Annotated in this window: 63 protein-coding genes, 1 tRNA gene and 1 riboswitch; of the genes, 17 read left to right on the top strand and 47 right to left on the bottom strand. The window is 63.5% G+C overall.

Features of this window, described 5'->3' with window-relative positions; genetic code table 11:
• From DUPY_RS06400 to rpsL, 4 genes are all read right to left on the bottom strand, one after another.
• A partial coding sequence (locus DUPY_RS06400) for a GTP-binding protein (protein ID WP_229255230.1) occupies positions 1–238 on the bottom strand: 238 nt, incomplete at its 3' end.
• Between the two features lie 70 nt (positions 239–308).
• On the bottom strand, positions 309–2,414 hold the full coding sequence (gene fusA, locus DUPY_RS06395; protein ID WP_070246995.1) for an elongation factor G: 2,106 nt from the start codon (positions 2,412–2,414) through the stop codon (positions 309–311).
• A 113-nt stretch (positions 2,415–2,527) separates the two neighbouring features.
• Positions 2,528–2,998, bottom strand: coding sequence for a 30S ribosomal protein S7 (gene rpsG, locus DUPY_RS06390; RefSeq protein WP_008444271.1), 471 nt, complete (start codon positions 2,996–2,998; stop codon positions 2,528–2,530).
• Between the two features lie 148 nt (positions 2,999–3,146).
• Positions 3,147–3,527, bottom strand: coding sequence for a 30S ribosomal protein S12 (rpsL, locus tag DUPY_RS06385; protein WP_019923502.1), 381 nt, complete (start codon positions 3,525–3,527; stop codon positions 3,147–3,149).
• 339 nt (positions 3,528–3,866) lie between these two features.
• Here rpsL and DUPY_RS06380 point away from each other — a divergent pair, with 339 nt between their 5' ends.
• Entirely contained in the window at positions 3,867–5,561 is a 1,695-nt protein-coding gene (locus DUPY_RS06380) for a phosphoethanolamine transferase (RefSeq protein WP_307188188.1), read from the top strand.
• Here DUPY_RS06380 and DUPY_RS06375 read toward each other — a convergent pair.
• From DUPY_RS06375 to DUPY_RS28335, 8 genes are all read right to left on the bottom strand, one after another.
• Positions 5,545–7,002 (bottom strand): TIGR01777 family oxidoreductase, encoded by a 1,458-nt coding sequence (locus DUPY_RS06375; RefSeq protein ID WP_070246993.1) that lies wholly within the window; start codon positions 7,000–7,002, stop codon positions 5,545–5,547. The genes DUPY_RS06380 and DUPY_RS06375 overlap by 17 nt on opposite strands.
• Positions 6,999–7,619 carry a DUF4166 domain-containing protein gene (locus tag DUPY_RS06370; RefSeq protein WP_070246992.1) on the bottom strand — a complete coding sequence of 207 codons (621 nt, stop codon included), beginning with the start codon at positions 7,617–7,619 and terminating at the stop codon, positions 6,999–7,001. Before DUPY_RS06370 ends, DUPY_RS06375 begins: the two co-directional genes overlap by 4 nt.
• A complete protein-coding gene (locus DUPY_RS06365; RefSeq protein WP_070246991.1) occupies positions 7,616–8,155 on the bottom strand; it encodes a GbsR/MarR family transcriptional regulator in 540 nt (179 codons plus the stop codon). The genes DUPY_RS06370 and DUPY_RS06365 overlap by 4 nt, the downstream gene beginning before the upstream one ends.
• A 137-nt stretch (positions 8,156–8,292) precedes the next feature.
• Positions 8,293–8,757: a DUF2269 family protein gene (locus DUPY_RS06360; RefSeq protein ID WP_070246990.1), complete on the bottom strand. Its 465-nt coding sequence runs from the start codon at positions 8,755–8,757 to the stop codon at positions 8,293–8,295.
• Positions 8,757–10,040, bottom strand: a complete 1,284-nt coding sequence (locus DUPY_RS06355; RefSeq protein ID WP_070246989.1) for an SDR family oxidoreductase — start codon at positions 10,038–10,040, stop codon at positions 8,757–8,759. The genes DUPY_RS06360 and DUPY_RS06355 overlap by 1 nt, the downstream gene beginning before the upstream one ends.
• A 147-nt stretch (positions 10,041–10,187) precedes the next feature.
• A complete protein-coding gene (locus DUPY_RS06350; protein WP_070246988.1) occupies positions 10,188–11,795 on the bottom strand; it encodes a methyl-accepting chemotaxis protein in 1,608 nt (535 codons plus the stop codon).
• 118 nt (positions 11,796–11,913) lie between these two features.
• Entirely contained in the window at positions 11,914–13,053 is a 1,140-nt protein-coding gene (locus tag DUPY_RS06345) for a MutS-related protein (RefSeq protein WP_229255255.1), read from the bottom strand.
• A complete protein-coding gene (locus DUPY_RS28335; protein ID WP_167359038.1) occupies positions 12,975–13,418 on the bottom strand; it encodes a hypothetical protein in 444 nt (147 codons plus the stop codon). Before DUPY_RS28335 ends, DUPY_RS06345 begins: the two co-directional genes overlap by 79 nt.
• 389 nt (positions 13,419–13,807) lie before the next feature.
• On the opposite strand from DUPY_RS28335, the gene DUPY_RS06340 reads away from it, so the two are divergent.
• The 9 genes from DUPY_RS06340 (at position 13,808) to DUPY_RS06300 (ending at position 25,564) form a co-directional block, all read left to right on the top strand.
• Positions 13,808–15,076, top strand: coding sequence for an efflux RND transporter periplasmic adaptor subunit (locus DUPY_RS06340; protein ID WP_070246987.1), 1,269 nt, complete (start codon positions 13,808–13,810; stop codon positions 15,074–15,076).
• 22 nt (positions 15,077–15,098) lie between these two features.
• Positions 15,099–15,815: an ABC transporter ATP-binding protein gene (locus tag DUPY_RS06335; protein ID WP_070246986.1), complete on the top strand. Its 717-nt coding sequence runs from the start codon at positions 15,099–15,101 to the stop codon at positions 15,813–15,815.
• Between the two features lie 9 nt (positions 15,816–15,824).
• The gene (locus DUPY_RS06330) at positions 15,825–17,141 is read left to right on the top strand and encodes an ABC transporter permease (protein WP_070246985.1); all 1,317 of its coding nucleotides are present in this window, start codon (positions 15,825–15,827) and stop codon (positions 17,139–17,141) included.
• 9 nt (positions 17,142–17,150) lie between these two features.
• Complete coding sequence (locus tag DUPY_RS06325) at positions 17,151–18,383, top strand: ABC transporter permease (RefSeq protein WP_070246984.1); 1,233 nt, start codon at positions 17,151–17,153, stop codon at positions 18,381–18,383.
• Positions 18,384–18,427: 44 nt separating this feature from the next.
• Complete coding sequence (locus DUPY_RS06320) at positions 18,428–19,795, top strand: sigma-54-dependent transcriptional regulator (protein ID WP_070246983.1); 1,368 nt, start codon at positions 18,428–18,430, stop codon at positions 19,793–19,795.
• Positions 19,795–21,210: a sensor histidine kinase gene (locus DUPY_RS06315; RefSeq protein ID WP_070246982.1), complete on the top strand. Its 1,416-nt coding sequence runs from the start codon at positions 19,795–19,797 to the stop codon at positions 21,208–21,210. Before DUPY_RS06320 ends, DUPY_RS06315 begins: the two co-directional genes overlap by 1 nt.
• Positions 21,211–21,500: 290 nt before the next feature.
• A complete protein-coding gene (locus DUPY_RS06310) occupies positions 21,501–22,031 on the top strand; it encodes an FxDxF family PEP-CTERM protein (RefSeq protein WP_070246981.1) in 531 nt (176 codons plus the stop codon).
• 62 nt (positions 22,032–22,093) lie between these two features.
• A complete protein-coding gene (locus DUPY_RS06305) occupies positions 22,094–22,867 on the top strand; it encodes a spermine/spermidine synthase domain-containing protein (RefSeq protein WP_070246980.1) in 774 nt (257 codons plus the stop codon).
• Positions 22,868–23,122: 255 nt separating this feature from the next.
• Positions 23,123–25,564: a TonB-dependent receptor plug domain-containing protein gene (locus DUPY_RS06300; RefSeq protein WP_070246979.1), complete on the top strand. Its 2,442-nt coding sequence runs from the start codon at positions 23,123–23,125 to the stop codon at positions 25,562–25,564.
• Here DUPY_RS06300 and pdxR read toward each other — a convergent pair.
• Positions 25,561–27,105, bottom strand: coding sequence for a MocR-like pyridoxine biosynthesis transcription factor PdxR (pdxR, locus tag DUPY_RS06295; RefSeq protein WP_070246978.1), 1,545 nt, complete (start codon positions 27,103–27,105; stop codon positions 25,561–25,563). The two genes, DUPY_RS06300 and pdxR, sit on opposite strands and share 4 nt — an antisense overlap.
• A 90-nt stretch (positions 27,106–27,195) precedes the next feature.
• Here pdxR and DUPY_RS06290 point away from each other — a divergent pair, with 90 nt between their 5' ends.
• Positions 27,196–27,846 carry a pyridoxamine 5'-phosphate oxidase family protein gene (locus DUPY_RS06290; protein ID WP_084640567.1) on the top strand — a complete coding sequence of 217 codons (651 nt, stop codon included), beginning with the start codon at positions 27,196–27,198 and terminating at the stop codon, positions 27,844–27,846.
• A 4-nt stretch (positions 27,847–27,850) separates the two neighbouring features.
• Here the strand turns inward: DUPY_RS06290 and DUPY_RS06285 are convergent, their stop codons facing one another.
• The 10 genes from DUPY_RS06285 to DUPY_RS06240 form a co-directional block, all read right to left on the bottom strand.
• Positions 27,851–29,599 (bottom strand): hypothetical protein, encoded by a 1,749-nt coding sequence (locus tag DUPY_RS06285; RefSeq protein WP_070246976.1) that lies wholly within the window; start codon positions 29,597–29,599, stop codon positions 27,851–27,853.
• Positions 29,596–31,725: a DUF4175 family protein gene (locus DUPY_RS06280; protein ID WP_070246975.1), complete on the bottom strand. Its 2,130-nt coding sequence runs from the start codon at positions 31,723–31,725 to the stop codon at positions 29,596–29,598. The genes DUPY_RS06285 and DUPY_RS06280 overlap by 4 nt, the downstream gene beginning before the upstream one ends.
• Positions 31,709–32,758, bottom strand: a complete 1,050-nt coding sequence (locus DUPY_RS06275) for a BatA domain-containing protein (RefSeq protein ID WP_229255254.1) — start codon at positions 32,756–32,758, stop codon at positions 31,709–31,711. The genes DUPY_RS06280 and DUPY_RS06275 overlap by 17 nt, the downstream gene beginning before the upstream one ends.
• Positions 32,755–33,660, bottom strand: coding sequence for a DUF58 domain-containing protein (locus DUPY_RS06270; RefSeq protein ID WP_070246974.1), 906 nt, complete (start codon positions 33,658–33,660; stop codon positions 32,755–32,757). Before DUPY_RS06270 ends, DUPY_RS06275 begins: the two co-directional genes overlap by 4 nt.
• On the bottom strand, positions 33,660–34,667 hold the full coding sequence (locus DUPY_RS06265; protein WP_070246973.1) for an AAA family ATPase: 1,008 nt from the start codon (positions 34,665–34,667) through the stop codon (positions 33,660–33,662). Before DUPY_RS06265 ends, DUPY_RS06270 begins: the two co-directional genes overlap by 1 nt.
• Positions 34,668–35,285 (bottom strand): DUF4159 domain-containing protein, encoded by a 618-nt coding sequence (locus tag DUPY_RS06260; protein WP_141749440.1) that lies wholly within the window; start codon positions 35,283–35,285, stop codon positions 34,668–34,670.
• 33 nt (positions 35,286–35,318) lie between these two features.
• The gene (locus DUPY_RS06255; protein WP_070246971.1) at positions 35,319–36,656 is read right to left on the bottom strand and encodes a TldD/PmbA family protein; all 1,338 of its coding nucleotides are present in this window, start codon (positions 36,654–36,656) and stop codon (positions 35,319–35,321) included.
• Between the two features lie 2 nt (positions 36,657–36,658).
• Positions 36,659–38,296 (bottom strand): TldD/PmbA family protein, encoded by a 1,638-nt coding sequence (locus DUPY_RS06250; protein WP_070246970.1) that lies wholly within the window; start codon positions 38,294–38,296, stop codon positions 36,659–36,661.
• An 18-nt stretch (positions 38,297–38,314) separates the two neighbouring features.
• On the bottom strand, positions 38,315–39,652 hold the full coding sequence (locus tag DUPY_RS06245; protein ID WP_070246969.1) for a TldD/PmbA family protein: 1,338 nt from the start codon (positions 39,650–39,652) through the stop codon (positions 38,315–38,317).
• Between the two features lie 117 nt (positions 39,653–39,769).
• Positions 39,770–41,407, bottom strand: coding sequence for a TldD/PmbA family protein (locus tag DUPY_RS06240; protein WP_070246968.1), 1,638 nt, complete (start codon positions 41,405–41,407; stop codon positions 39,770–39,772).
• A 236-nt stretch (positions 41,408–41,643) separates the two neighbouring features.
• On the opposite strand from DUPY_RS06240, the gene DUPY_RS06235 reads away from it, so the two are divergent.
• Positions 41,644–42,462: a class I SAM-dependent methyltransferase gene (locus tag DUPY_RS06235; RefSeq protein ID WP_070246967.1), complete on the top strand. Its 819-nt coding sequence runs from the start codon at positions 41,644–41,646 to the stop codon at positions 42,460–42,462.
• Between the two features lie 36 nt (positions 42,463–42,498).
• On the opposite strand, the gene DUPY_RS06230 is transcribed toward DUPY_RS06235, so the two are convergent.
• From DUPY_RS06230 to DUPY_RS06200, 7 genes are read right to left on the bottom strand one after another with little or no spacing between them, the layout of a single operon-like run.
• Complete coding sequence (locus DUPY_RS06230; RefSeq protein ID WP_070246966.1) at positions 42,499–43,569, bottom strand: protein-glutamate methylesterase/protein-glutamine glutaminase; 1,071 nt, start codon at positions 43,567–43,569, stop codon at positions 42,499–42,501.
• On the bottom strand, positions 43,566–44,378 hold the full coding sequence (locus DUPY_RS06225; RefSeq protein ID WP_070246965.1) for a CheR family methyltransferase: 813 nt from the start codon (positions 44,376–44,378) through the stop codon (positions 43,566–43,568). Before DUPY_RS06225 ends, DUPY_RS06230 begins: the two co-directional genes overlap by 4 nt.
• The gene (locus DUPY_RS06220; RefSeq protein WP_229255253.1) at positions 44,375–44,896 is read right to left on the bottom strand and encodes a chemotaxis protein CheW; all 522 of its coding nucleotides are present in this window, start codon (positions 44,894–44,896) and stop codon (positions 44,375–44,377) included. The genes DUPY_RS06225 and DUPY_RS06220 overlap by 4 nt, the downstream gene beginning before the upstream one ends.
• A gap of 14 nt (positions 44,897–44,910) precedes the next feature.
• Positions 44,911–47,139 (bottom strand): chemotaxis protein CheA, encoded by a 2,229-nt coding sequence (locus DUPY_RS06215; RefSeq protein WP_070246963.1) that lies wholly within the window; start codon positions 47,137–47,139, stop codon positions 44,911–44,913.
• A gap of 10 nt (positions 47,140–47,149) precedes the next feature.
• Entirely contained in the window at positions 47,150–47,437 is a 288-nt protein-coding gene (locus DUPY_RS06210; protein ID WP_208600006.1) for an STAS domain-containing protein, read from the bottom strand.
• Positions 47,434–47,802 carry a response regulator gene (locus DUPY_RS06205; protein ID WP_019923537.1) on the bottom strand — a complete coding sequence of 123 codons (369 nt, stop codon included), beginning with the start codon at positions 47,800–47,802 and terminating at the stop codon, positions 47,434–47,436. Before DUPY_RS06205 ends, DUPY_RS06210 begins: the two co-directional genes overlap by 4 nt.
• Before the next feature lie 15 nt (positions 47,803–47,817).
• Complete coding sequence (locus DUPY_RS06200; RefSeq protein WP_070246962.1) at positions 47,818–48,984, bottom strand: methyl-accepting chemotaxis protein; 1,167 nt, start codon at positions 48,982–48,984, stop codon at positions 47,818–47,820.
• A gap of 401 nt (positions 48,985–49,385) precedes the next feature.
• Between DUPY_RS06200 and DUPY_RS06195 the strand changes: the two genes are divergently transcribed.
• Entirely contained in the window at positions 49,386–49,964 is a 579-nt protein-coding gene (locus DUPY_RS06195) for a Crp/Fnr family transcriptional regulator (protein WP_070246961.1), read from the top strand.
• Here DUPY_RS06195 and DUPY_RS06190 read toward each other — a convergent pair.
• Complete coding sequence (locus DUPY_RS06190) at positions 49,942–51,546, bottom strand: serine hydrolase (RefSeq protein ID WP_070246960.1); 1,605 nt, start codon at positions 51,544–51,546, stop codon at positions 49,942–49,944. The genes DUPY_RS06195 and DUPY_RS06190 overlap by 23 nt on opposite strands.
• A gap of 4 nt (positions 51,547–51,550) precedes the next feature.
• Complete coding sequence (locus DUPY_RS06185; protein ID WP_070246997.1) at positions 51,551–53,401, bottom strand: M1 family metallopeptidase; 1,851 nt, start codon at positions 53,399–53,401, stop codon at positions 51,551–51,553.
• A 116-nt stretch (positions 53,402–53,517) separates the two neighbouring features.
• Positions 53,518–53,690: riboswitch (yybP-ykoY riboswitch) on the top strand.
• Between the two features lie 23 nt (positions 53,691–53,713).
• Here DUPY_RS06185 and DUPY_RS06180 point away from each other — a divergent pair.
• Positions 53,714–54,289 (top strand): TMEM165/GDT1 family protein, encoded by a 576-nt coding sequence (locus DUPY_RS06180; protein WP_070246959.1) that lies wholly within the window; start codon positions 53,714–53,716, stop codon positions 54,287–54,289.
• A gap of 82 nt (positions 54,290–54,371) precedes the next feature.
• Here the strand turns inward: DUPY_RS06180 and DUPY_RS06175 are convergent, their stop codons facing one another.
• Together DUPY_RS06175 and DUPY_RS06170 are read right to left on the bottom strand one after the other, a co-directional pair.
• Complete coding sequence (locus DUPY_RS06175) at positions 54,372–63,137, bottom strand: glycoside hydrolase family 94 protein (protein ID WP_070246958.1); 8,766 nt, start codon at positions 63,135–63,137, stop codon at positions 54,372–54,374.
• Between the two features lie 219 nt (positions 63,138–63,356).
• Positions 63,357–65,417 (bottom strand): aminotransferase class V-fold PLP-dependent enzyme, encoded by a 2,061-nt coding sequence (locus DUPY_RS06170; RefSeq protein WP_070246957.1) that lies wholly within the window; start codon positions 65,415–65,417, stop codon positions 63,357–63,359.
• Positions 65,418–65,579: 162 nt separating this feature from the next.
• Between DUPY_RS06170 and DUPY_RS06165 the strand changes: the two genes are divergently transcribed.
• The 3 genes from DUPY_RS06165 to DUPY_RS06155 all read left to right on the top strand — a co-directional run bounded on the left by DUPY_RS06165 (position 65,580) and on the right by DUPY_RS06155 (position 69,233).
• Positions 65,580–66,056, top strand: coding sequence for an Lrp/AsnC family transcriptional regulator (locus DUPY_RS06165; RefSeq protein ID WP_070246956.1), 477 nt, complete (start codon positions 65,580–65,582; stop codon positions 66,054–66,056).
• Positions 66,057–66,140: 84 nt separating this feature from the next.
• Positions 66,141–67,310: an HPP family protein gene (locus tag DUPY_RS06160; RefSeq protein WP_070246955.1), complete on the top strand. Its 1,170-nt coding sequence runs from the start codon at positions 66,141–66,143 to the stop codon at positions 67,308–67,310.
• 102 nt (positions 67,311–67,412) lie between these two features.
• Positions 67,413–69,233, top strand: coding sequence for a DUF885 domain-containing protein (locus DUPY_RS06155; protein WP_070246954.1), 1,821 nt, complete (start codon positions 67,413–67,415; stop codon positions 69,231–69,233).
• A 201-nt stretch (positions 69,234–69,434) separates the two neighbouring features.
• Here DUPY_RS06155 and DUPY_RS29035 read toward each other — a convergent pair whose 3' ends face one another.
• From DUPY_RS29035 to DUPY_RS27125, 13 genes are all read right to left on the bottom strand, one after another.
• Positions 69,435–69,569: a hypothetical protein gene (locus DUPY_RS29035; RefSeq protein ID WP_267875805.1), complete on the bottom strand. Its 135-nt coding sequence runs from the start codon at positions 69,567–69,569 to the stop codon at positions 69,435–69,437.
• A complete protein-coding gene (locus DUPY_RS06150) occupies positions 69,566–70,132 on the bottom strand; it encodes a hypothetical protein (RefSeq protein WP_070246953.1) in 567 nt (188 codons plus the stop codon). Before DUPY_RS06150 ends, DUPY_RS29035 begins: the two co-directional genes overlap by 4 nt.
• 133 nt (positions 70,133–70,265) lie before the next feature.
• Positions 70,266–70,874, bottom strand: a complete 609-nt coding sequence (locus tag DUPY_RS06145) for a winged helix-turn-helix domain-containing protein (RefSeq protein ID WP_070246952.1) — start codon at positions 70,872–70,874, stop codon at positions 70,266–70,268.
• A gap of 109 nt (positions 70,875–70,983) precedes the next feature.
• A complete protein-coding gene (gene rpoC, locus DUPY_RS06140) occupies positions 70,984–75,216 on the bottom strand; it encodes a DNA-directed RNA polymerase subunit beta' (RefSeq protein WP_070246951.1) in 4,233 nt (1,410 codons plus the stop codon).
• A gap of 179 nt (positions 75,217–75,395) precedes the next feature.
• Positions 75,396–79,505: a DNA-directed RNA polymerase subunit beta gene (rpoB, locus tag DUPY_RS06135; protein WP_070246950.1), complete on the bottom strand. Its 4,110-nt coding sequence runs from the start codon at positions 79,503–79,505 to the stop codon at positions 75,396–75,398.
• Positions 79,506–79,776: 271 nt separating this feature from the next.
• On the bottom strand, positions 79,777–80,148 hold the full coding sequence (gene rplL / locus DUPY_RS06130) for a 50S ribosomal protein L7/L12 (protein ID WP_070246949.1): 372 nt from the start codon (positions 80,146–80,148) through the stop codon (positions 79,777–79,779).
• A 92-nt stretch (positions 80,149–80,240) separates the two neighbouring features.
• Positions 80,241–80,777, bottom strand: a complete 537-nt coding sequence (rplJ, locus tag DUPY_RS06125; RefSeq protein ID WP_070246996.1) for a 50S ribosomal protein L10 — start codon at positions 80,775–80,777, stop codon at positions 80,241–80,243.
• 311 nt (positions 80,778–81,088) lie between these two features.
• Positions 81,089–81,784: a 50S ribosomal protein L1 gene (gene rplA, locus DUPY_RS06120; protein WP_070246948.1), complete on the bottom strand. Its 696-nt coding sequence runs from the start codon at positions 81,782–81,784 to the stop codon at positions 81,089–81,091.
• A 2-nt stretch (positions 81,785–81,786) separates the two neighbouring features.
• A complete protein-coding gene (gene rplK / locus DUPY_RS06115; protein ID WP_070246947.1) occupies positions 81,787–82,218 on the bottom strand; it encodes a 50S ribosomal protein L11 in 432 nt (143 codons plus the stop codon).
• A gap of 123 nt (positions 82,219–82,341) precedes the next feature.
• Positions 82,342–82,956: a transcription termination/antitermination protein NusG gene (gene nusG, locus DUPY_RS06110; protein ID WP_056139862.1), complete on the bottom strand. Its 615-nt coding sequence runs from the start codon at positions 82,954–82,956 to the stop codon at positions 82,342–82,344.
• On the bottom strand, positions 82,956–83,339 hold the full coding sequence (gene secE, locus DUPY_RS06105; RefSeq protein WP_070246946.1) for a preprotein translocase subunit SecE: 384 nt from the start codon (positions 83,337–83,339) through the stop codon (positions 82,956–82,958). The genes nusG and secE overlap by 1 nt, the downstream gene beginning before the upstream one ends.
• A 35-nt stretch (positions 83,340–83,374) precedes the next feature.
• A tRNA-Trp gene (locus tag DUPY_RS06100) sits at positions 83,375–83,450 on the bottom strand.
• A 72-nt stretch (positions 83,451–83,522) separates the two neighbouring features.
• Positions 83,523–83,629, bottom strand: a 107-nt coding sequence (locus DUPY_RS27125; RefSeq protein ID WP_474795865.1) for an EF-Tu C-terminal domain-related protein, incomplete at its 5' end; no start/stop codon positions are given.

Here is an 83,629-nt window from a genome sequence, read left to right as displayed (position 1 = left end):
CGTGCGCGTAGTGACGGGCAGCGGTTTCGTACTCGACGTGGGCGGTGTTGATGGTAATGCCGCGTGCTTTTTCTTCCGGTGCTGCGTCGATCTGGTCGTAAGCTTTCGCTTCGCCGCCGAATTTCTTCGACAGAACGGTTGCGATTGCAGCGGTCAGGGTGGTTTTGCCGTGGTCGACGTGACCGATGGTGCCTACGTTGACGTGCGGTTTAGTCCGCTCGAACTTTTCTTTTGCCATTTTGAATCATCCTTAAAACATTGTTTGTAAATTTGCGGCCCGGTGATCGACCGGACCGCAATGACACTAATTACTTGGCTTTCGCGGTAACGATCGCGTCGATCACGTGCTTAGGCGCTTCCGAGTAGTGCTTGAATTCCATCGTGTAGGTAGCACGACCTTGCGTTGCGGAACGCAGGGTGGTCGAGTAACCAAACATCTCCGACAGTGGCACTTCGGCTTTGATGATCTTGCCGCCGCCGCCTGGGATTTCGTCCATGCCCTGCACCATACCGCGGCGGGACGACAGGTCGCCCATCACGGTACCGGCGTAGTCTTCCGGCGTTTCCACTTCCACAGCCATCATCGGCTCCAGGATGACTGGCGATGCTTTGCGGCAGCCGTCTTTGAAGGCCATCGAAGCGGCCATCTGGAACGCGTTTTCGTTCGAGTCCACATCGTGGTACGAACCGAAGAACAGCGTAACCTTGACGTCCACGACTGGGTAACCAGCCAGCACACCGGTGTTCAGGGTGCCGCGCACGCCTTTTTCAACCGCAGGGATGTACTCGCGAGGAACGGTGCCGCCCTTGATGGCGTCAACGAACTCGAAGCCCTTGCCCGGCTCTTGCGGCTCGATCTTCAGAACCACGTGACCGTACTGACCACGACCACCGGATTGCTTGACGAACTTGCCTTCCGATTCTTCGCAGGTCTTGCGGATCGTTTCGCGGTAAGCCACTTGTGGCTTGCCGACGGTTGCTTCCACGCCGAATTCGCGCTTCATGCGGTCAACGATAATTTCCAGGTGCAGTTCGCCCATACCACCGATGATGGTCTGGCCCGATTCTTCATCGGTCTTCACGCGGAACGAAGGATCTTCCTGTGCCAGGCGGTTCAGCGCCAGGCCCATTTTTTCCTGGTCGGCCTTGGTTTTTGGCTCGACTGCCTGTTGAATCACAGGCTCAGGGAAGATCATTTTTTCCAGGGTGATGATCGAGGTCGGATCGCACAGGGTTTCGCCCGTGGTCACGTCTTTCAGACCAACGGCAGCGGCGATGTCGCCGGCGCGCACTTCTTTGATCTCTTCACGCTGGTTGGCGTGCATCTGCAGAATACGACCCAGACGCTCTTTACGACCTTTGACCGAGTTGTACACGGTGTCGCCCGAATTGACGGCGCCCGAGTACACGCGGAAGAAGGCCAATTGACCGACGAACGGGTCGGTCATGATCTTGAAGGCCAGCGCCGAGAACTTCTCGTCGTCCGCAGGACGGCGGGTGGTTGGCTGGTCGTCTTCATCCGTACCGCCGACGTCGTCGATGTCCAGTGGCGACGGCAGGTATTCGATGACCGCGTCCAGCATGGCCTGTACGCCCTTGTTCTTGAAGGCGGTACCGCACATCATAGGAACGATTTCCGAAGCGATGGTACGGGTACGCAGCGCTTGTTTGATCTCGGCTTCGGTCAGGTCGCCTTCTTCCAGGTACTTGTTCATCAGCTCTTCGGTGGCTTCAGCAGCGGCTTCAACCATCTTCTCGCGCCACTCGGCGGCCGAATCGGCCAGCTCTGCAGGGATCTCGACGTAGTCGAATTTCATGCCTTGCGATGCTTCGTCCCACAGGATCGCTTTCATCTTGACCAGATCGATCACGCCTTTGAAGTTGTCTTCAGCGCCGATTGGAATCTGGATCAGGACCGGGTTGGCCTTCAGGCGAGCGCGCATCTGCTCGTAGACCTTGAAGAAGTTGGCGCCGGTACGGTCCATCTTGTTGACGAAGGCCAGACGTGGCACCTTGTACTTGTTAGCCTGACGCCATACGGTTTCCGACTGTGGCTGAACACCGCCCACTGCGCAGTAAACCATGCAAGCACCGTCGAGTACGCGCATCGAGCGTTCAACTTCAATGGTGAAGTCAACGTGGCCCGGGGTGTCGATGATGTTGATGTGGTGTTCTGGGAAGTTGTTGGCCATGCCTTTCCAGAAGCAGGTCGTTGCAGCGGACGTAATGGTAATGCCGCGCTCTTGTTCCTGCTCCATCCAGTCCATGGTGGCGGCGCCATCGTGAACTTCACCGATCTTGTGGTTCACGCCCGTGTAGAACAGGACGCGCTCGGTGGTAGTGGTCTTACCTGCATCGATGTGAGCGGAGATACCGATGTTGCGGTAGCGCTCGATGGGGGTCTTGCGGGCCATAATTAATCCTAAATCTTTTAATGGACAAAACCGAGCAGCATTTTTTGTGAAAAAAATGAGCCCGGCCTCGAACAACAGATAACAACCAGACCACAGTGGCCCGGTCGATTTTATTAGAAGCGGAAGTGCGAGAACGCCTTGTTCGCTTCTGCCATACGGTGCACTTCATCACGCTTTTTCATCGCACCGCCGCGGCCTTCAGCCGCTTCCATCAGCTCACCGCCGAGGCGTTGTGGCATGGATTTTTCGCTGCGCTTGTTAGCAGCTTCACGCAACCAACGCATCGACAGCGCCATACGACGTACTGGGCGCACTTCAACCGGCACCTGGTAGTTTGCACCACCGACGCGACGGGATTTTACTTCAACCAGCGGTTTGGCGTTGTTGATCGCGGTAGCGAACACTTCCAGCGGGTCTTTACCCGACTTGGCGGCGATGTGCTCGAAGGCACCGTAAATGATGTTTTCTGCGACCGATTTTTTACCGGACAGCATCAGAACGTTCACGAATTTGGCGACATCCGTGTTACCGAATTTAGGATCCGGCAGGATTTCGCGCTTGGGTACTTCACGACGACGTGGCATATCAATTCCTTTCAATCTTCAGTTGAGGTGCGCAGATATGGGTTCGCACTCTCGCGGAGGGTCATCATAACCATCCACTTACTCGACCATTTCCGGTCGATTACATTCACTTAGCTAGTTGCCACTGAGCGAAAACTTTTAATGCAGATTACTTCTTGGCTTTAGCGCGCTTGGTACCGTATTTCGAGCGAGCTTGCTTACGGTCTTTAACGCCCTGGGTATCCAGTGCACCGCGAACCATGTGGTAACGAACACCTGGCAAGTCTTTTACGCGACCGCCGCGCAGCAGAACAACGCTGTGCTCTTGCAGGTTGTGGCCTTCACCGCCGATGTACGAAATGACTTCGAAACCGTTGGTCAGACGCACTTTGGCGACTTTACGCAAAGCCGAGTTAGGCTTCTTAGGAGTGGTGGTGTACACACGGGTGCAAACACCGCGCTTTTGCGGGCTGTTTTCCAGCGCCGGCGATTTGCTTTTCACGGTCAGGGCGACACGTGGATTGCGAATCAGTTGATTGATGGTTGGCATCGTTCTAAACCCAACTTAATAACAACGTGGACAACCCGGACGTATGTCCGGGGACGAATCTCAGTCTCAATTCAGGGAACATCGAAGGCGCGCACAGCCAGCCTCTGGGACCAGCCGAAAACAGCGTATACGATGCGCAGACTAAATGGAGAACTCGCGAGTGTAGGGCAATTGACCTGAACAGTCAACATATATGGCAGAAAGATGTGCTAGCGCGCTGCACCGAAGTTGCTCAGTGGCTACTCCAAAAGCTGCCCGCGACGGCTGAAAACGCCTGATAATAGCGCACTTTCCACCACGCGCTGCCTGCTGCTGCTGTTGCCCTCCATGCGATCCCTGTTGCGACTCCCTCCCCTGTTCGTACTGGGCAGCTACCTGCTGCTGTCGCTGGTGCCGTGCGTGCCGCTGCTGCTCGGTCGGCCCGCGCCCGGGCTGGGCGCCGTCCTCGGCCTCGAAGCCCTGCTGTGGATCGCCGCGTGGGGCATGTTCCAGCGCCCGGCCTGGTTCCACTGGCTGTTGCTGCCTGCCCTGCTGGCCCTGCCTACCGAGCTGTACCTGTTCATGTATTACGGCCAGGGCATTTCCACCCACCACCTCGGCATCATCGCCGAGAGCAGCCCGATGGAAGCCATGGAATTCCTGGGTAACAAGATCTGGCTGATGGCAGCGATCCTGGTCGCCATGCTGGCCTGGTGGGTGGCCATCTTGCTGGCCGCGCGCCGCAGCCCGCAACTGACCTGGCGTGGCAAGACGCGCTGGCTGGCAGTGCCGGCGATCGCCGCCCTGGCCGTGCTGGGCTGGCCCACGCCCACCCCCGTGTTCCAGCAGGCGCCGTTCACTTTCAATAACTTTGCCAACTCCTGGCCCTTCGGCCTGATTGCGCGCGGCGTCGATTTTTACAACGAACGCCGCTACCTGGCCGAACTGGGCATGCGCAGCAGCAACTTCACCTTCAAGGCTCACCAGGCCGCCCCCGACAACGAGCCGGAAGTGGTGATCATGGTGCTCGGCGAATCGTCGCGCTACGACCGCTGGAGCATCAACGGCTACGACCGCGAAACCACCCCGCTGCTGGCGCAGGAGCCCAACCTGGTGTCGCTCACCAATATGATCACGGCGGTGTCGGCCACGCGGCTGTCGGTGCCGGTGATCATTTCGCGCAAGCCGGCCATGCAAAGCCTGAAAGCCGGGTTTTCGGAAAAGTCGTTCCTCACCGCCTATAAAGAAGCGGGTTTCAAAACCTGGTGGTTGTCGAACCAGATCTCGTTCGGCGAGTTCGACACGCCGGTGTCGGTGTTCGCCAAGGAAGCGAACGTGATCCAGTTCATGAACCTGGGCAGTTTCAATAACCGCTCCAACCTCGACCAGATTTTGCTGGGCCCGTTGCAACAGGCGATGCACGATCCGGCGCCGAAAAAGCTGATCGTGCTGCACACGCTGGGCAACCACTGGAACTACAGCGAGCGCTATTCCAAAGAATTCGACAAGTGGCAGCCGTCGCTGTTCGGCGTGGACAAGCCCGAGCACACCAACGTCAAGATCAAGGTCGAACTGAACAACAGCTACGACAACTCGATCCTGTACACCGACTGGTTCCTGGCCCAGGTGATCGGCCAGCTCAAGGAGAGCGGCCAGCGCACCGCGATGCTGTACGTGGCCGACCACGGCCAGGTGCTGTACGACGGCAGCTGCGCCATTGCCTTCCATGGCCACAACACGCAGTACGACTTCCACGTGCCGGCGCTGGTGTGGTACTCGGACCAGTACCAGTCCCATTACCCGGACAAGATCAAACAGCTAAAACGCCTGCGCAAGGCCAGGCTGGCGACCGAGAACGTGTTCCACAGCCTGCTCGACCTCGGCGACATCGCCTACGACGACCAGCACCTCGAGTGGAGTTTCCTCAATAAACAGTTCAAGCCCCACAAGCGCTACGTGGACAGCTACGGCTGGACCAACTACGACAACGCCACCTTCAAGGGCGATTGCCGCGAGGTGATCGACAAGGGCACGCCGCTCAAGCGAGAGAAGTGAGCGCCGGCGCCAGTTGCGGATAGCGGAACACAAAGCCGCTGGCCAGCAAACGCTGCGGCCCCACCCGCTGCCCTTCGAGCAGCAAGTCGGCCTGCTCGCCGAGCGCCAGGCGCATCGGCCAGCCCGGTGTCGGCAAGCCGTACGGACGATGCAGCACCTTGGCGGCCACGCGGCTGAATTGCGCCTGTGTCAGGCTCTCGGGCGCGGTGAAGTTGTAGCTGCCGCCCTCCCCTGCACCATTGGCGCACAGCTGCGCCATACCGCCGATCACGTCATCGACATGGATCCACGACTGCCACTGCCATCCGCCGCCAAGCGGCCCGCCCAGGCCCAGCCTGATCGGCAACAGCAGCATCGGCAACGCACCCTGGCGGCCCAGTACCAGGCCGAAGCGCATGCACGCCACCGTTACGCCGTGGGCGCTGGCGCGCTGCGCCGCTTCTTCCCATTCACGGCACAGGTCGGACATGAACACCGGCTGCGGCGGCGCGGTTTCGGTGAGCACCGTGTCGTCGCCCTGCGGCTGCACGCCGTAGTAACCGATCGCTGAACCCGAGAGCATCAGCGCCGGCTTGTGTTCGGCCTGGGCGATCCAGTCCACCACCCTGGCGGTCAGCGCCACCCGACTCTGGCGCAACGCCGCGCGGCGCGCTGCCGTCCAGCGCCAGCCGAGGATGCGCGCGCCGGCCAGGTTGACGATCACGTCGATGCGGCGCGACGGCGGCAGCTGGTCCATGCTGTCCACGCAGTCGACACGGCCGTCGAACAGCCACGCGGCCTGGCGCGGCTGGCGCGTGAGCACCGTCACGCGCTGGCCATCGCGCAGCAGCGCATGCACCAGGCGCTGGCCGATGAAACCGGTGGCGCCGGTAACCAGGAAGCTGCGGCCGGTGGCGCCAAAGGCCTGCGCCGGCTCGCTCGACTCCTGGAGACGGTCCTGGCGCCCCAGCGCGCGCGAGGCCAGCGCATCGCGGATGCCGGAAACGCCCACGCCCACGCCGCACAGCGCCAGGAACACGCCGAGCGCACCGTTCGGTTGCCACACGATGGCGGTGGGCAGCGCCAGCCACTGCGGCGCATTCAGGGCCAGCAGCGCGATGAAGGCGCCGCCGATCATGGCCAGCACCGTGTGCGTGACGCGCTCGGTGGCCGGCAGCAGGCGGGTGCGGTCTTCCACCACGAAATCCCACAGCGTCAGCCCGATCTCGACCACGAACACCAGTAACACCACCACCGCCCACAGGCCGTGGAACGCCCACGACGACAGGCCGATGAACAAGGCGCTGTAAATCAGTGCGCGCACCGCGTGAATCGCCAGCTCGCGGCGGGCGGTGGCGCGGCCTGGCAGCGCCTCGGTCAGCTCGTGGTGGTACAGGGTGTCGAACGCGCCCAGGCAGCCCTGGGCCGCCATCAACTGCAATGCCAATAAATGAGTATTCATGGTGTCACCTCGCGGAACACGCCCGCTTGCGTAAATGTGGTGCCAAACAGTGGGTGCCGGATCTCGATCCGGATGTCGAACTGGTTGGCGCTGTTGTTGCGATGGCAGAGATAGGTCTTGCCGGGCGTGATCAACCCCGGTAGCGGGATGCGGGTACCGAGCACATCCCAGAAATAGCCGTCGCTTTCGAAATGCAGGTTGCCCTCGCGGATCGACAGCAGCAGCTTCATGCCCAGGCCCATGCCCACGTATTCGAGCACCTCGCCCTTCTCGCTCTCGGCCATGAACGAGGTGAACATTACCGGCCGGCGGCGGTTGAGGCGGTAGATGCGCTGCTTGAAGATCGAGGCGCAGTTCGGCTTGGAATAGACTTCGATATCGACCGGGAAATCGGCGTCGGTGTAGGGCATCAGCGCGCCCTTGATGAACGGCATGCTCAGGTAGCCGAGCAACCGCCCCAGGCGCGAACAGGTCAGCTCCGACAGCCGTCCCTGGTAGCGCAGCGGCTTGCCGGGCAGCGGATTCTTGTCGAACCGGGCCTGGATGTCGGGATGCAGCAGGCGCCATTGTGGACCCAGGATTTTCTTGAACAGCTCGCCTTCGGACGGCGTGCTCATGGTTTTTTCTTTTCGCTACCCATCAATTGCGCCATCTTGCCGCCCATGGTCAGCAAGCGTTGCAACGTGGCCGGTGGCAAATGCCTGGTGTCGCCGTAGGCGGTGGTGAGCATTTCCATGAAGGCCAGTACCTGGTCCATCTTGACCTTGGTGGCGTCTTCCAGCGCCGGGTCGCTGTCGGCTTCCTGGGCGCATTCGCGCAAGACAGTGAGCGTGGGGTCGATTTCGCGCTTCTTGCGTTCCTCGACGATCACGCGGAAGATTTCCCACACGTCCTGCAAGGCCAGGAAATGGTCGCGGCGGTCGCCGGCCAGGTGGGTGACGCGCACCAGGCCCCAGCTCTGCAATTCCTTGAGGCTGTTGCTGACGTTGGAGCGGGCCACGGTGAGTGTCTCGGCGATTTCCTCGGCATGCAGCGGGCGGTTGACCAGGAACAGCAGCGCGTGGATTTGCGCCACGGTGCGGTTCACGCCCCAGCGCGTGCCCATCTCGCCCCAGTGCAGGATGTATTTTTGAATCGTTGGTGCGAGGGTCATGCGGCGTCCTTTTCGATTATCGTTATTATGGGTTTAGAGCGTCCGACATAACCTTCAGAGCAAGGCGCAGCGACGAAGGCAGTACGAATGTACGGCGAGGAGCTGCAACGCCGCTATGGAGGTTATGTTGGACGCTCTCAGACTGGCTTGTGCACCATCAGCCAGTACACCACCATCAGCGCGCCAAAGGCGGGAAAGCCCAGCGCGGTCCAGATTTTCTCGTAGCGCCAGTAACGGGCCGGCAGCGGCAGCAGGTTGCGCGCAGCCTCGGCCGCCATGTCGCGCATGCGCAATTGCAGCCACACCACCGGCAGCCAGCACAGGCCGGCCAGCACGTACAGCGCGATCGACCACATGATCCAGCGCGAATGCATCGGGTAGCCGGCCAGATGGATCATCCAGAAACCCGACAGCGGCTGGATGATCACGGACGGCGTGGTAAACCACCAGTCGGCGCGGGCGACGAGCCGCGTGACCACGGCCATCGCCTGCACGTTGCCGCTGCGGTTGACAAAGAACATGTAGAAGGCGGTGCCGAATCCGGTGCCCACCATCAGGGTGGCGGACAGGATGTGCAGCACTTTCACGGCAAAGTATTCCATCATCTTTCTCCTTGATGTTTGGCCGGGCTGGCACGCCACATCAGCAGCATCAGCGCCAGCAACGGCAGGTTCTTGGTCAGCGGCCCGAACGGATGCCGCCAGAAATCGGGCAGGAACACGCTGAGCATGGCGGTGTAGCCGCCCACCAGCGCCAGCTGCGCCGCCCATAGCCAGCGGCGCGGACGCAGCAACAGCAACACGCCGATGGCGGCGTCCGTCACGCTGGCAGCGAGCAGCATCGGCTCCTGCCAGGCGGTCGGCACACCGCAGGCGGCCAGCCAGGACCGGCTCTCGGCATGGGGCCAGGCAAACCACGACACGTACGCCGTGATCAGCCACATCAGCGCGATCGCCACCGTCACCAGCGGCGCGCCCCAGGACCACGCTGCCGTCACGCGCTGCGCCGGTCCGGCAAAGGAACCGGGGTCGCGCAGCGGCCGGCCCAGCACTGCTTGCGCGGGCGCCGGGTCGGCCGTGTTGGAGCCGTCGGCGCTTTGTTCGAGCATCAGGAGCGATTCGGGGGTGAAGGCAGACGAAGGCGCCAGCGCGGCGACGTGTGCGGCCAGGGCGGCCACCGGGCCAGGCAACGAGAGCACCAGCGCAGCGGGCGCCTGCATGCCGCGCCGCAGGTCGGCCAGGTAGCCGGCCATGGTCATGGCCCGCGGGCCGACCACGGCCAGTGCGCGCGGCATGGCGCCCGGCGCGGTCAGCAACCGCACCACGATGTCGGCCAGGTCGTCCACGTGTATGGGCTGCACCAGCGCCCGGTGGGCAGCCGGCAGCATCAGCACCGGCAAGGTCGCCAGCAGGCGGAACAGCACGCTGCTGGCGCCATGCTCGCCGTACACCAGCGAGGGACGGATGATGGTGGCATCCATCTTGCGCGCCAGCAGGTCGGCCTCGGCCGCGCCCTTGCTGCGCCAGTAGCCGGTGGCGGCCTGCGGCTGGCTGCCCAGCGCGGACACCTGCACCGCGCGCAGTCCCGACTGCTCGCAAGCGGCAAACAGCGCGACCGGCGCGGCGCGGTGCAGGCGGTCGAAGTCGCCTTTTTGCACTTCGCGGATGATGCCCACGGCGTTGACCACGGCATCGACACCTTGCAGCAAGGGCAGCCACTGCTGCACATTGGTCATATGGCCGAAGTCGAGCTCGATCCAGTCGGATGCCAGCTCGCTGGCTGGACGGCGGCGGCTGGCGCCAACCACGTCAACACCGGCCGCACGCAACGCCCTGAGCACGTGCGCCCCCACCAGTCCGGTGGCGCCGATCACCAGTACCCGCATATGACCTCCGTCGGTTATTTCTGTAAAGACAGAAATTGATGGGTAAAAATTTGACCGACGAGTCGGCCTAAAGTGTCTGACGGAGCATCCTTGATTTCTGTCATTGCAGAAATACTAGAATTCTCCGCCAGGGATGTCAAGCGAATATCAGGTCAGTGCAAGGTTGCGGCCGGCTGACCGCGCCGGGCTGCCACCACTGGCGACGCCGTCGATCTTGAAGATGCTCACCGTTTGCGCCAGCTCGGTGGCCTGGTCCTGCAGCGACTGGGTGGCGGCCGCCGCCTCTTCCACCAGCGCGGCATTCTGCTGCGTCACCTGGTCCATCTGGGCGATGGCCTGGTTGACCTGGTCGATGCCGTCGCTCTGCTCGCGGCTGGCGGTGGCGATTTCGCCGACGATCTGGGTGACCTGGTGGACGTTGCCCACCAAGGTGTTCATGGTGGTGCCGGCTTTTTCCACCAGGTCGGTGCCGAGCTGGATCTTTTGCACCGAAGCGTCGATCAGCACCTTGATTTCCTTGGCGGCCGATGCCGAGCGCTGCGCCAGGTTGCGCACTTCCGACGCCACCACCGCGAAGCCCCGGCCCTGCTCGCCCGCACGGGCCGCTTCCACCGCCGCGTTCAGCGCCAGGATATTGGTCTGGAACGCGATGCCGTCGATCACGCCGGTGATATCGACGATCTTGCGTGACGCTTCGTTGATGTCGTTCATGGTGGACACCACCTGCTGCATCACCTCGCCGCCATGGGCAGCGGTGCTCGACGCGCCTTCCACCAGGCCACGCGCGTGCTGGGCGTTTTCCGAGTTCTGCTTGACGGTGCTGGTCAGTTCTTCGATCGAGGCGGCGGTTTCTTCCAGCGAACTGGCCTGGGTCTCGGTGCGCGACGACAATTCCATGTTGCCGGCAGCGAGTTCGCGTGAGCCGCGGTCGATCATCTCGGCGCCGCCGCGCACGCGCGACACGGTGCTGAGCAAATCGGTCTGCATGCGCGAAATCGCCTGCAGCAGGCGCTTGACTTCGTTCCGGCCCGGTTCGTCGATGCGGGCGGTCAGGTCGCCCTGGGCCACCTGGTCGAGCAGCACCACGGCGCGCTCGAGCGGATCCAGTACCACCGACTTGAGCAGCAGATGCACGCCCACCACCAGCACCAGCGCACCCAGCAGGCCCAAGCCCACCAGCCACTTGACCAGCGTGTAGGCGCCCTCGCGCTCATCCATCAGCGCGGTCATCTGCTCGTCGCTGAGCTTCTGGTACTTTTCCAGCTGGGCCGAGAAGGCCGCGCCGGTGGGCGTCAGTTCCTTGGCGTTGATGGCGACGTAGGCATCGGCATCGCTTTTGGCCAGCGCACCGATGGCGCGCTCGAGCACGGCCGACTGCGCACGTCCGGCCTCGATCAGCGATTTCTTCAACGCGACATCTTCGCCCGGGTAGCCGGCAGCCTTTTCGTACTTGGCGATAAAGTCGAGCCCGCGCGTATAGGATTTTCTGGCGGAGGCCAGCGCCGACTCGAGATCGGCCGGCGCACCGCCGTCCTTGACCACGGTGTACCCGCGCGTCATGGCCGAGCGGGTGCGGGTGGTATCCTTGTACGCATCGTTGATGGCAATGACCTGGATGCTGGTCTGGTACATGGTGGACATGGCGTGATTGGCCTGGCTGAGGGCGTGCACGCCAAGGCCGGCGCCGGCCAGCAGCATGGCGGCAAATACCAGCAAAACACCCATCAGGCTGGCGCGCACGGTCACGTTATTCATTGCATCTCCCGCATTGTTAACAGTTACACATTGCCACTCAGCAATAGGTGAAGGCCGAATATACCAAGAATTTGACATTCCTTGGCTGAAATCGGCTCATGCCGACGATGGGGCGTGGCTAATCCAGCACAGATTCGCAAGCCTGCGGATAGGCCAGGTAGTAGTCGGCCAGCTTGTCATGCACGCGGCCGGCCTTGGCCGCCAGCAAGCCATCATTATCGACCGTTGCCAGCAGCGAAAGTCCATTGGTGTCCTTGAGCACGCCCCACCCCACCTGCAGGCGGCCATCGAACCTGGCCACGCACAGCGGCGCCAGCCGCCGCGCCAGCAGCGGCGCCAGGATCAGGTTGTGCGACGACACCAGCACGCAACCGGACTCGGCCAATGTGTCGAGCACTGCCGCCGAGGCCGAGACCGATTCCAGGTGGTTGGTGCCACGGAAGATTTCATCGATCAGGAAGATGGCCGGCCCGCGCCGCGCCAGCGCCAGCAGTTCGCCGGCGCGCCGCACCTCGGCCATGTACAGGCTCTCGCCGCCTTCGAGCGTATCGTCGTTCTGCATGCTGGCGTACACGGGCAAGTCGGGCGTAACGGCGGCGTCGGCATAGCAAAAGCCGAACGCGCGGGCCGTCACCAGGTTCAGGCCCACGGTGCGCAGCAGGGTGCTCTTGCCAATGCCGTTCTGACCTGAAATAAAGGCGCCACGGCCGTCGTCGCCCACGCGCAACGACAACGGCACGGGCGCGCCCAGCAGCGGATGAACCGCGTGCTCGAGCGCGAATCCGGTGGCGCCCGCCCCGCTGTCGGCCCAGCAATAGCGCGGCGCGCCAGCCAGGTGCCGCGCCAGCGCCAGGTCCGCTTCCACGGTGGCCACGCGCTCGAAGCTCGACCGCAGCAGCGGCAGCTGGGCGGTCACCACCACCCGGCTGGCGAAATAGTGGCGTATATTGCGCAGCAAGACCCAGTCGCCGTATTCCTGCAGACCTGGCACGAAGGTCAGCGACAATTGCCACAGGCGGCGATGGAGCTTGCCGGCGGCAGCGGCGTCGGGACGCAACGGCGCCGCAACGGCATCGTCGAGGCCGGCGAGCGACGCATGCGCGCGCAGCAGGTGGCCGATGGTGTCGAGCTGCAACTGCCAGCTGGCGGCGCTGTGTTGCCAGCGCAGCTGGATCGCCATCAGCAAGAGCCACAGCACCAACGCCACGCCCCACAGCGGCAACCAGCCCGTCGCCAGCGCCAGCACCACCACCGCCATGAACCCCAGCGGCAGCGCGACGAGCCACCGCGCAGTTCGGCAACGATTTTGTCCGGCGTTGCCACTTCGGCGCGCCGGAGCAGTTTGGCCTTGGCGTTGTTGACCTCCCGGATTTGCCAATCGAACACTGGCCTCCCTATCCAGTCATGCCACCAATCGGCTCTTTCATAGAGCAATGCAAGACGGTTGTGCATACCATTTCTCAAGGCGATTTCCAGCACGTTCAGCAGCGGCATCATCGCCTCGGCCAGAAGCAGGTTGCTCACATATGCTCGGGTAGCTATCTCTTTATCCCCATCACACGATGCGCGATAGCGCCCCAGGCGGGCCGAAGAAAAATGCTTTTCCAGGTCTTCCCAGTTCATATTTTGCCTTTGAAAGCCCGAAGCCATTGGTGGTATACTGCTGGTGCAGCCCTGGTCCAAGTCCTCTCCCAGCCCACATACTGGTGATGACGCCAGGTTAGTTTTTGGTCCCGTTCGCGGGACCACCCCGATTCCAGACAAGCCCGCCATATGGCGGGTTTGTTGTTTCTACTTCCGCAAGTTACTGCTCCTATTCGAGTTGCGGCCCAGGCTTAAGTTCCACATCCCGCTATCACATCAAAGGGTGCATGACGGCCGGACACCGCTGCGGACACCACCGGACACTCGCGGACACCGGACACTCCCCGCACTAACCCCATCAAATCAACCACTTAGCATCTGGCACGGATACTGCATAGCGTAGAGCATTCAACCTCTACGCAACCGCCATGATCCGAGACACTTCGCAGCAGGACGCCGTTATCAATGCCCCCAAGGGGCAGCACGCCAAACGTCGCCTGGTGATCGCCGCCGGCCTGGCACTGCTGCTGGCAGCCGGCTACTACCTGGTCCACACCTGGCGCGACACCGACCACTCGGTCTCGATCGCGCGCCTGCGCATTGCCGAAGTCACCCGGGGCACGCTGGTGCGTGACGCTGCCGTCAATGGCCGCATCGTTGCCGCCGTCAGCCCCACCCTGTACGCCACGTCGGCCGCCACCGTCACCCTCAAGGTGGCTGCCGGCGACACCGTCAAAAAACACGATGTGCTGGCCGTGCTCGAGTCGCCCGACCTGGCCGACGCGCTCAAGCGCGAACAATCGGCCTATGCCCAGATCGAGGCCGACGTGGCGCGCCAGCGCATCCTGGCGCGCAAGCAGCAACTGCTGGCGCGGCGCGATGCCGACACCGCCGAGATCGACCGGCTGTCGGCCCAGCGCACGCTCGAGCGCTACGACGCCGTGGCCAACGACGGCATCGTCGCCAAGATCGATTACCAGAAAGCCAGGGACGCGCTCAACTCGGCGCAGATCCGCGCCCGCCACGCCGGCCAGGCCGCCGAGCTGGAAGGCGACAACGTGGCGCTGGAACTGCAGTCGAAAATCAAGCAGCTCGAACAGCAGCGCATGGTCCTGTCGAACGCCCAGCGCCGCGTGGACGAGCTGACCGTGCGGGCGCCGGTGGACGGCTTCATCGGCACGCTGTCGGTGGCCAACCGCAGCGTGGTGCCGCTCAACACGCCGTTGATGACGCTGGTGGACCTGTCGCAACTGGAGGTGGAACTGGAAGTGCCGGAAACTTACGTGGCCGACATGGGCCTGGGCATGCGTGCCGAGGTCAATTACGGCACCGGCAACGCCAGCGGCAAGCTGTCGGCGCTCTCGCCCGAGGTGGTCAAGAACCAGGTGCTGGCGCGGGTGCGCTTCGATGGCAAGCAGCCGCCGGGCCTGCGCCAGAACCAGCGCGTGACCGCGCGCCTGCTGATCGACGAAAAACCCAACGCCCTGATCGTGCAGCGCGGGCCGTTCGTGGAATCGGAAGGCGGGCGCTACGCCTACGTGGTGCGCGACGGCGTGGCCATCCGTACCGCCATCCGCCTGGGCGCCACCAGCGTGACGGCGGTGGAAATTCTCGACGGCCTGAAACAGGGCGACAAGATCGTCATTGCCGGCAGCGAAACGTTCGAGAACGCCGCCCGCATCTCCATCAACAATTAATCCATACACTGAAAGGCCCACCATGCTGCGCATGCATAACCTGAGCAAAGTCTATCGCACCCACATGATCGAAACCCACGCGCTGCGCGGCTTCGAGATCAATGTCGAGCAGGGCGAATTCGTCACTGTCACCGGCCCGTCCGGCTCCGGCAAAACCAGTTTCCTCAACATCGCCGGCCTGCTCGAGGAATTCACCGACGGCGAATACATCCTCGACGGCGTCAACGTCAAGGGCATGGACGACAACGCCCGCTCACGCCTGCGCAACGAAAAGCTCGGCTTCATCTTCCAGGGTTTTAACCTGATCCCCGACCTGTCGCTGTTCGACAACGTCGATGTGCCGCTGCGTTACCGTGGTTTCAACCGCGCCGAACGCCGCGAGCGCATCGAAGACGCGCTGGCCAAGGTGGGCCTCGCTTCGCGCATGAAGCACTACCCGGCCGAGCTGTCGGGCGGACAGCAGCAGCGGGTGGCGATCGCGCGCGCGCTGGCCGGCTCGCCCAAGCTGCTGCTGGCCGATGAACCGACCGGCAACCTCGACACGCAAATGGCGCGCGGCGTGATGGAACTGCTCGAAGACATCAACGCCCAGGGCACCACCATTTTGATGGTCACCCACGATCCCGAACTGGCCGGCCGCACGCGGCGCAACGTCCACATCATCGACGGCCAGGTTTCGGACCTGGTGCGCAAGTCGCCGTCGTTATACGACACCCAGCACACCAGCCACGTGGCCTGAGGAGACCCCATGTTCCAGTATTATTTTTTGCTCGGCCTGCGCAGCCTGCGCCGCAACCCGGCGCTGACCGCGCTGCTGGTGCTCACGCTGGCCGTGGGCGTGGCCGCCAGCATCGCCACGCTGACCATCCTGCACGTGATGTCGGGCGACCCGATTCCGCTTAAAAGCGACCGCCTGTTCGTGCCTGTGCTCGATAACGGCCCGCTGGCCGGCTACAAGCCCGGCGACGACGCCAACGACGACCAGCTCAGCTACACCGACGCCAGGAACCTGCTCAATGCCAACATCGGCGAACGGCGCACGGCCATGTTCGGCGTGGCCGGCCCGGTGGAGTCGGAGCGCGCCGACCTGGGCGTGTTCTCGGCCGGCGGCGAAGCGGTGACCGCCGACTTTTTCCCGATGTTCGATGCGCCGTTCCGCCACGGCCGGCCATGGAGCGCGCTCGAAGACAAGGCCGGCGCCGCCGTGATCGTGCTCAGCAGCCAACTGGCCGCCAAATTGTACGGCGACACAGTGCCGGTCGGACGCCGCCTGCGCATCGCCGGCCATGCCTACCAGATCATCGGCGTGCTGGAAAAATGGACCGTGGTGCCGCGCTTCCACCACATCATCGGCAACAGCGGCGGCGCCTTCAGCGAGGAGGACGAATTCTTCGTGCCGCTGTCCACCGCGATTGCGCACCAGATGGGCCGCAACGGCAGCTCTGGCTGCACGACTTCCCCTGGCGCCGGCTACCAGGCCTTCGTCGATTCGGAATGCACCTGGCTGCACTTCTGGTTCGAGCTGGCCAGCAGCAGCGACCGCCCGGCGCTGCAAAGCTTCCTCGACAGCTACGCAGCCGAGCAGCGCAAGCTGGGCCGCATGGAACGCCAGGCGCCCAACAAGCTGTATGACGTGCGCGAATGGCTCGACTACCTCAAGGTGGTGGGCAACGACAACAAGCTGTCGGCCTGGCTGGCGTTCGGCTTCCTGATGCTGTGCCTGGTCAACACGATCGGCCTGCTGCTGGCCAAGTTCTCGGTGCGCGCACCCGAGGTGGGCATCCGCCGCGCGCTGGGTGCCTCGCGCCGCGAGATCTTCTACCAGTTCCTGCTCGAGAGCACGGTGGTGGGACTGGCCGGCGGCGTGCTGGGCCTGCTGCTGGCGTTCGGCGCGCTGGCCCTGATCGCCATGCAATCGAAGGAACTGACCAGGGTCGCGCACATGGACTGGATCATGCTGCTCACCACGTTTGCGCTGGCGGTGGCCGCCGCCATCCTGGCCGGCCTGCTGCCCACCTGGCGCGCCTGCCAGGTCACGCCGGCCCTGCAACTGAAATCACAATAAGGACACTCCATGGCACATCCGATACTTTCCGCGCTGTGGCGCAACAAGACCGGCCCGCTGCTGGTGGCCACCCAGGTGGCGCTGAGCCTGGCCATCCTGGCCAACGCGCTGTACATCGTGCAAGTGCGCCAGGCGGTGGCGGCGCGACCGTCCGGCGTGGCCCACGAGCAGCAGATCTTCGGCGTTGAAGTGCGCCGCATGGGCGTGGGCACGCACCAGGAGGAACTGGCGCTGCAGCAGCGCGAAACGGCCACGCTGCGCGCGGTGGCCGGCGTGCAGGCGGCCGCCGCTACCAACCAGATGCCACTGACCCGCTCGGGCAATTACAGTGGCCTGACCACCGACCGCAAGCAAGTGGTCATGCAAGCCAATACCACCAACTACATGGTGGGCGACTCGCTCGTACAGGCCTGGGAGCTGAAGCTGGTGGCCGGGCGCGATTTTTTGCCCAACGAATATGTCGAGATCGACATGAATACCAGCCAGGAATCGCCGCGCGTTGCCATCATCACCCAGACGCTGGCGCGCAAGCTGTTTCCCGGCGTCGACAATGTTGTGGGCAAGACTTTTTACAACGGCAACGGACCCACGGCGCGCGCGCTGCAAATTATCGGCGTGGTCGAACGCCTGCAAACGCCGGCCGCGCAAATCGACGAACGCGGCGAATTCTCCACCATGGTGCCGGTTCGCCTGACTGGCATGCCCGGCAACGACTACACGGTCCGCGCCGAACCGGGCCAGCGCGACCGCGTGATGAAGGAAGTGGAAGCGGCCCTGCGCGCGGCCTCGCCCACGCCGATCATCGTGCGCACCAAGAGTCTCGAAGAATTCCGCAGCCTGCGCTACCGCGCCGACAACGCCATGGCCTGGATGCTGATCACCGTCAGCGCGCTGCTGCTGTTGATCACCGCCAGCGGCATCGTCGGCATGGCCAGCCTGTGGGTGACGCAGCGGCGCAAGCAGATCGGCGTGCGCCGCGCGCTCGGTGCGCGCCGTATCGACATCCTGCGCTACTTCCTGGCCGAGAACTTCATGATCACCAGCGCCGGCGTGGCGGCCGGCGTGCTGCTGGGCCTGGGCCTGAACCAGTTGTTGGTCAGCCAGCTCGAATTGCCACGGTTGCCGGCGGGCTACCTGGTGGCCGGCGCCGGCCTGCTGTGGCTGCTGGGTCTGGCCGCCGTGTACGGCCCGGCCTGGCGCGCGGCCAGCATCTCGCCGGCCACCGCCACCCGCAGCGCATGAACGTGGGCGGCCACGGGGCGGCAAGGCAATGTTATGCTGACGCCATGCCTACCGTACTCATCATTGACGACAACGCCGGCGTCGCCCTGGCGCTGGACGTGCTGTTCTCGCTGCACGACATCAGCACGCTGCGCGCCGCCTCGCCGCAAGAAGGCCTGGAGCTGCTGGCGCGGCACCCGGTGGACCTGGTGCTGCAAGACATGAATTTTTCTGCCGACACCACGTCCGGCGAGGAAGGGGTGGCGCTGTTTCGCGCCATCCGCGCGCGCCACCCTGAGCTGCCGGTGATCCTGCTCACGGCCTGGACCCACCTCGACGCGGCGGTGGACCTGGTGAAAGCCGGCGCCGCCGACTACCTGGCCAAGCCGTGGAACGACACCCGCCTGGTGGCCACTGTCAACAACCTGATCGCCTTGGGCCAGGCGCGGCGCGACCTGGCCCGCCGCGAGCAGGCCGAGCAGCGCCAGCGGCGCGAACTCGAAGCCGGCCACGACCTGCGCGGCATGGTGTGGCAAGACCCGGCCACCGAACGCGTGATCCACCTGGCCTGCCAAGTAGCGCGCGCCGACGTGGCGGTGCTGATCAGCGGCCCCAACGGCGCCGGCAAGGAAGGCATCGCCGCCATCATCCAGGCCAATTCGGCCGTGCGCGACGGCCCTTACGTGGTGCTCAATTGCGGCGCTCTGCCCGCCGAACTGATCGAGGCCGAACTGTTCGGCGCCGAAGCGGGCGCCTACACCGGCGCCACCCGCGCGCGCGAAGGCAAGTTCGAGGCGGCCGACGGCGGCACCCTCTTCCTCGACGAGATCGGCAACCTGCCGCTGGCGGGGCAAATGAAACTGCTGCGCGTGCTCGAAACCGGCCGCTTCGAACGGCTGGGCGCCAACCGCGAGCGGCAGGTGAAGGTGCGCGTGATCAGCGCCACCAACGCCGACCTGCCGGCCATGATCCGCGCCGGCACCTTCCGCGAAGACCTGTTCTACCGCCTCAACGTGATCGAACTGAAAGTGCCGCCGCTGGCCGCGCGCCCGGCCGACATCGTGCCGCTGGCCCACCATTTCCTCGGCGCCGGCAAACAGCTGCATGCCGCTGCCCAGGCCGCGCTGCTGGCGCACGGCTGGCCCGGCAATGTGCGCGAACTGAAAAATGTCATGCTGCGCGCCGGCCTGCTGGCGCGCAGCGACCTGATCCAGTTGGGCGACCTCGGCCTGCCAGCCGCGCCGGCGCCAATATCGGCGACGACCACGGCCGGCCCGGCCGCTGACGACGCCGGCCGCGAGCCGGACCGCGACGCCATCGGCCTGGCCCTGGCGCGCGCCGGTGGCGTGGTGGCGCAGGCGGCGGCCGAACTGGGCCTGTCGCGCCAGGCGCTGTACCGGCGCATGGAACGCCTGGGCATCGTCCGGCCCTGATGAGCACGACTACCCCGCCGCCGGATCCGCACCGGCGTCCGCAAGGCATGCGCCTGTCCTTGCTCACTCGCTGGACTGCGCTGGTCGCCACCCTGGTCACGGTGGGCATCCTGATCGCCCAGGGCCTGAGCCACGTGCTGCCCGACCGGCCGCTGCTGGTGCTGGGGCTGTGCCTGCTCTGCGTGCTGCCGCTGGCCATCATCACCATCCGCGCCCAGTTCCACCACATGTTGTCGCTGTTCCGCGCGCTGACCGGCACCGTCACCAGCTACCAGGACGGCGATTTTTCGTTTTCCCTGCACTGGCCGCAAAACGACGAACTGCGCGACCTGGTGGACGCCCACAACGCGCTTGGCGACGTGCTGCGCCAGCAAAGGCTGGAACTGGTGCAACGGGAGTTGCTGCTCTACACCATGGTGCAGAACACCCCGGTGGCGATGCTGCTGGTGAGCGGCGGCGGCAAAGGCGTGGCAAGCAGCGGCGCGGTGGTGTATGCCAACATTGCCGCACGCCAGTTGCTGGACCAGGGCCGCAAGCTCGAAGGCCAGCGCCTCGACACCATCCTGGCGCGGGTGTCGCCGGCGCTGTCGGAAGCGCTGGCGCGTGGCGGCGACGGCTTGTTTACCACTACCGGGACCGGCGCCGGAACCGGGTCCGGAACCGGGTCCGGCGACGAGGCAGAGGAAGAGGTCTACCACCTGGCGCGGCGCAGCTTCCAGCTCAACGGCCGCCGCCACGAACTGCTGCTGCTGCGCCAGCTGACCATGGAACTGCGGCGCCAGGAGGTGCAAACCTGGAAAAAGGTCATCCGCGTGATCAGCCACGAATTAAACAATTCGCTCGCGCCACTGACCTCGCTGGCCCACTCCGGCGCCGAGCTGGTGCGCCGGGGCCAGACCGAACGCCTGCCCCGCATCCTCGCTACCATCGAGGAACGCACGCGCCACCTCGAGACTTTCATTCTCGGTTACGCCCGCTTCGCCAAGCTGCCCACGCCGCGCCTTGCAATGCAACATTGGACGCCGTTTTTGGCCGCATTAGGCGAGCAAATCGTGTTTCGCGTGACCGGTGCGCTGCCGCCCGAACCGTGTGCATTCGATCCGGCGCAGCTCGAACAGGCGCTGCTCAACCTGGTCAGGAATGCCCACGAATCGGGCTCGCCACCGGACCAGGTGACGCTCGAGGTGCGGCGGCAACAGGACCTGGTGCGCATCGACGTCCACGATCGCGGCCCCGGCATGAGCGATACCGTGCTGACCAACGCGCTGGTGCCTTTCTATTCGACCAAGCGCAGCGGCACCGGCCTGGGCCTGGCGCTGGCCCGCGAGATCATCGAGGCCCACGGCGGACGCATCACGTTGAGCAATCGCGACGGGGGCGGACTCACTGTGACCCTGATGCTTCGGAGCGTCTAAAAAACCGCCATCGCTGCGTCTTGCTCTGAAGGTTATTTAGACGCTCCTGGTGTCTGTTACGCGCAACGCGAAACGACCGGACTCGACATTAAAATTTTAAAATTTGCGCAACGGAAATTAATATATAGTAATATTTGTGCAGTGCGCCCCGGACGATAAAAAAAAGCTATCAAAATATAAAAATACATAAGTAAATATAAAATTGACAAGCTATTGAGCCCATCGTAAGTTGACGTGTAGTTTGCGTTTTCTTGAATCTTCCTCGGGTCTTTATTAAGCGGAGTCATATAATGAAATTAAAATTTATCGCACTGGCAGCCATGCTGGCCGGATCCATCGCCACCGGCGCTCACGCAGGCACCATCAACGGTGTCAACACACCTGATATCGTGCTGAAGCAAAACAGCACCAATTCAGATTACTGGACTGCCGGCTTCAGCAACGTGCCTGTCAATGGCAGCACCGGTACCTTTACCGATATCTTCACCTTCACCCCCGAACTGACCGGCCCGGCTTTTGCCAGCGGCGCCCTGATCAACTTCTCGCTGTTCGACTATGGCGACTTGCGTTCGATCACCGCTACGCTCAACAACAACGCCTTCACTGCGTCGTCGACCGTACCCGGCCTGTTCACGCTCGATCCAGTCCTGCTGGGCGCAGGTCCGCTCACGCTGACCATCAGCGGCATCGTGTCGTCGGCCGGCGGCTCCTACGGCGGCAACCTGAACGTGCTGGCCGTACCGGAGCCGGAAACCTACGCCATGATGTTGGGTGGCCTGGGCCTGCTGGGCTTCATGGCCCGTCGCCGCAAGAAGAATTAAGACTCCGCGCAACACACCCGAAAAGACGCTCCGGCGTCTTTTTTTTTGCCGCCAGCGTTACAATGCCGGCCATGTCTTCCATTCCCACCCGCTTCGACCAGCCCGGCCACCCACCGGCCACCATCACCGAATACCAGGGCGTGCGCAGCCTGCACCTGGGCACCTCGTGGGTGCAAGGCGCCATGCGCATCGCCAAGCCCGACAACATCGAGCTCGAGTACGTGCAGATGATGATGATGTGGCTGCTCTTTATCGACAGCCCGCGCCACATCGTGCAGCTGGGCCTGGGCAGCGCCGCCTTGACCAAGTTCAGCTACCGCCGCATTCCGACCGCGCGCGTGACCGTGGCCGAACTCAATCCCAACGTGATCGCCATGTGCCGGGCGCAGTTCGCCCTGCCGTCCAACGACGAGCGCCTCGACGTGCGTGAAATGAACGCCATGGACTTCGTGCTCGATACCGCCAACCACGGCACGGTGGACGTGTTGCAGGTGGACCTGTACGACGAAGAGGCGCGCGGCCCGGTGCTGGACTCGCCCGAGTTCTACCAGGCCTGCTACGACACCTTGGCCGACGGCGGCATCATGACCACCAATGTGTTTGGCGACTTTTCCAACTACGACAAGAATTTGCAGGCGATGGAGCTGGTGTTCGACGCCGTGGTGTGGCTGCCGGAGGTCCACGATGCCAACATCGTGGTGATCGCTTTCAAACAGGCGCCGGTGATCGATTTCTCGGTGCTGTACGAGCGCGCCGGGCAGATCAAGAAAACACTTAATTTGCCGGCCAAGGCCTGGGTCAACGGTTTGAAGGGCTGGATGCTGGACCAGCGCTAGCGTTCGCCGGCGATGCAGGCGCGCCACACTTTGCGCGCGGCCAGGTGGAACACGTGACTGGCGCCAGCCCAGCTTACGATACATTGCGTTACATGGCACGCACTATCGTCGTGACAGCGTGATAAGTATTTATTCTGCAACATTGTCTGTCGTCTGCGTAGAAAGCCTGATTGCTGCGGGGCTTGCCTGCGACTAGTATTTTTTGACCGGCCGGTACCACCGTCCGTCCACCACAAAAAAAACTGGAAAGAGACCATGACAAGAGCACCCCACTTCAAGCGCAGCCGTATTGCCCGCGTCATCGCTGGCGCCGTCGCCCTGCTGACCGCCGGCCAGTCCGGCGCGCAATCGGCCGCCGACGAACAGGCCGCCAAAGAACAAACTGTGGTCGTACTGGGTTCGCGCACGGTCGCCAAGACCGCGCTCGATACGTCGTCCCCGGTCGGCCTGATCAGCCTGAAAGACATGCAGACCGCCGGCCCGCTGGAACTGGGCAAGCTGCTGCAAACGCTGGACCCCTCGTTCAACTTCTCCAGTACTTTCATCAGCGACGGCACCGACAGCATCCGCCCCGCCACCCTGCGCTCGCTGGGCCCGGACCAGGTGCTGGTGCTGGTGAACGGCAAGCGCCGCCACCAGCAGGCACTGGTCAACGTCCAGCAAAGCGTGGGGCGTGGCTCGGCCGGCACCGACATCAACGCCATTCCGCTGGCGGCCATCCACCACATCGAAGTGCTGCGCGACGGCGCGGCCGCCCAATACGGCTCCGATGCGATTGCCGGCGTGATCAACATCGTCCTCAAATCGCAGGTCAAGGAGACCTCGGTGAGCGGCACCTACGGCACCACGTCCGAAGGCGACGGCGACCTGTATTCGGCCAGCGCCAACACCGGCGTGGCGCTGGGCCAGGACGGTGGTTACCTGAACCTGACGGTCGAAGCGCGCAAGCGCGGCGAGACCAACCGCGCCGGCGTCGACTCGCTGCGCGTCGATCCGCCGCGCGTGACGCAACATATCGGCGACAGCAACACGCGCGACCTGTACTTCTGGTGGAACGCCGCGATCCCGATCGACAAGCAAAGCGAGTTCTACGCCTTTGGCGGCCTGTCCAAGCGCAAGGGCGACTCGTTCGGCTTCTTCCGCTCGGCCGGCGACGACCGCACCGTACCGGCAGTGCATCCGAACGGCTTCCTGCCCGCCATCCACACCGACATCAAGGACGCCTCGTTCGCGTTTGGCTACCGGCGCGACCTGACCAATGACTGGAAGGCCGACATCAGCATCAACCACGGCGCCAGCGAACTGGCGTTCCACGAATCGGACAGCATCAACACCAGCTACTGGTACGAACCGCGCCCGGGCGGCGGCATCTACGCCGAATCGCCGCGCGAGGCCGACACCGGTACCCTGAAATTCAACCAGACCACCTTCAACGCCGACATCAAGGGACCGGTCAAGCTGGGCGACGCCAGCATCTTCGTGGCCACCGGCTTCGAATACCGCCGCGACAACTACCAGATCGTCGCCGGCGACCCGGTCTCGTACCAGTACGGCCGCACCAACAACCCGGCCATCCGCATCGTCGGCCAGAACGGCAATACGGCCGCCTCGGGCATCCAGGGCTTCCCCGGCTACACGCCCGCCACGGCGGTCGATGACGGCCGCCACAACATCGCGCTGTTCCTCGACGTCGAGCACAAGCCGGTGGACAACGTCACCCTGGCCGGCGCCGTGCGCTACGAAAAATACTCGGACTTCGGCAATACCGTCACCGGTAAGCTGAGCGCGCGCTGGGACCCGACCAAGACCGTCGGTGTGCGCGGCAGCCTGTCCTCCGGCTTCCGTGCGCCGAGCGTGCAGCAGGAGTTCTACAGCTCCGTCTCCACCAACCTCAATAACGGCGTGCTGACCGAAACCCTGACCGCGCGCCAGGGCAGCGCCGTCACGCAGGCCTTCGGCATCGCCCCACTCAAGGAAGAGACCTCGCGCAACGCCAGCGTGGGCCTGGTGCTGCGCCCGGCCTCGAACATGTCGCTGACGGTGGACGCGTACCAGATCAAGATCCGTGACCGCATCGTGTTCTCGAGCGAGATCGCGCCAGAAGCGAACGGCGGCCCGATCGCCAACGTGCTGCGGCCACTGGGCGTGGGCCAGGCGCAGTTCTTCACCAACGCGGTCGATACCCGCACCCGTGGCCTCGACATCGTGGCCGAACATACCAGCAAGTTCGCCTCGTCGGCGCTGGTGCTCTCGGGCCAGCTGGGCTTCAACAAGACCGAGGTAAGCAAGCGCCATTCGACATCGTCGGTGCTGAGCGGCGAGACCCTGTTCGACCAGACGCAGGTGACCCTGATCGAACGCGGCCAGCCGCGCAAGCACCACGTGGTGGCGGCCGATTACACCAACGGTCCATGGAACCTCAACGCCCGCGCCAACTACTATGGCGAAGTGCAGGCGCAAAGCTTCAGCCCCCTGCATACGTGGGATGCCAAATGGCTGGTCGACACGTCGGTACGCTATGCCTTCAGCAAGCGCACCTTCCTGAGCCTTGGCGTCAACAACCTGTTCGACCAGTTGCCGTCCGAGTGGACCAACGGCGGCGACTTCCCGAAACTGGGCTTTACGCGTTGCTGGGAGACCTGCCCGTTCGGCGTGAATGGCCGCTCGATGTACCTCCGCGCCGACACGGCGTTTTAAGCGACCACGGCAAACCTGCTGCGCGGCCCGGTGTCGCCCCTGCGTTGCTGGCGGCGGTTGTATGCCGCCAGGTGCACCACCGCCGCCAGCCGCCTGACCAGGTCTTCCATTTCCTCTGCCGGCACCTGTGCGTAGCCGAGCATCAGTCCTTTCCAGCCCGAGCCGCCGTGCGTGTCATGGCGGCTCAGGGCATTGACCACCACGCCATGCGCCAGCGCCTGTGTGCTGATTACCGTGTCGTCCAGGTCCTGGTCACGCAGGCACAGTGACAAATGCATGCCCGCCGACGCGCCGTGCACCGTCGCCACCGCTCCCATATGCTGCTCCAGCGCCACCACCAGCGCATCGCGCCGCTGGCGGTACAACCGCCGCATGCGCCGCACGTGCAGCGCGAACTGGCCGCTGCGCAGGAACTCGGCCAGCGCCAGCTGGTCGGCCGCGCGCCCGCTCGCATGTGATTGCGCGCGCATGGCGGCAAACGCTGGCGCCAGCGCGCGCGGCACAACGACAAATCCGATGCGCAGTCCGGGGAACATGGTCTTGCTGAAGGTGCCCAGGTACACCACCGGCGCGTCCGGCGCCAGGCCCTGCATGGCCGACAGCGGCGCACCGTCGTGGCGGAATTCGCTGTCGTAGTCGTCTTCGATGATGAGGGCGCCGGCCACGCGCGCTGCGTCGATCAGCGCCAGCCGGCGCCGCAAGCTGAGCACGCTGCCTACCGGGTACTGGTGCGACGGCGTGGTGTAGACCAGGCGCGGAGGACGCAGCAGCCAGTCGTTTGCCGTAGGCGCGATGCCGTCGTCGTCGACGTCGATGCCGGTCACGGCCAACCCGGCCCCGCGTGCGGAAGCCAGCGCGCCGCCGTAGCCGGGGTTCTCGAGCCAGATGGTGTCGCCGGCGTCGGCCAGCGCGCGCAGGCACAGGTCGAGGCCACTCTGGGCGCCGTCGGTGATGAACACCTGGCCCGCTTCGCACACCACGCCGCGCGCGGCGCGCAGGTGATCGGCGATTGCCGCCCGCAGTTCGGCTTCGCCGCACGGATCGCCGTAATTGAGTTGCGCGGGCGTGAGGGTGCGCCAGGCGCGGTCCACCAGGCGCCGCCACGAGGCCGTCGGAAACTGGTCGAGCGCCGGCACGCCGGGTACGAAAGCGCCCATGCGCTGGGCGGTGCCGTAGAGCGGGCGCAGGTTGCGCGCGCGGTGGGACAGACCGGTGGTGCTTATCGCCGCGCTGGCGCCGCTGTTGGCAGTTGTGATAGCCGCTTGCGGCGCCGCCATCGTCGCCATCGTTGCCACCGTCGTGCCACGGCGATCGGTAGTGACGAAACCCTCGCTGGCCAGTTGTTCGTACGCATACAGCACGGTGTTACGGGCCACGTGCAGTTCCTCTGCCAGCGCGCGCGAGGCGGCCAGGCGGGTACCGGCAGCCAGGGTGCCATCGCGGATCGCCGTGCGCAGGCATTCGTGCAGCAGGCGCTGGCGCGGCCAGGCGCGGTGACGGTGCTGGTCCGCATAGGTGGCAAGCAGCCGGGCAAGATCCATTCTGTGGCTCCATAAAAATAGGTGATTGTGGACCTTATTTCAGGGCCAGCAACGCATTATATTGGTGTCTCACCTTTCTGGATGGAGAACATGAACGACCACACCGAAGCCCCCAGCGCCCGCACCCGCGTGCGCCGTGTCGCCACCAACGCGCATTACGACGCCGCCACCCTGAACGCCATCATCGATGCCGCCTACCTGTGCCACATCGCCTTTACCGATAGCACGGGCGCGCACTGCATCCCCACCGCCTGCTGGCGCGACGGCGCTTACCTGTACATCCACGGCTCCAACGGCAGCCGCATGCTCAAGCGCCTGCAGGAAAGCGACGCGTGCGTGACCATCACCCACGTGGACGGCCTGGTGATGGCGCGATCGGCCTTCAGCCACTCGATGAACTACCGCTCGGCGATGATTTACGGGCGCTTCGAAGTGGTCGCCGACGAGGCGGCGCGGCGAAAAGCGATGGAAGACTTCATGGAGCAGCTGCTGCCGGGGCGCCAGGCCGAAGTGCGGCCTGGGTCGGACAAGGAATACGCGGCAACGACGGTGATGCGCATCGCGCTGGACGAAGCGGCCTGCAAGGTGCGCAGCGGCGGACCGAAGGACGACGAGGAAGACCTGTCATGGCCGGCGTGGGCAGGCGTGCTGCCGTTTGCGCAAACCCGGCTGGCGCCGGTGGCCGATGCAGCCTGCGCCATCGAGGCGCCGGCGCATGTAACAGGATGGCAGAACGGTTGAACCGTTACCCGGACTTGGGGTTGCTGCTTTGTTCGCGCCACCAAAGCGCCAGCAGGCACAACGCAAACAGTACCGCGAACGGCATCACCGGCAGCGGCCGAACATGGCTGGCGGTGCCGGCGACCTCGATACCGCTGGCCCGCGCTGCATAAACAGCGGTCGCCTCGCGCCGCAATCCCCGCTGCCACGCCGGCCAGTCGCCGGGCGCATACACGTACTGGCGCCCCGCTTCCAGGCCCGCGCTGCGCAGCACCAGCCACCCCGGCTGCGGCGGCCATACGGCAGCGCACACGGCATCGGCTTTGTCTTCCCGCGCCAGCAGGCGGACATCGGCCAGGCCGTCGATGCGCAGCACTGCGCCCGGTTTGACGCCCTGCGCGCAAATCTCGGTGCGCAAACCAGGCAACGGTAGCGGGTCCGCCAACACCCAGCCGGTCTTGTGTTCTCCGGCCAGCGCCATCGCATCCATCGCCCCCTGCCACCACAGCGCCAGCGCGCGTGGCGCGCTGATCGCATAGCGGTGCCAGTCGGCCACGCCGATCCACACCACGCGTCCTGGCCCCATGGTTCTCTGCCAGGCCCACGGCCGCGACTTGCTGTCGCGCGCCAGCACGGTCCACTCGCCGCCGGGCGCATCGTCCGGATTGAGCGCAGCCGGCGCCAGTGTCATCTCCTCGCCGGCGATGGTGAACCGGCGCTGATCTTCCTGTTCCGTGGTCGGCGACTGCGGCCGCACCCGCAGGCCAAGCTCGCGCTGCCACAACGCCGCATCGGCCGCATTGCCGCCCAGGACCACCAGCGGTACGCCCTGCCGCACCTGCGCCAGCAAGGCTGTGCGCGCGCCTGGCGCCAGTTGCTCGACGTGGGCGGCATCGACCACCAGCGCGTTCGGCGCAGTGATCGGTGCGCGTGCGGTTTCGCTGCGGGCAATCGCCTTGCCCAGCACCACCTGCCAGTCGAGCACCGCGCCGCCGTCGGTCAGCAGGCGATTGAGGGCGCTGGCGTCGAACGACGGCGCGTTGAAGCGGCCGACGATATTGAGCGGCACCGGCGCCGTCACTTGCAGCGGTACCGGCCCGGCGGCGACGACCTTGCCGCCGGTGTCGAGCACGCGCGCTTGCAGGACCATCGCTTCGGCCACTGGCGGCAGCCATTGCACCGATCGTTGCGTTGATTGATCGCCGGCTTTGCCAGGGACCTTTGCAGTGTTGACGGCATTGGCGGCAATGGCGGCAATGGCGGCGTTGGCGGCACGCGTGGCATCGGCGCCATCGGAGGCGCCAGTGGCGGAATCAGCCAGCACCTGGCCATTCTCGGCCAGCAGTTGCAGCCGCCACGCGCCCTGGGCTTGCGGGCGATGCATGGTCAGCGTAAACACGCGGCCCAGCGCCATCGTGCGCGGGAAATCGAGCGACAGCGCTTCTTCTTTACCTGGCGTCCAGCGCAGCGGGCGGGCCGGCAGATCCTGCCATTGCGCGGCGCGCAGGCCGTCACCGGCCAGGTCGATCGCGCCGGCATCGGCAATCGCCTGCAATTGGGCGTCGGCGATGGCGCCACGGCTATCGGTGGTCACCGCCTGCGCGGGCGCAGGTACCCGAAGGCGGACTTCGGCCAGCGCTGCGGCCAGCGCCACACCCGCCAGCAGGACCAGCAGCGCATCGAGCCATCGCCGCCGCCGGCCATACAGGACGGCGCTGAGGATGCCGACAGCCAGTGCCACGCAGGCAGGCGCCAGTTGGGTGATCGTGATCATGGTTGCGGCTCCGGGTTCTGCTTTTCCCCGTTACGCCAGGCGTTCACGAACGGCGATTGCGCTGCGGTGCGTCCCTGCACCAGCACCGGCGCGTCGGTCAGGGTGCCGCGCAGCCAGGCGCGCAGCGGGCCGCGACAAGGCACGCAGCCATCCTGCACATCCTGTACTGCGCGTTGTGCCGCCAGTTTCTGTTCGGGGTCGGCGATGCGGGCGCCGATGGCGTCGCGCGCGGCCTTGCTCCACAGCGCCGGCAACGCGCCGTCCTGCGCCAGCGCCTGCACCAGGTCGCGCACTTCGGCCGGTACCGTGTCGTCGGGGGCGCCTTGCGCGCGCTTGTAACTCATGGCGCCCACCATGTCGCCGCTCATGCGCTTTTCCTCCTTGAGCGCGGGCGGCACAAAGGCGGTGCGGTGCAGGTACACGCGCTCGGCGGCCTGCAGTTCCTTGATGGCCTCCAATGCCTTGTATTCCGGCCCCAGTGCGGCCTTGGGCGCGACCGCGCGCAGCGATTTTTCAGCATCCCACATGGCCGCCAGCGCGCGCTTCAATATCGCCTTGGTTTGCGGATCGAAAATGGTGGCGTTGTCTTCCTGGTCGTGGACGTGGCCGAAGCGCTGCATGGCGCCCACTTCGGTGCCCAGCGACTGCTTGCCGTGCTGTGCTTCCTCCCCATGCTCCTTTTTCCCCTCATGTCCCCCATGTCCCTCATGCTCACCATGCTCTTCGTGGCCGTGCTCGTCGCCGAACAGGCTCGATTCCTCGCCCAGGAACTGGCCGTAGCGCAGCCGCAGCGCGGCCTGGTCGGCGGCGATCGCCTCGCTGCGCGCGCGCAGGTCGGCCAGCTTCGGCCGCGCCTGCAGGTCCGCCACCAGTTGCTCGGTATCGATGATGACTTGGCGCTGGCTGCGCAAGCTCTCCGGCTTGACCATGGTGGGCAGCGCGGTCGAATCGACACTTTCGGCCTCGGGTCCCGGCAGGCGCAGCGTGTAGGTCGGCGACTGCACGGTATGCGGGTTTTCCGGGTCGTTATCGGTGGCGCGCACGAAGAAGTACAGTTCGTCGCCCGGCTCCATGCCCAATTCAAGCAGGGTCCACTGCTTGTTCCAGTTGCGGTGCTTCGGGTCGCTGGATTTGGGCAGCGGCACTTCGCGGTCGGTGAAGCGCACGTTCTCACCGCTGCCGCGCGCCAGCGTCATATGCAGGCTGGCGCGCACGATGGCGTAATCGTCACGCACCACCACGGCGATGCGCGCGGTTGTCGCGTCCTTGGCCAGCAGGTGGATCAATTCTTTCGGCTCGGCGATGGTGACCTGCGGCGCCTGGTCGGGTGTAACCCGGATGTTATAGCGCGCGCCGCCGGCGGTGCCGGCCTTACCGGCGCGCCAGAACAGCGAGTCTTGCACGCGGCGGCTGGCGCAGACCTCGCCCACGGCCAGGATGGCGCCGTCGCTCAGTTCCACCACCGCCCTGGCAGGCGGCTGCCCGGCTGGTTGACGAACGCACCACTGCACCTGCGCATACTGCGGCACCTGGATATCGCGGGCGCCGGTCTCGAAGGCGGCCACGCCGGTGTAGCCAGGCGGCGCCACGCGCAGGTAGACTTCACCGGCGACCACGGGCAGGTTGGCCGCTGGCGCTGCGGCGGCTGGAGCGGACACGTGTGCGGCACGGGCATCGTAGAACCAGGCGGCGCCGACGGCGATCAACGCGAGCGCTATCGGCGCGACAAACGACGGCGTGGCCAGCGGTGCGCGGTGGCGGGCAATGGCGCGGTAGTCGTCACCGGTCAGGCTGGTAGCCAGGCGCGCCTGCAAGCGTTGCTGCTGCAAGCGCGCCATTGGCGTACGGGCTTCGGCTGCGAGCAGCGCGCTGCTGTCTTCCATTGCCGGCACGGCGGCGTCGAGCCAGGCGTTCCACTGCCCGGCGATGCGCCGATGCCAGCGCCAGGCATCCAGCGCCAGGCCGAGCACCCAGGCGGCAAATGCCGCCAGCAGCCACGCGCGCATGGCCGGCAACAGGACAAGGGCAGCTACCAGCGGGACCAAGGCGGCCAGCCAGCATGGCGCGCGGCGGCGCAGCACGGCGGCCCACAGCCGCTGGCGCAACAGGTCAGGCGCGGCGGGCATGGGTCAGACTCCGTTCCAGTAAAAACAGGGCCAGCAGGAGCCAGGCGATCCAGTGCGCGGGACTGGCATCGGCCACTGCCGCTGCCGCTGCCGTGGAAAACTTGTGCGACGGCGCCGGGTACGCCGGCGCCGGTGCCGCAGCCAGCAGGCGCCATGTCTGGTACAACGCGCGCGCCGTCTGCGCGTCTCGCGGCGGGAAAGCGGTTGAGGTCCACAGCCGGCCGCGCGGGCTGTCGGCATAGCGCAAGGTAATGCCGTTGATGGTGATGGTCGTGGCCTTGGCCAGTTCAGGCCAGTCCTTGTCACTGCCGGCCCGCAGCCACCAGTGGGGCGCGCGCCAGCCTGGCGGCGGCGCCAGCCCCGGCGTGTCGCAGACGATCAATTCGGTTGCGGCGACAGGCGCGGTGGCGAGCGCATAACGTTGCGCGCCATCGCCAGCCTGGCCAAATGCGGCAAACAGCGAGCGCCACGCGGGCTCGCGTTCGGACGTTGCTGACAGCACGACCTGGTGCTGCACCGCTGGCGCGGCGGGGGCGACGGACGCAGCCTGCACCCGTAATTCCACCGCATGACCGAACTGCGGCGCCCGCGCGGTCATGCCGATCTGCCCTTCGCGCGCCACGATCAGCAGCCGCGCGTCGGCGCGCCAGTCACGTTCGTTCTTGCGCAGCCAGGCCAGCGCGTCGGGCGGCAGGTCGATACGGCGCGCGTCGCTCATGCCGGCATCGGCAATCTGGCGCGTAGCCCAGGCCTGGTCGGCGCCGGCATCGACCAGCACCGTGTCGCCGCGCCACGGCAACACAGTGGCGGCCAGCCAGGCGATCAGCGATATCAGCAACAGGCAGCGCACCAGCAACAGCAGGCGGTCGCGCCACTGCCACACGCGCAACTGCTCGGGCGCGGCAGCCGGTAAAAAGCGCGCGGTGGCCAGCGGCGTGGCGTCGAGGCGCTGGCGTTTCTGGCGGTGCCACCAGATCGGCAGCAACAGCACCGGCAGCGCCAGCCACCACCAGGGATAGCTACTGGTGATCAACCGCGCGCTCCCGCTTTCTGCAGCCAGCGCCGCAGCACGTCGGCCAGCGGCTGCTCAATGCACGCCTCGTGGTGGACCATGTCGTTCTGGCGGCAGCTGGTGGCAATCGCAGCGAAGTGCGCGCCGCTGCGCTCCAGGTACGCGGCGCGGTCGGATTTTGTATACCGGTGCAGGCCGGCGTCCTGCTCGGGATCGCGGTACGCCGCGCCTGAAGCAAAATCGGCATCGACCTCGGCGCGCGTGCGCACCGTGAGCAGGCGCACGTCGTGGTGCAGCTTGCGCAGGCGCAGCAGCGCTTCGGACAATGTCGACGGCCCAGACTGGCCGTGCCAGTCCAGGCCATCGGTGGCGGCCAGCACCAGGCCGGGCGCACGCGCAAAGTGCAAACTCGCTTTGAGTACCTGCGCCGTTGGCGGCAAACCGTCGGGCCGCGCCGCCGCCAGCCGCGCCAGCACCCGCTGCAAGTGGCGCGGGCCGCGATCGGCCGGCGTAAACGCTACCTTGCCGCCGCTGCAAATGGCCAGGCCAAAGGCGTCGCCCTGGCGCTGGGCAATGGCGGCCATGCAGGCCAGCGCGGTGCGCGCGAACCACAGTTTATTGACGCCTTCGAGCTCGCGGCTCGGTTCCGCCATCGACGCCGTGGCGTCGAGCCACAGCCAGGTGGCGACGTGGCTGTCGCGTTCCGCCTCGCGCACGAAATAACGGTCAGCGCGCGCCAGCAACTTCCAGTCCACGCGGCGCCATTCATCGCCGGGGGCGTAGGCGCGGTACTCGGAGAACTCGACACCGGCGCCACGTTCGCGGCCCGCGTGGATACCGTGGCCGAGACCAGCCAGCACGTGGCGGATCACCAGCTCCAGGTCGCGCGTGGCGGCCATCATGGCGTTGGTTGTAGCGGCCATTAGTCTGGACGGATATGCTCGCGCAGCGCCAGCAGGATGTCGGCGATTGCCACGCCATCTGCCTCCGCCTCGAAGTTGCGGATCACGCGGTGCGCCAGCACCGGCAGCAGCATGGCTGCAATGTCTTCGCGGGTGACCGCCAGCCGGTTGTGCATCAGCGCCCGTGCCTTGGAGGCCAGCACCAGCGCCTGCCCAGCGCGCGGGCCGGCGCCCCAGCCCACATGCTGCTGCACCGCCGGCACGGTGGTGATTGCCGGGCGGGTAGCGCGCACCAGCCGGGTGGCGTACGCCAGCAGGTGGTCGCCGATTTCGATATCGCGCACCAGCTGCTGCAGGCGCAGCAGCGTCGCTACGTCCATCACCGGCTCGGCATCGCGGAGGCCGGCGTTGGTGGTGGCGGCGACCATGCGGATTTCCTCTTCCTCGGTCGGATAGACGACGTCGATACGCAGCAGGAAGCGGTCGAGCTGCGCCTCGGGCAGCGGATAGGTGCCGGCCTGCTCGATCGGGTTTTGCGTCGCCAGTACAAAAAACGGGCGCGGCAGCATGTGGGTCTGGCCGGCGAAGGTGACGCTGCGCTCCTGCATCGCCTCGAGCAGCGCCGACTGGGTTTTCGGCGGTGCGCGGTTGATCTCGTCGGCCAGCAGCACCTGCGTGAACACGGGGCCGGGCTGGAAGCGGAACGTGCGCTTGCGCGTGGCTTGATCTTCTTCCAGGATCTCGGTGCCGACGATATCGGACGGCATCAGGTCGGGCGTAAACTGCACGCGGTGAAACGCCATGTCGGTCGCCTGCGACAGCGACTTGACCAGCAGCGTCTTGCCCAGTCCCGGCACGCCTTCCACCAGCGCATGGCCGCCAGCGAGCAGGCAGATGATGAGCGAGTCGATCACGTTTTCCTGGCCGATGATCACCTTCGACATGCTGCCCTTGAGCGCCGCCACCTTCGCGCACAAGGCGCCGATTTCCGTTTCGTCCCAGGCGACTGCGCCCACCGCATCCTTCATTTAAGCTCCCAACGCGTATTGAATGATATTGACCGCAAAGCGGGTGTTGTCGACCGCCAGAAAGCGCTTGTTGCGAAAGTCATAGTCCCATTCGCAGCCGTAGTCCTTGTTGCTGTACAGGATGCGCACCCGCCCGCCCACTTCCACCGCCTTCAGGTAGTCGTGGACCAGGTCGTCGCCCCAGCCATTGAGTTCCACACCGGTGGTCGGCGGTCCCTCGAACTTGAAGAAGCTCGAATAGATCGCGTGGTTGTTGGCGATCTTCTGCAAGGCGCGCTTGCCGAAGATGCTGGCGATCTCGGACTCGAACGACTTGGCGAACAGGCCGTCGATGTCGTGGTTGCAGTCATCGACAAACACGAAGCCGCCGCCCTTGACGTACCGCTCGAGGTTCTTGCGCTCCGCCGGCGTGAACTGCACCAGCTTGTGGCCGGCGAAGTAACAGAACGGCGCCTCGAGCATCTTGGGGTCGGACAGGGCCACGATGCGCTCCACCGGATCGACGCGCAAGGTCGTGTACTCGACCAGCGAATTGAGCACGTTGCTGGGCATGCGCACATCGACGTCCCAGTCGCCCGACTCGTAGGTCAGGCGGGTGAAGTAAAAATCCCAGGCCACAGCTGTCCGCCCTCTCGTTATATTTCGGGATGCCTACACCGCGTCCGACAGCGACGTGAAGTTAAAGTCGCGCACCTTCATCGGCGGGATCATCATCTGGTAGCGCACTTCGTCGCCGCCGATCACGACCGGCTTGCCCAGTTCCTCGATATTGTTGAGCATAGAGACCGGGCTTTCGTTGAAGCGGAAGTTCTTGATCGGGTGCTTGATCTTGCCGTTCTCGATGTAGAAGGTGCCGTCGCGCGTCAGGCCGGTGAGCAGCAGCGACTGCGGATCGACCATGCGGATATACCAGGTGCGCGTCACCAGCACGCCCTTCTTGGTCGAGGCGATCAGCTCCTCGGTGGACTTGCCGCCGCCCGACATGATCATGTTGCCATGGCGGCCGGTAGCGCGCTTGCCCTGCTTCTCGGCCCAGTAAGGCGTGTAGTCGAGCGAGGCGATCTTGCCGCCCTTGATCACGTCGGTGCGCTCGCGCGCCAGCATCGAGGCATTGTCCCAGCCCAGCACCGGCACGTCCGGATTCCACGGATCGGCCCACAGGTTGACCTGCTCGTCGAACAGCTTTTCACCGAGCCGATTGCCGCCACCTTTTTTCGACAGGAAGCTGCGGCCCTCGTCGGCCTGGCGCGCGTCGAACGCGCCGAACATGCGGCCGATGATTTCCGACGTGGCGGCCGGCTCCAGGATCACCGTGTAGCGCCCCGGTTCGATGGCTTTCGCATTGACCGAAGTGAGCGCCTTTTCGATGGCGATCTCGGATGCCTCGCGGGCGTCGAGTCTGGCGGCGTCGTTGGCCGACCGCGTGACCCAGCCCGAACCGAGGCCGTCCTCGGTGCGGGTGGTGACCGTGAAACCAAGGTTGGTCAGGGTCTGGTAGCCGAACACGCCGTTGGAGTTGGCCACCGTTTCGAAACCGGTGGTGTCGCTGAAGAAGCCGGCGGCAACCAGGCCCTTCTTGCGGGCCATCTCGATGCTGGCGCCAGCCACGCTGGCGCGGTACTCGGGATCGATGGCGGCGGTGGCCGCGCTGAACGTGGACGACGGTTTATACAACTGGCCTTTCACGGCCGGCAGAAACTCCGGGTTCTCCGGCGCCAGGCGCGCTACTTCCTCGGCGCGGCGTACGGCTTTTTCCAGCGACTTGTCATCGAACTCGTTCACCGACGCCGTGCCCTGGCGTTTGCCGAAGGCCACGCTCACGGTGAGCTGGGTGTTCTGCACCAGGCCGGCGGTGGAGACGCTGTTGCGCGCATAGCGCACGTTGCCGCGCTGGCTGCCCGAAATCTGCACCCGGCATTCGTCGGCTTTCGACAGCCCCATCACATTGTCGCAAATCCGTTTTGCTTCGTCTTGCGTGAGCATCTTCATGGTTATCCTATCTTGCGTGCGGTGTTGATCACATTGATGCCGTTGAAGCGCGTAGTGGGCGAACCATGCGACACCGCGCTCACCTGGCTCGGCTGGCCCTTGCCATCGAAGAAGGAGCCGCCCATGCGCCAGTCGCGCGCATCGCACAGCGCGGTGCAGGCATTCCAGAATTCCTGGGTGTTCGACTGGTATGCCACGTCTTCGAGCTGGCTGCCGATCTTGCCGTTCTTGATTTCGAAATACAGCTGGCCGCCGAACTGGAAGTTGTAGCGCTGCTGGTCGATCGAGAACGAACCACGGCCGAGAATATAGATGCCTTTCTTGACGTCCTTGATCATCTCGTCGGGCGTCAGCTGCTTCTTGCCCGCCGCCAGCGATACGTTGGGCATGCGCTGGAACTGCACGCTGCTCCAGCTGTCCGCATACGAGCAGCCTTGTGATTCCTTCTCGCCGATCACGTGGGCCTGGTCGCGCGTGGCCTGGTAGTTGACCAGGATGCCGTCCTTGATGATGTCCCAGCGCTTGGCCGGCACGCCCTCGTCGTCGTAACCGACGCAGCCCAGCGACCCCGCCGTGGTGCGGTCGGCAATGAAGTTGACGATGTCGGCGCCGTACTTGAATTTCTTACTCTGCCATTTATCGAGCGTGGCAAAGCTGGTGCCGGCGTAATTGGCTTCGTAGCCGAGCACGCGGTCCAGTTCCGTCGCGTGGCCGACCGATTCGTGGATGGTCAGGAACAGGTGTTCGGGCGAGAGCACCAGGTCGTACTTGCCCGGTTCCACCGACTTGGCGGTGAGCTTTTCGCGCGCCTGGCGGCCGGCCGCGCGCGCATCTTCGATCAGGTCGTACGCGCCGTTGTACAAGGTGGTCACGCCGCCGGCGGCCTTGAGCTTGTGCTCAGGAAGCGCGTCAAAGAATTCATAACCCATCGCTGCCGGCGACGACAGGCCGTCGCGGGTACGGAAGCGGTTACTGGCCTTGTCCACGGCGGTGGCAGTAAATGGCGACCATAGGCGGTGCATGTCCTGGTCGATGTACGAGCCGTCGGTGGACGCGAAGTATTTTTGCTGGTTGACCTGGAACAGGTTGGCCTGCATGAAGTTGGCGCCGGCGTCGAGCCCGGCCTTGTTGGCGGCGATCAGCAACTCGGCCTTTTCCTTGATCGGCACCGCGCGCCAGTCCTTCTTGAACGGCGTGGCCCATGCCACGTCGCCCACGCCTTTGACGGGCGCCAGCACCACCGGTTCCAGCTGCAGCTTCGAGTTCGCGCGCGCGATCGCCACGGCCTGGCGCGCGGCCTCGGCCACCGAATCGAGCGTCATCACGTTGGTCGAGCAAAAGCCGTAGGCGCCGCCGGCAATCACGCGCACGCCCACGCCGGAGGACTCGGTGTTGACGATGTCTTCCACGTTGAGGTTGCGCGTGGTGATGAACTGGTTCAGGTAGCGGCCGATGCGCACGTCGCAATAGCTGGCGCCGGCCTTGGTGGCTGCATTGAGTGCGGCGTCGGCCAGCGACTTCTTGAACTGCACGGCCATCGGGTTAAGCAACTCGTCGGCCGCAATCGCGTTACCGAAAACCGGGATCAGCAAGCTGCCGCCGGCGGCAGCGCTGACCTTTAAGAATGAACGTCGTTCCACTGATACTCCAGTTTATAGTTACACCGCGTCCGACAGCGACGTGAAATTGAAATCGCGCACGCGCATGGCCGGCACCAGCAACTGGTACGGCGACTCGTCGCCCGACAGAATCTCCGGCCGGCCCAGTTCATCGATGTTGTTCAACATCGACACCGGGCTTTCGTTGAAACGGAAGTTCTTGATCGGGTGCTTGATCTTGCCGTTCTCGATGTAGAACGTGCCGTCGCGCGTCAGGCCGGTCAGCAGCACCGACTGCGGATCGACCATGCGGATATACCAGGTACGCGTGACCAGCACACCCTTTTTGGTGTTGGCGATCAGCTCCTCGGTGGACTTGCCGGTGCCGCCCATGATGATGTTGCCGGGCGTACCCACCGCGCGCTGGCCCTGCTTCTTGGCCCAGTACATCGAGTAGTTGAGGTCCTGGATGCGGCCGTTCTTGATCAGATCCTGGCGTTCGCGCGCCAGCATCGAGCCGCCATCCCACGGCAGCACCGCCACGTTGGCGTCCCATGGATCGGACCATACGTTGACCTGTTCGTCGAACAGCTTTTCGCCCTTGCGGTTGCCGCCGCCTTTTTTAGACAGGAAGCTGCGGCCCTCGTCGGCCTCGCGCGCGCCGAAGTCGTTGAACATGTAGGCCAGGATGTCGGACGTGGCGGCCGGCTCCAGCACCACCGTGTAGCGGCCCGGCTCCAGCGCCTTCGCTTCCACCGAGCGCAGGGCTTTTTCGATGGCGACGTCGGACGCTTCGCGCGCGTCGAACTTGCTGGCGTCGCCCACGCTGCGCTTGGCCCAGCCGGAACCACGCCCGTCTTCGGTGCGCACCGTGATGGTGAAGTCCAGGCCAGTGTCGCGCTGGAAGCCGAAGATGCCGTTGGAATTGGCCACCGCCGTGAACCGGTCGCTGTCGGTAAAGAAGCCGGCGGCCACCAGCTTGTTCTTGCGGCTGTTCTCGATGCTGTAGGCAGCCACCTGGGCGCGGAATTCCGGGTCGATGTCGGCGGTCTTCTGGAAGAACGTTTCACTGGCCTTGTATTGCTGCTTCGCTGGCGTGGGCATGAACTCCGGGTTGTCCGGCGCCAGGCGCGCCAGCTCTTCGGCACGGCGCACCGCGCGCTCGATCGACTTGTCGTCAAGCTCGTTGAGGGTGGCGACACCCTGCTTTTTGCCGAAGGCGACCGCAATCGCCAGCTCGGTATTTTCGATCAGCCCCGCGGTGGAGACGGCGTTGCGGGCATAGCGGATATTGCCGTTACGGCTGCCGGTCAGGTTCACTTCGCACTGGTCGGCGCTGGTCAACGACAGTACCTTGTCGCAAATGCGCTTGGCGTCGTCCTGGTTGAGGTTTTTCATATTATCTTTCTCCAAATGAGGTTGTTTCAAAATGAGCGCAGCTAGGCGCAGCGCCGAAGACAGTGCGCCTGCACGGCAAGGCGCTGCAACGACGCTGCGGTCTTTTTGAAACGACCTCTAGGCGATTTTGCGGGCAGTGTTGATTACATTGATCCCGTTGAAGCGGGTGGTACTCGACCCATGCGACACCACCGACACCTGCGAAGGCTGGCCCTTGCCGTCGAAGAAGGAGCCGCCCATGCGCCAATCGCGCTCGTCGCACATGGCCGTACAGGCGTTCCAGAATTCCTGGGTGTTCGACTGGTAGGCCACGTCCTCGAGCATTTGGCCGATCTTGCCGTTCTTGATTTCGTAATACAGCTGGCCGCCGAACTGGAAGTTGTAGCGCTGCTGGTCGATCGAGAACGAACCGTCACCGACGATATAGATCCCCTTCTTGACGTCCTTGACCATCTCGTCCGGCGTGAGCTGCTTTTTACCGGCCTGCAGCGACACATTGGGCATGCGCTGGAACTGCACGCTGCTCCAGTTGTCGGCGTACGAGCAGCCGTGTGACTCCTTCTCGCCGATGATGGCGGCCTGGTCGCGCGTGGCCTGGTAGTTGACCAGGATGCCGTCCTTGATGATGTCCCAGCGCTTGCACGGCACGCCCTCGTCGTCGTAGCCCACGTTGGCCAGCGAGCCTGGCGTGGTCTTGTCGGCGACGATGTTGACGATCGGCGAGCCATACTTGAATTTCCTGGTTTCCCATTTATCGAGCGTGGCGAAGCTGGTGCCGGCGTAATTGGCTTCGTAGCCGAGCACGCGATCGAGCTCGGTCGGGTGCCCCACCGATTCGTGGATGGTCAGCCACAGGTGCTCGGGCGAGAGCACCAGGTCGTACTTGCCCGGCTCCACCGACTTGGCGGTGAGCTTCTGTCTGGCCTGTTTGCCGGCCGCGCGCGCATCCTCGATCAAGTCGTACGACTTGGTGTACAGGGTGGCCACGCCGCCGGCTGCCTTGACCTTGTGCTCGGGGCGCGCGTCCAGGTATTCGTAGCCCATGCCCACCGGCGACGACAGGCCCTGGCGGGTACGGAACTTGTTGCTTTTCTGGTCGACGGCGGTGGCATACATCGGCATCCACAGGCGGTGCACGTCCTGGTCGATGTACGAGCCGTCGGTGGACGCGAAGTATTTTTGCTGGTTCACCTGGAACAGCATCGACTGCATGAAGTTCGCGCCGCCGTCCATGCCGGCCTTGTTGGCGGTGATCAGCAGCTCGGCCTTTTCCTTGATCGGCACCGTGCGCCAGTCCTTGACGATGGGCGTGGCCCACGCCACTTCGCCCAGGCTTTTCACCGGCGCCAGTACCACCGGTTCGGTTTGCAGCTTGGCGTTGGCGCGCGCAATCGCCACGGCCTGGCGGGCGGCGCCGGCCACGCCGTCGGGCGTCATGTCGTTGGTGGCGGCAAAGCCGTAGGCGCCGCCGGCAATCACACGTACACCCACGCCGGCCGACTCGGTATTGACGACGTTTTCGACATTGAGGTCGCGGGTGGTGATGAACTGGTTCAGGTAGCGGCCCACGCGCACGTCGCAGTAGCTGGCGCCGGCCTGGGTGGCGGCCGTCATCGCGGTATCGGCTAGCATTTTCTTGAACTGCAGGGCGACCGGTTTAAGCAGTTCGTCGGCCGCAATCGCACGGCCAAAGGCGGGCAATAACATCGTGCCCAGCGCCAGACTACCTACATTGAGGAATGCACGTCGTTCCATCGTCTCTCCAGATATTTTTTTCGGGCCAGCCGCCCTGGGCAACAGCAGGGCAATATTAGCGCCTGATCAACGATAGCGATAGCAATATGTATGCCATCTACCACAGCGATACACTGCGTTACACATGGGAGGTAGACAGCGCCGATTCGCTTGACCTGCGTGCGGTCCTCGCCCATGATCGCGCAGGGCGGCGCGCGGCGCCGTCATCGCCTCATCGAACCTTCAGGAGATCGAGTATGAAGAAATACCTCGTGGCCGCTCTGGCCTGCACCACGCTGTTCGCCGCCGGCGGCGCCTCGGCGCAAGCGGTAGACGCGAAGCTCAAGGCCGCCATCGGCGCCAGCTCGCGCACGCCCGCCAACGTGCAGCGCGACGCCAGCCGCCATCCTTACGAGACGCTCACTTTCTTCGGCATCCGCCCGAACATGACGGTGGTGGAACTGGCGCCCGGCGCCGGCTGGTACACCGAGATCCTGGCGCCCTACCTGCGCGACAACGGCAAGCTGATCGCCGCCGGCAACGACCTGGCCTCGCCCAACGAGCGCGAACGCAAGGGCGCCGAGCGCTTCATGGAACGCCTGAACGCCAATCCGGCCGTGTACAACAAGGTGGCGCTGGGGGTGTTTTCGCCGCCGCGCAAATACGAGTTCGCACCGAATAACAGCGTGGACATGGTGCTCACGTTCCGCAACATCCACAACTGGATTCCGACCGGCCCGGACAACCTCAAGGCACTGTTTACCAGCGTGTACGACAGCCTGAAACCGGGCGGCGTGTTCGGCGTGGTGGAGCACCGCCTGCCAGCCTCGCAAACCCAGGACGCTACCGCCAGCACCGGCTACATGCACGAGAAGTACGTGATCGGCCTGGCCGAAGCGGCAGGCTTCAAGCTGGCCGCCAAGTCGGAAATCAATGCCAATCCGAAGGACAAGGCCGACCACAAGAATGGCGTGTGGGCGCTGCCGCCAACCTTCACCAACAAGGATGAAGACCGCGCCAAGTACCAGGCGATCGGCGAGAGCGATCGCATGACGCTCAAATTCGTCAAGCCTTAAACCCGTACGACCCCTGAACCCCATAGGGTTCAGGGGTCAGCCCAGCTGCTGCAGGATCTCGCGATAAATCGCCGTCAACGGCACGGTTTTTTCCACCGCCCCGCGCTTGACCGCCTCCTTGGGCATGCCGTACACCACGCACGACGCCTCGTCCTGCGCCACCGTGCGTGCACCCGCCTTGAGCATCTCCAGCAGGCCCGCCGCACCATCATCGCCCATTCCCGTCATGATCACGCCCAGCGCATTGGCGCCGGCCGCGCGCGCGGTCGAGCGGAACAGCACGTCCACCGACGGCCGGTGGCGGTTGACCAACGGCCCATCGACCACTTCCACGAAATACTGGGCGCCATTGCGGCGCAGGAGCATGTGCTTGCCGCCGGGCGCAATCAGCACCTGGCCTTGCAGCACGCGGTCGTTATTGGCGGCCTCCTTGACCCGTACCTCGCATACGCTGTCGAGCCGCGCGGCAAAGGCGGCGGTGAATTTTTCGGGCATGTGCTGGACCACCACGATGCCGGGGCAAACCCGCGGCAAGGACGTGAGCACCTCTTCGAGCGCCTGGGTGCCACCGGTGGACGTGCCGATGGCGACGATCCGTTCGGTGGTAGCCGTCATGGGCCGCGCATCGCCCAGAGACAGCACGGCGTCCGCATTGAGCTTGGCAGGGACCGGCGGCAGCGGCGCGTGGTACCTGGATTTGACCACGTGGGCGCCGGCGGCCGTGCGTACGGCCGCCACCAGTTCGTCCGAGCTGTCGTGCAAAAACTGCTTGAGGTCCAGGCGCGGCTTGGTGATGACGGCCACGGCACCGGCGGTCAGCGCCTCCACCGACGTCTGCGCGCCCTTCTCGGTGAGGGTGGAGCAGATCACCACCGGCGTGGGCCGCTCGGCCATGATCTTGCGCAGGAACGAGATACCGTCCATCTTCGGCATTTCCACGTCCAGCACGATCACGTCGGGCCACTGCATCTTCATGCGCTCGATCGCCAGCAGCGGGTTGGCCACCGCGTAGGTAACGGCGATGCCCGGCGCGGCGTTGAGCAGGGCGCTCACCACCTGCCGCACCACGGCCGAATCGTCGACAATCATGACCTTGATGTCACTCATTGCTTGTCCTTGCGGTAGACCGATGGCGCCACCACCGACAGCGTGTCGTTGATGTCATTGAGGGTTTCCGAATGCCCGATCAAAAAATGGCCGCCCGGTCGCAACAGCGACAGCAGGCGCGCCACCACCTGGCGCTTGGTATCGAGGTTAAAGTAGATCATCACGTTACGCAGGAATATCACGTCGAACTGGCCCAGCCTGGGCAGCGTTTCATTCAGATTCACCTGCTGAAATTGTACCCGCTGGCGCAGCGCGCGTTCGATCAGCATGGTGCCGTCCTCGCTGCCCTGGCCCTTCAGGCAAAAGCGCCTGAGATAATCGTGCGGCATCTGGCTGGCGCGTTCGAGCGGATAGTGGCCGTTGCGCGCGCGTTGCAGCACCCGGCGGCTGATGTCGGTGCCCAGTACTTCCCACGCGGCGTCGCCCAGCACGTCGGCCAGTACCATGGCGATGCTGTACGCTTCCTCGCCGCTGGAACTGGCGGCACTCCACACGCGCAGCACGCGGCCCTTGTCCCGTGCCTGCAGCGCCAGGTCGCGCAGCAGCTGGAAGTGCTTCGGCTCGCGGAAAAAATAGGTCTCGTTGGTGGTGAGCAGGTCGATCGCCACTTGCAGCTCGGCGGGATCGGCCCGGCTTTGCAGCAGGCGCAGGTAGTCGCTGTAGCTCTCGAGCCGGTGGTGCGCCAGGCGCCGGGCCAGGCGCCCGCTCACCAGCGCCTGCTTGCCGTCCGCCATGCTGATGCCGGCCGCATCGTAGATAAAGCGTTGAAACTGGGAGAATTCGCGGTCGGTCAGAATTGCTGTTGTCATGGGGGGCTGGCCACCATCGGGACGGCGTGACGCGACAGCTCTACCACCTCGCCGGTGGACAGCACCCGTTCGAGCGCCAGCAGGATCACGAAGCGCCCCTGGCACTTGGCGATGCCGGCGATGAAGTCGGCGCGGATGCGGGCGCCGAACGGCGGCGCCGGTTCGATATCGGCCGCTTCGATCTCCACCACCGCGCTGACCGCATCGACCATCATGCCCAGCACCTGCTTGCCGTCGCCGTCGTCGATCTCGGCGATGATGATCGAGGTGCGCTTGCCGATCGCCGCCACGCCGCGTCCGAACCGCGCCGACAGGTCGATCACCGGCACCACCGCGCCGCGCAGGTTGATCACGCCGCGCACGCAGTCGGGCATCATCGGCACGGTGGCGGTGCCCGCGTATTCGATGATCTCCTTGACGTGCAGGATACCGACCGCGAAGCGCTCGTCGCCCAGCAGGAAGGTCAGGTACTGGGTGGGCAGCGCTTCGGCGTTGTGATTGACCGTGGCCAGGTTCATGGCGGTGCTCCTCATCAGGCAGCCAGCGCGGACGCGGTAACGCGGCTGTCCACCGTTTGCAGCAGCGCGCCGACGTCGAGGATCAGCGCCACGTCGCCGCTGCCCAGGATGGTGGAGCCGCTGATGCAACGCACTTCGCTGAAGATGGGACTGAGCGGCTTGATCACGGTCTGGAATTCGCCGAGCAGGGTATCGACCACCAGTCCCGCGCGCACCTTGCCGAAGCGTAGCACCACGATGCTCTCGCGCCGCGTGGGCGCGCCACCGATGTGGAACAGCGACCGCAAGCGAATGAAAGGCAGCACCTGGCCGCGCAGGTTGCTGTAGTCCTGCCCTGGCTCGGCGGCAAACTCGATGCACTCCTCGATGGTGTCGAGCGGGATCACGAACACCGACGCCCCCACCTGCACCAGGAAGCCGTCGATAATCGCCAGCGTGAGCGGCAGGCGCACGGTGACGGTGGCGCCCTGCCCCTCGATGCTGCGCACATCGACACTGCCGCGCAGCGCGGTGATATTGCGCTTGACGACGTCCATGCCCACGCCGCGCCCGGACAGGTTGGTGATGGTCTCGGCGGTGGAAAAGCCGGCTTCGAAAATCAGGTTGTAGATTTCGGCGTCGGTCAATTTGCGTTCCGGGTCCACCAGGCCGCGCTCGATGGCCTTGGCCAGGATTTTTTCCTTGCGCAGGCCGCCGCCGTCGTCGCTCACTTCGATCACGATGCTGCCCGACTCGTGGAAGGCGTTCAGGGTGATCATGCCGCGCGCCGGCTTGCCGGCGGCGATGCGCACGGCGGCCGGTTCGATGCCGTGGTCCATGGCGTTGCGCACCAGGTGCATCAGCGGGTCGCCGATCTTTTCCACCACGGTCTTGTCCAGCTCCGCGTCCTCGCCATCGACCGCCAGGCCGATGTCCTTGCCCAACTCGCGCGCCACGTCGTGCACCACGCGCTGGAAGCGGTTGAAGGTGGCGCCGATTTTGACCATGCGCAGTTCCAGCGCGGCGTCGCGCACTTCTTCCACCAGGCCGGACAAGGTGGACGTCGCCTCCAGCAGCTCGGCATTGTGCAGGCGCTGGCCGATCACGCTGGTACGCGCACCGGCGATGATCAATTCGCCGACCAGGTCGATCAGGCGATCGAGCTTGTCGGAATCGACCCGGATCGAGCGGTTTTCCTGTGCCTTCTGTTCGACTACCTGCTTTTGCCGCGTGAGCGCCGCCTCCACCACCACCGGCGCCACCTGGCCGGCAGCGACCAGGATGCTGCCCAGGCGCTGAGGTGTAGCCTGCGTGTCCTGTGGGTCCAGGTTGGCTTGCGCCTCGGTCTGCGCCTGCTGCGACTGCTGCGACTGTTTCGACAGCGCTGCGGCCAGTTCCGTCGCTGTCACGCTGCCGCACAGCACCAGCATTTCGCCCAGGCGCGCCGGGTTTTCCGGCAGCGCGCGGATCAGCTCCACGTACTCCGACACCTTGCCGCGCGGCGCTACCAGGCGAATCTCGCAATCGTCCTGCACGAATTCGAACACGCCCAGGATCGCCTCGCGGTCGGCCGTACTGTCGAAGGCGATCTCGAAGCCGAGATAACAGAGTTCCGCATCCATTTCTTCATCCGCCGGCAGCGCATCGGCCACGGTGGCCATGCCGGCGATGCGGCCCAGTCGCGCCAGGTAGCGCAGGAACGCGATCGGGTCCATGCCGTTTTGCAGCACACCGCGGCCGAAACGCAACGAGATATGCCAGTAGTCGCTCTCGCCGGCGTCCGTGGCCTGGGCCATGCGCTCCAGGTCGGGGTTGAGATCGGACTGCGGTTGCACGGCCAGCAACTGCGCCGGTTCGTCAACCACCCCCATGCGTCGTCGCAGCTGCAGCAGCAGGCGTTCGCCCTCGGGCGTGGTGTCCGGGTCGGCCTCGTACCGGCCGGCCGCCAGGCCGTCGGTCATGCCCGATAAATGGTCGCAGCAGGCCAGCAGCAGCGTGACCATGTCGTCGTCGATCACCACGCGGGCGTCGCGCACGGCGTCAAGCAGGCTTTCCACCACGTGGGTAAACGCTACCATGTGATCGAGGCTGAACAGGCCGGCCGAACCCTTGATGGTGTGGGCAGCGCGGAAGATGGCGTTGATCGCCTCGCCCTGGCCGTCGAGGTCCTGGGCCAGGTCGATATTGAGCAGCGCGTGCTCCATGTCGGCCAGCAGCTCGCGGCTTTCGGTGATAAAGGTTTGCAGCGCCTGGTCCAGGTTCATGATGGACTCCTCAACTGTGTATCAGCACGGCGTCGCCGAAGAACGCGCCCAGGTTCAGCATCTCCACCACGTCCACCACGGCCGGGCTGTGGTTGCGCAGCCGCAGTTCGCGCTGTTCCAGCGTGGCGGTGCGCTTGGCCAGCATCAGCACCTGCAAGCCGGCCGTATCGAGTTCGGTCACGCCGGCCAGGTCGATTTCCAGCACTGGCCCCGCGCGCAGCGCAGCGAGCACCTCGATCTTCAGGTCGGCGGCGCGGTAGATATTGACCTCGCCTTCGAGCACCAGTTGCTGGCTCACGGCAGCACCAGCTTGGCCACTGCGCCCAGCAGCACCTCGGGCTTGAATGGCTTGACCACCCACGCCTTGGCGCCGGCCGCCTTGCCCTCTTCCTTTTTACTCTCCTGCGATTCGGTGGTAAGCATGATCACCGGCGTAAAGCGGTAGCTGGCCAGCTTCTTGAATTCCTTGACGAAGGTGATGCCGTCCATATTGGGCATGTTCACGTCGCACACAACCAGGTGGATCTTCTGGCCGGTGCACTTGGTGAGCGCATCGGCGCCATCGCGCCCTTCGATCACGTCGTAGCCCGCGCCCTTGAGCGCAATGCCCACCACCTGGCGCAGCGAGGCCGAATCGTCGACCACCAGTATCGTCTTTGCCATGCTGTTTTATCCCGTTCAGAAAAAAGTGATCTCGTCGGCGTCCGCCGCCTTGGGCGCTACCAGGCGCGAGCCGCCGTGCACCGCGTGTTCCTCGGCCATGGCGTAGGTGCTCTTCAGCGCATCGAGCAGCGGCGCCGGATCGGGCGCCAGCAGCTCGCCGGTGGCCTCGAAGTGGCGGCGATTCTCTGCCAGCACCGTCGGCATCAGTTCGAGGTTTTCGCGCACGTGCGACATCACCTGGCTCACGCGGTCCTGGAACTGCAGTTGCACCAGCGCCTGGCCCACTTCGCCCTGGATGGCAACGCTTTCCTGCTTGAGCAGGTCGGACGATTGCACCAGCGCGTCGGTCATGCTGCGGAAGTTGGCCAGCACGGTATCGATCATGCCTTCGGCGGACTGCATGCTCTGGTCTTCGGCGTCGCTCGATGCCTCGGCGGCCTGGCTGGCGGCCAGGATGGCGCTGCTGATCTGGCCCACGCGCTGCGAGATATTACGGCCCGTCTCGGCCGAGCGGCTCGACAGGTGACGCACTTCCTGCGCCACCACAGCGAAGCCCGCGCCGGCGGGACCGGCGCGCGCAGCCTCGATGGCGGCGTTGAGCGCCAGCAGGTTGGTCTGGGCGGCGATGCTGGCCACGCCTTCGGCCATGTCGCGCAGTTCGCGGGTAAAACGTTCGAGGTCGCGGATCTGCGCCAGCATGGCCTGCTTGGACTGCATGGCCGACTTCATTGACGCCACCACCGACGCGAGCTGGGTTTCACTGTGCGAGAACACGGCGGTCATCGACTGCCCGCCACCTTGATCTCCCGCCAGGCTGGAGACATGCAGCGCGTTGTCGAGCTTATCGACGATGCTGGAAAAGCGCGTGGCCAGGTCGGCCACCGCGTCTTCCATCTGGGTGCGCGAGTTTTCCATGTGGCGGCTCCACACCGGCAGCACCGCCGCGCCGAACGCATCACGCCCGTGCAGGTAGCGGCCGATCATGGCGTCGTCGCCAGCCGCAGGCCCCTGCCCGACGCCCCACCACGCGGCGCCGGCCAGCAGCAATGCAGCCCACAACACCGTGTACCAACCCCAGGCGCCCCAGCCGGCCAACATGGTGCCGGCGCCACCGGCCGCTGCCAACGCCAACGGCGCAAGCACTTGTCGGAAGCCCTGTTCGACTGCAAAAATCTTCTTCACGCGACGACACCCCGCTCAGGCAGCACGCGCCAATAAGTGTGGCGCAGAGGTCCCACTCTAGCGCAATGCCTGGTAAATGTTGCTTAAAATTTTGAAACGGGCGGGGGCGTCGCGGCCAGCTGTTGCGGACAAACAACCGAGCAACGGCGCCTTATCGTGACTAGCAAAATGGATCTTTATTCCTCGTTGCAATCGCTTGCAGGTTGCACTCTTGGTTGTCGTCAGCACTATTGGATTAATGCCAAATCACAATGAAATTTGCACTTTTGAATCAAAAAGGGTTTACACTGCTGGCTGCCTTTTCGGGCCGAACCTAATCACAGAATATGAACCAGGCATTCCTAGATCACCGGGCAAAATACCGGCAAGTCCTCTCCGAGCGTTTTCGGGTAGCCCCTGAAATGTACGACGAGATTTCACGCCTGATGGCGCCACTGGCCACGCATGTCAGCGTGCGCAAGGGCGAGCAATTGCAGCGCAGCGGCGAGGTGGTGCAGTACATTCACTGGCTGCACAGCGGCGTGGCGCGCGCCGGCTTCCTGCCCGAGAACGGCAACGAGGTGACGCTGTACTTCCGCACCGACGGCCACCTGGCCGTGTCGCACGACGACGTGCTGCGCGCCATGGGCAACGCGCCGGCGCATAATTTCGTGGTGGCGGAAACAGCGGTGCAGGCCTACCGCTTCGACTGGCGCGCGCTCTGGGCGCTGGCCGAGCAGAATACGGTGCTGCGCGATTACTATCTCAAGGTATCCGAGTGCGGCATCATGGATCAAAGCCGGCGCCTGTACCTGAGCGTGTGCCCGGCACAGGGCCGCCTGGAGGCGTTCCGCCGCGACTACCCGGGTCTCGAACAGCGCATCTCGCAGAAGGTGGTGGCGTCGTTCCTGGGCATCACGCCGCAGTACATGTCGCAGCTGTTAAGGCTCGATGCGCGCCAGGATACGGCGCGAGGATTTACTTCTTCGCCTTCGGCTTGAATTCCAGGTCCTGGAAGTCGTAGCTGAAATCGGTCTCGGTCGAAATCGGCGCCATCTTCATGCGGTCGATGCTGGCGTCCGGGTTGAGCGAGAACGTCACGTAGGCGTCGGCGTTGAAATTGCGTTCCTTCCAGCGCACGATGAAGGTGTCGTGCTGGAAGTGCTCCAGCTCTCCCGTCAAATCCGGCGTGCGCGTAAAGCGCATGATGCGTTTGCCGTTTTCTTCGCCGATGGTCGCCACGCCGTACCAGGGATCCTCGTACTCGCCGTCGTACGCCGCCAGCGGCAGTGATGGCTGCGACGCTGCCGCGCGCGCTGTCGTCGCCTTGGCCTGGCGCTCCTCTTCTTCCTTGCGCATTGCCGCCTGCTGTTCCGCGTACAGCTTGATCCAGTCGCTAGCCGGCACCTTCAGGTACTGGTCCAGGATGCGCCAGTACAGCGCGGCCATGGCCGGGCCATTTTCGGCATTGGTCAAAATCGCGATGCCCAGTTTTTCTTCCGGCACCATCAGCACCGTCGAATAAAAGCCCTGCAGTGCGCCGCCGTGCATGACGATCTTGCGGCCCTTGTAATCGCGCAGCGAAAAGCCCAGGCCGTAGGCGGCAAAATTGGGCTTGGTGGCAGCGAGCGCCGGCTTCGGATCGCGGATGCGCATCGGCGTTTGCTGGCTCCACAACTCATCGATCTGCTTGCTGCTGACCAGCTGCTTGCCGTCCGGGCCTTTGCCGCCGTTCATCAGGGTGTTCATCCAGCGCGCCAGGTCTTCGGCATTGGTGTCGATGCCCACCGCGCCGTCGGCGTTCGGCACCGGCATCGGTTTGACCACTGCCGCCTTGCCATTGATGCGGCTGTGCGGCGCCGAGTGGTTCTCGGTCGCCAGCATGTCGGCTACGCTGGTCTTGGTGCCGGTCATGCCCAAGGGCGCCAGGATGCGGTCGTGGATAGCCTGGCCCCAGGTCTTGCCGTCTTTTTCGGCGATGATCTTGCCGGCCACGATGTAGAGCAGGTTGTCGTACGCGTAACTGTTGCGGAAGCTGGTTGCCGGCTTGACGTACCGCAGCCGGGCGATGATCTCGTCGGTGGAGAACGCGGTGCTCGGCCACCACAGCAGGTCCCCTGCGCCCAACCCCAGGCCGCTGCGGTGCGTGAGCAGGTCGCGGATGGTCATCACGCCGGTCACGTACGAGTCGTGCATCTGGAAGCCCGGCAGGTGCATGGTCACCGGGTCATCCCATTTCAGCTTGCCTTCATCGACCAGCATCGCCAGCGCGGCGGCGGTAAAGCCCTTGGAATTGGACGCCACCTCGAACAGCGTCTTGCCGTCCACCGGCGCAGGGTCGCCCAGCTTGCGCACGCCGTAGCCCCTGGTGGCGACGACTTTGCCGTCCTTGACGATGGCAATCGCGATGCCCGGCACGTCGAAGGTTTTCAGGGCCAGGTTGACGTCGGCGTCGAGGTTGTAGGCGGGGACGGGAGCCGAGGTGGCTGGTGCCGTCGGCGCCGCCAGCACCGGCGCGGCGACGCCGGCCGATACCAGCGCCAGCACCACGGCGCTGGCGTTAAACAAACGGGTAATGTTCATCGGCTTACTTCTTGAATTGTTTATCGACCGATGCCTGCGTCACCGGGTGGTAATGATCACGCGCCTTGGCGTACACGCTGCGCGCCCATGCGGCCTGCGCCGGTTGCTTGAGCAGCGCGGTGTACAGCGGCACCACGAACTTCTGGCGGCCCACGCTCATCAGGAACTTGTTGAGCGGTTCGCGCACGTCGTACCCTGCCTTGACCGACGCCAGGTAGAAGCGGAAGGCGATTTCGTTGTTGCCGCTTTTCGCCAGGCCGAAGTTCTGGTCCAGGTCTCTCAACTGCGCGGCCGTGGCCTTGCCGTCGATGTCGTTGAGGAAGTGCATCCACTCGAGTGCGATCCAGCCCTTGCCATTCAAATCGGCCGTGGGCAGTTCGCCGCGCAGCCAGCTGTTGCGCTGTTCGTCGAGCGCAGCCAGGCGGGGCGAGGCCGCGCGCACGGCGTTGGCTGGAATGCCGGCGCCGTACAGCCACTCGTCGAGCTCCACCTGCGCCATGTATTCGGGATGGGCGTCGAGCAGGTTCTTTTTCAGGTAGTCGACGAATTCGTCGGTAGTGGCCGACTTGAACGCGTGCGAATCGAACCAGCCGCGCAGGAACGCGTCGAACGTCTCGCGGCCGGCGCGCTGCTCGAGCGTGCGCAGGAACCAGGCGCCCTTCGGATAAATCAGGCTGCCGTCCGAGTACGCCGACGGATCGACGTCCGGGCCGCGCGTGGCCAGCGCCTGCTTGGCAGCCGGGATGGTGGCCAGCGACGCCAGCGCTTCTTCCTGCTCCACCTGCAAATTCATCTCGGCGATTTCGGCGCCGTAGATTTTCTCGACGATGCGGGTGGTGACGTAGGTGGTAAAGCCTTCGTTGAGCCACATGTACTTCCACGAGGCGTTGGTCACCAGGTTGCCGGACCACGAGTGCGCCAGTTCATGCGCGATCAGGTCCACCAGGCTCTTGTCGCCCGCGATCATGGTCGGCGTGAGGAAGGTCAGGCGCGGATTTTCCATGCCGCCGTACGGGAACGATGGCGGCAGCACGATCATGTCGTAACGCTCCCACCGGTACGGGCCATAAAGGCTCTCGGCCGCTTCGATCATTTTCTCGGTGTCGGCCAGCTCGCTGGCGGCCGCTTCGATGCGGGCCGGTTCGGCATACACGGCCGAACGCGGACCGAGCTGGCGCACGTCGATCTCGCCGATGGCAATGGCCAGCAGGTAAGACGGAATCGGCTGCGCCATCTTGAACTTCCAGCCGCCCTTGCCGGTGGCGGCAGGGTCGTTGTCGGCGCTCATGAGCACGCGCAGGCCGGTCGGCGCGTCGATGCGGGCGCTGTAGGTAAAGCGCACGGCAGGGGTATCCTGCACCGGCGCCCACGAACGGGCATTGATATCCTGCGACTGGCTGAACATGAAGGGACGCTTGCCCGACATGGTCTGCGCGGGCGCCATCCATTGCAGCGCGGCGGCGCTAGGCGCCGTGCGGTAGTACACGCGCACTTTCTGCGGCTGGAACGGCAGCGCAATGCGCAGGGCGCGGCCCTTTTGCAGGTCGAACTTGTCGAGCATGTACGACGTGGACGTCCAGCGGCCATCCGGGTTCAGCACCTGCACCCGCGAGATGGTCAGCTCTTTCGTATCGAGCACCAGCGTGCGCGAGGTCTTGTCGATCCAGTTCAGGGTCAGCTCGGCGTAGCCGGACAGGGTCTTGCGGCCGAAGTCGGCCTTCAGGTCGAGATACAGGTCGCTGGTGCGCACCTGGTCGTAGCGGGCGTAGCTCAGCGGGTCGGCGTGGGCAACGGTCACGCCCAGCGACATCAGTGCGGATAGCACGAACGCGGACAAGGTCTTCTTGATTTGCATGGTGATCTTTTCAATGTTGGTCTGCAGCGCGGAGCAGAATAGCATAGCCATGTATCCGTAATGTGTACAGCGGCGATGCCAGGCTTGCAAGGTGGTAACTAGCCTGTGCTATAGTGTCGGCCGTAAGTGGGGAGTAGTCGGCCCGCGCCCCTGGCGCAGGAATTTGCATCAACATGATCGGTCCGCAGACCGTGGTGCAAATGGTTGAAAAACTTGACGAGACCATGATCGAAGCGCGGCCATAGTGGGCCGGGGACGCGCTTTGGATCATAGGTTCTTATCAGCCGGCCCGCGCATCTCACTCATCACCCAATGGAAGCATTCCTCATCTCCACAGGCATTGTCGCGCTGGCAGAAATCGGCGACAAAACCCAGCTGCTCGCTTTCGTCCTTGCCGCAAAATTCCGCCGTCCCATCCCGATCGTCGCCGCCATTTTCGTCGCCACCCTGGCCAACCACGCCTTCGCTGCCGCCATCGGCACCTGGATCACCAGCCTGCTGGGCCCCAACGTGCTGCGCTGGGTACTGGGCGCCTCCTTCATCGCGATGGCCGTGTGGACGCTGGTCCCCGACAAGCTCGATGAGGAAGACACCAGGTTCCCCCGCTACGGCGTGTTCATGACCACCCTGGTCGCCTTTTTCATGGCGGAGATGGGCGACAAAACGCAGGTGGCCACCGTGGCGCTGGCCGCGCGCTACGACAGCCTGCTGGCAGTCGTCGCCGGCACCACGCTGGGCATGATGCTGGCCAACGTACCGGCCGTTTACCTGGGCGACCGCATTGCCCACCGCATTTCGCTCCCGCTGGTGCACGGGATTGCGGCGGTGATCTTTGCGGTGCTCGGCGTCGCTACCCTGCTCGGTGTTGGCGCCGGCTTGGCAAGCTGAACCCTCCCCTCTTTGCGCGATACGCAGGCGCCACCGCTTGGGGTCGGACCCGGCGGGTCCGCTCCCGGTTGGCGGTGCGGGCTTACATCAACGCCGGCAGCAGCAATTGCACTTGGTGCGTCTCGCCGGTGTCGTCCAGCGCAATCACATTGCCTTCGCGCGTGACGCCATCGACGGTGAGCGTGGCTGCCTCCCCCGGCGCGGCGCGCGCCACGCGGATCACGTACGAACTGCTGGCGTGGCGGTAGGTGAGCGTAAACTCGTTCCACTCGGCTGGCATGCGCGGCGCCAGCGTCAATTCGTGCGCACCGCGCGTGACGCCCAGCAGCGATTCCACGATCAGGCGATACATCCAGCCCGACGAACCGGTGTACCAGCTCCAGCCGCCGCGCCCCACGTGCGGCGCCACCGCGTACACGTCGGCCGTGACCACGTACGGTTCCACCTTGTAGATCGCCACATTTTCCGCATCGGTGCCGTGCATGACCGGGTTGATCATGCGCGCCAGTTCCCAGGCGCGCTCGGTGTTGCCGAGGCGCGCAAAGGCCATCGCGGTCCAGATGGCGGCATGGGTGTACTGGCCGCCGTTTTCGCGCACGCCCGGCACGTAGCCGCGGATATAACCGGGGTTAGGGCCGGCCTTGTCGAACGGCGGGTCGAGCAGCTGGATGATGCCGGCGCCGTTGCCAAGATTGCGGCGCACCAGGCGCTGGTTGACCTGCTCCATGGCGCCGCGCACCCGCACCGGGTTGGCCACGCCGGACAGCACGCCCCAGCTCTGCGAAATCGAATCGATCTGGCATTCCTCGTTGGTGTGGGAGCCGAGCGGCGTGCCGTCGTCGAAGTAGGCGCGGCGATACCATTCGCCGTCCCACGCGTTCTGCTCGACGTTGGCGGCCAGCTTGACCGAGTGCTCGCGGCACTCCTGGGCGAAGGCGTCGTCGTCCTTCATTTCCGCCACTTCGGCAAAGCGTTGCAGCACTTCGCACAGGAAGAAGGCCAGCCACACGCTCTCGCCCTTGCCATGCTCGCCCACCTTGTCCATGCCGTCGTTCCAGTCGCAGGAACCGATCAGCGGCAGGCCATGCTCGCCGAAGCGCAGGCCGTGGCGGATGGCGCGCACGCAGTGTTCGTACATGGTGCCGCTCTGGCCGGAGCGGCCCGGCAGGTCGTAGTACGAATCCTCTTCCGGCTTGAGCAAACGCCCTTCGATAAACGGCAGGTCTTCGTCGAGGATGCTCAAATCGCCGGTGCTGGCCACGTAGCGCCAGACGCCCAGCGGCAGCCACAGGTAGTCGTCCGAGCACTTGGTGCGCACGCCCCGGTCAGACGGCGGATGCCACCAGTGCTGAACATCGCCCTCCACGAACTGGTGGGCCGCGCACAACATCAGCTGGTCGTGCAGCAGTTGCGGTTTTGTATGGATGGTGGCCATCGCATCCTGCAGCTGGTCGCGGAAGCCGAAGGCGCCGCCGGACTGGTAGTAGCCGCTGCGCGCCCAGATGCGGCAGGCGATGGTCTGGTACATCAGCCAGCCGTTGGCGATGACGTCGAGCGCCGGTTCCGGCGTCTTGATGTGCACCGCACCGAGCGACTCTTCCCAGTGGGTGTGCACGGCCGCCAGCGCCTGGTGCGCTGCCTCGGTGCTGCGGTGTTTTTGCACCATGCCGCTGGCGTCGGCGTTGCGGCGGCCGGCGACACCGAGCACGAACACGATTTCGCGTTCCTGGCCCGGCAGCAGGTCGAGCGGCGCCTGGATGGCGGCGCAGGCGTCGAGCCCCGCCCCCACCTTGCCGGACAGGCGCGAGCGGCGCATGGCCACCGGCGCGGCCAGCGAGCCGTTACGGCCCAAAAATTCGGCGCGGTCGGCGGTAACGGTGCGCGTGGTGGCATCGCAATTGAAGAACGCCACGCGGCCGGTAAAGTCGGTGTTGTACTGGTTGCGGGCAAACAGCGCGCCGCTGACAGGATCGAGCTCGGTCAGCACGTGCATGCCCGACTTGGAGCGCATGTCACCCAGCACCCATTCCACGTAACCGGTCACCGACAGCTTGCGCGCCACCGACGAATCGTTACGCACCTTGATGACCGTGTACTTGATCGGCGCATCGGTGGCGACGAACGTGGTCATCTCAGTAGCGATGCCCGACTCGGTATGCTCGAACACGCTGTAGCCGAAGCCGTGGCGCGTGGTGTAGTCGCCAGTGCCGCGTGCCGGCAGCGCCGACGGCGACCAGAACTCGCCCGTGGTTTCGTCGCGCAGGTAGAACGCTTCGCCGCTGGCGTCGCTCACTGGATCGTTGTGCCATGGCGTCAAGCGGAACTCGTGGGCGTTCTCGTGCCAGGTGTAGGCCTGGCCGCTTTCCGAGATCACGGTGCCGAAGCTGGCGTTGGCCAGCACGTTGGACCATGGCGCCGGCGTGCGCTGCGTTTCGCTGGTGGTGATCACGTATTCGCGGCCGTCTTCCGAGAAGCCGCCGATGCCGTTTTCCAGTTGCAGTACCTGCTTGCGGCGCGCTGGGATGATCAGATCGTTGTTGTTGCCCGCGTCTTCGCTGCGACCGTCGTTGCGTCCATCAATGGTCAACGGCGGCATGCGCAGCACCGTCGGGCCGGGGCGCTTGATCTGCTCGGCCAGCGTGCCACGGCTGTCGCTGATGATCACGCGCGCTACCGTTTGCAGCAGGATGCGGTCTTCGGTGGCGATCTGGTCGCCCATGCGCACGAAAATGCCGCCCGGACGGTCGATGGCCTGGGCGTCGATCCCCGAGGCGATCAGCCCCATGATCTGATCGTGCAGCAGCTGGCGGTAACCCGACTGGTCTTCGTGCCAGATCACCAGGTCCACCACCAGGCCTTTCAGGCGCCAGTAGGCGTGGGCCTGCACCATTTGCCGCACCAGTTCGATGTTGGCCGAGTCCTTGATCTGCAACAGGACGATCGGCAGGTCGCCGGAAATTGCGTAGGCCCACAGGCCGGATTGGCCGCGATGGTTTTTCACCAAGGTGGCGGCGTCGGCGCGCAGCGAAGCGTTCGGGTAGATCACCGAGCCGGCCAGGCGGCCATACAGCTGGGCGTCGGTTTCGGTGGCGTTCAACTGGCGCAGCACGACCTGGCTGTGGGTCCAGGCCAGTTCGAACACGCGGTCGGCCAGGTGGCGGTCGTGGTACTTGTCGATCAGGTGCAGCGCGGCGTCGCGCTGGTCGGTCATGCCGGTAACCATGTCCACGGTCGCGGTCTGGTCGGGCTTCAAGGTAATGGTGTAGCGGATTGCCACCACCGGGTCGAGCACCGAACCTTCTCCGCCGGACAGTGCGGCGTTGTCCAGCAGTGCTTGCGGCGCGGCGGTCGTGTTGCCGCGGCCGATGAAGCGCGAGCGGTCGGTTTCGTACGAGACGCTGCCCACGGCCGCATCGTGCACGGTCATGGTATGCATCATGTACGGCATGGCTTCGTTGCCGCCGCGTGGACGGCGCGTGCACAGGATGGCGTTTTCGGCGCGCAGGATTTCGGTCTGCACGAACAGCTTGCTGAACGCCGGGTGGGCGGCATCGGCTGCTGCCGGCGCCATCACCACTTCGGCAAAGCTGGTCACCTCGATGGTGCGCACGCGGTCGGTGGTGTTGGTGATGCGGGTGCGGCGCAGTTCGATGTCGTCTTCCGGTGACACCACGATTTCCGTGTACAGGTCGATGCCGCTGTCGGATCGGCGGAATTCGGCGCGGCCTTCCGAGAAGATCACTTCGTGGTGGCGTGGTTCTACCAGTGTTGGCTGGTACGTGGTGGACCAGAAGTCGCCGTCGTCCATGTCGCGCACGTAGCAGAAGGCGCCCCAGTTGTCGCGGGTGCTGTCTTCGCGCCAGCGCGTGACCGACTGGTCTTTCCAGCGGCTGTAGCTGCCGCCGGCATTGGTCACCATCACGTGATAGCGGCCGTTGGACAGCAGCTGGGTTTCCGGCACCGGGGTGCTGTGCGCGGTGAGCACGCGCAGCGGCATGCCGGAATCTGGCGCCGTGGTGCGAATGGCCGCCGACTCCACCGACGTGGAATAGAAGGCGCCCACCTGTGGGCTGCGTTCCTGCAGCACCAGCAAGGTCGATTGCAGCAGTGGATCGGATTCGAAACGGCGCTGCATCGGACGGTCGTGCAGCAGGTAGCTCAGCGCCAGGAAGCCCATGCCCTGGTGGTGGACCATGAACGAACGGACCATGGCGTGGCTGACGCCACGCGGCAGGCGCGTTGGCGTGTAGTCGATCGCCTCGTAGAAGCCGTAGCGGCCCATGAAGCCCAGGCCATCCATTTTTTGCAGGTTCAGGCACGACGCTTCGGGCTGGACCATCAGGCCCATCATGCTGGCGTAAGGCGCGATCACCAGGTCGTCGCCGAGGCCGCGCTTCAAGCCCAGGCCCGGCACGCCGAAGGCGCGGTACTGGTAATTGAGGTTGGCGTCGGTGGTGTTGTAGCCCGACTCCGAAATCCCCCACGGCACGTTGTGCTGCTTGCCGTACGCGATCTGGGCGTCGATCACCGAGTTGTAGGTCTGGTCGAGCAGCGTGCTCTCGTACGTTGGCATCACCAAGAGCGGCATCAGGTATTCGAACATCGAGCCGCTCCAGGACAGCAGCACCGGCTTGCCGCCGACGATGCACAACTGGCGGCCCAGCGCAAACCAGTGGTCCTGCGGCAGCTGACCCTGGGCGATGGCGACAAAACTGGCCAGGCGCACTTCGGAGGCCAGCAGGTCGTAGTAGCTGGCGTCCAGGCGGCGTTCGCTGACGTTGTAGCCGATCGCCAGCAGGTTGGTGGTGGGGTTGTACAGGAAGCCGTATTCCATCTGCGCGAACGCGGTGCTGCGCTGGGCCAGGTCGGCCAGCTGGCGCATGCGGTCGTGGGCGGCGGCGCCGCCCTGCTCCAACAGCTGCGCCATGTGCTGGCGGCGTTCGAGTTCGGCCGGCGCCAGGTCGGAGACGGGAATCTCGGCGCCGGCGTTGGCCAGCGCTGCCAGCTCGCGCAGGGTCGGCACGCGCAGCAGGTTGGTGTCGAGCACGGTGTCGGCCGGCAGGTGTACCCAAGGTGTAAACAGCGCCAGTTCGTCGAGCGCGGCGTGGGCTTGGCGGGCCAGCGATTCGGCCCACATGCAGACGTCGGCATTGTGGGTGAGCAGCGCGCGCAAGGCGTCTGCGGCTTGCGCCACGCGGGTGAGCCAGGCGTGCAGCTGTTGCAGGTGGGCGGCATCGGGACGAGCCGCCAGCACTTCCTGCAATGCCAGCAGTTCCGGCGCGCCGGCGATTGCGAGTGGCGCTACAGGGACGGCACCGGAGTCAGCGCCGGCATTGATGGCAGCGGCGTCCGCACTGGTGGTGGCATTGGCATCGACCGCGCTGATGGTTTCCTCGAGCACGCGCAAGGTGGTCAGCAGGCCGTCCACATATTGCGGGCCGACCACGGGCTGGTCGTACATGCCAATCAGGCCCGGTTGCAGCGTGAGCAGGTGGCCGGCCAGGTTGCCGCTATCGACGGTGGAGATATACACCGGGTGCAGCGGCTTTAACGACTGCGTGTCGTACCAGTTGTAAAAGTGGCCCAGGTGGCGTTCCAGCTGGGCCATCGTGGTGAGCGTGGCGTCGGTACGGGCCACCAGCTGGGCGCCGGTGATGTAACCGAAATCGTGCGCGGTCAGGTTGGCCAGCAGCGCCATGCCGATATTGGTGGGCGACGTCCGGTGGGCGATCACCTGGCTCGGGTGCTCCTGCACGTTATCGGGCGGCAGCCAGTTATCGTCCGGTCCCACGAAGCGGTCGAAATAAGCCCAGGTACGGCGCGCCAGCTTGTTGAGGAAGACGTGTTGGTCCGTCGTCAAGTCCGCATTGCGGCGCTTGATCGGACGGCTGATCCAGTCGGCCACCGCCGGCGCAATCAGCCACGCCAGCAGGAACAGCGCGGCTGGCGCCAGGCTAGCCGGGCGCCAGCCGAGCAGCATGCCGCCGACGAACAGCGCGGTGACCGGCGCGGCCCACATGGTGACCCAGGTGCTGGTGGTGGAACGCGCCAGCGCCGACGCGCGCCATTGCAGCAGGTGGCGCCGCGAGACATACATGCGGAACAGGCTGCGCACGATGGCGTCGAGATTGAAGTACGCCTCGTACGGCAGGAAGGCCAGCGTGAGCAGGGCATGCGAGAGCTGGATGCCCACGCTGTTGCCGGTATTGCGCAGGTGCTGGTCCCACAGGGTTTCCTTCGGACGGTGCAGCAGGTCGTGCAGCGCGTTGACCAGCGGCGGCAGGAAGATCACGGTGAGCACGGCGCCGGTCCACAGCCACGGCGCAGGCAGCCAGCGCCAGGCCACGACCAGCGCGATCACCATCGCTGGCGCCACCAGCGAGCGGCGCAGGTTGTCGAACAGCTTCCAGCGCGACAGCAGCGACAGCGGATTCTTTTCGCGGCGGCGGCCAGGGCCGGGCACGCGCGGCAGCAGCCAGCCAAGCAGTTGCCAGTCGCCGCGGATCCAGCGGTGGCGGCGGCTGACGTCGTCGCTGTAGCGGCTCGGGTATTCCTCGTACAGCTGGGCATCGCTCATCAGGCCGGCGCGCACGTAGGCGCCTTCGAGCAAGTCGTGACTCAGTACCTGGTTGTCGGGCAGGCGGTGGCCGAGCATCTGCTCGAACACGTCCACGTCGTAAATGCCCTTGCCGACGAACGAGCCTTCCAGGAACACGTCCTGGTACACGTCGGAGACAGTGCGGGTGTAGGGGTCGATACCCGGTTCGCCGCCGCACAGTTTTTCGTAGAGCGAGGCGTTTTTGCTGGGCAGGCTGACGGCCACGCGCGGTTGCAGGATGCCGTAGCCATCGACCACGCGGCCCAGCGCCTTGTCCACGCGCGGGCGGTTGAGCGGGTGCATCATGGTGGAGATGAAGTCGCGCGCGGCGTCGCGGGGCAGCTGAGTGTCGGTATCGAGCGTGATCACGTACCTGATGCTTTCGAGGTCGGTCGTGTCGCCCACGGCCAGCGCAAACTTGTCGCGCGCGCCGCCGCGCAGGTAGCGGTTCATGTCCTGCAGCTTGCCGCGCTTGCGCTCGTACCCCATCCACACGCCTTCCTGCGGATTCAACAGGCGCGGGCGGTGCAGCAGCAGGAACGGCGTGGCCGGATCGCCATTCAGGTGCAGCGCGTATTTGCGATTGAGTTTTTCTACGCCTTCGCGCATGGCCTCCATCAGCGCCGTATCGCCGGGCAGGGTTTCGGTGGGTGCGTCGGCAAAGTCGGTGAGCAGGCAGAAACGCAGGTTCGGATCGCGGTTGGCAAGGAACCGCACTTCCATCTGCTGGCACAGGTCGTCGATGTTTTCGCGACTGTAGACCAGCGTGGGTACCACGACCAGCGCGCGGGCGTCGGGCGGAATGCCGCTTTCAAAATCCATGCGCGGCAGCGGCTTGGGATAGGTGACCTTGGTGGTGATCCAGTTGACCAGGTTGAGCGCCAGCTGGCTGCTGCCGATCAGCGCCAGCACGCCCATGGCAACGAGCACCGCGCCATGCACGCCGTGGAACGCCGAGCGCTCGAGCAGCAGCGCGGTGGCGATGATCGACAGCACCACGATGGCGCCCAGGTACGACGTCAGTGGCGACGCGCTACTGGTGCGTTGCAGCGACTCCATCCACGGCCGGCGCATGCGGGTCTGCTTTTCCAGCGCGGCCTGGCCGCCACCGATCAGGTAGAAGCCCACGTGGCTGTGGCGCAGATCGTCGCTGCCGGCGTGCGACTGCGCCAGTTGCAGCGCTTGCGCGGCCACTTCCAGCTCCGAGTAGTCGGAGCGCTTGGCGATGTTTTCGATGACGTGGCGGTACTGGTCGCGGGTGGCAAATTCCATCTGGCCGTACACGCCGGCCGGGTCCTGGCGCAAGGTCTGGTCAACCATGCTCAAGGTCTCGACGAACTCCTGCCAGTCCATGGTGCCCAGGTAGCGCAGGCTGCCGATGCTGTTGGAGATCGACACCTGGTCGGCAGCCTGCTGCTGGATCTCGGCCTGGATTTGCTGTTCGATGGTCTGGCCGGTATCGGCCAGGCGGCTGGTGATCCACGTCAGGGCCATGGTCAGAGCGTGGCTCTGGCCTTGCAGGCGGCGCGAGAGTTCCGCCACGAAGGCGCTGGTAATCGGCGGGTTGGAGCGGGCCATGTCGGCCACTTTTAAAATCAGGCCGCTCGGGTTCTTTTCCGCTTCCTCGCTCATCTGGTCGGCCCAGCTGTTGGCCAGATCGCGTTCGCTGCGGTTGTCGGCCACGCGCGCGGCCACGCGGCGCAGGTTTTCGATCAGCGCCAGGCGCAGCATGATGGGAATCGCCCACAACTCGCCCAGCTTGAGCGGCGCCACTTCCTGGTACGCGGCCACGAAGCGCGACAGCGATTCCGGATCGACGCGGCCATCGCCGTGCGAGATGATCTCGAGCGCCAGCTTGTACACGCGCGGGCAGCCGGCAGGCGCGCCCTTGGCCAGTCGTGGCAGCTCCTTGCTGTAGTCCTTGGGCAGGTGGCGGCGGGCGATGCGGATCTGTTCTTCGATCAGGTACAGGTTATCGAGCAGCCACTCGGAGGCGGGCGTGATCTGGCGGCCGTCCTTGATGGCGGCGGTCAGTTCGTCGCAGGTGGCGCTGATGACTTCCGCGTTTTCGCTCAGGCGCGCCAGCAGCTGGTCGCCGCCGCCGCGCGGGCTCAATTCGTGGTGGGCGGCGAGCGAGCGGCCATGCGCGGCCATCTGCGCCGCACTGAAAAGTTCCGCTCTTAATGGCAGGTCTTCATCTTCTTCGGAGACCATGGCCGCCGTATTCGATTCGCGAAAGCCGAGCGACATCTCGGGTAGCAGGGGAGTGGACTTGTTCAACGTAAACCTCGCTTGGACGTGCGCGACAAAACCGCGTCCGGCAATGCCGGCGCGGTGAGTAGTGGGAATGTGTGCCAAGCAATGATACGTCTCGTAACATTTTGCTACTGTGCGCTTACGAACATATGTGCAAAGGGCCGCTCGAGGCGGCCCTTCTTCAATCAGCTTATTGATTGATCGTTGAGTGGCTCAGGCAGCGAGCGCCAAGCCGCCGGTGAGGCTGTAGCTGCTGGCGTGGCCCAGCCGGCGCAGGCATTGCGCAGCTTTCATGCTGCGGTTGCCGCTGCGACACACGAACACCAGCGGCTGGTGGGTGCCGCCGCGCAGCCACAGGCTGGCGTGCTCGACCAGGCGGCTCAGCGGCACGCTCTGCGCCGCGCGTGCACCAGCGGTTGCCGCGATAGTGGCGGCAAACTCGTACGGCTCGCGCACATCGACCAGCATTGCATCGGGATGGGCTTGCAGGAAGGCGTCCAGCGCGTGGCTGTCGAGTTGCAGGTCGGCAGCGCAGGCCACATCGGCGTGGCCTGCGCACAGCTGGTTGCGCGCGTCACGCGTTGGGCACAGCAGGGTCTGCTCAGTGGTGACCGCAGCCACCTGCGATTCTGCGTGGGCGGTAAAGGCAAACCGCACCAGGTCGGCCGGCAGGTGGACGCCGTCCTTGACGCCGAGCAGGTAGGCGCGCGCGCCCTCGCCTGCTGCCACCTGCGCCAGCACCTGGCCGCCGATGGCAATCGCGTTCACTTCGGCGCCATCAGCGAGCGTGAGCCGATGGGCGGTGATCGCCGGCCAGCCGAACGCGTCGGTCAGCGCTTCGGCGTCGTAGTGGGCGCCCAGCGATTTCACCAGCGGCGCATGGTCGGCGCCAGCGGTGGTGGCAACGATCGCCAGCACCCGGTAGTTGTGGCCGCGCACGATGGCGGTGATGCGGGCAGTTAATGCCGGCAACGGGTCGATGACGATGCAGCTGCGGCTGGCCGCGTCCAGCACCAGCCAGCCGCACTCGCCTTCCACGCCCAGTTGCAGCAAGCCGTCGTCGGGCTCGGCGCTGGGCTGGTCGGCGATCATGCCGGCGGCGCGCAGCGCGGCGCCGCAGTGGGCAATGCGCTGGCAGGCGGTGGCGATGGTGGCCTCGTCAACCATGGCGCCAAATGACATGCGGATGGCGCCGGCGCTGCGCCACAGCGGCAAGCCCATGGCGTCAAGCACGTAGCTCGGTGCAGCCTTGCTGGCCGAGCAGGCGCTGCCGGCGCTGACGCGCACGCGCGCCGCGTCGAACACGTCCATCAGCTCGCGGCTCGATACCCCCGGCACCGCGAAGTTGAGCGTGGTGGGCAGCGATTTCTCGAAAGCGTTGTTGAACACGACGCCCGGCAGCGCCGCGCGCAAGGCGTCGGCCAGGCGCGCGCGGTAGCCGTGCAACTGCGCGTGCGACGGGAAGGTATCGCCGCGTTCGAGCGCGGCCAGCACCACGCCCAGTGCGGCAATGCCGGCCATGTTCTCGGTGCCCGAGCGCTGGCCGGTTTCCTGGCCGCCGCCCATTACCAGCGGCGTGAACGGCGCGCCGGCGCGCACGTACAACATGCCTACCCCTTTGGGCGCGTGCAGCTTGTGGCCGGAGAACGGCGCGTAGTCGATGCGGGTGGTGGCCAGGTTCAGTTGCAGCTTGCCCAGCGCCTGCACGCAATCGACCATCCACAGCGCGGTGGTGCCACTCGCTTCGATGGCGGCAGCAATGCCGTCGAGGTCGCTGACCACGCCGGTTTCGTTGTTGGCCGCCATGGTGCAGATCATGGCGGCGTCGGGCGCCAGCGCGCGCAGCGCAGCCAGGTCGTGCAGGCCGCCGCCATCGACCGGCAAGGCGGTCAGCTTCAGATTGGTGCCCAGCAGGCGGTTCCAGTGCGCCAGCGCCTCCGGCACGGCCTTGTGCTCGGTGGCGCCGTACACCAGCAGGCTGCCGACCGACTCGCCGCGAACCTGGCGCTCGCGCACCGCCACCAGCGCCGACAGCACGGCGGTCTGGATGCCCTCGGTGGCGCCGCTGTTGAACATCAGCCTGCCCTCGCCCGCGCCCAGCAGGCGCACCGCGCACTGGCGCGCCTGGTCGAGCACGACCTTGGCGCGCAGGCCGGTGCCGTGCGAGCTGCTGGGGTTGCCATAACGTTCGGCCATGATGTCCGCAGCGGCAAGCGCGGCAGCCGGCAGGATGCAGGTGGTGGCGTTGCCGTCGAGGTAGATTTCGTTATTCATTTTAAGAGGCGGGAAGGCGGTGAATATGAGCTAAACAGTTTAGCGAACTTTCCCCGAGAAAATATGCCAAAGCCACCTCCGTTTTGCACTGAAAAAAGCATGTTCATGCTGGCGAATAAAACTGTGTAGAATGAATTTTCTTTCATCCTGCACAACCACCCCATGCACTCACTCGACAAATACGATTGCGCCATCCTGGCGGCCCTGCAAATTGACGGCACCCTGTCGGTCGCTGCGCTCAGCGAAAAAGTCGGGCTGTCGAGCACGCCATGCTGGAAGCGGGTCAAACGGCTGGAAGAGGAAGGCTATATCGAGAGCCGGGTGGCCATCGTCAACCGCCGCAAGGTGGGCTTGCCGGTGACGGTGTACGTGAGCGTGCGTACCGGCCAGCATGACGCCAAGTGGCTCGACCGCTTTGCCGCCGCCGTCATGGCCCTGCCCGAGGTGCAGGAATTCCACCGCATGAGCGGCGATGTCGACTACCTGCTCAAGGTGGTCACGACCGATATCGAAGGCTATGACGCGTTTTATAAACGGCTGATCAAGGTGGGTCAATTGACCGGCGTATCGTCGGCGTTTTCGATGGAGCAGATCAAGTTTACAACCGCACTGCCACTCGACCTGGTGCCCTACGCCTGATCGGCCGCGCCAAAGTGCACCACCGTGGTGCAAGAAATATCATGCCGTGAGATAATGCCGCGTCTCAATACTTGAACTAACGCTATGCGCGCATTCTTCAGCTGGCTTCCCGGCCCCAGCAACGTCAGCCGCCCGGAACAACTGCGCGCCGCTGCCGGCGCCCTGTGCGGCTTGCTCGTTACCGCCCTGTTCGCCCATTATGTATTGGCGCCGACTGGCACTTCCATCTTCATGATCGCGCCGATGGGCGCGTCTGCCGTGCTGCTGTTCGCGGTGCCGGCCAGCCCGCTGGCGCAACCGTGGTCTGTGTTCGGCGGCAACGTCGTCAGCGGGCTGGTGGGCGTGGCGTGCGTGCGCTGGCTCGGCGACAGCCTGCCGATGCCGCTGCTGGGCGGCCTGGCTGTCGGCCTGGCGATTGCCACCATGTTCATGATGCGCTGCATCCACCCGCCTGGCGGCGCGGTGGCGCTGACTGCCGTGCTGGGCGGCCCGGTGGTCCACGCGGCCGGCTTCGAGTTCGTGTTGCTGACGGTAGCGGTCGACACGGCGCTGCTGGTTACCATGGCCATCATCTACAACAACCTGACCGGACGGCGCTACCCGCACGTGCAGCAAAGCACGACCGTCAACGTCCACGGCACCAAAGATGAAGCGCCCACGCTGCGGCTCGGCTTCAAGACCGAAGACCTCGACGCCGTGCTCAGGCAATACAACCAGGTGCTCGACATCAGCCGCGACGATCTCGAATCGCTGTTCATGCAAACCGAGCAGCGCGCCTACCAGCGTCGCTTCGGCGTGATCACCTGCGCCGACATCATGTCGTGCGACATCGTCAGCGCCGAATTCGGCACTGAACTGGAGCCGGCCTGGCAACTGATGCGCAACCACCGCGTGGTGGCCCTTCCCGTGCTCAACCGTGCGCGGCGCGTGATTGGCATCGTCACCCAGACCGATTTCCTCGAGCACGGCGGTCTCGACAGCTACAGCGGCATGCGCAGCCAGTTGCAGCGCTTCCTGCGCAAGAGCGGCGTCACCCACACCGAAAAAGCCGAGGTGGTGGGCCAGATCATGAGCCACCATCCGACCACCGCGCGGCTCGATACGCCGATCGTCGACCTGGTGCCGCTGATGGCCAACTCGGGCTTCCACCATATTCCGATCGTCGATGCGGAAGACCGTTTTGCCGGCATCATCACCCAGTCGGACCTGGTGGCCGCGCTGTACCAAACCCGGCTGGCGGAGGCGGCAGCCTGAGTCATTGCCAGCCCGGTTTCGATTGATACAATTTGTTGCGCGGCATAGCCGCGCATGGCTTATCCTAGTCGCGCTAGATTCACCATGGACCAGGAAACAGACATGAAGTGCACAACCCGTATCGCTACCGCCAGCCTCGCCGTCGCGCTGGCATTCATACCCCTCAGCAACACCTTCGCCCTGCCGCTGGCCGACGCCGCCAACCGCCCGGTGCCGCGCGTGAGCGCCACCCCGGCGCACCAGGCGCTGCAAGCCATTGCCACCGAATACTACGACGCCGTCGCCCGCTTCGAGCCGATCGGCGCCACCGAAAACGGCGACAACCGTTACGATGCGCAACTGGGCCTGAGCATCTCGCCCGGCAAGCGCGCCTTGCAATTCAAGCTGTACCGCGATTTCGCCAAGCGCGTGAAAGCCATCAAGCGGGAAGTATTGAACGCCGAAGACCGCCTCGACTACGACATCCTGCGCTACGAGCTGCGCCGCCTGATCGCCATGGAGCGCTTCCCCGAGCACTTGCTGCCGATCAACCAGATGGACAGCGTGCCGGTCACCCTGGCTAACTACGCGGGCGGCCAGGCATCGCAGCCGATCGGCACCGTGACGCAATACGACGCCTACCTGAGCCGTATCAGCCAGATGCCGGCGTGGATCGACCAGGCGATTGCCAATATGCGCGACGGCATCAAGAAGGGTATCACCCAGCCGAAAGCGATCATGATCTCGGCCCTGCCGCAGTACAAGAAACTGCTCAGCGACACGCCCGAACAGAGCATCTACTACACCCCGATCAAGAACCTGCCAGCGAGCTTCAGCGCTGCCGACAAGGCACGCCTGACCGAAGCCTACCGCAAGCAGATCGCCGAGCAGATCATGCCGGCCCTGGGCCGCCTGGCCGCCTTCGTGGAAAAAGATTACATCCCGGCCTGCCGCACCTCGACCGGGTTGGGCGCCCTGCCCGACGGCGCCGCCTGGTACCAGGCGCGCGTGGCCAACGCCACCACCACCTCGCTGAAACCGGACGAGATCCATGCGATCGGCCTGCGCGAAGTGGCGCGCATTCAGTCGCAGTTCGAAGTGCTCGGACCCAAGCTCGGCTACAACGGCCCGGCAGCCGGCCTACCGGTCTGGGTGGCGGCGCAACCGAAGTTCCGTCCGTTCAAGACCGAACAGGAAGTGCAAGCGGTCTACCACAAGCTCAACGACGTGCTCGACACCAAGCTGCCGCTGATGTTCACGCTGGTGCCCAAGGCCAAGCTCGACCTGCGCCTGGAACCCGAACTGAGCCGCGACACCGCCTCCGACCACTACACGGCGCCGGCCATCGACGGCTCGCGCCCCGGCGTGTTCTGGTCGGTAGTGACCGATCCGACCAAGTACGGCAGCACCGGCATGACTACGCTATTCCTGCACGAAGGCAAGCCCGGCCACCACTTCCACATCGCCCTGATGCAGGAACTGAACCTGCCCGACTTCCGCAAATTCGGCGGCAACAATGCCTTCACCGAAGGCTGGGCGCTGTACTCGGAAACGCTGGGCAAGGAAATGGGCCTGTTCGACGATCCGGCCCAGTATTTCGGCCACCTGAACGACGAACTGCTGCGCGCCACGCGCCTGGTGGTCGATACCGGCATGCACGCGAAGGGCTGGACCCGCGAACAAAGCATCAAGTACATGCGCGAAACGCTGGGCTACGACGAAGTGGCAAAAAGCGAAACCGAGCGCTACATGGCCTGGCCGGCACAGGCGCTGGGCTACAAGATCGGCTCGCTGAAAATCGTCGAGCTGCGCCACCGCGCGGAGGAAGCGCTCGGTGAGCGCTTCAGCTTGCCGAAGTTCCACGAGGTAGTGCTCAGCGATGGCACCTTGCCGCTGGCGTTGCTGGAGGAGAAGGTGGACCGGTGGATTGCGCAGCAGCAGTGATCAATAGGCCGTGATGGAAGCGGATATCCTGGGGCGACTTGAGGGAACCTCGAAAAACCTACTGCGCGATCCGCTATCGCCGCTCCGTTGCTCAGCGTACAGCCGTACGCTTGCGCTACTCGCGCCGATAACGAACCGCTCGCTACGGTTTTTCGAGGTCCCCTTGACCGGTCGGGCAAATGCAAGGCGCAGTGAACGCGCTTACAAGCTCCAGGAAAGATAAGCCGTCGCTACTGCAGCCGCAATTGAGACCACGCCAAGTATGCCGGAAAGGATCTTTCCGGCAAGGACACGTGCAGCCAGATCGGTCTCCAGTTTTGCTATTAATCCGCTCATTTTATTTCCTTCAAACAGTTCGTGTCGCGTTGCTGGGCATCTAGCAGACAGTGTTCCAAGCGGTCCCGCATCGCTTGCCTGTCGACGGCCGCCCTCTTATGCTCTTGGTCGACGAGGGTTGCGTGGGTCGCCGAGTAAGTCACAATCACAACTACCATAGACAAGATAGAGCCGGCAAAAATACGCATATCCCTGATATGAGGATAACGAAATACATGTCCAGTTGGCAGATCGAGGGAATTGAGCCCAACGATAAATACCGATACCACGATCAACAAGATGTGAATACCGAAAGCAACCCATATCGGGCTAGACCACACCTTGATCGTCTTTATCTCCTGTAGGGAGACAAGTTCATAACAGGTGGCAGCAGCCATCCCCATCACGGCCCACAACAATTCGCCCTTCCCAATCGACTTGACAACATTGTTGGTTGCCAACGGTGCAGTGGACGGTGGAATGCCAACCAGCCAAAGCAGGAATAACGGGCCGATCACGGGAATAATAATGTTGATTGCGAACCAACCAAAGCTCGGCAACCAGTAGACATGTTGAATTTCCAAGATAACTCCTGAAAGGCGTCATCTGAAAACCTTCAGCCCTTTGTATTCTCCACGTGAGCGAAACGGCGGTCAAGCAAGCTCAAGGGCGAAATTTACTCATTTCGGTACAAATCCAGGCCATGCGGTGAACTTTTTAATCACCCGCAGTCACCTCGGCAACAATTTTCTCCAGATCCGCCTCATCACCGAGCACATAAATTTTCTGCTCCCGCAGCACCTGCAAGATAAACCCCTGCTGCTCGCGCAAGCGACGCTTGAAGTCCGGCAGCGTGTACAGGTTGGGATTGATTTTTCGGCGCAACAAGCGCTCCGCCACTGGCAGCCGCGACAGCAGCTCGCCGTAGCTGGTGTTCTCGCCGATCAGCAGCAACTCCACCGGCGTGTTCATGCCCTCGTGCTCCTTGGCCGTGGCGCCGTACACGAACGCCACGTTGAGCACGCGCTGCAACGGCGCCAGCGCCGAGTTCAGCACGCTGACCAGGCCAAACGTCTTTCTCACCACGCTCGTCAGTTCTTCGTAGACCATGCAATCGACGTTCGGCTTGAACCGACGCACGTTGCCGATGCGCTCGGAGACGATCACGCCCGCCTCGTGCAGGCGCTTCAACTCGCGCTGGGCCGAGGCGCTGCCCAGGCCAGTCAGGCGCATGATTTCGTTGAGGTGGTAGCCGTCGGTGGTGCGTATAAAAAGCAAACCCAGCAGTTTCTGCTGGGCGGGAGTGAAGAGGGCTTGAGCGATCATGAGCCAGATCTTAGCATGTATAAATCAGTTGCTGGCAGCGCAAAACAAAGGTGGCAGGCATAAAAAAACGGCGCCCGCAGGCGCCGTTCTTGGAGGACTGGAAGCTAAATTACGCTTCGTCGCCGTGCGGAGTCACCGATTCGGTCACTTCCACATCGCCACCAGACATGGCAGCTTTTTCTGCTTGCAGCAGGGCTTGACGCTCTTCCACTTCCCACAGTTCTTTCTCTTTGCGGGCGCGGTGGAACGCCAGGCCGGTGCCGCCTGGGATCAGGCGACCAACGATCACGTTTTCTTTCAGGCCGCGCAGACCGTCGCGCTTGCCCATGATCGCCGCTTCCGTCAGCACGCGGGTGGTTTCCTGGAACGATGCGGCCGAGATGAACGAATCGGTTGACAGCGATGCCTTGGTAATACCCAGCAGGACGTTTTCGTAGGTCGCAGGAATCTTGTTCTCGCGGTCCATGCGATCGTTTTCGTCCAGCAGTTCCGAACGCTCGACCTGCTCGCCAACGATGTAGTTGGTGTCGCCGGCGTTGACGATCTGAACCCGACGCAGCATCTGGCGCACGATCACTTCGATGTGCTTGTCGTTAATCTTCACGCCTTGCAGACGGTACACGTCTTGCACTTCGTCAACGATGTAACGTGCCAGCGCTTCGATGCCCAGCAGGCGCAGGATGTCTTGTGGATCGGCCGGGCCGTCCACGATCATCTCGCCCTTGTTCACTACCTGGCCGTCGTGAACCAGCACTTGCTTGTCCTTGGTGATCAGGAACTCGTGCTTGTTGCCGTCCATGTCCGTGATTTCCAGACGCTGCTTGCCCTTGGTTTCTTTACCGAAGGCCACGGTACCGGTGACTTCCGCCAGCATGCCCGCGTCTTTCGGCGAACGTGCTTCGAACAGCTCGGCCACGCGTGGCAGACCACCGGTAATGTCACGGGTTTTCTGCGATTCGGTCGGGATACGCGCCAGAACCTCACCCACGGACACTTGCTGGCCGTCTTTCACCATGATCAGTGCGCCAACCTGGAAACCGATCGCTACAGCGTGTTCGGTACCGGCGATCTTCACTTCGTGACCTTCTTCGTTCAACAGTTTGACCTGTGGACGCAGGGTTTTGGTCAGCGAACCGCGACGCTTGGCATCGATCACAACGAGCGTGGCCAGACCGGTCACTTCGTCCACCTGACGGGCCACGGTCACGCCTTCTTCGACGTTCTCGAAACGCACCGTACCAGCGTACTCGGTGATGATCGGACGGGTCAGCGGATCCCAGGTTGCCAGGGCCGTACCGGCCTTGATGACCAGGCCATCCTTGACGATCAGGGTCGCGCCGTACGGCACTTTATGACGCTCACGCTCACGGCCGTGGTCGTCGGTAATCAGCACTTCGCCCGAACGGGAAATGACGATTTGCGCGCCCTTGCCGTTGGTAACGTAACGCATGGTCGAGGTGAAACGGATGGTACCGTTCGACTTCGCTTCCACCGACGATGCCACTGCTGCACGCGATGCCGCACCACCGATGTGGAAGGTACGCATGGTCAGCTGGGTACCAGGCTCACCAATCGACTGCGCTGCCACCACGCCGACTGCTTCGCCGGAGTTGACCAGCATGCCGCGGCCCAGGTCGCGACCGTAGCACTTGGCGCACAGGCCGAAGCGCGTGTCGCAAGTGAGCGGCGTGCGAACCTTGACTTCGTCGATCGACAGACGCTCGATCTCTTCGACCATGTCTTCGTCCATCAGGGTGCCAGCTTCGTACAGGGTGGACTGGTTTTCCGGATTGACGACGTCGTTGACCACCACGCGGCCGAGGATACGGTCGCGCAGCGCTTCGATGACTTCACCACCTTCAACCAGCGCCTTCATGACGGTACCGTTGGAGGTGCCGCAATCATCTTCGATCACGACCAGATCCTGGGTCACGTCGACCAGACGACGGGTCAGGTAACCGGAGTTCGCGGTTTTCAGTGCCGTATCGGCCAGACCTTTACGAGCGCCGTGGGTCGAAATGAAGTACTGCAACACGTTCAGACCTTCGCGGAAGTTCGCGGTAATCGGCGTTTCGATAATCGAACCATCCGGTTTGGCCATCAGACCACGCATACCGGCCAGCTGGCGAATCTGCGCTGCCGAACCACGTGCGCCCGAGTCGGCCATCATGTAAATCGCGTTGAACGATTCCTGGGTCGACTTGGTGCCGTCACGCTTGATGACGTCTTCCACTTTCAGCTGGTCCATCATGGCCTTGCCGACTTCGTCCGAGGTCTTGCCCCAGATGTCGACGACCTTGTTGTAACGCTCGCCGGCGGTCACCAGACCCGAAGCGTACTGCTGCTCGATCTGTTTGACTTCGGACTCTGCAGCCGAAATCAGGGTGACTTTTTGTGGCGGTACCAGCATGTCGTCCACGCAGATCGAAATACCGGCGCGGGTTGCCAGGCGGAAGCCCGACTGCATCAGTTGGTCAGCAAACACGACCGTCGCGCGCAGACCGCACTTACGGAACGAGGTGTTGATCAGCTTGGAAATTTCTTTCTTTTTCAGCGCGCGATTCAGCACCGAGAAAGGCAGACCTTTCGGCAGGATTTCCGACAGAATGGCGCGGCCAACCGTGGTTTCGTAGCGGGTAACGGTACGGACGAACTCGCCCGTTTCGAGATCTTTTGGATTCTCGACGATACGCACCGTGATACGGGTGGTCAGTTCCACTTCCTTGTTGTCGTAGGCACGGATGACTTCCGACACGTCAGGGAACAGCATGCCTTCGTTTTTCGCGTTGATCGCTTCGCGGGTCGCGTAGTACAGACCCAGCACGATATCCTGCGAAGGAACGATCGACGGCTCGCCGTTCGACGGGAACAGGATGTTGTTCGACGCCAGCATCAGCGTACGTGCTTCCATCTGCGCTTCGATCGACAGCGGTACGTGCACAGCCATCTGGTCACCGTCGAAGTCGGCGTTGAACGCCGCGCAAACGAGTGGGTGCAGCTGGATTGCTTTACCTTCAATCAGGACCGGCTCGAACGCCTGGATACCCAGACGGTGCAGGGTTGGTGCACGGTTGAGCATGATCGGGTGTTCGCGGATCACGTCTTCCAGGATGTCCCAAACCACTGGTTCCTGAATTTCAACCAGTTTCTTCGCTGCCTTGATGGTCGTAGCCAGACCCATCAGTTCCAGCTTGTTGAAGATAAAGGGTTTAAACAGCTCGAGGGCCATCAGCTTCGGCAGACCGCACTGGTGCAGTTTCAGCTGTGGACCCACCACGATGACCGAACGGCCCGAGTAGTCGACGCGCTTACCGAGCAAGTTCTGACGGAAACGACCGCCCTTACCTTTGATCATCTCGGCCAGCGATTTCAGCGGACGCTTGTTGGCGCCAGTCATCGCTTTGCCGCGACGGCCGTTGTCCAGCAACGAGTCGACTGCTTCTTGCAGCATGCGCTTTTCGTTACGCGTGATGATCTCTGGAGCACGCAGCTCCATCAGGCGCTTCAGACGGTTGTTACGGTTGATCACGCGGCGATACAGATCGTTCAGATCCGAGGTCGCGAAACGGCCGCCGTCCAGCGGGACCAGTGGGCGCAGTTCCGGCGGCAGCACCGGCAGCACTTCCATGATCATCCACTCGGGCTTGATGCCCGAACGCTGGAATGCTTCCAGCACTTTCAGACGCTTGGCGTATTTCTTGATCTTCGCTTCGGACTTCGATTCCTTCAGTTCCACGCGCAGGGTTTCGGCATCGCGGTGGATGTCGATCGAGCGCAGCAGTTCACGGATACCTTCGGCGCCCATGAAGGCGGTGAAGTCGTCGCCGTACTCTTCGTACTTGGCGGCGTAGTCGTCTTCCGACATGATCTGGCACTTCTTCAGCGGGGTCATGCCTGGATCGGTCACGACGTATGCTTCGAAGTACAGCACGCGTTCGATGTCCCGCAGGGTCATGTCCAGGACCATGCCCAGGCGCGACGGCAGCGACTTCAGGAACCAGATGTGCGCGGTTGGCGACGCCAGTTCGATGTGGCCCATGCGCTCACGACGCACTTTGGCCAGGGTGACTTCAACGCCGCACTTTTCGCAGATCACACCGCGGTGCTTGAGGCGCTTGTACTTGCCGCACAGGCATTCGTAGTCCTTGATCGGGCCAAAAATCTTGGCGCAGAACAGGCCGTCGCGCTCAGGCTTGAAGGTACGATAGTTGATGGTTTCCGGCTTTTTAACTTCGCCGTAGGACCACGAACGGATTTTTTCAGGCGAAGCGAGACCGATCTTGATCGCGTCAAAGGTCTCGTTCGTCTGTACTTGCTTGAATAGATCGAGCAGTGCTTTCATGTATCACTCCAGAGGTGATGAATTCTTCAAATTGCCCAAAAGGCCGTGCTGTCTCGGGGGCCGCGAAAACCGTAGCGAGCGGCCGGATATCGTCTTGAGTAGCGGAAGCGTACGCATGTACGCTGAGCAACGGAAAGGCGATAGCTGGTCGCGCAGTAGGTTTGCGCGGCCCCTTCGTGTTAGTTACGTTCCAGGTCTATATCGATACCCAGGGAACGAATCTCTTTCACCAGCACGTTGAACGATTCCGGCATGCCGGCATCGATCACGTGGTCGCCCTTGACGAGGTTTTCGTACACTTTGGTACGGCCATTCACGTCATCGGACTTCACGGTCAACATCTCTTGCAGCACGTACGATGCGCCGTACGCTTCCAGTGCCCACACCTCCATCTCACCGAAACGCTGGCCACCGAACTGGGCTTTACCGCCCAGTGGCTGCTGCGTTACCAGCGAGTAAGGACCGGTCGAACGCGCGTGCATCTTGTCGTCAACCAGGTGGTGCAGTTTCAGCATGTGCATTACGCCAACGGTGACCTTGCGCTCGAATGCTTCGCCGGTGCGGCCGTCGTACATGGTGACCTGGTTCTTCGATGGGGTCATGCCAAGCTTGGCAGCGACATCATCAGGATACGCCAGATCGAGCATGCGGCGAATTTCCGACTCGTGCGCACCGTCGAATACCGGGGTGGCGAACGGCACACCTTTTTTCAGGTTGTGCGCCAGGCCCATGATCTCTTCATCGTTGAAGTTGTCCAGATCTTCCGGACGACCCGATTCGTTGTAGACCGTGGTCAGGTACTTGCGCATCTCTTCGACCTTGATCTGCGCTTGCAGCATTTCGCCGATACGGATGCCCAGGCCCTTCGCTGCCCAGCCAAGGTGGGTCTCGAGAATCTGACCCACGTTCATACGCGATGGCACACCCAGCGGGTTCAGTACCACGTCGGCCGGCGTACCGTCCGCCATGTATGGCATGTCTTCCACGGGAACGATGCGCGATACCACACCCTTGTTACCGTGACGACCTGCCATCTTGTCGCCCGACTGCAGGCGGCGTTTAACGGCCAGGTACACCTTGACCATCTTTTGCACGCCAGGTTGCAGCTCGTCGCCCTGGGTCAGCTTCTTGCGCTTCTCTTCGAAGGCCAGATCGAACTGGTGACGCTTCTCGGCGATCGATTCCTTGATCGCTTCGAGTGCGGTGGCAGCGGCATCTTCCGATGGACGGATGTCGAACCAGTGGTACTTGTCCAGATCGTCCAGGTATTCCTTGGTGATCTTGGCGCCTTTGGCCAGCTTTTTAGGGCCGCCGTTGACCACCTGGTTGATCAGCATTTTTTCCAGACGCTGGAAGGCATCGCCCTCCACGATACGCATCTGGTCGTTCAGGTCCAGGCGGAAACGCTTGAGTTCATCGTCGATGATCTGTTGCGCGCGCTTGTCGCGAACGATGCCTTCACGGGTGAACACTTGCACGTCGATCACGGTGCCGACCATGCCCGAAGGCACGCGCAGCGAGGTGTCTTTGACGTCCGAAGCTTTCTCGCCGAAGATCGCGCGCAGCAGCTTTTCTTCCGGGGTCAGCTGGGTTTCGCCTTTAGGCGTCACTTTACCGACCAGGGTGTCGCCGGCGGTCACTTCCGCGCCGATGTACACGATGCCCGACTCGTCCAGGCGTGCCAGTTGATTTTCGGCCAGGTTCGAGATATCACGGGTGATTTCTTCGGCGCCCAGCTTGGTATCACGTGCAACAACGCTCAGTTCTTCGATGTGAATCGAGGTGTAACGGTCGTCTTTGACGACGTTTTCCGAGATCAGGATCGAATCTTCGAAGTTCAGACCATTCCATGGCATGAACGCCACGGTCATGTTCTGGCCCAGTGCCAATTCGCCCAGGTCGGTCGATGCGCCGTCGGCGATAACGTCGCCCTTGGCCACGCGGTCGCCAACTTTGACGATTGGACGCTGGTTGATGTTGGTGTTCTGGTTCGAACGGGTGTACTTGATCAGGTTGTAGATGTCCACACCGACTTCGCCGGCGGTGGCTTCTTCATCGTTCACGCGAATCACGACACGGCCCGCATCGATGTAGTCGACCAGACCGCCACGCAGAGCCTGCACGGTGGTGCCCGAGTCGACTGCCACGGTGCGTTCGATACCGGTACCGACCAGCGCTTTTTCAGGGCGCAGGCAAGGAACTGCCTGGCGCTGCATGTTGGCGCCCATCAGTGCACGGTTCGCATCATCGTGTTCCAGGAACGGAATCAGCGACGCTGCAACGGAAACGATCTGGCCTGGCGCCACGTCCATGTACTGGACGCGCTCTGGCGATACCAGGATGGTCTCGCCGGCTTCACGCGACGACACCAGCTCGTCGACCAGGGTGCCGGTCTCATCGACCTTGGCATTGGCCTGGGCGATGATGTAGCGGCCTTCTTCGATCGCCGACAGGTAATCGATCTGCTCGGTGACCTTGGAACCATCGACCTTGCGGTACGGGGTTTCCAGGAAGCCGTATTCGTTCAAGCGGGCGTACAGGGCCAGCGAGTTGATCAGGCCGATGTTCGGGCCTTCAGGCGTTTCGATCGGGCACACGCGGCCGTAGTGGGTCGGGTGCACGTCGCGCACCTCGAAGCCGGCACGTTCGCGGGTCAGACCGCCAGGTCCCAGGGCGGAGACACGACGTTTGTGCGTGATTTCCGACAGCGGGTTGGTCTGGTCCATAAACTGCGACAGCTGCGACGAACCGAAGAATTCACGGATCGCGGCCGAGATCGGCTTGCTGTTGATCAGGTCGTGCGGCATCAGGTTGTCCGCTTCGGCCTGGCCGAGACGTTCCTTGACAGCGCGCTCAACACGCACCAGGCCGGCACGGAATTGATTCTCCGCCAGTTCGCCGACGCAACGTACGCGACGGTTACCCAGGTGATCGATGTCATCGACTTCGCCGCGACCGTTGCGCAGCTCGACCAGGATCTTGATCACGGCCAGCACGTCTTCGTTCGACAGCGTCATGGCGCCGGTCAGTTCGTCACGGCCGATACGGCGGTTGAACTTCATGCGGCCCACGGCCGACAGGTCGTAACGCTCAGGGCTGTAGAACAGGCCGTTGAACAGTGCTTCGACCGAGTCTTCGGTTGGCGGTTCGCCAGGACGCATCATGCGGTAGATCGCCACGCGAGCGGCGGTCTGGTCGGCGGTGTCGTCCATGCGCAGGGTTTGCGAGATGTAGCCGCCCTGGTCCAGGTCGTTGGTGTACAGGGTCTGGATGTCGGTGATACCGGCATCGCGCAGACGGTTCAGTACGTCTTCGGTCAGTTCTTCGTTGGCGGACGCGACAACTTCGCCGGTCTCCGGATCAACGATGTTCTTGGCCAGCACGCGGCCCAGCAGGTAGTCTTCCGGCACCGAGATGTGTTTCAGACCGGCAGCGTCGATGTCGCGCACATGCTTGGCATTGATGCGCTTGTCTTTCATGACGATGGCCTTGGCCGACTTCGGATCGACGATGTCGAAGCGCGCGACTTCGCCGCGCAGGCGTTCGGCAACGAATTCCATTTCCGCGCCTTCGGAGCGCAGGTGGAAATTGTCGAAGACAAAGAAGTTAGCCAGGATCTGTTCCGGCGTCATGCCGATGGCCTTGAGCAGGATCGATACCGGCATCTTGCGGCGACGGTCAACGCGGAAGTACAGGATGTCTTTCGGGTCGAACTCGAAGTCCAGCCACGAGCCGCGGTAAGGAATGATACGGGCCGAGAACAGCAGTTTGCCGGACGAGTGGGTCTTGCCGCGGTCGTGTTCGAAGAACACACCCGGGGAGCGATGCAGCTGCGAAACGATAACACGCTCGGTACCATTGATCACGAACGAACCGGTGGTGGTCATCAGGGGCAGCTCGCCCATGTAGACTTCCTGTTCCTTCATTTCCTTGACGACCGGCTTGGTCGGCGATTCCTTGTCCAGGATCACCAGGCGCACCTTGGCGCGCAGCGGTGACGCGAACGTCAGGCCACGCAGTTGGCATTCCTTGACGTCAAAGGCAGGATCGCCCAGAACGTACGACAGGAATTCGAGACGCGCAAAGCCATTGTGCGAAACGATAGGGAAAATCGAGGTAAAGGCCGACTGCAGGCCGTCGTTCTTGCGTGCGGATGCGCTAACATCTTCTTGCAAGAAACTGTGGTAGGACTCGAGCTGGGTAGCCAGCAGGAACGGAACGTTGTGAACGTTGGCGCGCTTCGCGAATGATTTGCGAATGCGTTTCTTCTCAGTAAATGAGTAGTGCATGGACACTCCGTGAGTGACAGAAAGGAAAAAAATTCAGGTTTTGCCAGTGCACTGCCAGCCACTTCAGCAACAATCTCGGCTGCGTGTCACACAGACGAAACCTGAAATCTCTACCATTTCCAGCGGATCAATTGGAACTGCAACGTCTTGACAACGTTACAAATACGACACAGACGACAAAGGAGCCAAAGCCGGGATTTCCCCCGGTAAAGAGAGAAATCCCGCAGCTTTGGCTCGTGGCGCTAAGTGGTAGCCGCCAATACAGCTTGAATTACTTCAGTTCGGCCTTGGCGCCAGCTTCTTCCAGCTTTTTCTTAGCGGCTTCAGCGTCAGCTTTCGACAGAGCTTCTTTAACGGTTTTTGGTGCGCCGTCAACGACGTCTTTGGCTTCTTTCAGGCCCAGACCGGTGATTTCGCGAACTGCTTTAATCACGCCAACTTTGTTCGCGCCGATTTCGGTCAGAACCAGGTTGAATTCGGTCTGCTCTTCAACAGCAGCTGCAGCAGCGCCGCCAGCAGCAGGAGCTGCCATTGCAGCGGCCGAAACGCCGAATTTTTCTTCGAATGCCTTAACCAGGTCGTTCAGGTCCATTACGGACATTTCGCTCACTGCGTTCAGGATGTCGTCTTTGCTAATTGCCATTTGAAACTCCAATAATTTTGATTCGTTTAATACATCAGATAGCTACTTGAAAAAAACCCGCCCCGGCCGTTGGGCCGGGATGCATCAGCTGATTAAGCTTCTGCAGGAGCTTCTTCTGCTGCAACTTCAGCAGCAGGAGCACCTTCGGATTTTTTCGCTGCCAGAGCAGCCAGACCACGTGCGAAGCCCGATACCGGAGCCAGCATAACGCCCAACAGCTGCGAGATGAGGACTTCACGGCTAGGAATGCTCGCCAACGCGGCAACAGCGGATTTATCCAGCTGCTTGCCTGCGTAGTTACCGGCAGTGATGACCAGTTTGTCGTTGGTTTTAGCGAAGTCAGCGATGACTTTAGCTGCTGCAACGGCGTCGTCCGAGATCGAATAGATCAGCGGACCGGTCATGCTGTCTGCCAGCGAGGCGAACTGCGTGCCTTCGACAGCGCGACGAGCGAGGGTGTTTTTCAACACTCGCAGGTACACGCCTTGAGCACGCGCCTTGGCACGGAGTTGCGTCAAGTGAGCAACCTGGATGCCACGATACTCGGCCACGACGATGGTTTGCGCAGTTGCTACTTTTGCGGAAACTTCGGCGACGACGGCCTTTTTGTCATTCAGATTGAGACCCACGGTCAATCTCCTTAAATGATAACCAGCCCAATTGCCGGTTATCGGTTCGAACAACGGCGTCCGAGGTTAGGAGTCCAATGGACTGCAAAACTTGGTCGGGAACACCATCTGCGTTGGGTGAAACAACTCAATTAACCGGATGCCTGCCTGATGCACCTGGCCCAACGGTCTTTGATTGCGACTGCCACTTGCATGGCAGCCATCCCAAAGAACTGCGCCGAGCTTTTCAGCTCAGCGACTTAATCTAGTCAGTGGGTATCAGGGCCGAACACGCTGCGCGTATCCGCTCCTGACACCCAAGTGTCAGCTTATCAAGCAGCCAGGGTAGTCTGGTCAACACGGACGCCAGCGCCCATGGTCGACGACAGCGATACCTTGCGCAGGTAAACACCCTTGCTCGATGCTGGCTTGGCTTTGTTCAGTGCGTCGATCAGGGCAACCAGGTTGCTCTTCAGATCTGCATCAGCGAACGATTTGCGGCCGATGGTCGCGTGGATGATACCGGCTTTGTCGGTACGGTACTGAACTTGACCGGCTTTCGCGTTTTTCACGGCGGTAGCGACGTCAGGGGTTACGGTGCCGACTTTCGGGTTAGGCATCAGGCCACGTGGGCCCAGGATCTGGCCCAGGGTACCAACGATGCGCATGGTGTCTGGCGAAGCGATGACGATATCGAAAGGCATGTCGCCGGCTTTGACGCGCTCGGCCAGGTCTTCCATACCAACAACGTCAGCGCCTGCTGCTTTAGCGGCTTCAGCTTTTTCGCCCGAAGCGAACACAGCTACGCGAACGGTTTTGCCGGTGCCAGCTGGCAGCACGACGGAACCGCGAACGACCTGGTCCGATTTCTTTGGATCCACACCCAGTTGTACCGACACGTCGATCGATTCATTGAACTTGGCGGTAGCCAGTTCCTTGATCAGAGCGACGGCATTGTCGAAACCGTAGGACTTGGTGCTATCAATCTTCGACTTGATAACTTTTGCGCGTTTGGACAGTTTTGCCATGATTACAGACCTTCCACCGTGATGCCCATCGAACGTGCGGAACCAGCGATGGTGCGTACAGCAGCATCCATGTCGGCAGCGGTCAGATCTGGGGTTTTCAATTTAGCGATTTCTTCAGCTTGGGCGCGGGTCAGCGTACCGACTTTGTCGGTATGTGGCTTCGGCGAACCTTTGGTGATGCCAGCGTGTTTCTTGATCAGGAACGTTGCTGGTGGCGTCTTCATCACGAAGGTGAAGGACTTGTCAGCAAACGCGGTGATCACGACTGGAATCGGCATGCCTGGCTCCAGACCTTGGGTCTGTGCATTGAAGGCCTTGCAGAATTCCATGATGTTCAGACCGCGCTGACCCAGCGCTGGGCCGATCGGTGGGGATGGGTTTGCTTTACCAGCTGGCACTTGCAGCTTGATAAAACCAATGATTTTCTTTGCCATGATGGCTCCTGTCTTGGATATGAGTAGTAGCGCCCCGCGATGCGCTGAACTGCATGCGGGGCTCCTCTTTTGCCAGATTTGTCAGGTTTTTACACCGTCGCCCGTTCTGGCGAACGGTGCTGCTTATACTTTTTCGACCTGGCCGAACTCGAGCTCGACTGGAGTTGCGCGGCCGAAGATGGTGACCGAGACGCGCACTTTCGATTTCTCGTAGTTGACTTCCTCGACGTTGCCGTTGAAGTCGGTGAACGGGCCATCCTTGATGCGGACCTGTTCGCCCACTTCGTACAGCACTTTTGGCCGTGGCTTCTCGACACCTTCTTGCATCTGCTGCATGATCTTGTCGATCTCGCGGGCAGGAATCGGGGTCGGCTTGTTCGATTTGCCGCCGATGAAACCGGTGACCTTGCTGGTGTTTTTGACCAGGTGCCAGGTTTCGTCGGTCATTTCCATTTCCACCAGCACGTAGCCAGGGAAGAAACGACGCTCGGTGACGGACTTTTGACCGTTTTTCACTTCGACTACTTCTTCAGTTGGCACCAGGATCTGGCCGAACTGGTCTTGCATGCCGGCGCGCTCTACGCGCTCGGTCAGCGCGCGCTGCACGCTTTTTTCCATACCGGAATACGCATGAACAACGTACCAGCGCTTGTTGCTTACTGGGACGCTGATTGGCGCTGCGCCAGCTTCTTGTGCAGGCACTTCGCCTTGCACGTCTTCTTGCACATTTTCGCTCATTATTTTCGTATGCCCAGAATGAGATCGTATAACAGGAATTCCAGCGTCTTATCCGTGCCCCACAGGAACAGCGCCATGACCAGAACAAAGGCAAACACGATGCCGGTGATCTGCATCGCTTCGCGACGGGTAGGCCAGACGACCTTTTTTGTTTCGCGAACGGCTTCTTGGGCAAAGTTCAGGAAATCACGGCCAGTCGACGAAGTCCACAAGAGCAGAACGGCAAAAGCCAAACCAGCTACAAGTGCGCCCGCGCGCACCAGAGCTGGTTTGTCCGACAGGTAATAAAACCCGACCACACCTGCGATTGCGACGGCGATGGCCAGCGCAACCTTAATCTTGTCATTCGACGTGCTGACGGTCTGCACGGATTGATTAGACATTGTATTTTACTTTCGGTGCCCTGCACCAGATTCGGTGGCAGGGGCGGAGGGCCTCGAACCCCCAACCTTCGGTTTTGGAGACCGACGCTCTGCCAATTGAGCTACGCCCCTTCCGAGTACTACTTACAAAGGATTTCGATTATACCACCAGGGACACCCCTGGTGGCCAATCCGCCATCCTAATTAGGCGATGATTTTTGCTACGACGCCTGCACCAACGGTACGGCCACCTTCGCGGATAGCGAAGCGCAGACCTTCTTCCATCGCGATCGGGTTGATCAGCTTGACGG

The sequence above is a fragment of the Duganella phyllosphaerae genome (genome assembly GCF_001758785.1).
Classification (GTDB): domain Bacteria; phylum Pseudomonadota; class Gammaproteobacteria; order Burkholderiales; family Burkholderiaceae_D; genus Rugamonas; species Rugamonas phyllosphaerae.
The sequence above is the reverse complement of the archived record's forward strand: the minus strand, read 5'-3'. Positions and strand labels throughout refer to the sequence as shown.

Excerpts from the sequence above, each read along its gene's own strand:
- fusA (WP_070246995.1), bottom strand. The coding sequence starts at position 2,414 with ATGGCCCGCAAGACCCCCATCGAGCGCTACCGCAACATCGGTATCTCC.
- rpsG (WP_008444271.1), bottom strand. The coding sequence starts at position 2,998 with ATGCCACGTCGTCGTGAAGTACCCAAGCGCGAAATCCTGCCGGATCCT.
- rpsL (WP_019923502.1), bottom strand. The coding sequence starts at position 3,527 with ATGCCAACCATCAATCAACTGATTCGCAATCCACGTGTCGCCCTGACC.
- DUPY_RS06375 (WP_070246993.1), bottom strand. The coding sequence starts at position 7,002 with ATGAATACTCATTTATTGGCATTGCAGTTGATGGCGGCCCAGGGCTGC.
- DUPY_RS06370 (WP_070246992.1), bottom strand. The coding sequence starts at position 7,619 with ATGAGCACGCCGTCCGAAGGCGAGCTGTTCAAGAAAATCCTGGGTCCA.
- DUPY_RS06365 (WP_070246991.1), bottom strand. The coding sequence starts at position 8,155 with ATGACCCTCGCACCAACGATTCAAAAATACATCCTGCACTGGGGCGAG.
- DUPY_RS06360 (WP_070246990.1), bottom strand. The coding sequence starts at position 8,757 with ATGGAATACTTTGCCGTGAAAGTGCTGCACATCCTGTCCGCCACCCTG.
- DUPY_RS06355 (WP_070246989.1), bottom strand. The coding sequence starts at position 10,040 with ATGCGGGTACTGGTGATCGGCGCCACCGGACTGGTGGGGGCGCACGTG.
- DUPY_RS06350 (WP_070246988.1), bottom strand. The coding sequence starts at position 11,795 with ATGAATAACGTGACCGTGCGCGCCAGCCTGATGGGTGTTTTGCTGGTA.
- DUPY_RS06345 (WP_229255255.1), bottom strand. The coding sequence starts at position 13,053 with ATGGCGGTGGTGGTGCTGGCGCTGGCGACGGGCTGGTTGCCGCTGTGG.
- DUPY_RS28335 (WP_167359038.1), bottom strand. The coding sequence starts at position 13,418 with ATGAACTGGGAAGACCTGGAAAAGCATTTTTCTTCGGCCCGCCTGGGG.
- DUPY_RS06340 (WP_070246987.1), top strand. The coding sequence starts at position 13,808 with ATGATCCGAGACACTTCGCAGCAGGACGCCGTTATCAATGCCCCCAAG.
- DUPY_RS06335 (WP_070246986.1), top strand. The coding sequence starts at position 15,099 with ATGCTGCGCATGCATAACCTGAGCAAAGTCTATCGCACCCACATGATC.
- DUPY_RS06330 (WP_070246985.1), top strand. The coding sequence starts at position 15,825 with ATGTTCCAGTATTATTTTTTGCTCGGCCTGCGCAGCCTGCGCCGCAAC.
- DUPY_RS06325 (WP_070246984.1), top strand. The coding sequence starts at position 17,151 with ATGGCACATCCGATACTTTCCGCGCTGTGGCGCAACAAGACCGGCCCG.
- DUPY_RS06320 (WP_070246983.1), top strand. The coding sequence starts at position 18,428 with ATGCCTACCGTACTCATCATTGACGACAACGCCGGCGTCGCCCTGGCG.
- DUPY_RS06315 (WP_070246982.1), top strand. The coding sequence starts at position 19,795 with ATGAGCACGACTACCCCGCCGCCGGATCCGCACCGGCGTCCGCAAGGC.
- DUPY_RS06310 (WP_070246981.1), top strand. The coding sequence starts at position 21,501 with ATGAAATTAAAATTTATCGCACTGGCAGCCATGCTGGCCGGATCCATC.
- DUPY_RS06305 (WP_070246980.1), top strand. The coding sequence starts at position 22,094 with ATGCCGGCCATGTCTTCCATTCCCACCCGCTTCGACCAGCCCGGCCAC.
- DUPY_RS06300 (WP_070246979.1), top strand. The coding sequence starts at position 23,123 with ATGACAAGAGCACCCCACTTCAAGCGCAGCCGTATTGCCCGCGTCATC.
- pdxR (WP_070246978.1), bottom strand. The coding sequence starts at position 27,105 with ATGGATCTTGCCCGGCTGCTTGCCACCTATGCGGACCAGCACCGTCAC.
- DUPY_RS06290 (WP_084640567.1), top strand. The coding sequence starts at position 27,196 with ATGAACGACCACACCGAAGCCCCCAGCGCCCGCACCCGCGTGCGCCGT.
- DUPY_RS06285 (WP_070246976.1), bottom strand. The coding sequence starts at position 29,599 with ATGATCACGATCACCCAACTGGCGCCTGCCTGCGTGGCACTGGCTGTC.
- DUPY_RS06280 (WP_070246975.1), bottom strand. The coding sequence starts at position 31,725 with ATGCCCGCCGCGCCTGACCTGTTGCGCCAGCGGCTGTGGGCCGCCGTG.
- DUPY_RS06270 (WP_070246974.1), bottom strand. The coding sequence starts at position 33,660 with ATGGCCGCTACAACCAACGCCATGATGGCCGCCACGCGCGACCTGGAG.
- DUPY_RS06265 (WP_070246973.1), bottom strand. The coding sequence starts at position 34,667 with ATGAAGGATGCGGTGGGCGCAGTCGCCTGGGACGAAACGGAAATCGGC.
- DUPY_RS06255 (WP_070246971.1), bottom strand. The coding sequence starts at position 36,656 with ATGAAGATGCTCACGCAAGACGAAGCAAAACGGATTTGCGACAATGTG.
- DUPY_RS06245 (WP_070246969.1), bottom strand. The coding sequence starts at position 39,652 with ATGAAAAACCTCAACCAGGACGACGCCAAGCGCATTTGCGACAAGGTA.
- DUPY_RS06240 (WP_070246968.1), bottom strand. The coding sequence starts at position 41,407 with ATGGAACGACGTGCATTCCTCAATGTAGGTAGTCTGGCGCTGGGCACG.
- DUPY_RS06235 (WP_070246967.1), top strand. The coding sequence starts at position 41,644 with ATGAAGAAATACCTCGTGGCCGCTCTGGCCTGCACCACGCTGTTCGCC.
- DUPY_RS06230 (WP_070246966.1), bottom strand. The coding sequence starts at position 43,569 with ATGAGTGACATCAAGGTCATGATTGTCGACGATTCGGCCGTGGTGCGG.
- DUPY_RS06225 (WP_070246965.1), bottom strand. The coding sequence starts at position 44,378 with ATGACAACAGCAATTCTGACCGACCGCGAATTCTCCCAGTTTCAACGC.
- DUPY_RS06220 (WP_229255253.1), bottom strand. The coding sequence starts at position 44,896 with ATGAACCTGGCCACGGTCAATCACAACGCCGAAGCGCTGCCCACCCAG.
- DUPY_RS06215 (WP_070246963.1), bottom strand. The coding sequence starts at position 47,139 with ATGAACCTGGACCAGGCGCTGCAAACCTTTATCACCGAAAGCCGCGAG.
- DUPY_RS06205 (WP_019923537.1), bottom strand. The coding sequence starts at position 47,802 with ATGGCAAAGACGATACTGGTGGTCGACGATTCGGCCTCGCTGCGCCAG.
- DUPY_RS06195 (WP_070246961.1), top strand. The coding sequence starts at position 49,386 with ATGTACGACGAGATTTCACGCCTGATGGCGCCACTGGCCACGCATGTC.
- DUPY_RS06190 (WP_070246960.1), bottom strand. The coding sequence starts at position 51,546 with ATGAACATTACCCGTTTGTTTAACGCCAGCGCCGTGGTGCTGGCGCTG.
- DUPY_RS06185 (WP_070246997.1), bottom strand. The coding sequence starts at position 53,401 with ATGCAAATCAAGAAGACCTTGTCCGCGTTCGTGCTATCCGCACTGATG.
- DUPY_RS06180 (WP_070246959.1), top strand. The coding sequence starts at position 53,714 with ATGGAAGCATTCCTCATCTCCACAGGCATTGTCGCGCTGGCAGAAATC.
- DUPY_RS06175 (WP_070246958.1), bottom strand. The coding sequence starts at position 63,137 with ATGTCGCTCGGCTTTCGCGAATCGAATACGGCGGCCATGGTCTCCGAA.
- DUPY_RS06170 (WP_070246957.1), bottom strand. The coding sequence starts at position 65,417 with ATGAATAACGAAATCTACCTCGACGGCAACGCCACCACCTGCATCCTG.
- DUPY_RS06165 (WP_070246956.1), top strand. The coding sequence starts at position 65,580 with ATGCACTCACTCGACAAATACGATTGCGCCATCCTGGCGGCCCTGCAA.
- DUPY_RS06160 (WP_070246955.1), top strand. The coding sequence starts at position 66,141 with ATGCGCGCATTCTTCAGCTGGCTTCCCGGCCCCAGCAACGTCAGCCGC.
- DUPY_RS06155 (WP_070246954.1), top strand. The coding sequence starts at position 67,413 with ATGAAGTGCACAACCCGTATCGCTACCGCCAGCCTCGCCGTCGCGCTG.
- DUPY_RS29035 (WP_267875805.1), bottom strand. The coding sequence starts at position 69,569 with ATGAGCGGATTAATAGCAAAACTGGAGACCGATCTGGCTGCACGTGTC.
- DUPY_RS06145 (WP_070246952.1), bottom strand. The coding sequence starts at position 70,874 with ATGATCGCTCAAGCCCTCTTCACTCCCGCCCAGCAGAAACTGCTGGGT.
- rpoC (WP_070246951.1), bottom strand. The coding sequence starts at position 75,216 with ATGAAAGCACTGCTCGATCTATTCAAGCAAGTACAGACGAACGAGACC.
- rpoB (WP_070246950.1), bottom strand. The coding sequence starts at position 79,505 with ATGCACTACTCATTTACTGAGAAGAAACGCATTCGCAAATCATTCGCG.
- rplL (WP_070246949.1), bottom strand. The coding sequence starts at position 80,148 with ATGGCAATTAGCAAAGACGACATCCTGAACGCAGTGAGCGAAATGTCC.
- rplA (WP_070246948.1), bottom strand. The coding sequence starts at position 81,784 with ATGGCAAAACTGTCCAAACGCGCAAAAGTTATCAAGTCGAAGATTGAT.
- rplK (WP_070246947.1), bottom strand. The coding sequence starts at position 82,218 with ATGGCAAAGAAAATCATTGGTTTTATCAAGCTGCAAGTGCCAGCTGGT.
- nusG (WP_056139862.1), bottom strand. The coding sequence starts at position 82,956 with ATGAGCGAAAATGTGCAAGAAGACGTGCAAGGCGAAGTGCCTGCACAA.
- secE (WP_070246946.1), bottom strand. The coding sequence starts at position 83,339 with ATGTCTAATCAATCCGTGCAGACCGTCAGCACGTCGAATGACAAGATT.